At 69.6% G+C, this 113,756-nt stretch carries 100 protein-coding genes (1 of these 100 only partly in view); 51 read left to right on the top strand and 49 right to left on the bottom strand.

All coding sequences use genetic code 11. The features are described from left to right. The first annotated feature begins 363 nt into the window (after window positions 1-363). Window positions 364-2,637 carry an MMPL family transporter gene (locus ACFWDI_RS05035; RefSeq protein ID WP_385301392.1) on the top strand — a complete coding sequence of 758 codons (2,274 nt, stop codon included), beginning with the start codon at window positions 364-366 and terminating at the stop codon, window positions 2,635-2,637. 803 nt (window positions 2,638-3,440) lie between these two features. On the opposite strand, the gene ACFWDI_RS05030 is transcribed toward ACFWDI_RS05035, so the two are convergent. The 3 genes from ACFWDI_RS05030 to ACFWDI_RS05020 are packed head-to-tail and all read right to left on the bottom strand — an operon-like array spanning window position 3,441 to window position 6,501. Next, window positions 3,441-4,727, bottom strand: coding sequence for an extracellular solute-binding protein (locus ACFWDI_RS05030; protein WP_385301391.1), 1,287 nt, complete (start codon window positions 4,725-4,727; stop codon window positions 3,441-3,443). Then, window positions 4,727-5,569 (bottom strand): carbohydrate ABC transporter permease, encoded by an 843-nt coding sequence (locus ACFWDI_RS05025; protein ID WP_385301390.1) that lies wholly within the window; start codon window positions 5,567-5,569, stop codon window positions 4,727-4,729. The genes ACFWDI_RS05030 and ACFWDI_RS05025 overlap by 1 nt, the downstream gene beginning before the upstream one ends. Continuing rightward, window positions 5,566-6,501, bottom strand: a complete 936-nt coding sequence (locus ACFWDI_RS05020) for a carbohydrate ABC transporter permease (protein ID WP_385301389.1) — start codon at window positions 6,499-6,501, stop codon at window positions 5,566-5,568. Before ACFWDI_RS05020 ends, ACFWDI_RS05025 begins: the two co-directional genes overlap by 4 nt. A gap of 151 nt (window positions 6,502-6,652) precedes the next feature. On the opposite strand from ACFWDI_RS05020, the gene ACFWDI_RS05015 reads away from it, so the two are divergent. Next, window positions 6,653-7,504 carry a phosphotransferase enzyme family protein gene (locus ACFWDI_RS05015; RefSeq protein WP_385301387.1) on the top strand — a complete coding sequence of 284 codons (852 nt, stop codon included), beginning with the start codon at window positions 6,653-6,655 and terminating at the stop codon, window positions 7,502-7,504. A 162-nt stretch (window positions 7,505-7,666) separates the two neighbouring features. On the opposite strand, the gene ACFWDI_RS05010 is transcribed toward ACFWDI_RS05015, so the two are convergent. Beyond that, window positions 7,667-8,389: a 3'-5' exonuclease gene (locus ACFWDI_RS05010; RefSeq protein WP_385301386.1), complete on the bottom strand. Its 723-nt coding sequence runs from the start codon at window positions 8,387-8,389 to the stop codon at window positions 7,667-7,669. 72 nt (window positions 8,390-8,461) lie between these two features. Beyond that, complete coding sequence (locus ACFWDI_RS05005) at window positions 8,462-9,694, bottom strand: SAV2148 family HEPN domain-containing protein (protein ID WP_385301385.1); 1,233 nt, start codon at window positions 9,692-9,694, stop codon at window positions 8,462-8,464. A gap of 300 nt (window positions 9,695-9,994) precedes the next feature. Between ACFWDI_RS05005 and glgX the strand changes: the two genes are divergently transcribed. Next, window positions 9,995-12,115 (top strand): glycogen debranching protein GlgX, encoded by a 2,121-nt coding sequence (gene glgX, locus ACFWDI_RS05000; protein ID WP_385301384.1) that lies wholly within the window; start codon window positions 9,995-9,997, stop codon window positions 12,113-12,115. Window positions 12,116-12,251: 136 nt separating this feature from the next. Beyond that, window positions 12,252-14,615, top strand: coding sequence for a malto-oligosyltrehalose synthase (gene treY, locus ACFWDI_RS04995; RefSeq protein ID WP_385301383.1), 2,364 nt, complete (start codon window positions 12,252-12,254; stop codon window positions 14,613-14,615). Window positions 14,616-14,652: 37 nt separating this feature from the next. Here treY and ACFWDI_RS04990 read toward each other — a convergent pair whose 3' ends face one another. Then, entirely contained in the window at window positions 14,653-15,201 is a 549-nt protein-coding gene (locus ACFWDI_RS04990) for a DUF1707 and FHA domain-containing protein (protein WP_362690877.1), read from the bottom strand. Window positions 15,202-15,501: 300 nt separating this feature from the next. On the opposite strand from ACFWDI_RS04990, the gene ACFWDI_RS04985 reads away from it, so the two are divergent. Together ACFWDI_RS04985 and ACFWDI_RS04980 are read left to right on the top strand one after the other, a co-directional pair. Then, the gene (locus ACFWDI_RS04985) at window positions 15,502-16,398 is read left to right on the top strand and encodes a GNAT family N-acetyltransferase (RefSeq protein ID WP_385301382.1); all 897 of its coding nucleotides are present in this window, start codon (window positions 15,502-15,504) and stop codon (window positions 16,396-16,398) included. 57 nt (window positions 16,399-16,455) lie between these two features. Then, window positions 16,456-17,694 carry an MFS transporter gene (locus tag ACFWDI_RS04980; RefSeq protein ID WP_385301380.1) on the top strand — a complete coding sequence of 413 codons (1,239 nt, stop codon included), beginning with the start codon at window positions 16,456-16,458 and terminating at the stop codon, window positions 17,692-17,694. On the opposite strand, the gene ACFWDI_RS04975 is transcribed toward ACFWDI_RS04980, so the two are convergent. Then, the gene (locus ACFWDI_RS04975) at window positions 17,683-19,080 is read right to left on the bottom strand and encodes a GH1 family beta-glucosidase (RefSeq protein WP_385301379.1); all 1,398 of its coding nucleotides are present in this window, start codon (window positions 19,078-19,080) and stop codon (window positions 17,683-17,685) included. The two genes, ACFWDI_RS04980 and ACFWDI_RS04975, sit on opposite strands and share 12 nt — an antisense overlap. A 56-nt stretch (window positions 19,081-19,136) precedes the next feature. Between ACFWDI_RS04975 and treZ the strand changes: the two genes are divergently transcribed. After that, window positions 19,137-20,915: a malto-oligosyltrehalose trehalohydrolase gene (gene treZ / locus ACFWDI_RS04970; RefSeq protein WP_385301378.1), complete on the top strand. Its 1,779-nt coding sequence runs from the start codon at window positions 19,137-19,139 to the stop codon at window positions 20,913-20,915. 42 nt (window positions 20,916-20,957) lie between these two features. Then, on the top strand, window positions 20,958-21,962 hold the full coding sequence (locus ACFWDI_RS04965) for an aldo/keto reductase (RefSeq protein WP_385301377.1): 1,005 nt from the start codon (window positions 20,958-20,960) through the stop codon (window positions 21,960-21,962). Window positions 21,963-22,019: 57 nt separating this feature from the next. Here the strand turns inward: ACFWDI_RS04965 and ACFWDI_RS04960 are convergent, their stop codons facing one another. From ACFWDI_RS04960 to ACFWDI_RS04950, 3 genes are read right to left on the bottom strand one after another with little or no spacing between them, the layout of a single operon-like run. Then, window positions 22,020-23,141, bottom strand: a complete 1,122-nt coding sequence (locus tag ACFWDI_RS04960; protein WP_385301376.1) for an aminopeptidase P family protein — start codon at window positions 23,139-23,141, stop codon at window positions 22,020-22,022. Between the two features lie 37 nt (window positions 23,142-23,178). Then, window positions 23,179-24,132, bottom strand: a complete 954-nt coding sequence (locus tag ACFWDI_RS04955; RefSeq protein ID WP_385301375.1) for a hypothetical protein — start codon at window positions 24,130-24,132, stop codon at window positions 23,179-23,181. Between the two features lie 57 nt (window positions 24,133-24,189). Continuing rightward, window positions 24,190-24,840 carry a nucleoside/nucleotide kinase family protein gene (locus ACFWDI_RS04950; RefSeq protein WP_385301633.1) on the bottom strand — a complete coding sequence of 217 codons (651 nt, stop codon included), beginning with the start codon at window positions 24,838-24,840 and terminating at the stop codon, window positions 24,190-24,192. A 58-nt stretch (window positions 24,841-24,898) separates the two neighbouring features. Between ACFWDI_RS04950 and ACFWDI_RS04945 the strand changes: the two genes are divergently transcribed. After that, window positions 24,899-25,288 carry a VOC family protein gene (locus tag ACFWDI_RS04945; protein ID WP_385301374.1) on the top strand — a complete coding sequence of 130 codons (390 nt, stop codon included), beginning with the start codon at window positions 24,899-24,901 and terminating at the stop codon, window positions 25,286-25,288. Here the strand turns inward: ACFWDI_RS04945 and ACFWDI_RS04940 are convergent, their stop codons facing one another. Continuing rightward, complete coding sequence (locus ACFWDI_RS04940; protein ID WP_385301373.1) at window positions 25,289-25,732, bottom strand: ATP-binding protein; 444 nt, start codon at window positions 25,730-25,732, stop codon at window positions 25,289-25,291. A 158-nt stretch (window positions 25,733-25,890) separates the two neighbouring features. Between ACFWDI_RS04940 and ACFWDI_RS04935 the strand changes: the two genes are divergently transcribed. The 4 genes from ACFWDI_RS04935 to ACFWDI_RS04920 all read left to right on the top strand — a co-directional run bounded on the left by ACFWDI_RS04935 (window position 25,891) and on the right by ACFWDI_RS04920 (window position 28,175). Next, window positions 25,891-26,736, top strand: coding sequence for a helix-turn-helix transcriptional regulator (locus tag ACFWDI_RS04935; protein WP_327326695.1), 846 nt, complete (start codon window positions 25,891-25,893; stop codon window positions 26,734-26,736). Beyond that, window positions 26,733-26,984: a DUF397 domain-containing protein gene (locus tag ACFWDI_RS04930; protein WP_385301372.1), complete on the top strand. Its 252-nt coding sequence runs from the start codon at window positions 26,733-26,735 to the stop codon at window positions 26,982-26,984. Before ACFWDI_RS04935 ends, ACFWDI_RS04930 begins: the two co-directional genes overlap by 4 nt. A gap of 94 nt (window positions 26,985-27,078) precedes the next feature. Next, the gene (locus ACFWDI_RS04925) at window positions 27,079-27,444 is read left to right on the top strand and encodes an SUKH-4 family immunity protein (protein ID WP_385301371.1); all 366 of its coding nucleotides are present in this window, start codon (window positions 27,079-27,081) and stop codon (window positions 27,442-27,444) included. Then, complete coding sequence (locus ACFWDI_RS04920) at window positions 27,378-28,175, top strand: SUKH-4 family immunity protein (RefSeq protein WP_385301370.1); 798 nt, start codon at window positions 27,378-27,380, stop codon at window positions 28,173-28,175. Before ACFWDI_RS04925 ends, ACFWDI_RS04920 begins: the two co-directional genes overlap by 67 nt. Before the next feature lie 9 nt (window positions 28,176-28,184). Here ACFWDI_RS04920 and ACFWDI_RS04915 read toward each other — a convergent pair whose 3' ends face one another. The 6 genes from ACFWDI_RS04915 to ACFWDI_RS04890 form a co-directional block, all read right to left on the bottom strand. After that, window positions 28,185-29,990 carry a hypothetical protein gene (locus ACFWDI_RS04915; protein WP_385301369.1) on the bottom strand — a complete coding sequence of 602 codons (1,806 nt, stop codon included), beginning with the start codon at window positions 29,988-29,990 and terminating at the stop codon, window positions 28,185-28,187. 37 nt (window positions 29,991-30,027) lie between these two features. Beyond that, window positions 30,028-31,089 (bottom strand): ATP-binding protein, encoded by a 1,062-nt coding sequence (locus ACFWDI_RS04910; RefSeq protein ID WP_385301368.1) that lies wholly within the window; start codon window positions 31,087-31,089, stop codon window positions 30,028-30,030. 96 nt (window positions 31,090-31,185) lie between these two features. Further along, window positions 31,186-31,593, bottom strand: coding sequence for a peptide-methionine (R)-S-oxide reductase MsrB (msrB, locus tag ACFWDI_RS04905; protein WP_385301367.1), 408 nt, complete (start codon window positions 31,591-31,593; stop codon window positions 31,186-31,188). 21 nt (window positions 31,594-31,614) lie between these two features. Then, a complete protein-coding gene (gene murC, locus ACFWDI_RS04900; RefSeq protein ID WP_385301366.1) occupies window positions 31,615-33,012 on the bottom strand; it encodes a UDP-N-acetylmuramate--L-alanine ligase in 1,398 nt (465 codons plus the stop codon). A gap of 82 nt (window positions 33,013-33,094) precedes the next feature. Then, a complete protein-coding gene (locus ACFWDI_RS04895) occupies window positions 33,095-33,565 on the bottom strand; it encodes an indole-3-glycerol phosphate synthase (protein ID WP_385301365.1) in 471 nt (156 codons plus the stop codon). Window positions 33,566-33,671: 106 nt separating this feature from the next. After that, window positions 33,672-34,433 (bottom strand): pyrimidine reductase family protein, encoded by a 762-nt coding sequence (locus tag ACFWDI_RS04890; RefSeq protein ID WP_385301364.1) that lies wholly within the window; start codon window positions 34,431-34,433, stop codon window positions 33,672-33,674. On the opposite strand from ACFWDI_RS04890, the gene zapE reads away from it, so the two are divergent. The 3 genes from zapE (at window position 34,432) to ACFWDI_RS04875 (ending at window position 37,533) form a co-directional block, all read left to right on the top strand. Next, window positions 34,432-35,541: a cell division protein ZapE gene (zapE, locus tag ACFWDI_RS04885; protein WP_385301362.1), complete on the top strand. Its 1,110-nt coding sequence runs from the start codon at window positions 34,432-34,434 to the stop codon at window positions 35,539-35,541. The two genes, ACFWDI_RS04890 and zapE, sit on opposite strands and share 2 nt — an antisense overlap. A 53-nt stretch (window positions 35,542-35,594) precedes the next feature. Then, on the top strand, window positions 35,595-36,020 hold the full coding sequence (locus ACFWDI_RS04880) for an OsmC family peroxiredoxin (RefSeq protein WP_385301361.1): 426 nt from the start codon (window positions 35,595-35,597) through the stop codon (window positions 36,018-36,020). A gap of 130 nt (window positions 36,021-36,150) precedes the next feature. Next, the gene (locus ACFWDI_RS04875) at window positions 36,151-37,533 is read left to right on the top strand and encodes an alkaline phosphatase PhoX (protein WP_385301360.1); all 1,383 of its coding nucleotides are present in this window, start codon (window positions 36,151-36,153) and stop codon (window positions 37,531-37,533) included. A 67-nt stretch (window positions 37,534-37,600) separates the two neighbouring features. Here ACFWDI_RS04875 and ACFWDI_RS04870 read toward each other — a convergent pair whose 3' ends face one another. Next, window positions 37,601-37,732 carry a hypothetical protein gene (locus ACFWDI_RS04870; RefSeq protein WP_385301359.1) on the bottom strand — a complete coding sequence of 44 codons (132 nt, stop codon included), beginning with the start codon at window positions 37,730-37,732 and terminating at the stop codon, window positions 37,601-37,603. 9 nt (window positions 37,733-37,741) lie between these two features. Between ACFWDI_RS04870 and ACFWDI_RS04865 the strand changes: the two genes are divergently transcribed. Beyond that, window positions 37,742-38,017, top strand: coding sequence for a solute carrier family 23 protein (locus tag ACFWDI_RS04865; protein WP_385301632.1), 276 nt, complete (start codon window positions 37,742-37,744; stop codon window positions 38,015-38,017). Between the two features lie 241 nt (window positions 38,018-38,258). Then, the gene (locus ACFWDI_RS04860) at window positions 38,259-39,209 is read left to right on the top strand and encodes a PPK2 family polyphosphate kinase (RefSeq protein WP_385301358.1); all 951 of its coding nucleotides are present in this window, start codon (window positions 38,259-38,261) and stop codon (window positions 39,207-39,209) included. Window positions 39,210-39,215: 6 nt separating this feature from the next. On the opposite strand, the gene ACFWDI_RS04855 is transcribed toward ACFWDI_RS04860, so the two are convergent. Continuing rightward, window positions 39,216-39,629 (bottom strand): organic hydroperoxide resistance protein, encoded by a 414-nt coding sequence (locus tag ACFWDI_RS04855; RefSeq protein WP_327326685.1) that lies wholly within the window; start codon window positions 39,627-39,629, stop codon window positions 39,216-39,218. Window positions 39,630-39,727: 98 nt separating this feature from the next. Here ACFWDI_RS04855 and ACFWDI_RS04850 point away from each other — a divergent pair, with 98 nt between their 5' ends. After that, window positions 39,728-40,240 (top strand): MarR family winged helix-turn-helix transcriptional regulator, encoded by a 513-nt coding sequence (locus ACFWDI_RS04850; protein WP_385301357.1) that lies wholly within the window; start codon window positions 39,728-39,730, stop codon window positions 40,238-40,240. A 60-nt stretch (window positions 40,241-40,300) separates the two neighbouring features. Here the strand turns inward: ACFWDI_RS04850 and ACFWDI_RS04845 are convergent, their stop codons facing one another. Further along, window positions 40,301-41,719 (bottom strand): S1 family peptidase, encoded by a 1,419-nt coding sequence (locus ACFWDI_RS04845; RefSeq protein ID WP_385301356.1) that lies wholly within the window; start codon window positions 41,717-41,719, stop codon window positions 40,301-40,303. Window positions 41,720-41,872: 153 nt separating this feature from the next. Next, entirely contained in the window at window positions 41,873-42,358 is a 486-nt protein-coding gene (locus ACFWDI_RS04840; RefSeq protein ID WP_385301355.1) for a cupin domain-containing protein, read from the bottom strand. Window positions 42,359-42,709: 351 nt separating this feature from the next. Between ACFWDI_RS04840 and ACFWDI_RS04835 the strand changes: the two genes are divergently transcribed. Together ACFWDI_RS04835 and ACFWDI_RS04830 are read left to right on the top strand one after the other, a co-directional pair. Further along, window positions 42,710-43,222 carry a MarR family winged helix-turn-helix transcriptional regulator gene (locus ACFWDI_RS04835; protein ID WP_385301354.1) on the top strand — a complete coding sequence of 171 codons (513 nt, stop codon included), beginning with the start codon at window positions 42,710-42,712 and terminating at the stop codon, window positions 43,220-43,222. A 102-nt stretch (window positions 43,223-43,324) separates the two neighbouring features. Next, window positions 43,325-44,233: a polysaccharide deacetylase family protein gene (locus ACFWDI_RS04830; protein ID WP_385301631.1), complete on the top strand. Its 909-nt coding sequence runs from the start codon at window positions 43,325-43,327 to the stop codon at window positions 44,231-44,233. 104 nt (window positions 44,234-44,337) lie between these two features. On the opposite strand, the gene ACFWDI_RS04825 is transcribed toward ACFWDI_RS04830, so the two are convergent. From ACFWDI_RS04825 to ACFWDI_RS04810, 4 genes are read right to left on the bottom strand one after another with little or no spacing between them, the layout of a single operon-like run. Next, a complete protein-coding gene (locus ACFWDI_RS04825) occupies window positions 44,338-44,541 on the bottom strand; it encodes a hypothetical protein (protein WP_385301353.1) in 204 nt (67 codons plus the stop codon). Between the two features lie 10 nt (window positions 44,542-44,551). Continuing rightward, window positions 44,552-45,235 carry an ABC transporter gene (locus ACFWDI_RS04820; RefSeq protein WP_385301352.1) on the bottom strand — a complete coding sequence of 228 codons (684 nt, stop codon included), beginning with the start codon at window positions 45,233-45,235 and terminating at the stop codon, window positions 44,552-44,554. Further along, on the bottom strand, window positions 45,232-46,050 hold the full coding sequence (locus ACFWDI_RS04815; protein WP_385301351.1) for an ATP-binding cassette domain-containing protein: 819 nt from the start codon (window positions 46,048-46,050) through the stop codon (window positions 45,232-45,234). Before ACFWDI_RS04815 ends, ACFWDI_RS04820 begins: the two co-directional genes overlap by 4 nt. A 44-nt stretch (window positions 46,051-46,094) precedes the next feature. After that, window positions 46,095-46,772 (bottom strand): AIM24 family protein, encoded by a 678-nt coding sequence (locus ACFWDI_RS04810; protein WP_385301350.1) that lies wholly within the window; start codon window positions 46,770-46,772, stop codon window positions 46,095-46,097. Between the two features lie 63 nt (window positions 46,773-46,835). Here ACFWDI_RS04810 and ACFWDI_RS04805 point away from each other — a divergent pair, with 63 nt between their 5' ends. From ACFWDI_RS04805 to ACFWDI_RS04775, 7 genes are all read left to right on the top strand, one after another. Continuing rightward, window positions 46,836-47,561 carry a peptidyl-tRNA hydrolase gene (locus ACFWDI_RS04805; RefSeq protein WP_385301630.1) on the top strand — a complete coding sequence of 242 codons (726 nt, stop codon included), beginning with the start codon at window positions 46,836-46,838 and terminating at the stop codon, window positions 47,559-47,561. Between the two features lie 108 nt (window positions 47,562-47,669). Further along, window positions 47,670-48,431 carry a DUF4142 domain-containing protein gene (locus ACFWDI_RS04800; RefSeq protein WP_385301348.1) on the top strand — a complete coding sequence of 254 codons (762 nt, stop codon included), beginning with the start codon at window positions 47,670-47,672 and terminating at the stop codon, window positions 48,429-48,431. 128 nt (window positions 48,432-48,559) lie between these two features. Continuing rightward, the gene (locus ACFWDI_RS04795) at window positions 48,560-49,903 is read left to right on the top strand and encodes a DUF692 domain-containing protein (RefSeq protein ID WP_385301346.1); all 1,344 of its coding nucleotides are present in this window, start codon (window positions 48,560-48,562) and stop codon (window positions 49,901-49,903) included. A 5-nt stretch (window positions 49,904-49,908) separates the two neighbouring features. After that, on the top strand, window positions 49,909-50,928 hold the full coding sequence (locus ACFWDI_RS04790) for a TIGR04222 domain-containing membrane protein (RefSeq protein WP_385301345.1): 1,020 nt from the start codon (window positions 49,909-49,911) through the stop codon (window positions 50,926-50,928). A 133-nt stretch (window positions 50,929-51,061) separates the two neighbouring features. Next, the gene (locus ACFWDI_RS04785; protein ID WP_385301344.1) at window positions 51,062-51,817 is read left to right on the top strand and encodes a DUF4142 domain-containing protein; all 756 of its coding nucleotides are present in this window, start codon (window positions 51,062-51,064) and stop codon (window positions 51,815-51,817) included. A 63-nt stretch (window positions 51,818-51,880) separates the two neighbouring features. Next, window positions 51,881-52,654 carry a TIGR04222 domain-containing membrane protein gene (locus ACFWDI_RS04780; RefSeq protein WP_385301343.1) on the top strand — a complete coding sequence of 258 codons (774 nt, stop codon included), beginning with the start codon at window positions 51,881-51,883 and terminating at the stop codon, window positions 52,652-52,654. Between the two features lie 99 nt (window positions 52,655-52,753). Further along, the gene (locus tag ACFWDI_RS04775; RefSeq protein ID WP_385301342.1) at window positions 52,754-54,355 is read left to right on the top strand and encodes an alpha/beta hydrolase; all 1,602 of its coding nucleotides are present in this window, start codon (window positions 52,754-52,756) and stop codon (window positions 54,353-54,355) included. A gap of 56 nt (window positions 54,356-54,411) precedes the next feature. On the opposite strand, the gene hemQ is transcribed toward ACFWDI_RS04775, so the two are convergent. Next, window positions 54,412-55,125: a hydrogen peroxide-dependent heme synthase gene (gene hemQ / locus ACFWDI_RS04770; protein ID WP_385301341.1), complete on the bottom strand. Its 714-nt coding sequence runs from the start codon at window positions 55,123-55,125 to the stop codon at window positions 54,412-54,414. Between the two features lie 4 nt (window positions 55,126-55,129). Next, on the bottom strand, window positions 55,130-56,557 hold the full coding sequence (gene hemG / locus ACFWDI_RS04765; RefSeq protein WP_385301340.1) for a protoporphyrinogen oxidase: 1,428 nt from the start codon (window positions 56,555-56,557) through the stop codon (window positions 55,130-55,132). Between the two features lie 126 nt (window positions 56,558-56,683). Between hemG and ACFWDI_RS04760 the strand changes: the two genes are divergently transcribed. Beyond that, window positions 56,684-57,613: a DUF4349 domain-containing protein gene (locus ACFWDI_RS04760; protein ID WP_385301339.1), complete on the top strand. Its 930-nt coding sequence runs from the start codon at window positions 56,684-56,686 to the stop codon at window positions 57,611-57,613. A gap of 28 nt (window positions 57,614-57,641) precedes the next feature. After that, window positions 57,642-59,018, top strand: a complete 1,377-nt coding sequence (locus tag ACFWDI_RS04755) for an FAD-dependent oxidoreductase (RefSeq protein WP_385301338.1) — start codon at window positions 57,642-57,644, stop codon at window positions 59,016-59,018. Window positions 59,019-59,102: 84 nt separating this feature from the next. Here ACFWDI_RS04755 and ACFWDI_RS04750 read toward each other — a convergent pair whose 3' ends face one another. After that, complete coding sequence (locus tag ACFWDI_RS04750) at window positions 59,103-60,260, bottom strand: acyltransferase family protein (protein WP_385301337.1); 1,158 nt, start codon at window positions 60,258-60,260, stop codon at window positions 59,103-59,105. Between the two features lie 39 nt (window positions 60,261-60,299). Next, a complete protein-coding gene (gene hemE / locus ACFWDI_RS04745; protein ID WP_385301336.1) occupies window positions 60,300-61,364 on the bottom strand; it encodes a uroporphyrinogen decarboxylase in 1,065 nt (354 codons plus the stop codon). A gap of 92 nt (window positions 61,365-61,456) precedes the next feature. Here hemE and ACFWDI_RS04740 point away from each other — a divergent pair, with 92 nt between their 5' ends. From ACFWDI_RS04740 to ACFWDI_RS04715, 6 genes are all read left to right on the top strand, one after another. Then, complete coding sequence (locus ACFWDI_RS04740; protein WP_385301334.1) at window positions 61,457-62,128, top strand: DUF3000 domain-containing protein; 672 nt, start codon at window positions 61,457-61,459, stop codon at window positions 62,126-62,128. Between the two features lie 318 nt (window positions 62,129-62,446). Continuing rightward, a complete protein-coding gene (locus ACFWDI_RS04735) occupies window positions 62,447-63,109 on the top strand; it encodes a response regulator transcription factor (protein ID WP_005310513.1) in 663 nt (220 codons plus the stop codon). 77 nt (window positions 63,110-63,186) lie between these two features. Next, window positions 63,187-64,461, top strand: a complete 1,275-nt coding sequence (locus tag ACFWDI_RS04730) for an HRDC domain-containing protein (RefSeq protein WP_385301332.1) — start codon at window positions 63,187-63,189, stop codon at window positions 64,459-64,461. A gap of 368 nt (window positions 64,462-64,829) precedes the next feature. Beyond that, window positions 64,830-66,050, top strand: a complete 1,221-nt coding sequence (locus ACFWDI_RS04725) for an acetyl-CoA C-acyltransferase (protein ID WP_327326660.1) — start codon at window positions 64,830-64,832, stop codon at window positions 66,048-66,050. Beyond that, window positions 66,047-68,173 carry a 3-hydroxyacyl-CoA dehydrogenase NAD-binding domain-containing protein gene (locus ACFWDI_RS04720; protein WP_385301331.1) on the top strand — a complete coding sequence of 709 codons (2,127 nt, stop codon included), beginning with the start codon at window positions 66,047-66,049 and terminating at the stop codon, window positions 68,171-68,173. The genes ACFWDI_RS04725 and ACFWDI_RS04720 overlap by 4 nt, the downstream gene beginning before the upstream one ends. A gap of 86 nt (window positions 68,174-68,259) precedes the next feature. Beyond that, window positions 68,260-68,646 (top strand): NTP pyrophosphohydrolase, encoded by a 387-nt coding sequence (locus ACFWDI_RS04715; RefSeq protein ID WP_385301330.1) that lies wholly within the window; start codon window positions 68,260-68,262, stop codon window positions 68,644-68,646. 104 nt (window positions 68,647-68,750) lie between these two features. On the opposite strand, the gene ACFWDI_RS04710 is transcribed toward ACFWDI_RS04715, so the two are convergent. The 9 genes from ACFWDI_RS04710 to ngcE form a co-directional block, all read right to left on the bottom strand. Next, complete coding sequence (locus tag ACFWDI_RS04710) at window positions 68,751-70,268, bottom strand: amino acid permease (RefSeq protein ID WP_385301328.1); 1,518 nt, start codon at window positions 70,266-70,268, stop codon at window positions 68,751-68,753. Window positions 70,269-70,411: 143 nt separating this feature from the next. After that, a complete protein-coding gene (dxs, locus tag ACFWDI_RS04705) occupies window positions 70,412-72,325 on the bottom strand; it encodes a 1-deoxy-D-xylulose-5-phosphate synthase (protein WP_385301326.1) in 1,914 nt (637 codons plus the stop codon). A gap of 165 nt (window positions 72,326-72,490) precedes the next feature. Continuing rightward, a complete protein-coding gene (locus tag ACFWDI_RS04700) occupies window positions 72,491-73,780 on the bottom strand; it encodes a sugar ABC transporter permease (RefSeq protein WP_385301325.1) in 1,290 nt (429 codons plus the stop codon). Continuing rightward, a complete protein-coding gene (locus ACFWDI_RS04695; RefSeq protein ID WP_327326654.1) occupies window positions 73,777-74,565 on the bottom strand; it encodes an ATP-binding cassette domain-containing protein in 789 nt (262 codons plus the stop codon). Before ACFWDI_RS04695 ends, ACFWDI_RS04700 begins: the two co-directional genes overlap by 4 nt. 180 nt (window positions 74,566-74,745) lie before the next feature. Continuing rightward, window positions 74,746-75,858: a substrate-binding domain-containing protein gene (locus tag ACFWDI_RS04690; protein ID WP_385301323.1), complete on the bottom strand. Its 1,113-nt coding sequence runs from the start codon at window positions 75,856-75,858 to the stop codon at window positions 74,746-74,748. Between the two features lie 121 nt (window positions 75,859-75,979). Further along, a complete protein-coding gene (locus ACFWDI_RS04685) occupies window positions 75,980-77,179 on the bottom strand; it encodes an ROK family protein (RefSeq protein WP_385301322.1) in 1,200 nt (399 codons plus the stop codon). A 569-nt stretch (window positions 77,180-77,748) separates the two neighbouring features. After that, the gene (locus ACFWDI_RS04680; RefSeq protein WP_385301321.1) at window positions 77,749-78,666 is read right to left on the bottom strand and encodes a carbohydrate ABC transporter permease; all 918 of its coding nucleotides are present in this window, start codon (window positions 78,664-78,666) and stop codon (window positions 77,749-77,751) included. 91 nt (window positions 78,667-78,757) lie between these two features. Next, window positions 78,758-79,681 (bottom strand): carbohydrate ABC transporter permease, encoded by a 924-nt coding sequence (locus tag ACFWDI_RS04675; protein ID WP_385301320.1) that lies wholly within the window; start codon window positions 79,679-79,681, stop codon window positions 78,758-78,760. Window positions 79,682-79,730: 49 nt separating this feature from the next. Next, window positions 79,731-81,179 carry an N-acetylglucosamine/diacetylchitobiose ABC transporter substrate-binding protein gene (gene ngcE, locus ACFWDI_RS04670; RefSeq protein ID WP_385301319.1) on the bottom strand — a complete coding sequence of 483 codons (1,449 nt, stop codon included), beginning with the start codon at window positions 81,177-81,179 and terminating at the stop codon, window positions 79,731-79,733. Between the two features lie 420 nt (window positions 81,180-81,599). On the opposite strand from ngcE, the gene ACFWDI_RS04665 reads away from it, so the two are divergent. Together ACFWDI_RS04665 and ACFWDI_RS04660 are read left to right on the top strand one after the other, a co-directional pair. Then, window positions 81,600-85,433 carry a GH92 family glycosyl hydrolase gene (locus ACFWDI_RS04665; RefSeq protein ID WP_385301318.1) on the top strand — a complete coding sequence of 1,278 codons (3,834 nt, stop codon included), beginning with the start codon at window positions 81,600-81,602 and terminating at the stop codon, window positions 85,431-85,433. 204 nt (window positions 85,434-85,637) lie between these two features. Next, a complete protein-coding gene (locus tag ACFWDI_RS04660; RefSeq protein ID WP_385301317.1) occupies window positions 85,638-86,561 on the top strand; it encodes an FG-GAP repeat domain-containing protein in 924 nt (307 codons plus the stop codon). Window positions 86,562-86,663: 102 nt separating this feature from the next. On the opposite strand, the gene acnA is transcribed toward ACFWDI_RS04660, so the two are convergent. Together acnA and ACFWDI_RS04650 are read right to left on the bottom strand one after the other, a co-directional pair. Further along, window positions 86,664-89,378 carry an aconitate hydratase AcnA gene (acnA, locus tag ACFWDI_RS04655; RefSeq protein ID WP_385301316.1) on the bottom strand — a complete coding sequence of 905 codons (2,715 nt, stop codon included), beginning with the start codon at window positions 89,376-89,378 and terminating at the stop codon, window positions 86,664-86,666. Between the two features lie 478 nt (window positions 89,379-89,856). Continuing rightward, the gene (locus ACFWDI_RS04650; RefSeq protein WP_385301629.1) at window positions 89,857-90,855 is read right to left on the bottom strand and encodes an NADP-dependent oxidoreductase; all 999 of its coding nucleotides are present in this window, start codon (window positions 90,853-90,855) and stop codon (window positions 89,857-89,859) included. A 126-nt stretch (window positions 90,856-90,981) separates the two neighbouring features. Here ACFWDI_RS04650 and ACFWDI_RS04645 point away from each other — a divergent pair, with 126 nt between their 5' ends. The 4 genes from ACFWDI_RS04645 to ACFWDI_RS04630 all read left to right on the top strand — a co-directional run bounded on the left by ACFWDI_RS04645 (window position 90,982) and on the right by ACFWDI_RS04630 (window position 94,687). Then, window positions 90,982-91,575: a TetR/AcrR family transcriptional regulator gene (locus ACFWDI_RS04645; protein WP_385301315.1), complete on the top strand. Its 594-nt coding sequence runs from the start codon at window positions 90,982-90,984 to the stop codon at window positions 91,573-91,575. 609 nt (window positions 91,576-92,184) lie between these two features. Continuing rightward, window positions 92,185-92,670: a hypothetical protein gene (locus ACFWDI_RS04640; RefSeq protein ID WP_385301313.1), complete on the top strand. Its 486-nt coding sequence runs from the start codon at window positions 92,185-92,187 to the stop codon at window positions 92,668-92,670. A 243-nt stretch (window positions 92,671-92,913) separates the two neighbouring features. Beyond that, window positions 92,914-93,108, top strand: coding sequence for a hypothetical protein (locus ACFWDI_RS04635; protein WP_385301312.1), 195 nt, complete (start codon window positions 92,914-92,916; stop codon window positions 93,106-93,108). 49 nt (window positions 93,109-93,157) lie between these two features. After that, window positions 93,158-94,687, top strand: a complete 1,530-nt coding sequence (locus tag ACFWDI_RS04630) for a helix-turn-helix domain-containing protein (protein ID WP_385301310.1) — start codon at window positions 93,158-93,160, stop codon at window positions 94,685-94,687. Between the two features lie 282 nt (window positions 94,688-94,969). Here the strand turns inward: ACFWDI_RS04630 and ACFWDI_RS04625 are convergent, their stop codons facing one another. Next, entirely contained in the window at window positions 94,970-95,410 is a 441-nt protein-coding gene (locus ACFWDI_RS04625) for an alpha/beta hydrolase (RefSeq protein WP_385301309.1), read from the bottom strand. 222 nt (window positions 95,411-95,632) lie between these two features. Between ACFWDI_RS04625 and ACFWDI_RS04620 the strand changes: the two genes are divergently transcribed. From ACFWDI_RS04620 to ACFWDI_RS04595, 6 genes are all read left to right on the top strand, one after another. Further along, window positions 95,633-96,139: a SigE family RNA polymerase sigma factor gene (locus tag ACFWDI_RS04620; RefSeq protein ID WP_385301308.1), complete on the top strand. Its 507-nt coding sequence runs from the start codon at window positions 95,633-95,635 to the stop codon at window positions 96,137-96,139. Window positions 96,140-96,150: 11 nt separating this feature from the next. After that, on the top strand, window positions 96,151-96,639 hold the full coding sequence (locus ACFWDI_RS04615) for a hypothetical protein (RefSeq protein ID WP_385301306.1): 489 nt from the start codon (window positions 96,151-96,153) through the stop codon (window positions 96,637-96,639). 104 nt (window positions 96,640-96,743) lie between these two features. Further along, window positions 96,744-97,967, top strand: a complete 1,224-nt coding sequence (locus tag ACFWDI_RS04610; RefSeq protein ID WP_385301305.1) for a glycosyltransferase — start codon at window positions 96,744-96,746, stop codon at window positions 97,965-97,967. Beyond that, entirely contained in the window at window positions 97,964-99,244 is a 1,281-nt protein-coding gene (locus ACFWDI_RS04605) for a glycosyltransferase family 39 protein (protein ID WP_385301303.1), read from the top strand. Before ACFWDI_RS04610 ends, ACFWDI_RS04605 begins: the two co-directional genes overlap by 4 nt. A 26-nt stretch (window positions 99,245-99,270) precedes the next feature. Next, a complete protein-coding gene (locus ACFWDI_RS04600) occupies window positions 99,271-100,530 on the top strand; it encodes a mannosyltransferase family protein (protein ID WP_385301301.1) in 1,260 nt (419 codons plus the stop codon). A gap of 299 nt (window positions 100,531-100,829) precedes the next feature. Beyond that, window positions 100,830-101,645, top strand: coding sequence for a VOC family protein (locus tag ACFWDI_RS04595; protein WP_385301300.1), 816 nt, complete (start codon window positions 100,830-100,832; stop codon window positions 101,643-101,645). Window positions 101,646-101,648: 3 nt separating this feature from the next. Here ACFWDI_RS04595 and ACFWDI_RS04590 read toward each other — a convergent pair whose 3' ends face one another. The 4 genes from ACFWDI_RS04590 to ACFWDI_RS04575 form a co-directional block, all read right to left on the bottom strand. Continuing rightward, a complete protein-coding gene (locus tag ACFWDI_RS04590) occupies window positions 101,649-103,199 on the bottom strand; it encodes an MFS transporter (protein ID WP_385301299.1) in 1,551 nt (516 codons plus the stop codon). A gap of 87 nt (window positions 103,200-103,286) precedes the next feature. Beyond that, the gene (locus ACFWDI_RS04585) at window positions 103,287-104,132 is read right to left on the bottom strand and encodes an alpha/beta fold hydrolase (RefSeq protein ID WP_385301298.1); all 846 of its coding nucleotides are present in this window, start codon (window positions 104,130-104,132) and stop codon (window positions 103,287-103,289) included. 61 nt (window positions 104,133-104,193) lie between these two features. Further along, window positions 104,194-104,592 (bottom strand): RidA family protein, encoded by a 399-nt coding sequence (locus ACFWDI_RS04580; protein WP_385301297.1) that lies wholly within the window; start codon window positions 104,590-104,592, stop codon window positions 104,194-104,196. Next, on the bottom strand, window positions 104,589-105,755 hold the full coding sequence (locus tag ACFWDI_RS04575) for an acyl-CoA dehydrogenase family protein (protein ID WP_385301296.1): 1,167 nt from the start codon (window positions 105,753-105,755) through the stop codon (window positions 104,589-104,591). Before ACFWDI_RS04575 ends, ACFWDI_RS04580 begins: the two co-directional genes overlap by 4 nt. 129 nt (window positions 105,756-105,884) lie before the next feature. On the opposite strand from ACFWDI_RS04575, the gene ACFWDI_RS04570 reads away from it, so the two are divergent. Both ACFWDI_RS04570 and ACFWDI_RS04565 read left to right on the top strand, forming a co-directional pair. After that, window positions 105,885-107,501: an AMP-binding protein gene (locus tag ACFWDI_RS04570; RefSeq protein WP_385301295.1), complete on the top strand. Its 1,617-nt coding sequence runs from the start codon at window positions 105,885-105,887 to the stop codon at window positions 107,499-107,501. A gap of 4 nt (window positions 107,502-107,505) precedes the next feature. Next, window positions 107,506-108,312 (top strand): PaaX family transcriptional regulator C-terminal domain-containing protein, encoded by an 807-nt coding sequence (locus ACFWDI_RS04565; protein WP_385301293.1) that lies wholly within the window; start codon window positions 107,506-107,508, stop codon window positions 108,310-108,312. A gap of 28 nt (window positions 108,313-108,340) precedes the next feature. Here the strand turns inward: ACFWDI_RS04565 and ACFWDI_RS04560 are convergent, their stop codons facing one another. Both ACFWDI_RS04560 and ACFWDI_RS04555 read right to left on the bottom strand, forming a co-directional pair. Then, window positions 108,341-110,791, bottom strand: a complete 2,451-nt coding sequence (locus tag ACFWDI_RS04560) for a bifunctional salicylyl-CoA 5-hydroxylase/oxidoreductase (protein ID WP_385301292.1) — start codon at window positions 110,789-110,791, stop codon at window positions 108,341-108,343. 2 nt (window positions 110,792-110,793) lie between these two features. Continuing rightward, on the bottom strand, window positions 110,794-111,621 hold the full coding sequence (locus ACFWDI_RS04555) for an enoyl-CoA hydratase family protein (protein ID WP_385301291.1): 828 nt from the start codon (window positions 111,619-111,621) through the stop codon (window positions 110,794-110,796). A gap of 275 nt (window positions 111,622-111,896) precedes the next feature. Between ACFWDI_RS04555 and ACFWDI_RS04550 the strand changes: the two genes are divergently transcribed. Then, window positions 111,897-112,214, top strand: a complete 318-nt coding sequence (locus ACFWDI_RS04550) for a hypothetical protein (protein ID WP_385301290.1) — start codon at window positions 111,897-111,899, stop codon at window positions 112,212-112,214. A 126-nt stretch (window positions 112,215-112,340) separates the two neighbouring features. On the opposite strand, the gene argF is transcribed toward ACFWDI_RS04550, so the two are convergent. Both argF and ACFWDI_RS04540 read right to left on the bottom strand, forming a co-directional pair. Further along, a complete protein-coding gene (gene argF / locus ACFWDI_RS04545; protein WP_385301289.1) occupies window positions 112,341-113,348 on the bottom strand; it encodes an ornithine carbamoyltransferase in 1,008 nt (335 codons plus the stop codon). 66 nt (window positions 113,349-113,414) lie between these two features. After that, window positions 113,415-113,756 carry the final stretch of an arginine deiminase gene (locus ACFWDI_RS04540; protein WP_385301288.1) on the bottom strand. Its footprint extends 891 nt past the window's final position, so 342 of the gene's 1,233 nt are visible here — the last part of the coding sequence; its start codon lies off the right edge, out of view; its stop codon occupies window positions 113,415-113,417.

Genomic DNA, 113,756 nt, shown 5'->3' with positions numbered 1-113,756 from the left:
GGGGGCTCCTCGTCATCATTTGTGGGGGGATTGCCCTTCGGACGGAAAATCTCCGGGGGCTGATTCGAAACCCTGACCGATTGACGCGCCCAGATCAAGACCTTCATACAGCTGTGACTTACTCAACAAGGTTTCGTAATAATGAATCGGCCAGGGCCTCACAAGTCGGACTTCACCCCCAACCCCCTTTAGATGTAAGGGGCTTCGATCCTTCTTGTCGGGGATCCGACCGGTCCGAAAGGAGGAGAGAACCACCTCGCCGGGTCACCGGCGAGGTGGAGGAGACGGCCTGAATGTGCCCTTAACTTCGAAGCGGAGACAACGGCGAGGCGCCGACGTCATTTCGAGGGGGGCAGGACCGTCATGGGGAAAGCAGGAAGAGGTCCGCGCGGAATCGCCGCGCGGGCCGGCGGCTGGAGCGCGCGACACCGCTGGGCGGCAGTGGGAATCTGGGTGTTGTTCGTCATTCTCGCCATGGCGGCCGGCTCGGCAGCGGGCACCGTCAAGCTCAAGGACAGCGAACAGCTGAAGGGTGAGACCACCCAGGCCGCGAAGATCACAGCGGAGGCGGGCGTCGAGGAGCCGGCCGGCGAGACGGTGCTCGTCCAGGCGCGCAACGGCTCGGTGAAGGCTACCGACGCGGGATTCCGCAAGGCCGTCGACGAGGTGATGAAGGCGGTCGGCGACACGGGCGCGGTCACGGCGGTGACGTCTCCGTACGACACCAAGAGCATCTCGAAGGACGGACGCAGCGCGCTCGTCCAGTTCGATGTGCGCGGGGACCCTGAGACGGCCGGTGACCGGATCGAGCCGGTACTCAAGGCCGTTGCCACGGTCCAGGACGGGCACAAGGAGCTGCGGATCGAGGAGATCGGCGGCGCCAGCATGCGAAAGACCTTCGACGACGCGTTCGGCGACGACTTCCAGCAGGCGGAGCTCTCGGCGGTGCCGGTCGCGCTCGGCATTCTGCTGATCGCCTTCGGCGCGCTGGTGGCCGCACTGCTGCCGGTAGCTCTGGCCATCACCGCGATCATGGCGACGATGGGGCTGATGGGCGTCGTCAGCCACTTCCAGCCGATGAGCGACAGCGCAAGCTCCGTGATGCTGCTGGTGGGTCTGGCGGTCGGCGTCGACTACTGCCTGTTCTATCTGCGGCGCGAGCGCGAGGAGCGGGCCGCAGGACACGACGCGCACACGGCGATGCAGATCGCCGCGGCGACCAGTGGCCGGGCCGTCATCGTCTCCGGCGTGACGGTGTGCGTCGCGATGGCCGGCATGCTCTTCACCGGCATCGGCACGTTCGAGTCGATGGGCCTGGCCTCGCTGATCGTGGTGGCCGTGGCGATGGTCGGCTCGGTGACGGTGCTGCCGGCGCTGCTCTCGCTGCTCGGCGAGCGGGTGGAGAAGGGGCGGATCCCCTTCCTCGGCCGCATGAAGCGCGGCGTGAACGGCACGAACAGCGGCAGCCGGGTGTGGAACCGGGTCCTCGGCGGCGTACTGAAGCGTCCCGCGGTGTCGCTGGTGGTGGCCGCGGGAGCGCTGGTCGCCATCGCTCTGCCCGCGCTCGGCATGAAGACGCAGAACCTCACGCTGGACCAGGAGTTCGGCGACTCGGTACCGATCGTGGCGACATACGTGCGGATCAACGAGGCGTTCCCGGGCGGTGCGGACCCGGCGGAAGTCATCGTCAAGGCGGACGACATCAACGCTACGCCGGTGAAGCAGGCGATCGACGACTTCCGTAAGCAGGCGGTGAGTTCGGGCGCGTCCCGGGGGCCCATCGAGGTGGTCCGGCACGACGCGCAGAACCTGGCATTCGTATACGTTCCGCTGGTGGGTGGCTCCGACCAGGACAAGGCGGAGAAGAGCCTGGACATCCTGCGCAAGGAGGTCCGCCCGGCGACACTCGGCAAGATCGACGGCCTCCAGGCGCCGATCAGCGGTCAGGTCGCGGGCTCGAAGGACTTCAACGACCAGCTCGCCGGGGCCGTGACACCCGTCTTCGCCTTTGTGGTGGTGTTCGCCTTCATCCTGATGCTGCTGTCGTTCCGGTCGCTGACGATCGCGATCACCTCGATCGTGCTCAACCTGCTGTCGGTCGGCGCGGCGTACGGCATCCTCACCGCGGTCTTCCAGCACGGCTGGGGTGCGTCGCTGGTCGGCGCGGAGGGCGTGGGCGCCATCATCACGTGGCTGCCGCTGTTCCTCTTCGTGATCCTTTTCGGACTCTCGATGGACTACCACGTGTTCGTGGTGTCCCGGATCCGCGAGGCGAAAATGCAGGGGCGTGGTACGCGGGAGGCGATCACCCATGGCGTGGTGACGACTGCGGGCGTGGTGACGAGCGCGGCGGTCATCATGGTTGCGGTGTTCGCGATCTTCGGCACGCTGTCGATGCAGTCGATGAAGCAGATGGGCGTCGGCCTCGCGGCGGCGGTTCTGATCGACGCGACGGTCATCCGCGGGGTGCTGCTCCCGGCGATCATGGCGCTGCTGGGTGACCGGAACTGGTACTTCCCGAAGTGGCTGCGGTGGCTGCCGGATCTGACGCATGACGAGTCGGCGGTGGCGCCGGTTGGGGCGCCGGCGGGGACGCCGCGCCACGACGACGACCGACCGGAACCGGCCCGCGTCTGAGGCGGGTTGATGCCCCCCGCGGCCCGGGAGCGCGCGCTCCCGGGCCGCGGGTGTTTTGCGGGGTGCGGGGCCCTGGCGGGGTGCGGGGCCCTGGCGGGGTGCGGGTCCCTGGCGGGGTGCGGGGTTCCTGGCGGGGTGCGGGGTTCCTGGCGCGGTGCGGGGTTCCTGGCGCGGTGCGGACCCCTTGCGGGTGCGGGTCCCTTGCGCGGTGCTGCCCTTTGCGGGTGCGGTTCCCTTGTGGGTGCCGGGCCCTGGCGGGGTGCGGGGCCTGGGTGCTTGGGCGTGCCCGGTCTTGTGTCGGTGGCCGTCCGGGGTCCGCTCCGGGGCTCGTGTCCTGGACTGCTTTCCTCACCGCGCTTCGCGCGAGTTGCGACGCTTTACGTCCAGAACACGACCCCTGCGCGTCCCCCTGCCAGGGATGCGTCCCCGGCACTCTCGGGCGCCGCACTTGTCGGCGTTGGGGCTTCGTCCCCGCGTTCGCGGCACGAAGCCGCCGGTCGGGGCGACCCCCCGGAGTCTGTGGTCTGCGACGCGAAGCCGCCGCACCGGGGGTGTCGGGGCGTCAGCCCCCAACGTCCTCCCACTCGGAGTGGGACCCTCTGCCTGCGGCCGCGGCACGAAGCTGCCGCAAGCGGGTGTGGGGGATCCGGTCCCCAACGCCCCTCCCCCTGCCTGCGTTCTGCGGCGCGAAGCTGCCGCTCCGGGGTGTGGGGGCGTCAGCTCCCTCAACAGGGGGCCTGGGGGGACCCCCAGTTTCGGGAAGGGGCGGGGTGGGGGACAAAACGGGCCCGCACCCCCGGGCGTCAGCGTTGGTAGCGGGACAGCACCAGGTTGCCGTCGTGGACGAGGCGATTCTCCAGCTCGGCCGCGTCGATCGCGCCGCTGTAGTACTCCTGCAGCGCCGGCGTCGCGACCTTGTCCTTCCACTCCGGGTAGCCCCGCACCGACTGGGCCGGCGCTGAGCGCAGATCCCGCGCGAGCGCGGCGCCCGTGGACCAGCCCTCCTTCTCGGTGTGCAGGGCCGGGTCAGCCAGTGCCTTCGTACCCGTCGGCAGCATCCAGTCGCCCTTCGCCAGCCGCACCATGTTCCGCGGCTGGAGCATGAAGTCGATGAACTCGGCCGCCTCCTTCTTGTGCGGGCTGTCCTCGGCGACAGAGAGGGTCTGCGGGCTCACGCCCTGGGTGAGGCCACCGGCTCCCGCAGGGGCGGGCAGCACCTGCCACTCGAAGCCCTTCGGCGCCTGCTGGACGATCTGCTGGCGGTAGGAGAAGCCGAGCGGGACCATCGCGTACTTGCCGCCGAAGAAGCCGGGCAGGGTGTCGGAGCCGCCCGAGCCGAGAGTGGTGCGCGATGCGCTCCCGTCGGTGTTGACCTGTGCGTTGATGGTGCGGGGCACCACCTGGTCGGCCGCGTCGAAGCGGACCTCGACCTTGCCGTCCGCGCCACGGCGGAAGACCTGACCGCCGGTGGAGAGGGAGAGGTTGAGAGTGGCCGAGACCGGCTCCTTGAGCGGCCAGGCGACACCGTACTTCCCCTCCCCCATCTTCTCCGTGAGCGTCTTGGTGACCTGGCGGAACTCCTCCCAGCTCCACGGCTTCCCGGCCGTCGGAATGCGGACCCCTGAGGAGTCGAGGATCTCCTTGTTGGCGATGAGAACGCGCGGTTCCTGGAGAAAGGGCACGCCGTAGACCCCCTTGTCGAAGGTCGCCGTCTCCCAACTCTGCCGCGGGATGTCCGACGTGAGGCGCTCCGGCAGCAGCCCACTCAGATCGGCGAGGTAGCCGCCGTACGCGAAGTCGGCGAGGTCGTCGGAGGCGTCATGGATGATGTCCGGCGCCTCGCCGCCCTCGAAAGAGGTCAGCAGCTGGTCATGGACGCTGTCCCAGCTGCCCTGGACGTACTCCACCTGGACGTCGGGGTGGCTCGTGTTCCACTCCTTCACCAGGTCCTTGTTGGCGTCGACGGACTCCTCCTGCCAGGCCAGGGACTGGAATCGGAGCCTGATCCTTCCGCTGTCGGCTCCGCCGTCGGCGGAGCAGCCGGTCAGCAGTAGCGCGCACACGACGGCCGCGGCCGCGACTCTCCGCATCAGCTCTTCACCGCCCCCGTCAGCATCCCGCCCGTGATCCGCTTCTGGATGATCGCGAAGATGACGAGCGAGGGAATCGTCGCGAGGAACGCGGCAGCGGCAAGCGGCCCGAGATCCGCGACGCCCTCCGCGCCGAGGAAGTGCGTGAGGACGACCGGCAAGGTCTGCTTCTCCGGGGTCTTGAGCAGGACGAGCGCGAAGAAGAACTCGTTCCATGCGGTGATGAAGGCGAACAGCGCGGTGGCGACGATGCCGGGCGCGAGCAGCGGGGCGGTGACCGAGACGAGCGTGCGGAGCTTGCCCGCGCCGTCGACGGACGCCGCCTCCTCCAGTTCGCGCGGCACGGCCCGTACGTACCCGACCAGCATCCAGAGCGCGAACGGCAGCGACCAGACGACGTACACCATGATCAGACCGAACAGCGTGTTGATCAGATGCAGGTTCTTCAGGATCAGGAACAGCGGAATGATCACCAGGACGAACGGGAACGCCTGACTGACCACGACCCAGCCGGTGGCTGCGGCGGAGAGCCTGTTGCGGTTACGGGCCATGGCGTAGGCCATGGGCGTCGCGATCACGACGGCGATCAGCGCGGCGGACAGGGCCGCGATCAGGCTGTTGCCGGCGGCCCGGAGGAGCGGCTGCTCGTCGAAGGCCTGCCGGAAGTTGTCGAGGGTGGGGTCGTTCGGAATCCAGGTGGGGTGCAGCGAGCCCAGTTCGCGCGGCGGTTTGAAGGCGGTGGAGATCAGCCAGAGGAAAGGGAACCCGAGGAAGACGAGGTAGCCGAGGAGCGCCACGTACTGGCCGGCGCGGCCGGACCTGCTGGTGCGCAGCGTTGTCACTGCTCCGCCCCTTCCTTGAGCCGTCCTACGAGGTAGAGCGCGAGCATCACCGAGATCACCGCGACCATGACGCAGCCCATCGCGGCGGCGTAGCCGAACTGGCCGTAGCGGAAGGCCTCTTCGTAGGCGAAGAGCATGGGAAGGCGGGTGCGGCCGCCGGGTCCGCCGGTGGTGAGCACGTACACCAGGGCGAAGGAGTTGAAGTTCCAGATGAGGTTGAGCGCGGTGATGGCCAGCGCGACGGGTTTGAGAGCGGGCCAGGTGACGGTACGGAACCGGCGCCAGGCACCGGCGCCGTCGAGCGCGGCGGCCTCGTGGAGCTCGTGCGGGGTGTTCTGAAGTCCGGCGAGCAGCGCGACGGTGGTCTGCGGCATGCCTGCCCAGATCCCGACGACGATCACGGCGGGCAGCGCGGTGGCGAGTCCGGTCAGCCAGTCCCGTCCGTCTCCGAGCCCGAGGTCACGGATGGTCTCGTTCAGGATGCCCGCGTCGGGGTTGTATACGAGCCGCCACATGATGCCGACGACGACCTCGGGCATGGCCCAGGGGATGATCGCCAGGGCGCGCGCCAGCCAGCGGAAGCGGAGGTTCTGGTTGAGCAGGAGAGCGAGACCGAGCGCGAGCAGGAACTGTGGGACCGTCACGCCGATCGCCCAGAGCAGACCGATCCTGAACGAGTCCCAGAAGAGCGTGTCGTGAAGCAGGTCCTGGAAGTTCAGCGTCCCGATCCACTGGGTGGGCTCGGTGCGGCCCGCCTGGGAATCGGTGAAGGCGAGCGATATGCCGTAGAGCAGCGGCCCGACGCTGAGCACCAGAATCGGGATCAGGGCAGGCAGCACCAGGAACCAGGCCCCGTGGTCCGGCTGCTTCCTGGACCGCGCATTCTGGGACCGCGGCTTGCTGGACCGCGGCGTTGCCGTCGCCAATGTCACGGATTCGACTCCTTTGGGCGGCCCATCCTGGTCCGGCCGCCCAGGCGGCCTCCGTCATCGTGCTGACGGTCCGTCGGTTCGTCAACCGAACCTGCATGGATGCGAGACTTTGGCGGATTCGTGCGAGCGGCGGGAGCGGTGGGAGAGACCAATGGACGAGACACGAGCACGCGCGGTGCTGGCGGCTGCGGGACTTCCTGCCGATGCGGCGCTGCTCGCGCTCGGCGAGAACGCGGTGTTCGGGGCGGGCGAGGTGGTCGTCAAGGTTGGCCGGGACGCGGAGCTGATGGCGCGGGCGGAGCGTGAACTCTCCATCGCCGCCTGGCTGTCGGAGGCGGGTGTGCCGGCGGTGCGGGCGGCCGAGCCGAAGCCGCGGCTGGTGAAGGGCCATCCGGTGACGGTGTGGCACCGGCTGCCGGATGCGGTACGTCCGGCGGAGCCGGCGGATCTGGCGCGGCTGCTGCGCCGGATCCATGCGCTTGACTCCCCGTCCTTCTCCCTTCCGCGGCGGGAACTGCTCGGGGGCGTCGAGCGCTGGCTGCGTCTTGCGGGCGAGGCGATCGACCCGGCCGACGCGGACTATCTGCGCGAGCGCCGCGACGGCTTTGCCGAGGCGGCGTCCGCGCTCACCCCACATCTGCCGCCGGGCCCGATCCACGGCGACGCACTCCCCCGCAACGTCCATGTGGGCCCGGACGGCCCGGTCCTGGTGGACCTGGAGACCTTCTCGTCGGACCTCCGCGAGCACGACCTGGTGGTCATGGCGTTGTCCCGCGACCGCTACGGACTGGCGCCCGACGCGTATGAGTCGTTCACCGAGGCGTACGGCTGGGACGTCCGTGAGTGGCCCGGGTGCGCGGTCCTGCGCGGTGCCCGCGAAACGGCAAGCTGCGCATGGGTGGCGCAGCACGCCCCGACGAACCCGGCGGCGCGGGAGGAGTTCGCTCGGCGGGTCGCGTCACTGCGTGAGGGTGCGGAGAGGGTGCGCTGGCACGCGTTCTGACGGTACGAGGGCGGACGCCCGCGGCGGGGCTTGCTCCCCCGCCCCTTCCCGCAATCAAGGGGCTTCGCCCCCCTGGGACCCGAACGCGCTTCGCGTGTGTCCTCAATCGCCGGACGGGCTTGATTTCGGGCCTCGCCGGCGATTGAGGGAGAGGACCCGGGCTCAGCCCACCGACGGCACCAGCTCCCGCACCGGCCAGGACGCGTCCACCACCGCGTCCGCGCTGCCCTTCTTCCGCAGGAAGCGCTGGAAGTCCGTCGCCCACTCCGCGTACCACTCGACCTGGCGCTCATGCAGCTCCGCCGGAGTCAACGCCGCAACCGAGCCGTGCCGTTCGGCTATCGCGCGGGCCACCCGCACCGCCGCCAGCGCGTCCGCGGCCGCATCGTGGGCCGCGTCCAGGACCACGCCGTACTCGACGCAGACCGCCTCCAGTGTGCGCTTGCCCTTGCGGTAGCGGTCGACCGCCCGGTCGATGGTGTAGGGGTCGATCACCGGGCCGATCGGGCGGCCGGAAAGGCGGTCCGTCAGGGAGGGCAGGTCGTGGCGCTGCAACTCCGCCGTCAGCAGTGTCAGATCGAATGCCGCGTTGTACGCGACGACCGGCACCCCCTGCGCCCAGTACCCGCTCAGTGTCTCCGCGATCTCGTCCGCCACCTCGCGCGCCGGGCGGCCCTCCGCCGTAGCCCGCTCGCTGCTGATGCCGTGGATCGCCGACGCCTGCGCCGGGATGCGGATGCCCGGGTCCGCCAGCCAGCCCCGCCGCCGGACCGGCTCCCCCGACTTCACCCCGACGATCGCCGCCGTCACGATCCGCGCTTCCAGCGGCTCCGTACCCGTCGTCTCCAGATCGAAGCCGACCAGCGGTTCCCCGTGCCAAGCCATCGTGACCCTCCTTCGTGGTGCGGTGGTGCGTTCCCCCCGTGGACTTTCACCCTCCCACGTGCCACTGACAACTCAGGAGACGGGACGCGAGTCCGCCCATACGGACTCGAACTCTTCGCGGTATGTCTGGAAAAGACCGTTCTCGCCGTCATGGCCGGCGCGAACCACCGCACGCCCCCCGCCCCGCAGCACCAGCACCGGCGCCTCCATCCCCCGCGCCCGGCGCAGATAGGACTGGATGACGGCGAGGCCGTCCGGGCCGTCGCCGTCGACCAGGTAGGCGGTGAAGCGCGGTGTCTCGTCGAAGACCTGGATCTCGAAGGCGCCCGGGTCACGGAGGCGCGAGCGGACGCGGCGCATATGGAGAATGTTCATCTCCACCGTGCGGCTCAGCTCGCCCTTCTTCAGGCCCAGTTCGCGTTCGCGGCGCTTGACCGCACTGCTCGCCGGATTGAGGAAGAGGAGCCGGACCCGGCAGCCTGATTCGGCCAGGTGGACCAGCCGTCGGCCGGAGAAGTTCTGGACCAGGAGGTTCAGGCCTATGCCGATCGCGTCGAGGCGGCGCGCACCGCCGAAGAGGTCTTCGGCGGGGAGCTGGCGCTGCAGCCGGACCCGGTCGGGGTGGACGGAGACCACATCCGCGTAACGGTCGCCGACGAGATCCTCGACCGCGTCGACGGGGAGGCGGTCGGCCGAGGGCACGCCCGCGCCGCTGCCGAGTATCCCCAGGAGCCGGGCGGAGGCGCGCTCGGCCTGGGCGAGCACCGCCTCGTTCAGCGCGCGGTTGCGGGAGACGACATTGCGCGCGACTTCCAGCTCGTCCAGCGCCAGCTCGACATCGCGCCGGTCGTCGAAGTACGGCTCGAAGCACGGCCAGTGCTGGACCATCAGCTCCCGCAGCTGCGGGAGGGTCAGGAAGGACAGGACATTGTCGTCCGCCGGGTCAAGCAGATAGCCCTTGCGGCGCGAGACCTCCCGTACGGCGACCGCGCGCTGTACCCACTCCTGGCCCGCGGGCCCCGCCGCGGCCACCACCCAGTCCTCGCCGTGCACCGGTTCATAGATGGGGCGCAGCACCGCTGCCACCACGGCCCGCAGCCGCTGCTCCACCAGGTTCAGCCAAATGTAGGCCCGCCCGGCACGTTGGGCGCGCGTACGCACCTCGCTCCAGGCGTCCGCGCCCCAGTCCAGTTCCGCCCCGATCTCCATCGGCTGTGCGAGGGAGACCGCTCCGGGCGGCGCGTCGGCGGAGTCCCCCTCGTGACCAGCGTCACCTGGGGGTAGCTCCAGGCCTCCCGAGCTCACCCGCGCACCCCTCTTCCCTTCCCCCTTCAACGATCAAGGAAGAGTACTCCGCCTGCGGGACACGGTGCAGCCGGAACGGCAGTGTCCTTTCCCAACTCCCTTTCCATTTCCGGCCCTTCTGCCTGGCGAGATCTGCCGGAGTGAGCGGATTCATAGCGGTTACGTCCCCGGGGCGTCCGAGGAACCCGATGTTGACCGCGGCGTCCTCCCCTGAGGAGGCGTCTCACCGGCGATACTTTCGGGGAGGATCTGGGCCAAGTGCCCCCCAGCACCCGGATCAGAAGTGGAAGAGTCATATCTATGCAGGTCTGGCCGGGACAGGCGTATCCACTCGGTGCCACGTACGACGGCGCCGGCACCAACTTCGCGGTGTATTCAGAAGCCGCCCGACGAATCGAACTGTGCCTACTGCACGACGACGGCTCGGAGACCGACGTCGAGCTGCGCGAGACCGATGCCTTCGTACGGCACGCCTATCTGCCGGGCGTGATGCCGGGTCAGCGGTACGGATTCCGGGTCCACGGTCCGTACGCCCCGGAGCGCGGGCAGCGCTGCAACTCCGCGAAGCTGCTCCTCGATCCGTACGCCCGTGCGATCAGCGGCAGCATCGACTGGGGCGAGACGGTGTACGGCTACCACTTCGGCAGGCCGGACTCGCGCAACGATCTGGACTCGGCGCCGCACACGATGGCCTCCGTCGTGGTCAACCCGTACTTCGACTGGGGCGACGACCGGCCGCCGCGTACCGACTACCACCGCACGGTGATCTACGAGGCCCATGTGAAGGGCCTCACGATGCTGCATCCGGAGCTGCCGGAGGAGCTGCGCGGCACGTACGCGGGGCTCGCGCACCCCGCCGTCATCTCGCATCTGACCGAACTGGGCGTCACGACGCTCGAGTTGATGCCGGTGCATCAGTTCGTCAACGACCACCGGCTGGTGGACGCGGGGCTGAACAACTACTGGGGCTACAACACCATCGGGTTCTTCGCGCCGCACAATTCCTACGCGTCCTGGGGCGACCGGGGCGAGCAGGTGCTGGAGTTCAAGCAGGCCGTACGGGCCCTGCACAAGGCGGGCATCGAGGTCATCCTCGACGTGGTCTACAACCACACGGCGGAGGGCAACCATCTGGGGCCGACGCTCTCCTTCCGGGGCCTCGACAATGCCTCGTACTACCGGCTGTCCGACGATCCGCGCTACTACACGGACACGACCGGCACCGGGAACTCACTGCTGATGCGCAGCCCCCATGTACTGCAGCTGATCATGGACTCGCTGCGCTACTGGGTGACCGAGATGCATGTCGACGGCTTCCGCTTCGACCTGGCGGCCACGCTGGCCCGGCAGTTCCACGAGGTGGACCGGCTGTCCTCGTTCTTCGATCTGGTGCAGCAGGACCCGGTGGTCAGTCAGGTGAAGCTGATCGCCGAGCCGTGGGACGTGGGCGAGGGCGGCTATCAGGTGGGGAACTTCCCGCCGCTGTGGACCGAGTGGAACGGCAAGTACCGGGACACCGTGCGGGACCTGTGGCGGGGCGAACCACGGACGCTGGCGGAGTTCGCATCCCGGCTGACCGGCTCGTCCGACCTGTACCAGGACGACGGGCGGCGGCCGCTCGCCTCCATCAACTTCACCACCTGCCACGACGGATTCACGCTGCACGATCTGGTCTCGTACAACGACAAGCACAACGAGGCGAACGGCGAGGGCAACCGCGACGGCGAGAACCACAACCGGTCCTGGAACTGCGGCGCGGAGGGCGGGACGACCGACCCCGAGGTGCTCGATCTGCGGGACCGGCAGATGCGCAACTTCATCGCCACGCTGATGCTCTCGCAGGGTGTGCCGATGCTCAGCCACGGCGACGAGTTCGCGCGTACGCAGGGCGGCAACAACAACGCGTACTGCCAGGACAACGAGGTCTCCTGGGTGCGCTGGCCGGAGCCGGGCGCGGACGAGGACGGCACACTGCTGGCGTTCACCCGGGCGATGGTGTGGCTGCGGCGCGACCATCCGGTCTTCAGGCGGCGGCGTTTCTTCCACGGCCGGCCGGTGGAGGGGACGCACGACGAGCTCTCCGACATCGCCTGGTTCACTCCGGAAGGTGAGGAGATGGTCCAGCGGGACTGGCAGTCGGCGTCCGCCAAGGCGCTGTCGGTGTTCCTGAACGGCCATGCGATCTCGGAGCCGGGGCCGCGGGGCGAGCGGATCGCCGACGACTCGTTCCTGCTGATGTTCAACGCCAGCGCGGACGAGCTGGACTTCGCGGTGCCGGTGAACCACGGCCGACAGTGGCAGGTGGTCGTGGACACGGCACGCAAGGAGGGGGTCCCGCCGGGCGAGGGGCCGAAGGTGGCGGCCGGTGAACGGGTGCCGCTGCTGGGGCGGAGTCTGACGGTGCTGCGGCGGCCTGCGTAGCCGTCACCACCCTGCTCGGCCGTGCCGGTCCGCGGCGCGCCCGAGCAGGGGGTTCGCCCACCCAGTAGTCCGAACGGCCGGTACCCGTGCACGGGCCGATGACACAGAAGCCCTCAAGCTGGGTACGTACGTTCGCATGACGCCCACCGCCACATACCGGCTGCAGCTCCAGCCGGACTTCCCGTTCTCGGCCGCCGCGGCAGCGGTCCCGTACATCGCCGGGCTCGGCGTCTCGCATCTGCATCTGTCGCCGGTGCTGGAGGCCGTACCGGGGTCGACGCACGGCTATGACGTCGTCGACCCCGCCCGGGTACGGGACGAGCTGGGCGGCGAGGAGGGTCTGCGGCGGCTGGCCCGCACGGCGCGCGAGCACGGTCTCGGGCTCGTCCTGGACATCGTCCCGAACCATATGGCGGCCGTGCCGCGGCACAACGCGGCGCTGTGGGAGGTGCTGCGCGAAGGACAGCTGTCGCCGTACGCCCGCTGGTTCGACATCGACTGGGAGGCGGGCGGCGGGAAGGTGCTGCTGCCGGTGCTGGCGGGCCGGATCGGCGAGGAGCGGGGCGGGATGCGGGTCGAAGGCGACGTACTGCACTACGGGGAGCACCGCTTCCCGCTCCGTGAGTCCACGGCGAAGCTGCCGCTCCCCGAGCTGCTCGACGCGCAGTGGTACCGGCTCGCCTGGTGGCGGCTGGCCCGTACCGAGCTCAACTACCGCCGCTTCTTCACCATTTCGGAGCTGATCGGTGTACGGGTGGAGGACCCGGAGGTCTTCGACGCGACCCACGGGAAGATCCTCGAGCTGGTACGGGACGGAGTGGTCGAGGGCCTGCGGGTGGACCATCCCGACGGTCTCGCCGACCCCGAGGCGTATCTGCGGCGGCTCGACGCGGCGACCGGCGCGGCCTGCTGGACGGTCGTCGAGAAGATCCTCACCGGGGACGAACGGCTGCCGGCCGGCTGGCCGGTGGCCGGCACGACGGGCTACGACGCGCTGCGGCATATCGACGGCCTGTTCACCGATCCGGCGGGTGAGGCCGAACTGGCCGTGCAGTACCGGGAGTTCGCGGGGCCGGCGGGTGACCGCGGCGGCTACTGGGAGGCGACGGTGCGCCGCGCCGCGTACAAGGTGGTCACGCATGAACTGGCGGCCGAGACCGCGGCGCTCACCCGCCTGGCCGGGCGGGTCTGCGCCGCGGATCCGGCGCTGCGCGACCACGCGCCCTGGGCGCTGCGCGCGGCGGTCCGGGAGCTGCTGGTGCGGGTCCCCGTCTACCGTCCGTACCGCATCGGCGGCGAGGAGGCGCTGCCCCCGGCGGCGGTGCTCGGCGCGAAGGCGGCGTTCGCGGTCGTCGAGGAGGCCGAGGCCGTCGAGGTGGTGCGGGACCTGGCGCTCGGGCGGCTCGGCGAAGGCCCGGACCATGACGCGTTCCGTGCCCGCTTCGCCCAGACCTCGTCCGCGCTGCGCGCCAAGTCCGTGGAGGACACCGCCTTTTACCGGTATGTGCCGCTGATTTCGGCGAACGAGGTGGGCGGCGACCCGGGGAGTCCGGCGGTGGGCCCGGAACTGTTCCATGCCTACTGCGAACGCCTTGCCCGCGACTGGCCGGCCACCGGCACCGTACTGACCACGCACGACACCAAGCGCAGCGCGGATGTACGGGCCGGGATCGCCGTGCTGTCCGAATGCCCGGAGAAGTGGGCGGACTTCCTCGCACGCGTCACGGAGGAAGCGGCGCGGCTGGAGGGCGGACGCGCGCCCGATCCGCATCTGGCGTGGGTGGTCTGGCAGACGGCTGTGGGGTTCGGCATCCCGTCCGAGGGCAGACTGTCGACGGCGCTGCTGAAGAGCGCGCGGGAAGCGGCGCTGCTGACCAGCTGGACGGAGCCGGATCCGGCTTACGAGGAAGCGGTCACCGCGTTCGCCGGTGCGGGCCCGGCGGGCCCGCCGCTGTACTCGGTGGCGCTGTTCGCCCGTGAGCTGGAGCCGTATGTACGGGCCAATGTGCTGGGCGCGGCGCTGGTGCAGCTGACGATGCCGGGCGTGCCGGACCTCTACCAGGGCACGGAGCGGGAGTTCCTCGCCCTGGTGGACCCGGACAACCGGCGGCCGTTCGATGAGGGGCCGCCGAACGAGAAGACGACGGTCACGACGGCGGCGCTCCGGCTGCGCAGGGAACGCCCCGAGATCTTCGGCGAGTCGGGTACGTACGCACCGCTGCATGCGGATGGCCCCGCCGCCGAGCACTGCCTGGCCTTCTGCCGGACGGGTGAGGTGGTCACGGCGGTCACTCGGCTCTCGCTGCGGCTGGACCGGGCGGGCGGCTGGGCGGGCACGGAGCTGACACTTCCTGCGGGGAGGTGGGCCGATCTGCTCGCTCCGGAACGGGAGTTCACCGGCGGCCGACCGGTGCCGCTGGCCGAGCTGTTCGCGGAACGTCCGGTGGCGCTGCTCAGCCGGAGGGCGGTGAGCGGTGGGTCCGCGGCGAACAACCGCTGACCTGGGGCCACCCGGGGCAGGGGATCAGAGGGCCGGGTCAGCGCGCGGCGAGGCGGAAACTCATCCGTCCGAAGCCCACCATGTCCCCGTCGTGCACGACGACGGAGCCGGTCACCCGCCGGCCGTTGACGGTGGTGCCGTTGGTCGAGCCGAGGTCGCGCAGGATCCACAGACTGCCCTGGCGGCTCAGTTCGGCGTGCAGTCGCGAGACCGTGTCATGGCTCAGCCGCAGCCCGTTCGCCGGGTCGCGGCCGATCCGCAGGGGGTACGGGCCGGGTTCGGGCAGCAGCAGCGGCGGCAGCTTCTCGGCCTGCCAGGCCCTGCGCAGCCGTACCGAGAACGCCGATATCCGGCCCACCGCGCCGTACAGCCGCCGTGACCATCGGCCCTCGGTGTCGAGGTCGGCCGTGAGCGCCCGCAGTTCATCGGGGCGGCGGGCGGCGAGGGCCAGTTCCATACGGTGAATGAAGGTGTCGTGCGACAGCTTGCCCTGCGCCGCGCCCTCTCTGAGCACACCGAGGACACGGTCGCGCTCGGCATCCGAGAGCCGAGCGGGATACGTGTGGAACTCGAAGGAGGACGTCACATACGAGATTGTCGGGCCGAATGGCCACAGGTGTCCAGAAGAACCGGAGTTCCGGTCCACCCTGAGTCGCTGCTGACCTGCGCGGACCTGCCGAACTCGGGCTGTTCCCGGGCCCGGTTCCAGGGAAAGGGGTGGACGACTGCGCCGGGTGCCGTCTACGGTGATCACGACGCCCGTGAGTGACGGAAGGAGGCGAGAGCAATGCACACCACACGACTCTCGCGCTCCCGCCCCGTCCGCCCGGCGTTCGCAGTCTGACCGGGAGCGCATACCGCACATCTCTTCCCGGAGGACTTCCTCATGACCGAACTGGTCATCCGCGCGCTCACCCCGAGCGACGCTCATCTCTTCGCCTCTCTGCCCGACCCTCTCGGTGTGGGCCGCGCGCTGGCCCGTGCCACGCACCGCCCCGAATGGAAGCGGGTCGCGCTGCGCGACGGCGTGGTCGTCGCGCGGGCCGCCTGGTGGGGCGGCCCCGACGACGAAACTCCCGTCAACGTCAACTGGTTCGACTTCGCCGAGGGCGAGGAGGAGGCGGGCACCGAGCTGCTGCGCACCTCGCCGTTCCAGGTCGAGTACGAACTGATCCTGCCCGCCGGCTGGCGCGAGGATCCGGCGGCCCTGGCGGCCGGTGAGGCCAGGATCCGCGCCGTGACGGCGGCCGGCATGAAGGTCCTGGTGGAGCGGTACCAGTACCGCTGGACGCCGGAGTGCGGGCTGCCGGAGCGGCCCCGGCGGCTGGAGTTCAGGCCGGAGCCCGACGACGCAGTGATCTTCGATGTGCTGCGCCGGGTCCACTCCTCGACGCTCGACGCGCACGCGCTGCGCGCCATCGCAGAGGCGGACGTGGACAAGGCGGCGCAGGAGGAGCTGGACTTCTTCCACTGGTGCCCGTCGCCGCGCGAGTGGTGGCAGCTGGCCTACGCGCCTGACGGTGAACTGGTCGGTATCCACGTCCCGGCGCGCAATCCGTCGGGGCCGTGCGTCGGCTTCATCGGAGTCGTACCGGAGCAGCGCGGCCACGGCTATGCGTACGACCTGCTCGTGGAATGCACGCACTTCCTGGCTGAGCGGGACGCGGAGTTCATCGCGGGCGCGACCGATCAGGGCAACTTCCCGATGGCCAAGAACTTCGCGAAGGCCGGGCATCCGGTCGTCCAGGAGCGGATCCACTTCCTTCCCGGTTCGCAGCATTGAGCAAGCTCGGGGGTGTCCGTAAGCTCCGGACACCCCCGAGCTGATGGCGAGCCGCCCATGACGACGGAAGAGACGACGGAAGAGCTGCACTCCGAGCCACAGATCCGAGTCGGCGGCGGCTGGGTTTCCGCTCTCGTACTTGCCAACTTGGGCCTGTACATGGCCTTTTTCACGCCGATCCAGGTGCTGCTCGCCGAGCAGATCGCCGAGCTCGCCCCGTCCGGCAAGGAGGTCGCGCTGGGCTGGGCGACCGGAGTGGGGGCGCTGGTCGCGGTCGTCGCCAATCCGCTCGCGGGTGCGCTGTCGGACCGTACGAGCGGGCGCTTCGGCCGCCGTCGCCCGTGGATCCTGGGCGGGGCCGTGCTGGGCGCGGTGGGTCTCGCGGTCACCTCGGCGCAGACGACGGTGGTCGGGGTGGCGCTCGGCTGGTGTCTGGCGCAGCTCGGGCTGAACGCCATGCTGTCCGGGACCAATGCGGTCGTGCCCGACCAGGTGCCGGTGCGTCAGCGGGCCGCCGTCTCCGGCTTCATCGGGATTCCGCAGACGCTGGGGCTGGTCGTCGGGGCGCTGCTGGTGACCATGGTGGTGACGGGGATCGCGACCGGCTATCTGCTGCTGGCGGCGCTCGTGGTGCTCTGCGCGCTGCCTTTCGTACTCCTGACGCGTGACCCTCAAGTCCCCTTTCCCCCACGGGATTCGGTGCGTCTGAAGAGCTTCTGGGTCAGTCCGCGGGCGTATCCGGACTTCGGCTGGGCCTGGCTCACCCGATTCCTGGTGATGCTCGGGAACGCGATGGGCACGCTGTATCTGCTGTATTTCCTCAAAGACGCGGTGCATTACGCGGATCCGGAGGAGGGCGTACTGATTCTGACGCTGCTCTACACGGGGGGCGTGGTGGTGACGGCGGTGGCCGGCGGGGTCGTCTCGGACCGGCTGGGTCGGCGCAAGGCGCTGGTCGCGGTCAGTTCGGTGGTGATGGCGGTGGCCTCGCTGCTGCTGACGTTCTGGCACACCTGGCCGGTGGCGATGGGTGCGGCGGCGCTGCTCGGGCTCGGTTTCGGCGTGTACATCGCCGTCGACCAGGCGCTGATCACGCAGGTGCTGCCGGAGGCCGGCGACCGGGCGAAGGATCTGGGCGTCATCAATATCGCCAATTCGGCGCCGCAGGTCCTCGGCCCGGCTCTGGCCGCGCCGATCGTGGCGTACGCGGGCGGGTACGCCGGGCTGTATCTGACCGCGACGGTGGTCACGGCCCTCGGTGGTGTGCTGGTGTGGAAGATCCGTTCAGTGCCGTGAGTCCGACGTCCGGGCGGCGGTTCTCTGGGCGGAGGTTCTCTGGGCGGCGATGGCGTCCCGGTACCAGGCGTAGGAGGCCTTGGGTGTGCGCTCCAGCGTCTCGTAGTCGACATGGACGAGGCCGAAGTGCTGGGACGCGCCCTGGGCCCATTCGATGTTGTCGGTGAGCGACCAGGTGAAGTAGCCGCGTACGTCGACTCCCGCGTCGATCGCCTCGTGCAGTGAGCGGAGATGGGCGTCGAGGAAGTCGATACGGCGCTGGTCGTCGAGACCGTCGTACGAGCAGCCGTTCTCGGTGATGAAGAGCGGCGGCAGCCGGTCGCCGAACCGGTCCTTGAGGAGCACGAGCAGCTCGCGCAGCCCGTCGGGGACGACCGGCCAGCCGAAGTCGGTGCGCTGGTCGCTCTCGATGTCCCGTAGCCCGAAGGGGAGTTCGGCGGGCATGCCGACGCCGGCGAAGTCGCCGAGGGCGTCCTTGGCGGGCGCGCCGACGAGCATCGGGTGGTAGTAGTTCACGCCGTACCAGTCGAGCGGCTCGCAGATGACGGCGAGGTCTTCGGCGACCGGGCCCGGCATCAGGGCGGCGAAGTTCTCGTCGGGATAGTTGCCGGTGAGGATCGGGTCGGCGAACATCCAGTTGGTGATCGTGTCGTACAGCTCCGCGCCGAACCGGTCCTCCTCGCTGGTCCCTGCGGTCCGTACGGGCGAGTGGGAGACGGCGAGGCCGATGTTCGCGGCGCCCGCCGCGCGCAGCGCCCGGACGGCGAGGCCGTGGGCGAGCAGCTGGTGGTGGGCGGCGGGCAGCGCGTCGAAGAGGAGCTGCTTGCCGGGCGCGTGCTCGCCCAGTGCGTAGCCGAGCAGGGTGACCTCGGCCGGTTCGTTGATGGTGATCCACATCGGGACGCGGTCGGCGAGCCGCTCGGCGACGACGGAGGCGTACTCGGCGAAGCGGAACGCCGTGTCCCGGTTCAGCCAGCCGCCCGCCTCGTCCAGCGGGAGCGGGGTGTCCCAGTGGTAGAGGGTGGGCGCGGGCGTGATGCCGTGGGCACACAGTTCGTCGACCAGCCGGTCGTAGAAGTCGAGTCCTGCGGCGTTGACCGGTCCGCTGCCGCCCGGGACGACGCGCGGCCAGCTGACCGAGAAGCGGAAGGCGTCCGCGCCGAGGCCGGCGAGCAGGGCGACGTCCTCGCGATAGCGCGCGTGGAAGCCGGTGCCGCGCGAGGCGTCGGCGCCGTCCTTGATCCGGCCCTGGGCGGCGAAGGCGTCCCAACCCGAGGGCCCCTTGCCGTCGGCGTCGGCGGCCCCTTCGGTCTGGAAGGCGGAGGCGGACGCGCCCCAGAGGAAGCCGGGCGGGAACGCGGGCAGCGGCGGCATTGGCGTCGACATGGTTCGTGACCTTAATGGCCCCAAGGTCACCGCTTCCAGACCCCGTCCTTGCCAGGATGGAGGTCGCATCGACGACGAGGGGACCGCCAGTGCTGTTCGAGGTGTGGGCGCCGCAGGCCGAGGACCGGGTCGCACTGTGGCTGGAGGGCGAGGAGCGCCCGATGGAGCGCGCCGAAGGGCGTGCGGGCTGGTGGAGTGCCGAGGCCGAGGCGGGCGAAGGCGCCCGCTACGGCTTCGCGCTGGACGGCGGGCCCGTGCTGCCCGATCCGCGCTCGCGGCGCCAGCCGGACGGCCCGGACGGCATGAGTGCGGTGGTGGACCAGAGCGCCTACGCCTGGCGCAACGACTGGGCGGGGCGGGGGCTCGGCGGCGCGGTCCTGTACGAGCTGCACATCGGTACGTACACCCGCGAGGGCACGCTGGACGCCGCGGCCGAACGGCTCGGCGAACTGGCCGAGTTGGGGATCACCCATATCGAGCTGATGCCGCTGTGTCCCTTTCCCGGCGTGCACGGCTGGGGCTACGAGGGTGTGTCGCTGTGGGCGGTGCACGAGCCGTACGGCGGGCCCGAGGCGCTCAAGCGCTTTGTCGACACAGCACACGGCCGTGGTCTCGCAGTGGTGCTCGACGTGGTCCACAACCACCTCGGCCCGTCCGGAAACCACCTGCCGGCCTTCGGCCCGTACTTCACCGACACCCACCACACCCCCTGGGGCTCGGCGGTCAATCTCGACGCCCCGGGCTCCGACGAGGTCCGCGCGTATCTGCTGGGCAGCGCGCTGGCCTGGCTGCGCGACTTCCACTTCGACGGGCTGCGTCTCGACGCGGTGCACGCCCTCGCCGACACGCGTGCGCTGACCTTCCTCGAGGAGCTCTCCGGCGCCGTCGACGCCCTCTCGCATGAGCTCGGCCGTCCGCTCTTCCTGGTCGCCGAGTCGGATCTGTGCGACCCGCGGACGACGACGCCGCGCGAGGCGGGCGGCCTGGGTCTGCACGCCCAGTGGAACGACGACTTCCACCACGCCCTGCACACCGCGCTGACCGGTGAGTCCCAGGGCTACTACGCCGACTTCGCCGTCACTCCGCTGGCGGCAGTCGGCAAGACCCTCGCCCACGGCTTCTTCCACGACGGTACCTACTCGAGCTTCCGCGGCCGTACGCACGGCCGCCCCGTCGATATGACGAGAACCGCCGCACACCGCTTCCTCGGCTACGCCCAGACGCACGACCAGATCGGCAACCGGGCACTGGGCGACCGGCTCTCGGCCACCCTCTCCCCCGGGCTGCTGGCGTGCGCGGCCGTACTGGTGCTGACCGGGCCGTTCACGCCGATGCTGTTCATGGGTGAGGAGTGGGGCGCCCGTACGCCCTGGCAGTTCTTCACCGACCACACCGACCCGGAGCTGGCCGAGGCCGTACGCAACGGCAGACGGCGGGAGTTCGCCGCGCACGGCTGGGCGGAGGAGGACATCCCCGACCCGCAGGCGCCGTCGACCAGGGAGCGCTCCTGCCTGGACCGGTCCGAGCGGGAGCGGGAGCCGCACGCACGGCTGCTGGCCTGGCACCGCGAGCTGATCGCGCTGCGCCGTACGCAGTCGGATCTGACGGATCCGGACCTGGCGGCGGTGAAGGTGGCGTACGACGAGGAGGCTCGCTGGCTGGCGTACCGGCGCGGCGATCTGCGGATCGCGGTCAACCTCGGCAAGGATCCTGCCGCGATTCCGCTGGGCGGCGGCGGCCGGGTGCTGGCGGCCTGGGATCCGGTCCAACCTCCCGGCCCGGACGGTCTGTTGCACCTTCCGCCCGAGTCCGGTGTCGTGCTGGCCGATGCGTGACCTCTTGCCATCGAGCCCGCTCCAGCTCCTAGTCTCGCCGCCATGAAGCAACTCAATCTAGGCAGGACGGGTCTGCGCGTCAGCGAGCTGTGTCTGGGCACGATGAGCTTCGCGGACGACGCGAGCGGCCATCGGATCCTCGACACCTTCACCGAGGCCGGCGGCACCTTCATCGACACCGCCGATCTGTACGACCACGGCGGTTCGGAGGAGATCCTCGGCCGCTGGCTCAAGGGGCGCAGGCGCGACGACCTCGTCGTCGCGACCAAGGTGTGGGGGCGGATGGGCGAAGCACCCAACGACGGCGGGCTGAGCCGCAAGCACATCGTCGCGGCCGTGGAGGCGAGCCTGCGCCGGCTGGGCACGGACTACATCGACCTCTACCAGACCCATATCTGGGACGCCACCACGCCGCTGGAGGAGACCCTCGCGACCCTCGACACTCTGGTGAAGGCAGGAAAGGTCCGCTATGTGGGCACGAGCAATGTGACGCCGTCGCAGTTGCAGCGCTCACTCGACCTGGCGCACCACCGCGGCTGGGAGCCGTACGTCAGCCTCCAGCCGCTCTACAACCTGCTCAGCCGAGAGCTGGAGTGGGAGCTGGCACCGCTGTGCCTGGAGCAGGGGGTGGCGGTCATTCCGTGGAGCCCGCTGGCGGGCGGCTGGCTGACCGGCAAGTACCGGCGCGGCATGGACTCGGTGCCGGCCGCATCGCGCGAGGCCCGGTTCCAGGAGCGGTCGGGCAAGGAGGGCTGGCGGGAGCGGGACACCGAGGAGACCTGGCGGGTGGTCGACGCGGTGCGCGAAGTGGCGGAGGAGACGGGCCGTACTGCGTCGCAGGTGGCGCTGCGGTGGCTGCTGGAGCGTCCGGCGGTGACGGCGCCGATCATCGGCCCGCGTACGGCCGAGCAGCTGGCGGACAATCTGGGGGTGCTGGGCTGGGAGTTGACGGCGGAACAGTCGACGAAGCTGGACACGGCGAGCGCGCGGCCGCTGCCGTATCCGTACGAGATGCTGGCGCGGCTGAGCCACCACGATCCGCGGTAGCGGAAATCAAGCTCCGCCGGCGATCGAGGCGCGGGGGCCGGGGCGGAGCAGCCCCGGCTATTCCACGATGGCCATCTCGCGCGGGGTGTTGTTGAAGCGTCGGCCGCCGTCCTCGGTGACCGTGACGATGTCCTCGATACGGACGCCGAAGCGGCCGGGAAGATAGATCCCCGGCTCGACGGAGAAGCACATGCCGGGGACCAGCGGCTGCTCCTCGCCCTCGATCATGTACGGCGGCTCGTGCGTGGTGACGCCGATCCCGTGGCCGGTGCGGTGGATGAACAGGTCGCCGTACCCGGCCTCCTCGATGATTTCGCGGGCGGCCCGGTCGATCTCCTGACAGGCGACCCCCGGCCGCACCTCCTCGAAACCGGCCTGCTGGGCCTCCCGTACGACGTCGTGTACATGCTGCTCGGCGGGGGTCGGCTCGCCCACATGGACGGTACGGCTGGTGTCGGAGCCGTAGCCGTGCTTGAGGCCGCCGAAGTCGAGGACGACCATGTCGCCGTGGAGGATGGTGCGATCGCCCGCCTCGTGATGCGGATTGGCGCCGTTCGGTCCTGAGCCGACGACGGTGAAGTCGACCTGCGAGTGCCCGAACTGCTTGAGCAGCGCGGCGAGATCGGCCGCGACCTCGGTCTCCCCGCGCCCGGCGAAGCGCACCTTGAGGATTTCCTGGTACGTCTCGTCGGCGGCGGCTCCTGCCGCCTCGAGCCGGGCCAGTTCGTGCGCGTCCTTCACGGCACGCAGCATGGGCAGCGCCTTGGTCAGCGATACGTACGAGGTGCCGGGCAGTTGCTTCTGCAGTCCGAGGAGATGCATCGCCCAGGTGTTGTCGCTGACGCCGAAGCGGCCGCCGACGTCCAGCAACGGGGCGGTGGCGCCGTACGGGTCCTGGCCGTCGGTCCAGTCGCGCACGGTGAGCGCGGCCGCGCCCGGGGCCTGCTCGGCGTCCGGCGCCTCCAGCGTCGGAACGACGAGGACCGGTTCCTGGCCGGCGGCGAGGACGAGCACGGTGAGCCGCTCGGTGATTCCGGGCCGGTAGCCGGTCAGATGGACGAGATCGGGGCCGGGCGCGACGAGAACCCCCGCGAGCCCCGCGTCGGCGGCGGCGTCGGCGGCGCGGGCCATCCGGGCCCGGTAGTCGTCTGCGGTGAAGGGTGCGGGCGTGGTGGGCATGGGGCCATACTGCCCGCGGGTCGTGAGGCGCGCGAGCTCATTCCTGGTCCATGGCCACCAGCCGCTCCAGCAGCTCCTGGAATTCGTCACCGACCACGATGCGCAGGCTCTCACCGTCCTCGGCACGGTCGCTGAGCTGGGTGAGGGTGCCGTCGCGCCACCAGTAGACGTACGGGCTGATGGCGCCCGGCGTGTCGGCGTAGCCGGCGGCCGCGAACGAGGCCATGGCGTTGAGGGCCGAAATCATGCCGGTGTCGCGGATGGCATGGAAGGCGAGCTGATGCCGGAAGGGGATCGCCACCAGGGCCCCGTCGGCGGTGAGCTGCTCGCCGGTGACCTGTCGTACGACGTTGTCCAGCGCCAGGACGCGGCTCGCGGTGTAGAAGGAGTCGCCGAGAACCACCTCGAAGCGCATGCCCTCGGAGTCCTTGACGGTCTCATGGCCCTCGACGGGCAGTCCCCTGAGGTTGTAGAGCGCCTGCTCGCGCAGGTACTGCAGGTCGCCGAGCGGCTCCAGAGCCTCGTCGGTGAGCATCATGACGCTCTCCGGGAGGTCGAGCGCGAGGATCTCGAACAGGCCGGGCGCGACGGTACGCGCGTAGCCGAAGTTCTGCGCATTGAGCCCGTCGGCGCCGACGACGCGCGGGTAGAGCTGGGCACGGATCTGCTCGGTCGGCAGGGTGTCCAGCGCGGAGGGCGCGTCCATGGTGCGCAGCACCATCCCGACGTGCTGCCGGACCAGTTCGGGCCAGGATCGCGGCCCGCGGTCGTCGTTGTGGCAGACGGCAGCGAGATTGCCCAGCCCGAACTGGCGGCCGCCGCTGTCGGACACCACGTCCGCGTACACGGTCACTTCCAGGCCCTGTTCGGCGAAGGCTTCCCGGACCTGGGCGCGGAAGCGTGCGCCCTCGTTTTCCGAGAAGTAGGAGAACTCGGGGTCCCGGGGTGCATCATTTCCGTCGCGCTTCGGCCCTCGCCGGAACAACCCCACGTCGACCGCCTTCCACATCGCGTACCAGGACTCGAGCGTACCGAGCGTCCGAGCGGGCTACAGGGCTTGTGTGACCACGAAGTCGGCACGGTTGCGGCCGCGCGCGACCAGCCGGGCATTGCGCTCGTCGGAGTCGTGGACCCAGCGCTCGGCGTACGCCCGCTGCTTGCCGAATCGCACATGCCGGTCGACGAGGCGTCGTACGCGTACGGCGTCGTCGATCTCCAGGTACCAGACCTCGTCGAGGAGGGGCCTGACCTGCGCCCAGGGACCTTCGTCGTGCAGGAGGTAGTTGCCCTCGGTGACGACGAGGGGGATGCCGGGGTCGACCGGAATGCTGCCGGCGACGGATTCCTCCAGGGCGCGGTCGAAGGCGGGCGCGTAGACCGTGTCGCCCGGGGCGGGGACGCGCAGCCGGGCGAGCAGGGCGGCGTACCCGGCGGCGTCGAAGGTGTCGGGTGCGCCTTTGCGGCCGGCGCGGCCCAGGCGGACCAGCTCGGCCTGGGCGAGGTGGAAACCGTCCATGGGGACGAGGACGGCGAGCCCGTCGAGTGCTTCGACGAGATGGGCGGCGAGGGTCGACTTCCCGGCGCCGGGGGCTCCTGCGATGCCCAGGATGAGCCGGCGGCCGGGGACGGCGAGCTCGCGGGCGCGGTACAGGAGGTGCGGTGGGTACTGCGGGCGTGGCGGGGGCGGCGGCGCATGCATGGTGCGCATTGTTCCATCGCATTGATGCAGGGACAGTCATACGTATAACGTGGTCCACATGTCGTACATCGCCCTGGTCACCCTTGTCGTCCGTGACTACGACGAGGCCATCGCCTTCTACACCGACGCCCTCGGCTTCGAACTGGTCGAGGACACCGACCGCGGGGACGGCAGCCGCTGGGTGGTGGTCCGCCCGCGCGGTACGGGCCATGGCTCGGCACTGCTGCTGGCCCGCGCCAAGGACGACGTCCAGCGCGCGAGCGTCGGCGCGCAGACGGGTGGGCGGGTCGGCTTCTTCCTGCACACCGAGGACTTCGCGGCCGACCAGGCCCGGATGACTGCGGCGGGCGTCCGCTTCCTGGAGGAGCCGCGACACGAGCCGTACGGCTCGGTCGCGGTCTTCGAGGACCTGTACGGCAACCGCTGGGACCTGCTGCAGCCCAAGTAGTCAGCCGGGGAGATCGAGCTCCGCGCGAACGGTCTTCCCGAGCCCTCCGCGCCCCAGGACCTCCCACCGGCAGGCGAGGGCCTCGACGAGGACGAGGCCGCGGCCGGATTCGGCCAGGGCCGGTGGCTGCGGCAATTCCCCGGGGCGGGGCGGTCGCTGCTCGGTACGGGTGTCGGAGACCTCGATCCGGAGCGTGTCCGCGCTCAGGGTGAGCGTCAGCTCGAAGTCCCGGCCGGGTACGCGACCGTGGGTCACCGCGTTCGCGGCGAGTTCCGCGACGAGCACGGCAGCGCTGTCGGACGGCTCGGAGTCGTACGGGATGCCCCAGGCGTGCAGCTGGTGGAGGGCGAGGTGCCTGGCGAGCCGGGCGCCTCGACGGGTGGCACTGAAGCGCTGGGTGAACACACGTACGGCAAGGGGCTGTTGGGGGCTGGGTGCGTGCATGCGCCCACGGTGGCCGCCGGGAGCCGCGTTCCCCCAGATCAGGAACCCGTACGCCGAGTCAGCGTACGGGCACCCACAGTGGACAGTACGGGTAACTGACCGTGACCATGGGTGGGTTGCGGGGTTGCTCAGCGCAGGCACGTGGGAGGTGGCCGTATATGACGGAGACGGCGGGCGCACCGGGCGGTTCGGGCGGGGAGCCGGAGGTCTCGGACAGCCTGAAGGCGTTCGGGGAGGTGGTCAAGGCCTTCCGGAGGCGGGCGAGGCTGACACAGGAGGAGTTCGCACCGAGGGTGCGGTACTCGCTGCCGACGGTGGCGTCGATCGAGCAGGGGCGCCGCTTCCCGCCGGCGGATTTCGTCGACCGGGCGGAGGAGGTGCTGGACGCGTTCGGCACGCTGAAAGGCGCGGCACGGCATCTGTCGCGGCGGCCGGGGCTGGCGAGCTGGTTCCGGCAGTGGGCGAGTCTGGAAGCGGAGGCGGTCAGTCTCTACACATACGAATGCCGGTTGATTCCGGGCCTGTTGCAGACGGAGGCGTACGCACGGACGCTGTTCACGAACCAGCTGCCGCCGCTGGGCGACGAGCAGATCGAGGCACAGTTGGCCGCACGGCTGGAGCGGCAGCGGTTACTTCGGGAGCGGCCGAACACGGCGTACAGCTTCATCCTCGAAGAGCACCTGTTCCTGCGGCGGACGGGCGGGCGGCAGGTCACGCTGGATCTGATCGACCACGTCCTCGGTCTCGCCGAACTCCGCAACATCGAGATCCAGATCATGCCGGTGGTACGGCAGAGCCACGCCGGGCTGGACGGTCCCATGCGGCTGCTGGAGACCCCGGACAACCGGTGGCTCGGCTACTGCGAGGGGCAGAAGAGCGGCCAGTTCATCTCCGACCCGAAAGTGGTCAGTGAGCTCCAGATGCGGTATGCCAGGATGCGGTCACAGGCTCTTACTCTGGAAGACTCCGTGAGCCTGTTGCGGCAGATGCGAGGAGCGGCATGAGCACCACTGAACTGGCCTGGTTCAAGAGCAGCTACAGCGGCGGCGATGGCGACTCCTGCGTCGAAGTCGCCCTGTCCTGGCACAAGTCCAGCTACAGCGGCGGCGATGGCGACGACTGCGTCGAGGTCGCCACCTGCCCCAGCACCGTCCACGTCCGCGACTCCAAGGACACCGGCGGCCCCCAACTCGCCCTCGCCCCCACCGCCTGGACGAGCTTCGTCACCTACGCCGCCGAAGCACAGGGCTGACGCGGAGCCTCGCACACGGCCGAGCGGCGATTGTCAGAGGTCGCTCCTATCGTTGTTGTCGTCGGTAGATCACCGCAGAGAACCACGGGGAATCATGACTGCGACGACCATCACCGTGCCCACGCACGCGCTCCATCCGTCGATCACGCACGAGGCGACGCGGCACCGTCTGACCGGGGCCGGGCTGCCCGCCACGCACAGCCTGATGCGGTTCGCGCCGCTGGCCGAGTCACGGGTGGTGACTGTGCGGCAGTATCTGGTCGACAAGGAGGCAGACCCTGCGAACCTCGACGCGGACATCGCGGATCTGCTCGTCGTCGGACACCTCATTGTCGAGAACGGCGACGCGGAGGAGGTCGTACTCGACGGGGGTACGGGGCGCTTGTTCAGCATGTGGCTGTACGAGAAGTGGCCGCGCGGACCGGCGCCAACGTCGTGGCGGAGGCATCGGCCCTGCTGATGTCGGTCTTCACCGACGAGGACTGGGGCCACGACGGGTGGGGCAGCGCGGGCACCCCGGCCGAGTGGGATCACGCGATCCCCGCGTTCTGGCGCATAGCCGCGCTGATACGGCCGATGGCACTGGTCGCCGGCCCGGGGCAGGGCCTGCGTCTGGACCTGCCCGACGGGCTGCTGGACGAGGAGTTCGGGGCCGACGGAGTCGTCCGCATCGATCCGTCGGAGCTGCCTGCGGCCCTGGAGCACGAGCCGACGCGGCGGTTCCTGACGGACATCGGGCTCCCGAAGGAGGAGCTCATGTTCGGCCTGTGGCGCGACGAATACCTGCTGCTGACTCTCGCGGAGGCCGATGCGCGTGAGGACGGCGACGCTTCCCGTGAGACACCGGCGGACGGGGACAGGCTGATCAGTCTCGGCAGTCTGGTCCACGACTTCGAGGTCGTGATCGACGGCCGTACGGGCCTCCTCTCGTACCACGAGTACGGCGCAGGCACGACGACGCCGGTCAACGCGGACATCTCCACGCTGGCGTTCACGGTGTGGATGTACAACCGTCAGCAGAACATGGAGAAGGAGCACGACTTCACGCAGGACTTCTACCACCAGCTCGCCGACACCATGGTCGCCGTGCTCGCCTCGGTCGACCCCGTCGCCTGCCTCCCCGCGAAGGACGCCGACGACTACCGCTACTGGCCGGAGGTGTTCCACGACGAGGCGGGCGGCGTGCTCTGACGTCCGTGTTCAGGTCAGCCGGAAGACCGGGCCGCGGGGCGTGAACGGAAGGGAGCCGCCCTGCGGGATCAGGAAGGCGTGCTCGCGCCGGATCCGCAGGGGGTCGCACCAGCCGTCGGTGATCACGAGCACCGGGGCGGTGGGCGGGAAGTCACCGGCCCGCTGCAACAGGTCGATCCCGGGCTGCAGTACGGTCCCGCCGCGCCCGCGGACCCGCACCCGTCCGGCGATCTCGGCCGGTGGCAGATACCCGGCGTCGTACGCCGCGGCGTCGCAGAACACGACGCGTGCCGCCGGTACGTCGCGGGCATCGGCGTACGAGGCGATGGCGCCGAGCGCCTTGCCGAGCAGCGCGCTGTTCATCGAGCCGGAGGTGTCGAGGACGACTCCGAAGGTGCAGCGCGGTGTCTCCTCGGAGGGGAAGTACCGACCCGCGCGGGGAATGTCCGGGGTGGACGCCTGCCGCCTGGCCGGGCGGGCATAGGACCGCACGGGCTCGGGCCGGGGCACGTACTCGTCGAACCAGCGGGCCAGTCGCGCGTCCCACGGCACGGGCGGATGGGCCAGGGCCCTGATCTCCTGGATCAGCCCCGCGGGCAGCAGACCGCGTGCCCCGTACCGGTGAAGGTCGAAACCCTGGACCAGGCCGCGGCGGTAGAAGTCGTCCAGGTCGGCGTACGGGCGGGCGGCCGCGTGCGGCAGCGGCTCGCCGAGGATGTCACCGGCGCCCTTGCCGCGCAGGGTCGCGAGCCGGCGACGGCGACGCAGGTCGGTGGCGATGCGGTCGTAGACCTCCTCCACCGACAGGTCCTTGAGGTCCGGGTCGTACAGCAGCCCTTCGGGCATCTCGCCGACACGCATCTCGACGAGCCAGCCGTTCACGACGAAGTCGGCGGCGACGTTGAACAACAACGCGTCGCGGGCGCCGCAGCGTTCACCGTGGCGCAGGGCGGCGTGCAGCATCTCGTGCGCGAGGATGAACCGCCATTCCTCGTCGGTGAAGGTGCGCAGCGGGTTGACGTAGATCTCCCCGGCGGCAGAGCTCACGGCGGCGACGGAGATGTCCTGGGCGCGGGCGAGTTCGGCGTCGGCGACGACGGTGAGACCCGCTGCGAGTCCGCCGAGCAGCGGGTACGAGGAGACGAACCAGTTCAGGGCACGGTCCCAGGGCCGCTGCGCGACGCGCTCTCCGGTGGTCCGGTCGCGACGGCCGCCCGCGACGTCCATGGCGGCGGACACACTGCGGGTGAGCGCGTGCGCGAAGGCCGTCTCCCAGTCGGGCACGGTGGTGTTCCACGCCCGCCAGGGCTGCAGCACCTGGTCGGGGTGTTCGCCCGCCGTGCCGCAGTGCTCGTAGGCGGCGGGGATGCCGTCGCGGCGCCAGCGGGCTGCGAGCTCGGCCTCGTCCCCTCCGGGATACGTCTCGGGGAGGTGGTCGGGTGCCCGGCCGGCCGGGAAGGTGAGCAGGAAGCGGTTGACCACGGTGCAGCGGGCCGCGCGGTCGAATCGGTCGGGCTGCTCGCGCGGGTCGTCCTTGGCGGCCGGTACGTGTCCGAAGCCGAAGTGCAGCAGGCAGTGGGCGATCGTCCAGGCCCACTCGGCCGGGTCCGCACGCTTGGTGGGGTGGACGTGGACGCTTCCGTTGGAGTCGACGGCGGCCAGTCCTCCGGCGGGCGTTCCGGCGCACTTGGCCTGGCGGCAGAAGCCCGCGTCGACGGCCGCGAAGGCCGGGTTCCGTTTGACCAGCGCGAGCCCGGCGGCGAACGCCTCGGTGGCGGGGTCGGGCCTGTTCTGCTTCCTGGATGCGGCACTCACCGGGGTGCGTCCGGGGCAGTGGCGTACGACATGGTGTTCATCGCCGGGCCTCGACCAGCCGGGGCATGTCGCGTGCGGCCTCGACGAGGAACCAGGCGGGCAGCACCGGCAGACCGTCGCCGTCATCCGCGATGACGGTCTGCGCGACCTCGACGGAGATCTCGGCCAGCTGGACGAGCAGCGCCTTGGCCCGGTAGGCGGTCTGCCGCATGGACGGCGAGACATGCTCCTTCCGGCGCGGGAGCTCCTTCACCAGCCGCCCGCGGAACGCCTCCGCGAGGTAGTAGAGCAGGTCGCGGTCCTCGAGCCGGGTGGGCCAGGAGGCATCGCCCTTGAGGATCGCCTCGATGCCGAAGGTGTGGCGCACGATCTTCGCGTAGCCGCAGAAGGACACGGCGTGCGCGGGCGTGAGGGTGCCGTGCACGATCACCCGCAGGGTGGTCTCGTCGATGGCAGGACCGAAGGAGTGCAGGGCGTCGGACAGCATGTGCCAGGACCGGGGTGTGGAGAACGGCTCCTCGGTCTTGGGCGGCTGGGACCACAGGTGGTCCGGCCGGTCGGTGAGATAGTCCGTCACCCAGGGGTGGATGCCGTGCTCGCCCGCCCAGACCAGCCAGTCCGCCGCCGATGCCTGCAGATGGACGTGCGTGAGCCTGTTGACGAGCGCCGACGCGATCGGCCGCGCCAGGGCGTTGTCCGTGGCACGGTTCCCGGCACCGATGACGATCGAACCGGCGGGCAGCTCGTAGGAGCCGATCCGACGGTCCAGGATCAGCGAGTAGAACGCCTTCTGGACGTCCGGAGCGGCGGCGTTCAGCTCGTCGAGGAAAAGGCAGTACGGCTCGTCCCGCGCGATGGCCTCGGGCGGGCAGAACACGGACCGTCCGTCCCGGATCTGCGGTACCCCGATCAGATCCTCGGGCGCGAGCTGCGTCCCGAGCAGACTGACGCACTCCAGGCCCAGCGATTCGGCGAACCTCCGCACGAGCGAGGACTTCCCGATCCCGGGCGCCCCCCACAGGAACACGGGCCGCACGGTGGCGAGCCCCAGCAGCAGTTCGGGTATCTGGGCGGGAGTGACGGTGACGGCAGCCTGCACGCGGTGGTGTTCCTTCGGCGAACTCGGAGAAGAAGATCGGGCCCGCCCAGTGTGGGCGGGCCCGATGGTCCCTCGCAGCCGATTTTCCTGACGGGATCAGCCCTCGTCCGGGCTCAGCCGCAGCGAAATGCTGTTGATGCAGTACCGCTGGTCCGTCGGCGTCGGATAGCCCTCGCCCTCGAAGACATGGCCCAGATGCGACCCGCACCGCGCGCACCGCACCTCCGTGCGGGCCATCCCGTGCGAGCGGTCCTCGATCAGCTCGACCGCGTCCGTGTCCTTCGGGTCGTAGAAGGACGGCCAGCCGCAGTGCGACTCGAATTTCGTGTCGGAGCGGAACAGCTCGGCGCCGCACGCCCGGCAGGAGTAGACACCCGCCGTCTTGGTCTCGGTGTACTCACCGACGAAGGCGGGCTCGGTACCGGCCTTGCGCAGGACCTGGTACTCCGCGGGGGACAGCTCGGCACGCCACTGCTCGTCCGGCTTGTCGACGTCGTACGACATGAAAATCGGCTCCCTCGGGTTCTACCTACCGGCCAGGCGGGCCAGGATGTCCGGACCGAGGTCCGTCACGTCACCCGCGCCCATAGTGAGAACCAGATCGCCCGGCTTCGCCATTCCCGCGATGACGTCGGGGACGGTCGCCTTGTCGTGGACGGCCGTGACATCGGCGCCTGCCGCGCGGGCCGCGTCGATGATCAGGGTGCTGGTGATGCCCGGGATCGGGTCCTCGCGGGCCGGGTAGATGTCGAGGACCACCGAGGCGTCCGCCAGCGCGAGCGCCTGGCCCATCTCCGTGCCCAGTTCCTGCGTACGGGAGAAGAGGTGCGGCTGGAAGACGACCAGCAGCCGGGCGTCCGACGCCGCGCCGCGCATCGCCTCGAGGTCGGCGGTCATCTCGGTCGGGTGGTGCGCGTACGAGTCGATGACCTGGACGCCGGCGGCCTCGCCCTTGAGCTGGAGGCGGCGCTTGACGCCGGTGTACTTGCCGATCGCCGAGGCGAGATTGTGCGCCGGGATGCCGAGCGCGACGCCCGCGGCAAGGGCGGCCACGGCATTGTGCGCGTAGTGGCTGCCGGGGACCGAGACGGTGAAGGTGAGGAACCGGCCACCGAGCAGAACCGTGACCTCGCTGGTGAGGCCGCGCGGGGTGACCTTGTGGACGCGGACGTCGGCGGACTCGGACTCGCCGTAGGTGACGACCTTCAGCGTGGACAGGTCGCGGACGCGCGCGGTGAGCTCGACCGCGCCGGGCTGGTCCGCCGAGATCACCAGCGTGCCGCCCGGGACGACCTTGCCGACGAACGTCTCGAAGGAGTCGTAGATCTCGTCCATCGAGGCGTAGTTGGCGTGGTGGTCGAGCTCCACATTGAGGACGATCGCGACCTCGGGGACGTACTTCTGGAAGCTGCGGTCGCTCTCGTCGGCCTCGGCGACGAAGATGTCGCCCGCACCGTGGCGGGCGTTCGTCCCCGGCCCTTCGAGGTCGCCGCCGATCGCGTACGAGGGGTCGAGCCCCAGCTCGGTGAGGGCCACGGCCAGCATGGACGTCGTGGTGGTCTTGCCGTGGGTGCCGGCGACGGCGATCGAGCGCAGCCCGGTCATCAGCGAGGCCAGCGCGTCGGAGCGGTGGACGACCGGCACGGAGAGCTCGGTCGCGCGCGCCAGCTCCGGGTTGTCGGCGCGGATCGCGCTGGAGACGACGACGCAGCTGGCGTCGGTCGCCAGGTACTCGGCCGCGTGCCCGATGTGGACGGTGGCGCCGAGCGCGCGCAGGGCCTCCGCCGTGGCCGACTCCTTCGCGTCGCTGCCCGCCACCTTCGCGCCGCGCTGGGCGAGGATCTTCGCGATGCCCGACATTCCGGCGCCGCCGATGCCGATGAAGTGCGGGCGTTCCATGGCGCTAGGGATGGCGGGTGCCATGCGTGTGTCTCCCCAAGATGTACGAGTAGAGATGTACACGTAACGCTGTGCGAGTGCGTGCGAGTACGTGCGGGGCTCCAGCCTATTCGCTGTGCGCGAAGAGCTTGAGCACGGGGACGCCGACCTTGTGGCGGGCCCGGGAGGCCCAGTCCCGGTGGAAGAACTCCTCCACATAGTGCGGCGCGGTCAGCACGATCACCTCGTCGGCGCCCGACTCGTCCACCACGGACTTCAGCTTGTCCAGCGGATGGTCCTCGACGACCTGGCCGACCGCCTCGCAGCCCGCCGCCCGGAGCACCCCGAGCGAGTGCTCCAGGGCGAGCTCGGCGGGGCCCTTGGCATCCTTTCCCTCGGGCTCGTCGCCCTCGTGGGCGGCCTCCTTCAGTTCGCCGAGTGCCACGTCGTCGATGGCACGCAGCAGGAGATCGGCCTGATCGCCTCGGGGCTGCATCAGCACGATGAAGGAAATGTTCTCCTCCCCGTGCAGAGTGGTGACGAACTCAACGTCCTCGGAGGTCAGGGGCTTCTCGATCATCAATACGCTTGTGAACACGTCAGGAGCCCTTCTGCGGAAACCATCCTTCCCCGTGCCCGCACGGGGTCTGCGAGAGTAAGTGTGCCTCGCGGAAACCAACCGGAACGGCAAATTCCGCCGATTGTCAGGTGCGACGGTAGCGGGTGAAAAGGAACCCTGCCTCCTCCAGTACCGATGCCAGGGCGAACCTCTCCGGAACAGCCGGCGCCGGTCCGCCCGCGATCCGCTGCGCGTTCCCTGCCGTCAGTGTCGGCGACAGGCTCAGACACAGCTCGTCCAGCGCCCCGGCCGCCACGAACTGGCCCAGCAGCCGTGGCCCGCCCTCGGTGAGCAGCCGGACCAGTCCCCGCTCGGCGAGCGCCCGTACCGCCCTGAGCGGCTCCACCCCGGGGCCGTCCCCGGCGATCACCACCTCCGCGCCCGCCTTCTCCGCCGCCCGGATACGGTCCGGGGGCGCCGCGGCCCCCGTCAGCAGCAGCGTCGGAACGAGCGGCTCGGCGTACAGCGGAAGCGAGAAGTCCAGGTCGAGCGAGGCGCTGACCACGGCGATGGCGGGGGCGGGGCCCTGGCCGGCCGCGGCCCGCCGCTCGGCGAAGGCCTCGCGAGCACGGGCGGGGCGGTAGCCCTCGAGGCGTACCGTTTCCGCGCCGACCACGACCGCGTCGGCGAGACCCCGCAGGGTTCCGAAGATCCGCATGTCCGTGGCGGAGGAGATCGGCTGGGAGCGCCCCTCGTGCTGTCCCGCCCCGTCCAGCGTGGAGACCATGTTCGCCCGCAGCCAGGGCCCGCCCCCGTCCGGATACCCATAGGCGTCGGCCAGCTCGTCCAGGGACCACTCGCGGTCCACGGCGGCTGTCTGATCGGTCACAGGGAACAGGCGTCGCATGCTGTGCAGTCTGGCACGGCCCTTACAGTTGGGAACTGTGTCGACAAGCCCCATAACCGAAGCGGCCCCACTGTCCCTGTGCGCCCGCGAGCCGCGCGTACCCGCCGACCGTCTGGTCGCCGAGATGGTGCCGCCGCCGCGCTTCGACTCGGTGCGCTTCGACACCTACGTCCCCGACCCGAACCAGCCCAGCCAGACCGAGGCGGTCACGGTCCTGAGCTCCTTCGCGGCGGGCCTCGGCGGGGCACACGCGAGCGGCGCCGCCAAGCGCAAGTGGTTCAGCAAGAAGCCCGCGGCCCCCATCGGGCCGCGCGGCGTCTATCTCGACGGCGGCTACGGCGTGGGCAAGACCCATCTGCTGGCCTCCCTCTGGCACGCCACCCCGGCGGACGCGTCACTCAAGGCCTTCGGCACCTTTGTGGAGCTGACGAACCTGGTGGGCGCGCTCGGCTTCCAGCAGACCGTGCAGACACTGAGCGGGCACCGGCTGCTCTGCATCGACGAATTCGAACTGGACGACCCGGGTGACACCGTCCTCGTATCGACGCTGCTCGGAAAGCTCGTCGACGCGGGCGTCGCGCTGGCGGCCACCTCCAACACGCTGCCCGGCAAGCTCGGCGAGGGCCGGTTCGCCGCCGCCGACTTCCTCCGCGAGATCCAGGGGCTCTCCGCGCACTTCCGGCCACTGCGGATCGACGGCGAGGACTACCGTCACCGCGGGATGCCCGAGGCCCCTCCCCCGTACTCCGACGAGCAGGTCGCCAAGACCGCGTACGCCACCGAAGGCGCGTCCCTGGACGACTTCCCGCATCTCCTCGAGCACCTCGCGAAGGTCCACCCGAGCCGGTACGGGGCCCTCACCGACGGTCTGCGCGCGGTCTGCCTCACCGATGTCCGGCCCATCCCCGACCAGTCGACGGCACTGCGACTGGTCGTACTCGCCGACCGGCTGTACGACCGGGAGGTGCCGGTGCTCGCCTCGGGAATGCCCTTCGACCGGCTCTTCAGCGAAGAGATGCTGAACGGCGGCTATCGGAAGAAGTACTTCCGGGCAATCTCGCGGCTCACCGCGCTGGCCCGGGACGCGAAGGGGCTTGTGGGGCAGTAGGTTTGGGGCTTTGGGGGCCGAAAGCCCTCTTAGCCATCAGAAGGGGAACCATCATGGCCACCACGCGTACGGCGCACACCGTCTGGGAAGGCGAGCTGCTCAAGGGCTCGGGCACCGTCACCCTCGACTCGTCGGGCATCGGCAGCTACCCGGTCAACTGGCCGTCCCGCGCCGAGCAGGCCAACGGCAAGACCAGTCCCGAGGAGCTCATCGCGGCCGCCCACTCGAGCTGCTTCTCCATGGCCCTCTCGCACGGTCTGACCGGCGCCGGTACCCCGCCCACCCGGCTGGAGACCAAGGCCGATGTGACCTTCCAGCCCGGTGAGGGCATCACCGGCATACACCTCACGGTGCAGGGCGAGGTCCCCGGTCTCGACGCGGATGCCTTCGCCGCGGCCGCCGAGGACGCCAAGAAGAACTGCCCGGTGAGCCAGGCTCTGACAGGTACGACGATCACGCTCAGCGCTTCCCTCGCCTGACCCGGCCGGGGCGCGGCGACAAGCACAGCCACACACAAAGGCATAGTGGCCCGCACGGTTCTCGTGTCACCGAACCGCGTGATACACACGTGCGGGTCACATCTCCTGTCCGCCAGCAGGGAGTTGCCCCATGTCCACAACACGACGACAAGTCCTGGCTCGTACCGGTGCGTTGAGCGCCGGGATCGCCTTCACCGGTGCTTTCTCCGAACTCTTCGCGGGCACCGCAGCCGCCCGCGGGCACAGCGGGTACGGCCCGCTCGTCCCCGACCCGGCCGGGCTGCTCGATCTGCCAAAAGGTTTCCGCTACCAGGTTCTCTCCCGCGAGGGAGATCCACTGCGCTCGGGCGAGGGCAAGGTTCCCAGCAACCACGACGGCATGTCGGCCTTCGCCGGCCGGCGCGGCCGCGTCCACCTGGTGCGCAACCACGAGAACCGCGTCACCGCCAAGATCGCTGTCCCGGCCGTCGAGGGCCTCACCTACGACCCGATGGGCAAGGGCGGCTGTACGGCCCTTGAGCTGGACAGCCGCAACAATGTGCTGTCCGAGCGCGTCGCCATCGCCGGGACGGCCGTCAACTGCGCGGGCGGGCCCACCCCGTGGGGCACCTGGCTCACCTGCGAGGAGACCGAGGACCGAGCCGGCACCAATGGCTACACCAAGGACCACGGCTTCATTTTCGAGGTCGACGGCGCCGATCCGCGCCGTACCGGCGCCGTACCGCTCACCGCGATGGGCCGGTTCCAGCACGAGGCGATCGCCGTCGATCCGAAGAGCGGGATCGTGTACGAGACGGAGGACGCCTTCGACCGGCCGTTCGGGCTCTTCTACCGCTTCCTGCCGAACAAACCGCTCGGCGGTACGGGCTCGCTGCGCGCGGGCGGGACGCTGGAGGCGATGCGGGTGCCCGGGGTGCCCGATCTGTCCGCGATCCAGGAGACCGGCGCGAGCTTCGACCGGATCGAGTGGGTGCCCGTACCGGACAGCCAGGCGAAGGAGACCCCGGTCCGCCTGCAGGACTTCGGCCCGAAGGGCATCACACACGCCCAGAAGCTGGAGGGCTGCTACTGGGGCGGAAGCTCCGTCTACTTCGTCTCCAGCTTCGCCGTCAGCAAGGCGGGCTCGGCCGCAGACCATTTCGGGCAGGTGTGGAAGTACGAGCCGCACCGGCGCCGGCTCACTCTGGTGATCGTCTTCGGTCCGAGCACGGACATCCAGCTGCCCGGCGAATCTCCCGACAACATCTGTCTCGCGCCCAGCGGTGGGCTGATGGTGTGCGAGGACGGCGGGGGCAAGCAGCATGTGTACGGGCTGACGAAGCGCGGCGAGGTCTACCCGATGGCGCGCAACGCTCAGGCAATTACTTCGGCCGCTGCCGCGGCGGGTGGCACGTCCGAGGAGCCGGAATGGGGCGAGTTCGCGGGCGTCACCTTCTCGCCGGACGGGGAGACCATGTACGTCAACTGCTATACGCCCGGCACGACGTTCGCGGTCACCGGGCCGTGGTGCTGATCCTCTGAGCCACCCGGACGGGGGCGGGTGCGGCGCAACACGTGCGCAACGCATCCGCCCCACGGTCTCAAAGATCGCCTGCATCAATGCTGGTCAGTCTCCCGAAAGGCCTGCCATTGATGCTCCGGATGCCGACTTCCGCCACCCCGTCGACCGACGGCCGCCGCTCGCCGGGCCGGCCTCGCTCGGCATCCAGCATGTGCTGATCATGTACACCGGCTGCATCACCGTGCCGCTGGTCTTCGGCGCCGCGGCGGGACTCGACTCCTCGGCGATCGCCCTGCTCATCAACGCGGATCTGCTCGTCGCGGGTCTGGTGACGCTGATCCAGAGCCCGGGCATCGGCAGGATCCTCGGCATCCGCCTCCCCATCGTCACCGGCGCCACCTTCGCCGGTGTGACGCCGATGATCCTGATCGAGCAGGAGTACGGCATGCAGGCCGTGTACGGCTCGATGCTCGCCGCCGACGCCGGGTCGACCTGAGGCAGAGCCACAACCTGACCATCGCTTCGGTGTCGCTGGGTGCGGGTCTGCTGCCGGAGATGGCCGACGGGATCTACGACGGATTCCCGTCCTGGCGCGCAGATCATCACCGGCAGCGGTATCACGAGCGCGGCTGTCACGGCATTCGTGCTGAACCTGCCCTTCCACCACACCACGCTCGCGGGAGCCGGGGTTCCGTCGCACGATCGAGGGAAGGGACCGGAGCCGGAAGGGGCACGCGGTGGCCAAGAAGGACGGCAAGAAGGACGAGAAGAAGACCGCGAAGAAGCAGGCAGGGAAGGACGCGAAGGAGCGCACGGCGAAGGACAGGGGGAAGAGGCAGAAGCGGCCGGCTCAACTCCGTGAGCTGCTGCGCATCCCTGGGGGCGAACCCGTCGACCTCTCCTCGTACGACCCCGGAGCCACCCCGGCCGGCCCTACGGACAAGGCCGCCGGACTGGCGGCGACCGCCCGGATGGGTGAACAGCTCGCCGCCCTCCAGGAACGTCTCTACGCGGCGAGCACGGCGGGCGACCGCCGCCGGCTCCTCCTCGTGCTCCAGGGCATGGACACCAGCGGCAAGGGCGGCACGCTCAAGCATGTGGTCGGCCTCTTCAACCCGGCCGGCTGCCGGATCAAGGCGTTCAAGACCCCGACGCCCGAGGAGCGGAACCACCCATTTCTCTGGCGCATCGTCAGGGCCCTGCCGGTGCCCGGCGAGATCGGGATCTTCGACCGCTCGCACTACGAGGACGTACTGATCGCCCGCGTCCACGAACTGGTCCCGCGCCGCCATCTCGGCAGCCGCTACCGCCAGATCAACGACTTCGAGGAGGAACTCGTCGAGAAGGGGACCACGGTCGTGAAGGTGTTCCTGCACATCAGCTACGAGGAGCAGCGCCGCCGCCTTCTGGCACGCCTCGACAATCCGGAGAAGCACTGGAAGTTCAGCCCCAGCGACATCGAGGACCGCGCGCTGTGGCCGCAATACCAGAAGGCGTACGGGATCGCCCTGAAGCGCTGCTCGACGGAGGCGGCGCCTTGGTACCTCGTACCGTCCGACCGCAAGTGGTACCGCAACTGGGCGATCAGCAAGCTGCTGCTCGAGCACCTCGAGGCACTGGATCCGCAGTACCCCGAAGCCGGCTTCGATGTGGAGGAGTGCCGCAAGCGGCTGCTCGAGGCGGCCTGACCGGCGTTACTCGATGACGAGCTCGATCGGCAGGTTGCCGCGGGTGGCCTTGGAGTACGGGCAGTAGGCGTGGGTCTTCTCGAGCAGATCGCGGCCCGCCTCGCCCTGCAGGTGGTCGGGCAGCTCGACCCGCATGATCACGGAGAGGGCGAAGCCGCCGTCGGTGTCCTTGCCGATGCTGACCTCGGCGGTCACCGAGGCATCCTTGACGTCGATCTTCTCCTGACGGCCGATGGCACCCATGGCACTGGCGAAGCAGGCGGCGTACCCGGCGGCGAAGAGCTGCTCGGGGTTGGTGCCCTGGCCGTTGCCACCCAGCGCCTGGGGGAAGGCGAGCGGCAGGTCGATGTGGCCGTCGGAGCTGACAGCGCGGCCTTCGCGGCCGTTGGCGGTGGCGACAGCGGTGTAGAGCGCGTCCATGAGTTGCATCCCTCTTCGTCCGTGGAGAACCGTCGACACGATAGTGACACACAATTCAGTTGTGCACAACTAAATGATGTGAGGTATACCCTGGCTCCATGGAGAAGACGACGCTGACAACCGTGCCGGACGAGGACTTCCTCCGCCTCGACCACCAGATCTGCTTCTCGCTGCACGCCGCGTCCCGGGCCTTCAACGGCGTCTACCGGATCGCGCTCAAGGACCTCGGCCTCACTTACCCGCAGTATCTGGTGATGCTGGTGCTCTGGGAGCACGGCGAGCTGCCGGTGAAGCGGATCGGCGAGCATCTGCGCCTGGACTCGGGCACCCTGTCACCCCTGCTCAAGCGGCTGGAGTCGGCGGGTTACGTGGAGCGCAGGCGCAGCATCGAGGACGAGCGCTCCGTCACCGCCCGCCCCACCGCCGCGGGCGCCGCGCTGCGCGAGAAGGCACTGGACGTGCCGCGCAGGATCGCGGCGGCGACGGGTATGTCCCTGGACAAGATCCGCGAGCTGCGCGCGGGCCTCGACGCGCTGACCGCCACGCTGGACACGGCCGAACTCGACGGCACGGCCGCCGACTGCGCGGCTGCCGACGAAGAGGCCGAATGACGCCCGGCCCCGGGCATCGGTCGATGCCCGGGGCCGCGTGCTGTCCTGCGGGTGTTGGTGTCAGCCGGCGTTGTGCGCCCCGCCGTCGACCGCGGCGCCGCCGTCGCCTGCCGCGCCGGCGTCGGCGCCGCCCGCGTTGCCCGCGTCACCGTTGCCCGCCGCGTCACCGTTACCGGCGCCCGCATTTCCGGCGTCACCGTTACCGGCGCCCGCGTTGCCCGCGTCACCGTTGCCCGCGTCACCGTTACCAGCGCCCGCATTGCCCGCGCCCGCGTTACCGGCGCCCGCGTCACCGTTACCAGCGCCCGCGTCGCCCGCGCCCGCATTACCGGCGCCCGCATTGCCCGCGCCACCATTACCGCCCGCGCCGATCTCGGCGCCCACCGCGGCCAGCGCCGTGGTCACAGGCTGGAAGAACGTCTCGCCGCCCGAGGTGCAGTCTCCGCTGCCGCCCGAGGTGAGGCCGATCGCGTTTCCGTCCTGGGTGAAGAGCGATCCTCCGCTGTCGCCCGGTTCCGCACAGACATTGGTCTGGATGAGACCGGTGACGGTGCCCTCCGGGTAGTTCACCGTGGCGTTCAGACCGGTGACCTGGCCGTCCTTCAGCCCGGTGGTGCTGCCCATACGGAGCACCTGCTGGCCGACAGCCGCGTCGGCGGCCTGCTTGATCTGCACGGTCTGCCCGCCACCGACGTTGACCTCGCTCGGGGCTTGGGTCGCCGGGTCGTCGTACGTGACGAGGGAGAAGTCGCCGTCGCCCGGGAACGTGGCCGCCTGGACGGTGCCGATGGGCGCGCCGTTCTGTTCCGCGGACCACTGCTTGGCGGCGACACCGCAGTGCCCCGCGGTGAGGAAGCCGGGCTGACCGTCCTGGGTGGTCACATTGAAGCCGAGCGAACAGCGCGCGCCGCCGCCGAAGATGGCGTCGCCGCCCGAGACGAAGGGCTTGAACTCTCCTGCCGACTTCTGGATCCGGGCCATGCCGCCGCCCAGAGACTTCACGGTCGACTCGAGTCTGTTCCACTTCTCACCGGCGACCGTGCGGTCCGCCGTGACAAGGATCTGGTTGGTCTTCGGGTCTACGGACCAAGCCGTTCCCGGGATGGTGGCCTTCTCGGCCAGTGTGCTCGCGGCGGACTTCAGTTCGCCCGCGCTGTTCTCGACACTCCTCGCCACCGCGCCGGCCTTGTTGACCTGGTTGACGACCTTGCTGTCGTCGCCGACGACATTGATGATGATCTGTTGCTTGGCGGCGTCGTAGTAGGCCCCGCCGAAGGCCTCGCCAAGCTTCGGGGCCAGCCTTGAGACGAGATCTGCCGCCGATGCGGCGCTCATCGTCTTCGGGTTCGACTGTGCCGCAGAACCGGAACCGGACTGCGAGGCGTTGGCGTGGGGCAGCAGGATGGCCGCTGCGGCGATGCCCGCCGCTCCGGCTCCCGCAAGAACGGCTTTGCGCTTGGGTATTCGCCTGTGACTCAACTCGTCGCCTCCTGTAGGGGGGTGCGGAGTCCGGTTGCCGACGGAAACCGGGGGACGCGTCCGACCCTTGATACGGATGGGGCGGGAGTTGTACTCATCGCCGTTGCAAAAGAAGTTTCCTGACGAACCGTCAATCAGGTCTCCCCGGGGCCTTCATGACGGCAGTCGGCTGCCGCACCGGCTGCAGTAACGTGCGCCGATCTCCTCGGCCGGAAGATCGCAGCCGGGACAGATCCGGTTGAGCAGACATGCCGCTTCGCCGCCTTGCGCCACGGCGGCGCTGCGGATGGCGAGTCCCGGACGGCGGCAGTGCACCGTCACATAGACCAGTCCGTCCTCGTCGGCGAAAAGCGCACGACGGACGCCACGCGGCAGCCAGGCGACGCACCCGGCCGCCAGCTCCTGCCGCCCACCGGTGTCCGTCTCCAGTCGGCCGCTGCCGCTCAGCACACACAGCAACACGTCGAGATCCGGTTCGACATGGCCGGCGACCCGGGCGGCGGGCAGCATGCGGATGATGTTGGCGTCCAGCTGCCGCCCTTCATCGGAGAGGCGCCACAGAGCACCGCCCCGGTCGGCGGGCAGGTCATGAAGCAGGTCGGCGATGCCGGCGAGCACGCCGGCGGGGGGCACAGCCATGTCGTTCCTCCTGAGCACAAGGTCCTCGGAGAGCGGCACCCACGCCTTCGCCACGGAGGACCCGGCCGACAGGCAGGCGTGCGGTGTTGAGCTGCGTCACGGTGCCAGTGCCGCCCCCGAGCAGAGGCCCGGCATCCAACGGGCCCTCCGCTCGGGCATCATTGCACAGTGCAAAAGAAACAGCGCGCCTGGTGAATCTCCTGTCGTGGCTGCCGGCTCGACGCCGAGGATCCTGGCGTTCGGGAGCCGGTTGTGGCGGTCGGCACGGCACGCAGGGGGATGTACGCAGGGCGCGACCGCGATGTTCAACAGCGCTCCCACCAGCGGGGCGGAGCAGGATGGAAAGAGGCCATGGCCGAACAGACAGCTGCCTCCGGCGGGATGGACGATGTGGAGGCGGTGACCCGAGCCGTGCTGACCGCGTCCCGGCTGCTGGTCGCCGTGTCCGCGCGATCCCTGGCCTCGGTCGAGGACCGGGTGACGCTCCCGCAGTTCCGGCTGCTGGTCGTGCTGTCCACCCATGGCGCCGCGAAGCTCGTACTGCTCGCGGAGCGGCTCGCGGTCAGCCCGTCGACCGCGATGCGCATGGCGGACCGGCTCATCGCCATCGGCCTGGTGGACCGGCAGACCAATCAGGACAACCGGCGCGAGACGGTGCTTCAGCTGACGCCGGAGGGCGTGCGCATCGTCGAGGTCGTGATGGCCAGGCGCCGCCGGGAGATCGCGTCGATCGTCGAGCGCCTGGCCCCCGAGCAGCGCGCGGCGCTGATCGCGGCACTCACCGCATTCAGTGAGGCGGGCGGGGAACCTGATGCCCCTTCGCGGCCGGTCGAACTCCACCCGCTGGGCTGGACGGGAGGCTGAGCCCGCCTTCTGACGGAACGTAACCCTGACGCGCGTGCGCCGTGCACTCATACAGTCCGACTGATCAGATAGTTTCCGTCGGTGATCACTTTTGTACGAAGAATGCTGACCGCTGCCGTGATGGGCGCCGTGCTCGTCGGCTGCTCCAGCGGCAACGGTGGCGGTTCCGCCCAGCCCTCACCCCGCAGAACGGACGCGGTCGCTTCCGCAAAGGCCGCAGAGCCCGCAGAGCCCGGGGAGCCCGGGAAGCCCGGGAAGCCCGGGAAGCCCGGGGAGCCGCTCACGGACAAGGTGCGGAAGGCTCCGACCCTCGCGCCCGGGCCCGGCGGCCTGACGCCCGTTTTCGAGCGCGCACCCAAGTCGGCCGCGAAGGCCGGGAAAACCGTCGCACTCACCTTCGACGCCGACATGACCGCCGACCAGGGGCCCCGGGCCGCGCGTGGCGAGCGTTTCGACAACCCCGCCCTGATCGCCTCGCTCCGGAGGCTCAACGTCCCTTCGACGGTCTTCATGACCGGCCGCTGGGCCGAGGAATACCCGTATCAGGCGAAGGAGATCGGCAACGACCCGCTGTTCGAAATCGCCAACCACTCCTACAGCCACTACGCCTTCAAGTCGCCCTGCTACGGCCTGCCGCTGGTCGCGAAGAACGCCATGCCGGCCGAGGTGGACCGGGCCTTCGCCGCGTTCAAGAAGGCCGGGGCCCGGAATGTGGTGCCGTACTTCCGCTTCCCCGGCGGCTGCTACAACGACGCGTCCCTGCGAGCCCTGGCTCCGGCGAAGGTGACCGCAGTCCAGTGGGACGTCGTGAGCGGCGACGCCTTCGCGACGGACGGGGACGCCGTCGCCGAGCAGGTACTCAAGGGCGTGCAGCCGGGGTCGCTGGTGGTGATGCACTGCACGCGCAGCGCCGCGCCGGTCACGGAGCAGGCGGTCCGCAAGATCGTCCCGGAGCTGCGCAAGCGCGGCTACCGCTTTGTGAAGGTCTCCGACCTGATGCGGGGTGCGTGAACGCGCATGGTTGAGCGGGGCCGTCCGGCAGCCGGTCCGTCCTCGATCGCCGCACGGGCTGATCGTCACCGCACGGGCCTGATCATCGCCACAGGGGCCTGATCTCAGCCCGAGCAGGCCGTCCGCTGGGCCTCCTGCCACTCGCAGACGGGGCAGAGCGTCGCGCCCTTCACCGACTCCGGGTATTCGGTCGGCTTCCGACACAGCACGCATTCGGCGAAAGGCGGCCCGCCGGCCGCCAGGGGCGCGGCGGCAGGTGTCTCGCAGTACGGCTCCTGCGGCTCGTCCTGCTGGTGCGGCTCGTCCATGCCTACGAGGTTAACTCTCGCCGTCCGCCCCGCGGAGCGAGCTCAGCGCACAGGCCGGCGCGCCCGCCACGACCGCGACCAGCAGCGCGGAGATCAGCGGCAGTACGGACAGCTGCACCGTCCCCGTCCGCGAGCCGGTCACCAGCCCGGTCAGGGCGTACTTGGCGGGCGAGCCGCTGGTCACCAGCGCCAGCAGCGCGACGAGCGCGGTGGCCGTGAGCGACCAGCCCCGCGCGTGCAGCAGCGGCCGCGTGCACAGCGCGCCGACCGCCGCCCCCGTCAGCACACAGACCGCCGCGGCGAGCAGCCCCGCGGCCGTGGCGGGAAGCAGTGGGATCGCCACCCGGTTGTCGGCGCTCGTCGCCTTGCTGATCAAGGCGATCACGGTCGTTCCCACAGCGCCCAGTGCCCCCGCGCACGCCACCGCGGCGAGCAGGGACGCCAGATGCACGCGCGGCGGGCTCGTCGCGGCGGCCGCGATGCTGCGCGCGGCCGGGGGCTCCTGGGTTGCGCAGACCCGGACCAGCCAGGCGGTGACCGGCAGCAGCGCGCCGGCGGCGTAGCCGAACGAGTCCAGCACGGGCTGCCCCGACTGCACGCCGACGGCAAGAAAGATCCCGTACAGCAGGACGGGCGGCAGCCAGCGCTGTGAACGCAGCAGCAGGGCGGTCTGATAGCCGAACAGTGCCGTCATGACGCCACCTGCCCCGTCGTCGTAGCGGCGGCTCCGGTCCGGCTCAACTGTCGGATGTGCCACGGCGGCCGTGCCGTGAGCAGCGCCCTGAGCAGCGCGTCGGAGTGCACCACCGCCACCGTCAGCACCGTGCTGCCGTCCGGGCCCGGTTCGTGCGTCGGCGCCCCGGGCAGCCCCTCGGGCACCGGCACACCGGGCGGTCCCGCCACCTCGATCCGTACCAGCGGCCCCTGTTCGGCCGCGCCGGTCCCGCTCGTGCGACGTATCAGAGCGCCCCCGCTCAATACGTGGACAGCGTCCACGGCCCCCGCGAGTCGGCGCGGGTCGTGATCGACGAAGACGACTGCGGCCCCGGCCGCGACCCGTTCCACGACCGCCCGGTCGAATTCCTCGCGCGCCACCGTGTCCAGGCCCGTCCACGCCTCGTCGAGCACCAGCAACTCCGGCTCCGCGAGCAGCGCCTGGGCCACCGCCACCTTCTGGCTGGTGCCCTTGGAGAGCTCGGCGAGCGGGGTACGGGCGTGGCCCGCGGCCCCGAAGCGCTCCAGCCACTCGCCGGCCCGCGCCTCGGCGGCCCGGCGCCCGAGACCGTGGATCCGCCCGAGGCGCGTCAGATAGCCGGTCGCGGTGAACGGCAGCGCGGCCGGGAAGCGTTCGGGGACGTACGCCGTACGTGGCCGGCCGCTGATCCGCCCCTCGGTCTGGGCGTCGATCCCGGCCAGCAGCCGCAGCAGGGTGGACTTTCCGCTGCCGTTGGTCCCCTCGACGCGGACCAGGGCGCGCGCGGGCAGCTCGAGCTCGACTCCGCGCAGCACCCATGGTCCGCCGAGGCCGTAACGGCGGCCGACTCCTTGGAGTTTCAGTTCGCTGCCGCCTTCTGCGGCGTGAGCTCGCTGGGCCGTACGATCACGAATCCCTCGCCCTGGAGCATCAGCTGGACGGCCTCGCCGGAACCGCCACGGATCATCGAGCCGACCGACTGCGAGCGGTGCAGTGAGGTGTGCAGCTGAGCACTCCAGCCGACGACCGCGTCCGTGTCGACGTACACCGGCTGCTGCGCCGTGACGGGTATCACGATGGGGTTGCCCTCGCAGACGACGGCGAGCTTTCCGTAACCGGTGAAGACACTGTTGAAGATGCCGCCGCCGGTCATGCCGGCGCCCTTCACGGTCTTGATCTCGTACGAGAGGGAGGCGTCGAAGCAGAGGACGTTGCGACCGTTGACGGTGAGCGCATCGCCCTGCTCGATATCGACGATGAAGCAGTTCTGGGCCTCGTGCGCGAACCAGGCCTCTCCCTCCCCACGCACCGCCATCAGCGGCAGGCCCTCGCCCGTCATGGCGCGCTTGAGCATGCCGCCGAGGCCCTGGCCCTTGCGCTCGAACCGGAGGTTTCCGCGGAAGGCGACCATTGATCCCTGCCGCGCGTGCATCTCGCCGTTGACGGCGTACTTGACCGATTTGGCGTTCTGCAGACTCATTCCGGGCACCGAAGCCTGCTGCGCCATGTTCTCCGAGGCAAAGAGATCGCTCTTCATGGCGTGCATCGTCGCCCGGAGGCCTCCGTTCCGCCAATAATCCCGACCGGAACGGCTGGCAGACTGGACGGTGTGAGCAGCGACGAAACCCTCCCCGACAGTCCCTTTAGGCACGAAATCACCTCCCGTGACGCGGCCCCGCAGTTCGTCCTTCCGCTGGTGGTACACATCGAGAAGGCCGAACCCCCGGCCCGTACCGACGCGCTGGAGTCCGCTGCCCGCGCCGTCCTCGACATCCTGAGCGACGGGCGTTCGCTGGACGACGGCGAGTGGGCGCAGGCGATGCGGGACTGGCAGGACGCCCGGATCCGCAAGGTGGTGCGGCGGGCGCGCGGCGCCGAGTGGCGCAAGGCCGCGGGGCTGCCGGGCATCACCGTGACGAGCGGGACCGCAGAGGTACGGGTCTTCCCGCCCGTCCCGCTGGACGGCTGGCCGAAGGAGCTGGCCAAGCTCCAGGTGTCGGGCACGGATCTCGACGACCCCGAGCCGCCCGCCGCTCCCGATCCCACCGCCCCGGTGCTGTGGTTGAGCCCGGATCTGGACATGTCGGCGGGCAAGGCGATGGCGCAGGCCGGCCACGGTGCCCAACTCGCCTGGTGGGAGCTGTCGGAGGCGGACCGCAAGGCGTGGCGCGAGGCCGGCTTGCCGCTCTCGGTGCGCACCGCGGAGCCCGCGCGCTGGCGAAAACTCACGGTCAGCGGCCTGCCGGTGGTGCGCGACGCGGGCTTCACCGAGATCGCTCCGGGCTCCTGCACGGTGGTCGCGGATCATCCGTCGCTGCGCGGCTGAACACTGGGGCCCCGCGTTACGTACCTCTGAGTACCGCCAAGTAGGTTGAACGCTGTTTCAGCCGGCGGTTGATCTGCCGTGGAACGTATCGGCTCTGGAGGCACTTTGTTGCGGCGCATCAACGGGACAGCACTCATCATCGCGGCCCTGGTCGCCACGGTAGGCGCGCTGGCGTTTCCCGTGTGGTCGTACGCGGACCGTTCCGGCACCGGCCAGGACAATCTCAACGCCGCGGCCGTGTCGACCCAGTGGGGACCGCTCACGGCCACGGACCGGGACTTCCTGGTGAAGGTCCGGCTGGCCGGACTCTGGGAGCTGCCCGCAGGACAGCAGGCGATCGAACGCGCCCCGACCAAGGCGATCAAGGACGCGGGCGACCACCTCATCGTCGGCCACACCGACCTCGACAAGCGGGCGCGCGATGTCGCGGCGAAGCTCGGCGTCGAACTGCCGAACCAGCCGAACGAGCAGCAGCAGGGCTGGCTGCAGGAGCTGTCGGCGGCGAGCGGCGATGAGTACGAGCGGAAGTTCGCGAACCTGCTGCGCAACGCGCACGGCAAGGTCTTCGCACTGATCGCCCAGGTCCGGCACACCACCCGGAACACGCTGATCCGGCAGCTGGCCACCGACGCGAACCAGACGGTCCTGGACCACATCACCATGCTGGAGGGGACCGGATTCGTCGACTTCGACGCCATCGCCAACGAGGCGGCCGGCAAGGCGTCGGCCAGCCCGACAGGTCCGCCGCCGCCGAACGGCAACCTGCCGCCGCAGCCGGCACCCGTGTCCCCGAGTGGGGACCAGTCCTTCACCTCGCGTCCGTCCACCCAGCCGGGAGCACCGACAGCGATCAACACCAACCGTCCGTGACCCGTCGGTAACTCCGGTCCGCCGGAACCTCAAATCAACCTCTGAACGTCCCCTCCTCTGGATTCACCGCCGTCCGGCGGGGCCATAGGCCCTGCACGCACCGTCACACGGCACGGGGGAGGGGACTCATGGAACTCGGTATAGGCATCGGCTGGCGCCCGGAGATCGCGGACGCGGTGGAGGAACTGCCAGGCGTCGACTGGGTCGAGGTTGTCGCGGAGAACATCTGCCCGGGCCATCTGCCCGCCGCCCTGACCCGCCTGCGCTCGCGCGGCGTCAAGGTCATCCCGCACGGCGTCTCGCTGGGCCTCGGGGGCGCGGACCGCCCGTCCGAGCAGCGGCTCGCCGACCTGGCGGAGCGGGCGACGGCGCTCGGCGCGCCCCTGGTCACGGAGCACATCGCCTTCGTACGGGCCGGTGGCGTGCTCACTGCCTCGCCGCAGCTGGAAGCGGGCCATCTGCTGCCGGTGCCGCGCACCTGGGACGCGCTGAAGGTGCTCTGCGAGAACGTCCGTATCGCGCAGGACGCGCTGCCGGTGCCGCTGGCTCTGGAGAACATCGCGGCACTGATCTCCTGGCCGGACGAGGAGCTCACCGAGGGCCAGTTCCTCGCGGAACTGGTCGAGCGCACGGGCGTACGCCTGCTGATCGACGTGGCCAACCTCCACACGAACCACGTCAACCGCGGCGAGGATCCGTCGGTGGCGCTGGACGAACTCCCGGTCGAGGCGATCGCGTACGTCCATGTCGCGGGCGGCATCGAACGCGACGGCGTCTGGCACGACACCCACGCCCATCCGGTGACCCAGCCGGTCCTGGACGTCCTGACGGAGCTCCGCTCCCGGGTGTCCCCGCCGGGCGTACTGCTGGAGCGGGACGACGACTTCCCGCCCGCGGCCGAGCTCTCGGCGGAACTGACGACGATCCGCGCAACGTTGGCGGCAGCCGCGCCCGCGGGCTCGCACGGGGGGCGCTCGACGGCTTCCGGCCCGCGTGGGGAAGCCCGCGCCCACGAGGGGCCGAAGGCCTGCGGCCAGGTCGAGACGGGTCGGGGGAGCTCTCCTGCCCCACGAGAGCGCGTCGCCCTCGACCAGACCGCCCTTCTCTCCGCACTCGTCGCCGGCACCCCCGCCCCCGAAGGCTTCGACTCCCGGCGCCTGCGCGTGCAGAGCCGTGCCCTCGCCGCCAAGCGGGCCGATGTCGTCGCCAAGGTCGCGCCCGAGCTGCCGGAGATAGTCGGCGCGGGCTATCGCGCCGAGTACCTCGCGTACGCCAAGTCCCGCCCCATGCGCGCCGGGTACCGCCGCGACGCGCTCGACTTCGCCGAGCAGCTCCTCGTCGCCGGGCGGCCCGCGGACGACAACGCCCGGCGCCTGCTGACCCGCTGGTGGGAGGAGCGCGTCGCGCCCCATCCGCCGCGCCGCTCGACCCGTCTCGTACGCGCGGCCCGTGCCGCTCTTGTCAGGAGGTGAGCGGAATGACCCTGCTCGCTGTGTTGGTCTATCTCGCCGTCGGCGCCTCCTCCGTCGCGCTGATCATCCGGGTGTCCGCCGCCCAGCGCCGCCACCCGGCCGGCGGCGGTATCCACGACGTCTACGAGGCCGCCTTCCTCAGCGGCGGCCCCGCCCGGGTGGTGGACGCCGCGCTCGCCGCCCTGCACGCGGACGGCCGGCTCGCCATCGGCGGCCCGGGCATCGTCGCCGTACGAAATCCGGTCGCCCACGACCCGGTCGAGCGCGCGCTACTCGATGAACTCGCCGTCGCCCCGACCGGCGCGCTGCACACACTCCGGATCGCCGCGATGCGCAGCCCCGGCGTGCAGGCGATCGGCGACGGCCTCGCCGCACGCGGGCTGATGGTGCCGCCCGGGCAGAACCGGGGCCCGGCCGTGTGGGGTCTCACCCAGGGCATCCTGTGCGTGCTGGCCCTGCCGCTCGCCTTCGCCCTCACCGTTGTCAGCTTCCTCGCGGACGAATCGGTCGACTCCGGGCCACCATTCATCGCGTTGGTCCTGCCGGCCCTGATCGCGGGCATCGTGATCGGCTTCGTCATGGCGGGCCGCGCCCGGCGCCGGATCAGTACGGCCGGGCGGGACGCGCTCCGCTCGTACCGTGTTCAGTACGCCCAGGCGTACTCACCGGCTCATCTGGTCGCGCTCCACGGCCTGCGTGCCGTGCCGGATCCCGCGCTCCAGGCCCAGTTGACCGCGGCGGCGCGGGTCCCCGCGGGCGTCCGAGGCGCCCACTCGGCGTCGGGCCACTCGTACACCTCGTACCCGGACTCGGTGGCCGTGTGGTGCGCCGGATCGAGCCCGGGTTCCGGCTGTGGCAGCTCCAGTTGCGGAGGCTCCTCCGGTGGCGGTTCGAGCTGCGGTGGCGGATCCAGCTCCAGCTGCGGCGGTTCGTCCGGGGGTTCCAGCTGCGGCGGTTCCTCGGGCGGTTCCAGCTGTGGCGGTTCGTCCGGGGGCTCGAGCTGCGGTGGCAGCAGCAGTTCCTGACCCGCACCGGCCCCTGGCTCGTACTTCACCTCTCGTACTTCATGTCTCCTACTTCATGTCTCCCACTTCACCCAACAGCCCACGGGATCACGCCCGAGCCGACTAGCGTGCTGGAGCGCACGCAGGAGGCAGCATGCGTTCCCTCACCGGCACCGGCCTGATCGTCGTCGCCCTGACGGCGACCATCGCCGCGCTTCTCTTCCCGGTCTGGTCGTACGACGACCGCTCCGGAACCGGCCTCGCCAATCTCCGGGCGGGTTCCGTACCCACCCGCTGGGGCCCGCTCTCCGCCGCCGACCGGGACTTCATCGTCCGCGTCAGACTTGCCGGCCTGTGGGAACTCCCCGCAGGCCAGCAGGCCGTCGGCCGCGCCCCGACCGTTGCGGTCAGAGTGGCCGGCGAGCATCTCGTTGCGGGCCACACCTATCTCGACGCCCGCGTCCGCGAGGTCGCGGCGCGGCTCACCATGGAGCTGCCCAGCCAGCCGACGGCCCAGCAGCGGGGCTGGCTGCAGGAGTTCAGCGAAGCGCGTGGCCAGGAGTACGAGACCACGTTCGCGAACATCCTGCGCCGGGCCCACGGCAAGGTCTTCTCCCTCGTCGCCGACATCCGCGACAGCACCCGCAACACACTCGTGCGCGAACTGGCCGACGACGCCAACACCACCGTCCTCGACCACATCAACGTCCTTGAGGCGACCGGCCTCGTCGACTACGACGCCATCGCCGCCGACGCCGCCGCCACGACGACCGCGAGCCCCACCGGGCCGCCACCGCCCGCCCGCGGCGCGACACCGCCGCCGGCCGGCCCCGCCACGCCGACACCGACCCCGTTCTTCCCGCTGCCGCCCCCCGTCTCCCGCCCACGCACCGGCGTCACGAACGAATAACACCCGGTCCACATGGTGAACAGCCCATGGCGGACCGGAGGACAACTCGCGTAGAACTCGGCCATGTTCTCGGTCCTCTTCGTGCTGGTCGCATGGGCCGCGGCGGGCATCAGCTGCGCCCGGCTCTGTCTCGCTGCCGTAGAAGCCGCTCGCCCCGCCGCCGAGAGCCCCGGCCGGAAGCTGGCGCTGACTCTGTACGAGGCCGCGTTCCTGGCCGGCGGCCCGCACCGGGTCACCGATCTCACCCTCGTCTCCATGCACCGCCGCCGCAGGCTGCTGCTCGCGCACACCGGCTGGGCCACGGTCGTCGACCCGGAGTGCGAGGACGATCTGGAGCGCTCGGTCATCGGCGCGATAGGGCCGGCGGGGCAGGCCCGGACAGCGGCGGTACGAGCCGCTGCGTCCGCCGCGGACGCGGTACGGGCGCTGGCCGACCGGCTCGTCAGCGCCGGCCTCGCGGTTCCCGACAACGTCAGGTCGCACGTCGCCTCCGCCGTGCGGGGTGTGCAGGGCGCCACCGTCCTCACCGTGGCGCTGGCGGCCGCCACACTGCTGCTTCCTCAGGAACAGCGCGCCGACGCCCCGGTCCTCGCCTGGTTCGCGCTGCCCCTGCTGCTCACTCTCGGCTGTCTCGCCATTGCGCGGGTCGAGGTGCATCCGTACACCCGCTGGGCCTCGCCCGCCGGTCAGCGACTGCTCGGCTCGCTCTCCCCCAGGAGTGGCGGTGACGAGCGCGCGTTCCTGACCGCGGTCGCCGTCCGCGGTGTCGGCGCCGTCGACGATCCGGTCCTGCGTGCGGCGCTCACCGGCGGCCGTACGGCGCATCGGAGTCATTGACCCCGACACCGGACATCGGTGCTTTACATCGTTAATCGTCCCGCCAAGGATCCCTTTCGTCCCGTGGCCGCCGGCCGCCGTGCGCACGAAAGGAACGCGATGAGAGCAGTTGCGAAGTACGGGGCCGTGACAAGCCTCGGTTCCTTGGTTCTGTCCGCTCTCGTCGTCGCTCCGGCCGGCGGTGCCACCACCGCCTCCGCCGCGTCGCACGGCACGGCCGTCGCGGCCGCGCGCGCCGCCGCGGCGGGCATCGCCTTCGGACGCTGCCCCGAAGCCGAGATGCTGCCCGATTCGATCCAGTGCGGCACGGTGAAGGTACCGCTCGACTACGCCCAGCCCGCCGGCCGGCAGATCGAGCTGACGGTCAGCCGCGGAAAGGCGACCGGCAAGCCCGCCGAGTACCAGGGCGCGTTCATCTACAACCCCGGCGGTCCCGGCGCCTCCAGCATGTACTTTCCGATGGCCGCCGCGCTCCCCGAGTGGAAGGGCATCGCCCGCGCCTACGACATCGTCGGCTACTCCCCGCGCGGTGTCGGCCGCTCCGCGCCGCTCTCCTGCATCGCCCCGGCCGACTTCCTCAAGGCGCCGACCCCGGCACCGGTCCAGCCCTCCCCCTCGTACAAGCAGGAGCGGATCGCGCAGGCGAAGGCGTACGCGCAGGGCTGCGCGCGCAACGCGGGACAGGCGCTGCGCCACTACACCTCGCTCAACAACGCCCGTGACCTGGAGGTGCTGCGGGCGGCGCTCGGGGAGCAGAAGCTGACCTTCATGGGCGCCTCGTACGGCACCTACTTCGGCGCGCTGTACGCGACCCTCTTCCCGTCCCATGTGCGCCGCATGGTCTTCGACTCGGCGGTCAACCCGGCCACGGAGCAGATCTGGTACCGCAACAACCTCGACCAGTCGTTCGCTTTCGAGAGCCGCTGGGCGGACTTCCGCGCCTGGGTCGCCAAGCACGACAAGACGTACCACCTGGGTGCCACACCCGAGGCGGTGGCGCGCAGTTACGAGCGGGTGCGCGCCCGGCTGGCCGAAAAGCCGGCGGGCGGCAAGGTCGGCCCCGGCGAACTGCACGCGGCGTTCCTGGCGGTCGGCTACTACGACGGCTACTGGACGCGGCGCGCCGGCGCGCTGTCCGAGTATCTGAAGGGCAATGCGAAGCCGCTGATCGACCAGGCGGCGCCGGAAGCGGCCGAAGCGCGGGAGGCGGAGAACGGCCAAGCCGTCTACACCGCCGTCGAGTGCAACGACGCTCCATGGCCGACGGACTGGAAGGTGTGGGACCGCGACAACAGCGCGCTGGCGCGCAAGGCACCCTTCGAGACCTGGGACAACGCCTGGATGAATCTGCCGTGCGCCTTCTGGCCGGCTCCGCGGCAACAGCCGCTGGAGGTGCACACGCAGCGCGGTGCGCTGCCTCCGGTGCTGATCCTGGCGGCGCAGCGGGACGCGGCGACGCCGTACAAGGGGGCGCTTGAGCTGGCGCGGCGGCTGAAGGGTTCGGTGCTGATCACGGAGGAGAAGGCCGGTACCCACGGCATCGGCGGCGGCGACAACAAGTGCGTCAACGGCTATCTGGAGGACTACCTGCTGCACGGGAAGACGCCGGTGCGGCGCGCTTCGTGCGCGCCGCACCCGGAGCCGGACCCGGTGTCGCTGGACCGCAGGGCGGCGAGCCCCAGGCTGCCGCACGCCGTCTGATCTTCCGGGTCGGGGATGGCCGGGCCCGCTCCGTGCGGGCCCGGCCACCATGTCTTTCAGGCCAGTCCGGCCACCAGCTCGGCGACGGACTTGCGGCGGCCGGTGTAGAACGGCACCTCTTCGCGGACGTGCATCCGGGCCTCGGAGGCGCGCAGATGACGCATCAGGTCGACGATGCGGTACAGCTCGTCGGCCTCGAAGGCCAGGATCCACTCGTAGTCACCGAGCGAGAACGACGCGACCGTGTTGGCGCGCACGTCGGGGTAGCCGCGGGCCATCTTGCCGTGGTCTGCGAGCATCCTGCGACGGTCCTCGTCCGGCAGCAGGTACCAGTCGTAGGAGCGCACGAAGGGGTAGACGCTGACGTAGTCGCGCGGCGTCTCGTCCGCCAGGAAGGCCGGGATGTGCGACTTGTTGAACTCGGCGGGGCGGTGCAGCGCCATGTTCGACCAGACCGGCTCGAGCGCGCGGCCCAGCTTGGTGCGCCGGAAGAGGTTGTACGCCTCCTGGAGCTCGTCCGCGGTCTCCGCGTGCCACCAGATCATGACGTCCGCGTCGGCACGCAGACCGGACACGTCGTACGTGCCACGCACGGTGATGTCCTTCGCGGCGAGCTGGTCGAACAGCTCCTGGACCTCGTCGGCGTAGCCGGCGCGATTCTCGGGGAGGAGATCGCGCAGCTTGAAGACGGACCACAGGGTGTAGCGGACGACCTCGTTGAGGTCCTTCGCCTTCTTCCCCGCGTTGGGAATCTTTTCCGGTGCAGTCATGAGGCTATTCTCCCGCGTCGTCCCCAGTGCCCCGCACCAGGGTGGACGTGGCGATGATCTCGTCGGCCGCGCGCTGTGCGCCGGCGATGCAGGCGGGGATGCCGACGCCGTCGTAGGCCGCGCCGCAGACCCTGAGGCCCGGCAGCTTGGCGACCTCGTCGCGGATCCGGGCGACGCGCGCGAGATGCCCGACCGGGTACTGCGGCAGTCCGTCGATCCACCGGGTCACCTCGGTGGCCACGGGCCGGGCCGCGAGTCCGGTCGCCTCACCGAGGTCGCGCAGCGATACGTCGACGAGCTCGGCGTCCTCGCGGTGCAGATGCTCCTCCTCGCCGTACCGGCCGATGGAGGTGCGCAGCACGAACAGGTCGGCGGAACCCTCGTCGACCCAGCCCCACTTGCGGGTGGAGAAGGTGGACGCCTTGATGGTGCGGCCGTCGACGGGCGGCACCAGGAAACCGCTGCCCTGCGGCATCCCGGCCAGGTCCGCGCGGCGGAAGGCCATGGTGACCAGTGCCATGGAGGCGTACTCGATCCGGCCGAGCTCCGCGGCGGCCGCCGGTGACTCGGCGGCCAGCAGCGCGGCCGAGGACCAGGCGGGGGCCGCGAGCACCACGCCGTCGGCGGCGATGACGCGCTGGTCGGTGCGGATCTGCCAGCCTTCGGCACTGCGGGTCATACCGAGGACGGGCGTCTCCATGAGGATCTCGCCGCCCTGCGCGCGTACGGCGTCGGCGACGGCGGCCGGCAGCTGCCCCACGCCGCCTTCGATGCCCATGAACACCGGGCCGGCGGACTGCTGGCGCGCGGCCTTCGCCTGGATGTCCTGGACGGCGGCGAGCAGCGAGTCGTGGGTCTTCGCCGCTTCGAAGAGCTGGGGGACGGCGGCGCGCATCGAGATGCGGTACGCGTCTCCCGCGTACACCCCGCCGAGCAGCGGTTCCACCAGCCGGTCGACGACCTCCCGGCCGAGGCGTTCGGCGACGTACGTGCCGACGGCGACATCGTCACCGAGCTCGACGGGTGCGAGATCGCGTTCGTGCTCGATTCGGGCGATGCCCTCGGCGGAGAGCAGTCCCGCGAGTGCCGCCGGGTCGCTCGGCACGCCCATCACATGGCCCTTGGGCATCGGGCGCAGCGCGTCCCGTGTCCACACGAAGGCGGAGGCGGTGGCCGGCGGCCGGAGCCGGTCGGCGAGACCGACGGCGCGGGCCAGTTCGACCGCTTCGGGGCGGCGGGCGAGCATCGACTCGGCACCGAGGTCGACCGGGGCGCCCTCGATCTCGCCGGCCTGCAGCTTGCCGCCCAGCCGGTCGGTGGCCTCGAGGAGGGTGACGCGCACACCGGAGGCGATCAGCCGGTGCGCGGCCGCGAGACCGGCGATGCCGCCTCCGATGACGACGACATGACCCGTACGTGTGTCCGCGTTCATGGATCAACTCTCTCAGACCCGTAACGAGTCCTGACCGTGACCGCTTCGGGACCGGAAAGGGGCAACCTCCGGCACGGCCTCGAACGTCGAACCGGCAACACTCAGCATCTGTCCCGGGGGGCTTGTATGCGTGCACGTCGTACGGTCGCGGCACTGTTTCTCACCGCTTCACTCGCCCTCGCGGGGTGCAGTGGGGCCGATGCCGGATCCACCCAGGACAACAAGGCCGCGAAGCCCGCGGCCCAGGGCGCGAAGGGCGGCGGCTACCAGGCCGACGAGTCGGCTTCCGGCGCCCGGCGGACGCCACCGAAGCAGCCGGTCTCCCTGGCTCCGTCCCACATCATCCGCACGGCCGAGCTCGACGTGGAGGTCAAGGACGCCCCGAAGGCGCTCGCCGCCGCCCGCAGGACGGCCCTGAGCGCCGGCGGCCATATCGCCAACGAGAGCACCGAACGGATCGACGACACCCATGTGACCTCGCGCGTCGTCCTGCGCGTCCCGCAGGAGAAGTACGACGCGGTCCTCGCCGAGCTGGCCGGTGCCGGAAAGCTGCTCTCCCGCAAGGCCGACGCCAAGGACGTGACCGACCAGGTCGTGGACGTGGAGAGCCGTACAGCGACGCAGCGGGCCAGCGTGAACCGCGTACGGGCGCTGATGGACCGGGCCACCAAGCTCAGCGACGTGGTGACGCTGGAGGGGCAACTGAGCAGCCGCCAGGCGGAGTTGGAGTCGCTGCTCGCCCAGCAGGCCGCGCTCAAGGACCGTACGACACTGGCCACCATCACCCTGTCGCTCTCCGAGAACGAGGACAAGGGGCAGCAGGCGGAGGACGACGGCCCCGGTTTCCTTGACGCGCTCGGCGGCGGCTGGCACGCGCTGGTGACGGCAGCGCTGTGGATCGGGATCGCGATCGCGGCGGTCGCTCCGTGGGCCGCGGCGTTCGCGCTGCTGTACGCCCTGTGGCGTTGGGCGATACGGCCCCGTCTGCCGAAGCGCCCCGCGCCGGAGACCGCACAGCCGGCTCCCCTGCCCGTGCACGGGCCCGGCCAGGGCTGAACCGCCGCTTCCCCGTAGCGTGTTCTCCATGGCAACGGAGCGGCTGGTGGTCATCGGGGGCGATGCGGCAGGCATGTCCGCCGCATCGCAGGCACGCAGGCTCAAGGGCCCGGAGGAGCTGGAGATCGTCGCGTTCGAGCGCGGGCACTTCAGCTCGTACTCGGCGTGCGGGATCCCGTACTGGGTCGGCGGTGATGTGCCGGAGCGCGACGATCTGATCGCCCGTACGCCCGCCGAGCACCGCGAGCGCGGGATCGATCTGCGGATGCGTACGGAGGTGACGGAGATCGACGTCGCCGGGCAGCGCGTGCACACCCGCGACCTCGAAGCGGGCACCGATTCCTGGACGGGCTTCGACAAGCTGGTCATCGCGACCGGCGCGCGTCCCACCCGCCCCGCGCTGCCGGGCATCGACGCACCGGGCGTCCACGGGGTGCAGACCCTCGACGACGGCCAGGCTCTGCTGGCCACCCTCGACGCTACGAGCGGCCGGCGCGCGGTCGTCGTGGGTGCCGGCTACATCGGCGTCGAGATGGCGGAGGCGCTGCTGAAACGCGGTTACGAGGTGACCGTCCTCAACCGCGGCGAGCAGCCGATGGCCACGCTCGACCCGGACATGGGCCGCCTGGTCCACAAGGCGATGGACGGTCTGGGCATCACGACGGTGACGGACGCGGCGGTCACCAAGGTCCTCACGGGCCAGGACGGCCGGGTGTCGGCGGTCGCCACGGAGTCCGCCTCGTACCCGGCGGATGTCGTGGTTCTCGGCATCGGAGTCGAGCCGGAGACGACGCTCGCCCGCGCCGCCGGCCTGCCGCTCGGTGTGTACGGCGGTCTGCTCACCGATCCGGCGATGCGGGTGCGCGGCCACCAGAACATCTGGGCGGGCGGCGACTGTGTGGAGGTCCTCGACCTGGTCTCGGGCCGCGAACGCCATATCGCACTGGGCACGCACGCGAACAAGCACGGCCAGATCATCGGCTCCAACGTGGGCGGGGATTACGGAATGTTCCCCGGTGTCGTCGGCACCGCCGTCAGCAAGGTCTGCCACCTGGAGATCGCGCGCACCGGCCTGCGCGAGAAGGACGCCCGCGCCGTGGGCCTGCAGTACGTCACCACCACGATCGAGTCGACGAACAGCGCCGGCTACTACCCCGGCGCCACCGTGATGACGGTGAAGATGCTCGCGGAACGCCGTACGGGCCGACTGCTCGGCGTCCAGATCGTCGGCGGCGAGGGCGCGGCAAAGCGCGTGGACATCGCGGCGGTGGCGCTGACCGCCGGAATGACGGTGGAACAGATGATGTCCCTGGACCTCGGCTACGCCCCGCCGTTCTCTCCGGTCTGGGACCCGGTCCTGGTGGCGGCGCGCAAGGCGGTGTCCGCGGTCCGCAAGGCGGGGTGACCGGGCTCGACAATCAGGCCCGTCGAACGTACGGGTCCTGGCGAGCGGTCCGCCCGTGCGGACAGGAGTCGGGCGGGGCAAGGCTCAGCGGGAGGCCGGCGGGCGGCTTTCGCCGAGGTCCCTCGCGTCGGCGAGCGCCCTGTCGAGCCGGCGCCGCAGCGGCCGGGCCAGCGGTCGCTCTACGAGCCGGTGCACCAGCCAGGCTGCCAGCAGCATTCCGCCGACCAGCAGGCCGACGAGCGCATACGCCGGTACGCGAGGCTCGAGCACCCTGATGAGTTCCCAGCCGATGTTCTGGTGCAGCAGATAGAGCGGGTATGTGGCAGCGCCCGCGTAGGGCAGCCATCGCCACGTCATCCACGACAGCTTTCCGGCCGCGACCAGGCCCATTACCCCGAAGCACGTTGCCATGACCGCCATGACCGGCCAGAAGGGAATGGGGTGGTCGAAGTAGCCGAGCGTGCGGCTCCAGGTGGTGCGCGCGGCGGGCACAGCCGCCCCGAAGCACACCAGGACGATGGCTGTGAGCAGCAGCGTCGGCCGGAACCGGTACATGAGGTAGAACGCCATTCCGGCGATGAAGTACCAGCAGTGGTTCGGCATGACCATCAACCGGAAGGCGTCGTCGCCGAACTTGCTGAAGGCCATCCCCGCCACCGCCCACACGCAGCAGAAGACGAGGACTCGCCGGTAGGTCAGACCCCACCAGGCCACGACCGCGAACAGCAGATAGAAGCGGAGTTCGGCGAAGAGGGTCCAGTACACGCCGTCGACCATGCGGACCCCGAGTGGCTCCTGAAGCATGGTCAGGTTCGTCAGGACGTCCGGCCACGGCAGCGGCTTCTGGCCGCCAGGTATGAGCAGCAGCACCGCCGTGGTGGCGAGAACGGCGAACCAATAGGCCGGGTAGAGGCGGGTCACGCGGGAGACGAAGAAGTCTCCCACCGACCGGCCCCAGCAGCTCATACAGATGACGAAGCCGCTGATGAGGAAGAAGAGCTCCACGCCCAGCCAGCCGTACGCGGCGAAGGGGAAGGCGGTGGGGAACTTGGCTTGCCCGGATGCCGACCAGCCCTCGCCGCGCGCCAGGTAGTGGTAGGCCACCACCATCAGCGCGGCGAGCAGTCGCAGGCCGTCCAGTGCGGCTATTCGCCCGCGCCTGGGCGCGGGCATGGATATGTGCGTCGGCGCCGGTTCCTGCCCCGGGCGGGGCAGGGCAAGCGTCGGGGCGTCCTGTGTCACGTGGTCTGATCCCCCGGGTCTGGCGCGTGGTCTGCGGGTCTAGCGAGCGGTCCGCTCGTGGACGTACTCCACGAGGCGCGTCAGCGCGTCCGGGTCCGTCGTCGGCAGCACACCGTGGCCCAGGTTGAAGACATGCCCCTCCAGGCCCGCCGCCGCGTCCAGGACCTCGCGGGTCTTCGTCTCCACCGCCTCCCGCGTGGAGAAGAGGACCGCCGGGTCGAGGTTGCCCTGGAGCGCCTTGCCCGGGCCGACCCGGCGGGCCGCCTCGTCCAGCGGGACCCGCCAGTCGACGCCGACGACATCCGCGCCCGCCTCGCCCATCAGGCCGAGGAGTTCGCCGGTGCCGACGCCGAAGTGGATGCGGGGGACGCCGTACGAGGCCACCGCGTCGAAGACCTTGGCCGAGGCAGGCATCACCGAGCGCCGGTAGTCGGCGGGGGCCAGCGCGCCCACCCACGAGTCGAAGAGCTGCACGGCGCTCGCGCCCGCCTCGATCTGCACCTTGAGGAAGGCGGAGGTGATCTCGGCGAGGCGGTCCAGCAGATCGGCCCACAGCTGCGGGTCGCCGTACATCAGCGCCTTGGTGTGCTCGTGGTTGCGCGAGGGACCGCCCTCGACGAGGTAGCTGGCGAGGGTGAAGGGCGCACCGGCGAAACCGATGAGCGGAGTCGGGCCGAGCTCGCCGGTGAGCATCCCGATCGCCTCGGTGACGTACCAGACGTCCTCCGGCGTGAGGTCGCGCAGCCGCGCCAGGTCCGCGCGGGTGCGGATCGGTTCGGCGACGACCGGGCCGACGCCCGGCTTGATGTCGAGGTCGATGCCGATGGCCTTGAGCGGTACGACGATGTCGCTGAAGTAGATCGCGGCGTCAACCTTGTGCCTGCGCACCGGCTGGAGCGTGATCTCGGTGACCAGCTCGGGCTGCATGCACGACTCGAGCATCTGAGTGCCCTCGCGCACCTTGAGGTACTCGGGCAGTGAGCGCCCCGCCTGCCGCATGAACCAGACCGGTGTGTGCGGCACCGGCTCACGCCGGCACGCCTTCAGGAAAGCGGAGTCGTACGTCTTGGTCGGCATGCCCGAGGGGCTGTCATTGGCACTCACGCCCAGAATCTTCGCACGTACACCTGAAGTGGCCGCCCCGGGCCGGGTGTCCCTCCCTGCGCGAAGCCCCCGTTCCGCCTACTCTTCCCCGCATGGCTGCGGCTCAGGGACATTTTTCCGATCATTCCAACGGCGCTGACGATGCGGACAGCGCGGAGGGGAATGCCGTCCCGCGCGCGTTCCGGCAGGCGGTCGACGCACTGCGGGCCGCGCGACTGCGACCCGAGATCGAGGTGGACCCGACGCGCCCGCCGCAGCGCCTCGCCCCGCATGCGTACGCCCTGGAGGCCGCGGTCGTCGACGGCGACGACGATCTGGCGGACGGCCGGCTCGTCCTGCTGCACGATCCGGCCGGCCATGACGCCTGGCAGGGCACCTTCCGGCTGGTGACACTCGTACGCGCGGAACTGGAGCCGGAGATGGCGGCCGATCCGCTGCTGCCCGAGGTCTGCTGGTCGTGGCTGACGGGCGCTCTGGAGGCACGCGGTCTGTCGTACGGGGAGCCGAGCGGGACCGTCACCCGCGCGGGGTCTCACTATTTCGGTGGACTCTCCGAGCGACAGCCGGTGACGCAGATCGAGATCCGGGCCTCGTGGACGCCGCGGGAGGGTGTCGGCGGAGTCCCGGACTCGGCTGCACACTTCGCGGCCTGGTGCGATCTGCTCTGTCAGGTCGCCGGGCTGCCGCCGTCGTCGGCCGGTACGGCGGACTCGGCGACGGGCGTGGTGTCGTTGCCACAGCGGCGCGGTCCGCAACAGCCGTAGTCCGTACCCGGGTCGCGGCCAGGGAGACTGAGCCCGGGCAACTGAGCCCGGTGGTCACAGCTCGGCAGTCACAGTTCGGCAGTCGCAACTCGATGCTCGGGATGCTCGTGATGCGTGCGTGCTTCGTGATCCGGGACGGGCTCGCTCGTAGGATGATCGATCACGCGTCCGAATTGCCCCAATTGTTACTCACCAAATCGTGATCATTCTCTAAAGGCGGGCGGGTTTGGTGCCGAAGAGGTTCGTGACCCTTCAAGCACGGTTCGCCCCGGCTTCCTCCCCGAGCCGGCTCTGTCCCGCACCTTCCCAGGAGGCCTGGTGTCCGTTCTTCTCGAGCAGCCCGCAAGCCTGGTCGCCTACCGCCCGAACAAACCGACGGCCATGGTCGTCGTGGCCGACCCGCGCGTCCGCTCCACCGTCACCCGCCACCTGTGGGCCCTCGGAGTGCGTGACGTGATCGAGGCGTCGTCCATCGCGGAGGCCCGCCCCCGCGTCGGCAACCCGCGCGACATCTGCGTGGCCGACGTCCACCTGCCCGACGGTTCCGGGCTGACCCTGCTGTCCGAGACCCGAGCCGCGGGCTGGCCCAACGGCCTGGCCCTCTCCGCCGCCGACGACATCGGCGCCGTGCGAAACGCCCTCGCGGGCGGCGTCAAGGGCTATGTCGTCACCGGTACGCGTACGAACATCGGGCACCCGACCCGCCCCGGGGCCGCCCCCATCGGCGCCGCGGCCAACCGGATGCACCGCCGCCCCCCGGGTGCCCCGAGCCACCCGGGCGGCTACCGCGAGCTCTCCGGCCGCGAGGTCGAGGTGCTCCGCCTGGTCGCCGAGGGCCAGTCCAACAAGGCGATCGGCGTCTCGATGGGCCTGTCCGCACTGACCGTCAAAAGCCACTTGGCCCGCATCGCACGCAAGCTCGGCACCGGCGACCGAGCCGGAATGGTGGCCGTCGCTCTGCGCACCGGGATCATCCACTGACCGCTCTACATTTCTTCACGCCCGTCGACGGAACGTTCCGTCGACGGGCGCCGTCCGTTGACGGATACCCTTGACACGTGACCGACGCCCAAGAGACCGCAGCAGAGACAGCACTGCGAACCACCGGGGGCGCTCCCCCGGACGACGTCGAACCGGCGCCGATTCCCTTGCTGGAGCCCCGTGAAGGCATTCCACCGGTGGTGGCCACCGACGATGCCCTCGCCGAAGTGATCGACGCCTTCGCCAGGGGTACCGGCCCCGTCGCCGTCGACGCCGAGCGCGCGTCCGGCTACCGGTACGGCCAGCGGGCCTATCTCGTACAGCTGCGGCGCGCGGGCGCGGGCACCGCGCTGATCGACCCCGTGGGCTGCCCCGACCTCTCGGGGCTCGGCGAAGTGCTCGCCGGTGCGGAGTGGATCCTGCACGCGGCAACCCAGGACCTCCCGTGCCTGCGCGAAATAGGCATGATCCCGACCCGGCTCTTCGACACCGAGCTGGCCGGGCGGCTTGCGGGCTTCCCGCGGGTCGGGCTCGGCGCGATGGTCGAGTCCGTACTCGGCTACGCCCTGGAGAAGGGCCACTCGGCCGTCGACTGGTCAACCCGCCCATTGCCCGAGCCCTGGCTGCGCTACGCCGCGCTCGATGTGGAGCTGCTGGTGGATCTGCGCGACGCGCTGGAGAAGGAGCTGGACCGGCAGGGCAAGCTGGAGTGGGCCCGCCAGGAGTTCGACGCGATCGCCGCGGCACCGCCGGCCCCGCCGCGCAAGGACCCCTGGCGTCGTACGTCCGGGATGCACAAGGTGCGGCGCCGCCGTCAGATGGCGGTCGTACGGGAGCTGTGGACGGCCCGCGACAAGGTCGCCCAGCGACGCGATGTGTCGCCGGGCAAGGTGCTCAGCGACTCCGCGATCGTCGAGGCGGCGCTCGCGGTGCCGGCGAACCTCCAGGCGCTGACCGCACTGCCCGGCTTCGGCCACCGGATGGGACGGCGTCAGCTGGAGCAGTGGCAGGCGGCCGTGGACCGGGCCAAGGCGCTGCCCGACGCGGAGCTGCCGCAGCCCGGCCAGCCGCTGAACGGTCCGCCGCCGCCCCGTTCCTGGGCGGACAAGGACCCGGCGGCCGCGGCCCGGCTCTCCGCGGCACGCGCTGCGGTCTCCGCACTCGCGGAGGAGCTCAATCTGCCGCAGGAGAACCTGATCACGCCGGACACGGTGCGGCGGGTCTGCTGGGAGCCGCCCGCGGAAATCGGCGAGGACGCCGTGGCAGAGGCCCTGGCCTCGTACGGCGCGCGCCGCTGGCAGATCGAGCAGGTGGCGCCGCTCCTCACGCGCGCGCTGACGGCCTCGGCCTGACGCCTGCGGCGGGCTTGTTCTTCCCCACCCCGCCCCTTCCCGAACTGGGGGCAAACCCCGGACCCCGTATGCGACCTTCGGTCGCATGTCCTCAAGCGCCGGACGGGCTGAACATGCGACCCAGCCGCAAAATCAGCCCCGCCGGCGATTGAGGCGCGGGGGCTGGGGCGGAGCCCCGGCTCGGGAAGGGGCGGGGTGGGGAACAGCCCTCCGCAGGCGCACCGCGCCCCCGAACCCCGTGTGACGTTCGCCGCTCCCGGCGCAGGGGGTGGGCAGGGTGGTTACCCGCAAGTAGCATGAGCGGAGGAAGCGCGCGCTTAGGCGCGTGCCCGCAGCAGTGCCACCCCGCACCCTGGAGGAGAGCCATCGTGCCTCGTACCGTCAGGGACGTCGTCTTCGTCGACGGCGTCCGCACCCCGTTCGGCAAGGCGGGCCCGAAGGGCATTTACCACGAGACCCGGGCCGATGATCTCGTCGTGAAGGCGATCCGGGAGCTGCTGCGCCGCAACCCGGACCTCGACCCCGCCAAGATCGACGAAGTCGCGATCGCCGCGACCACGCAGATCGGTGACCAGGGCCTCACCCTCGGCCGCACCGCCGGCATCCTCGCGGGTCTGCCGCAGTCCGTCCCCGGCTACTCCATCGACCGCATGTGCGCGGGCGCGATGACCGCCGTGACGACGACCGCCGGCTCCATCGCCTTCGGCGCGTACGACGTCGTGATCGCCGGCGGTGTCGAGCACATGGGCCGTCACCCCATGGGCGAGGGCGTCGACCCGAACCCGCGGTTCGTGAGCGAGAAGCTCGTCGACGAGTCCGCCCTCTTCATGGGTATGACCGCCGAGAACCTGCACGACCGCTACCCGACCATCACCAAGCAGCGCACCGACGAGTACGCCGTGCGCTCGCAGGAGAAGGCCGCGAAGGCGTACGCCAACGGCAAGATCCAGCAGGACCTGGTGCCGGTCTCCGTACGTCGCACCAACGCGGAAGCGGGCGAGACCGGTTGGGGCCTGGCCACGGCCGACGAGCCGATGCGTCCGGGCACGACCCTGGAGTCGCTCGCGGGCCTGAAGACCCCCTTCCGCGCCCACGGCCGGGTCACCGCCGGTAACGCCGCCGGTCTCAACGACGGCGCCACCGCCTCCCTCCTCGCCTCCGAGGACGTCGCGCGCGAGCTGGGCCTGCCGGTCAAGATGCGGCTCGTGTCGTTCGCGTACGCCGGTGTCGAGCCCGAGGTCATGGGCTACGGTCCGATCCCGTCGACCGAGAAGGCCCTCGCCAAGGCGGGTCTGTCGATCGACGACATCGGCCTGTTCGAGATCAACGAGGCCTTCGCCGTCCAGGTGCTGGCCTTCCTCGAGCACTACGGCATCGCGGACGACGACGCGCGCGTCAACCAGTACGGCGGTGCCATCGCGTACGGCCACCCGCTGGCCTCCTCCGGTGTCCGCCTGATGACGCAGCTGGCCCGCCAGTTCGAGGAGCAGCCGCACGTCCGCTACGGCCTGACCACCATGTGCGTCGGCTTCGGCATGGGCGCGACGGTCATCTGGGAGAACCCGCACTTCGACGGAGGCACCAAGTGAGCACCACCGAACTCCTGAAGGGCGCCGCCGAGCTCTTCCCCGACGAGGTCGTCACGCAGGCGCACGTACGCCACCTCGACCTCCCGGCCGGCGCGGGCACGTTCGCCCTCATCACGCTGGACAACGGCCTGGACCACACCAAGCCGACCACCTTCGGCCCCCAGTCGCTGGCGAACCTGAACGCCGCCGTCGACCAGGTCGAGAAGGAGGCGGCCGAGGGCGCGATCGTCGGCGTCGGTATCACCGGCAAGCCGTTCATCTTCGCGGTCGGCGCCGACCTCAAGGGCGTCGAGCTGCTCAAGCAGCACTCCGACGCCCTTGCCATCGGCAAGGGCGGCCACGACGTCTTCAAGCGCCTCTCGGCGCTGGCCGTCCCCACCTTCGCGTACTACAACGGCGCGGCGATGGGCGGCGGTGTCGAGGTCGGTCTGCACTGCTCGTACCGCACCGTCTCCCAGGCGATCCCCGCCTTCTCGCTGCCCGAGGTCTTCCTCGGTCTCGTCCCGGGCTGGGGCGGCTGCGCACTGCTGCCGAACCTGATCGGCGCGGACAAGGCCGTCTCGGTCATCATCGAGAACTCGCTCAACCAGAACAAGCAGCTCAAGGGCAAGCAGGTCTTCGAGCTCGGGATCGCCGACGCGATCTTCGAGGGCGCCGACTTCCTCGAGCAGTCGCTGATCTGGACGGCGTCCGTGCTCAAGGGCGAGATCGTTGTCGCGCGGCCCGAGGTCGACCGCGGTCAGGCCTGGGACGACGCCGTGGCGCGCGGCCGCTTCGTCGCCGACTCCAAGGTGCACGGCGCCGCCCCGGCCGCGTACCGCGCGCTGGACATCATCGCCGCCGCCAAGGACGGTGACCTGCAGGCCGGCTTCGACGCCGAGGACACCGCGCTCGCGGACCTGATCATGGGTGGCGAGCTGCGCTCCGGCATCTACGCCTTCAACCTGGTGCAGAAGCGCGGCAAGCGCCCTGCCGGCGCCCCGGACAAGTCCCTGGCCCGCCCGGTCACCAAGGTCGGCGTCGTGGGCGCCGGTCTGATGGCCTCGCAGCTGGCCCTGCTCTTCCTGCGCCGCCTCGAGGTGCCGGTCGTGCTGACCGACATCGACCAGGAGCGCGTCGACAAGGGTGTGGGCTACGTCCACGCCGAGATCGAGAAGCTGCTCGGCAAGGGCCGTATCAACCAGGACAAGGCCAACCGCCTCAAGGGCCTGGTCAGCGGTGTGCTGGACAAGGCCGAGGGCTTCTCCGACGCCGACTTCATCATCGAGGCCGTCTTCGAGGAGATCGGCGTCAAGCAGCAGGTGTTCGCGGAGGTCGAGGCGGTCGCCCCGGCGCACGCGGTCCTCGCCACCAACACCTCCTCGCTGTCGGTCACCGAGATGGCGTCCAAGCTCCAGCACCCGGAGCGCGTGGTCGGCTTCCACTTCTTCAACCCGGTCGCGATCCTCCCGCTGCTGGAGATCGTCCGCGGCGAGAAGACGGACGACGCGGCCCTCGCCACCGCCTTCGGTGTCGCTAAGAAGCTGAAGAAGACCGCGGTTCTCACCAAGGACGCCCCGGCGTTCGTCGTGAACCGCATCCTGACCCGCTTCATGGGCGAGATCCAGAACGTCATCGACGAGGGCACTCCGGTCGAGGTGGCCGAGAAGGCCATCGAGCCGCTGGGTCTGCCGATGTCGCCGCTGGTCCTGCTCGAGCTGGTGGGCCCCGCGATCGGTCTGCATGTCTCCGAGACCCTCAACCGCGCCTTCCCGGAGCGCTTCACGGTCTCCGAGAACCTGGCCGCGGTCGTGAAGGCGGGCAAGCGCGGCTTCTACGTCTACGACTCCGGCAAGCCGGAGCTGGACCCGGAGGTCGCGGCACTCCTCAAGCAGGGCGATGTCGTCCTCACCGAGGAGCAGACCCGCGAGCGCGTACTGAACGCGGTGGCGCAGGAGATCGGTCTGATGCTGGAGGAGGGTGTCGTGGCCGAGGCCCAGGACATCGACCTCTGCCTGATCACGGGCGCCGGCTGGCCCTTCCACCTGGGCGGCATCACGCCGTACCTGGACCGCGAGGGTGTTTCCGAGCGCGTGAACGGCAAGACGTTCCTGGCGCAGGGCGTGGCGAGCGTCCCGGCGTAACGCCTGATCCCGAGCAAGCAGCAGCCCCGGCACCGTCGTTCGGTGCCGGGGCTGCTGTCTGTCCGGGGGCCTGGCATCCTGCTGATATGCGGACTCTGGTGATCGTCGACGGGGCGAATGTGGTCGGCTCGGTGCCCGACGGCTGGTGGCGGGACCGGCGCGGGGCGGCCGAGCGGCTCAGGGACCGGCTCGCCGGTCTTGCCGCTGACGGGATTCCCGGGTGGCCCGGTCCCGTCGAGATGGTGCTCGTCGTGGAGGGCGCCGCCAAGGGTGTGGAGTCAGTGCCCGGTGTGCGGGTGGAGTCGGCGCCCGGCAGCGGCGACGACCGGATCGTGGAGCTTGTGGCGGAGCGGGAGGCGGACCGGGCCTGTGTCGTCGTCACGGCCGACCGGGAGCTGTGTCGGCGGGTTGAGGCGTACGGCGCGGAGTGCGTGGGCCCACGGACCGTGCTGCCGCCGGGCAGGCGCAGATAGCGCAACGCTCCGTCAAACCCGGGAAGGCACAATGTCCGGCCCCGCAGCCACTGCCGGAGCAGGACGTACGGGGCCGGGGAGAACCGAGCCGGGCAAGAAGGCGCTCAGTACTCGGATTCGGGACCGAGGCTGCCGAGACGGCTGTGGCTGCGGCCGTACAGGAAGTACACCAGGAAGCCCAGCACCATCCAGACGGCGAACCGCAGCCAGGTCTCGGCCGGCAGATTGAGCATCAGCCAGACCGAGGCGGCCACCGAGACGATCGGAAGGAAAGGCACCCAGGGGGTGCGGAAGGCGCGGTGCAGTTCGGGCCGGGTTCGGCGCAGAACGATCACGCCGAGGGCCACGACGACGAACGCGAAGAGCGTGCCGATGTTCACCAGCGTCGCGAGCTCGTTGATGCTGGTGAAGCCCGCGATGATCGCGATGATCACGCCGAGCAGGATGGTCGGCCGGTAGGGCGTGCGGAAGCGCGGGTGCGTGACGGAGAAGAACCGCGGCAGCAGTCCGTCGCGACTCATCGCGAAGAACACCCGGGTCTGACCGAGCAGCAGAATCATGCACACCGTGATGAGGCCGACCGCGGCGCCGAAGCTGATGATTCCGGCGTAGACAGGGTGCCCGACGGCCTTGAAGGCGTCGGCGAGCGGAGCGCTCACCGACATTTCCGTGTAGTGCTGCATGCCGGTGACCACCAGCGACACGGCGACATAGAGCACGGTGCAGATCAGGAGCGAACCGAGGATGCCGCGCGGCATGTCCCGTTGCGGGAGCTTGGTCTCCTCGGCGGCGGTGGCCACCACGTCGAAGCCGATGAAGGCGAAGAAGACGACGGATGCGGCGGTGAAGATGCCCATGACGCCGAAGTTGGTGGGCTGGTAACCGAAGATCAGCTGGACCAGCGGGGCGTCCCAGCCCGCTCCGGCGGCCTGTGGCTGGGCCGGGGGGATGAAGGGCGAGTAGTTGTCGGCCTTGATGAAGAAGGCGCCCGCGATGATCACGATCATGACCACGGTCAGTTTGATGGCGACCACGACCGCCGTGACCCGCGCGGACAGCTTCATGCCGAGCACCAGGATGACCGTGAGAAGCAGCACCAGCAGGAAGGCCAGGAGATCGAAGCCGAACCCTTCCGCCACATCGGGCCCGGAGAGCGCGGCGGGCATGTGCCAGCCGACGTTGTCCATCAGCGAGCGGACATAGCCCGACCAGCCGACCGCGACCACGGCGGTACCGAGGGCGAATTCCAGGACCAGGTCCCAGCCGATGGTCCAGGCGACCAGTTCGCCGAGCGAGGCGTACGAGAAGGTGTAGGCCGATCCTGCCACCGGGACGGTGGATGCGAACTCGGCGTAGCAGAGCGCGGCGAGGGCGCAGACGATGCCCGCGGCCACGAAGGCGAGGGCCGTCGCGGGTCCCGCCGTCTCCTTGGCCACCTTGCCCGTGAGCACGAAGATGCCGGTGCCGATGATGACCCCGACCCCGAAGACCGTCAGGTCCAGCGCGGAGAGGGATTTCTTGAGCGCGTGCTCCGGCTCCTCGGTATCACGGATCGACTGTTCGACCGTCTTGGTCCGGAACAGGCCGTCTCCGCTTGGTCCCGTGTCCTGCTGCGTACTCACCGGCGTACCTCCACGCACTCGTCGTGATCGCCATGATTGGGACAACAGCGGTCCGAGAGGGCTCCGTACGGGTGGATTTCACGCGAATGGGCCGGTCGGACCACCCATACAGGGTGAACCAACCGGCCCTTCGACGCTACGGGTCAGTCGCGGGCGGGCTCGACCGCCTCGGTGTCGAACCGGCCGTCCAGCCTGGAGACGAGACCGGTGACCTGCCGGGCGATGTCCGGTGCGGTCAGGCCGATCTCCGCCATGACCTCCTTGCGGGAGGCGTGGTCGAGGAAGCGCGGCGGGATGCCGAAGTCGCGCAGCGGTACGTCGACTCCCGCGTCGCGCAGCGCCTGGGCGATCGCTGAACCGACGCCGCCGGCCCGGCTGTTGTCCTCGACGGTGACGACGACGCGGTGCTGTTCGGCGAGCGGCGCGAGCGCCTCGTCGACCGGCTTGACCCAGCGCGGGTCGACAACGGTCGTCGAGATGCCCTGCGCGTCCAGCAGGCCGGCGATCTCCAGGCACATCGGCGCGAGCGCGCCGACGGAGACAAGGAGGACATCGGGCCGGTCCGCGTCGGCGTGGCGCAGCACGTCCATGCCGCCGACCTTGCCGACGGCCTTCACGGCCGGGCCGACCGCGCCCTTGGAGAAACGCACCACGGTCGGCGCGTCGTCGACCTCGACGGCCTCGCGCAGCTGGGCGCGGACCTGGTCGGCGTCGCGCGGAGCCGCGATCCGCAGGCTGGGCACGCACTGCAGGATCGACATGTCCCACATGCCGTTGTGCGAGGCGCCGTCGGTGCCGGTGACACCCGCACGGTCGAGTACGAACGTCACGCCGCACTTGTGCAGGGCCACGTCCATCAGCACCTGGTCGAAGGCGCGGTTGAGGAAGGTGGCGTACACGGCGAAGACGGGATGCAGTCCGCCGGTCGCGAGGCCGGCCGCGGAGACCGCGCCGTGCTGCTCGGCGATGCCGACGTCGTAGACCCGGTCGGGGAAGGCCTTGGCGAACTTGTCGAGACCGACCGGCTGCAGCATCGCCGCCGTGATCGCGACGATGTCCGCGCGCTCCTTGCCGAGCTTGACCATTTCCTCGCCGAAGACCGAGGTCCAGTCGACGCCGGAGGAGGCGATCGGCAGTCCGGTGTCGGGGTGGATCTTGCCGACGGCGTGGAAGCGGTCCGCCTCGTCCTGGAGGGCCGGCTGGTAGCCGCGGCCCTTCTCGGTGAGGCAGTGGACGATGACGGGGCCGCCGAAGCGCTTGGCGCGGGCGAGCGCGGACTCCAGGGCCTCGATGTCGTGGCCGTCGATGGGGCCGACGTACTTGAGGCCGAGGTCCTCGAACATGCCCTGCGGGGCGATGAAGTCCTTGAGGCCCTTCTTGGCGCCGTGCAGGGTCTCGTAGAGCGGCTTCCCGACGACGGGGGTGCGCTCCAGGATGTCCTTGCCGCGGGCCAGGAAACGCTCGTAGCCGTCGGTCGTACGGAGCGTGGCGAGATGGTTGGCGAGGCCGCCGATGGTGGGGGCGTACGAGCGCTCGTTGTCGTTGACGACGATCACCAGCGGGCGGTCCTTGGCGGCCGCGATGTTGTTCAGCGCCTCCCAGGCCATACCGCCGGTGAGCGCTCCGTCGCCGATGACGGCGACCACGTGGTCGTCCTTCTTCAGTACCTCGTTGGCCTTGGCGAGGCCGTCGGCCCAGCCGAGCACGGTCGAGGCGTGGGAGTTCTCGATGATGTCGTGCTCGGACTCGGCACGCGCCGGGTAGCCGGAAAGGCCGCCCTTCATCTTGAGCTTGGAGAAGTCCTGACGGCCTGTGAGCAGTTTGTGCACATAGCTCTGGTGGCCGGTGTCGAAGAGAACCTTGTCCTTCGGAGAGTCGAAGACACGGTGCAGAGCGATGGTCAGCTCCACGACCCCGAGGTTGGGACCGAGGTGCCCACCGGTCTTGGAGACGGCGTCCACGAGGAAGGTCCGGATCTCGGCAGCCAGCTGGTCCAGCTGCTCCGGGCTGAGCCGATCCAGATCGCGCGGTCCCGTGATGCGGGTCAGCAGCGCCACCCGTGCCTCCTTGCAGTTGTGCGGTCTAGCTTGCCGGTCCGTCGAGTCTAGTGTTCCGTCCGCGACGCCGGTCGCCGGGCGGTGCGATGTACATCACGCAGTCGGGTGAACACACAGAGGTGCCCGGCACCGCGAACGGTGCCGGGCACTTCTGCGGAGCCGCGGTCAGGCGCGGCCCGCGGACTTCTGCGTCTTCCGGGTGACGGAGTCGATCACCACGGTGGCCAGCAGAACTCCACCCGTGATCATGTACTGAATCGGGGTGGCGATGCCCTGCAGCGACAGTCCGTACTGGATCGAGACGATCACCATGACACCGAGCAGCGCGTTCCAGGTCCTGCCGCGTCCACCGAACAGGCTGGTACCGCCGATGACGGCCGCCGCGATGACGTTCATCAGGAGATCACCGGCGCCGGCGCTCTGGTTGGCGGCGGCGATCTTGGAGGCCCAGAACAGTCCGCCGATGGCGGCGAACGTGCCCGCGATCGCGAAGACCGAGATACGCACCGCCGTGACGTTGATACCGGCACGCCGGGAGGCCTCGACGCTGCCGCCGAGCGCGAAGATCTTGCGGCCGTACGTGGTGCGGCGGAGCACGAAGTCCGTCAGCACCAGGACCACCAGGAAGAGGACCAGCGCCAGCGGCAGGCCGCGGTACTGGTTGAACATCACCGCGGCGGCGAAGGCGATCACCGCGAGCAACACCGTGCGGAGCACGATGTCGCCGAGCGGCCGGGACGGGACGCCTGCGGCCTCACGGCGGCGGTTGTCGACGAATGCCGACAGGAAGAACCCGGCCACTGCGATCGCGGCAAGACCGTAGGCGGCGGCCACGTCCGAGAAGTAGTACGTGGTCAGCTTTCCGACCACGCCGTCGCCGTCCAGGTTGATGGTGCCCTGGTCGCCGAGCAGCTGGAGCATGAAGCCCAGCCAGAAGAGCAGACCGGCCAGTGTCACGGCGAACGCGGGTGCGCCGATCCGGGCGAAGAAGAAGCCGTGGAGCGCGCCGATGGCCGCGCCGCTGGCGATCGCGACGATCACTGCCAGCCACTCGTTCATCCCGTGGGTGACGCTCAGTACGGCGACGATGGCTCCGGACACACCGCTGACCGAGCCGACCGACAGGTCGATCTCACCGAGCAGCAGTACGAAGATGATGCCGACGGCCATCATGCCGGTGGCGACCATCGCGACGGAGATGTCGCTGAGGTTCTTCGCGGAGAGGAAGTTCGAGTTCAGGCTCTGGAAGACCGCGCAGATGACGATCAGGCCGATGACGACGGGGATGGACCCGAGGTCGCCGGCGTGAAGCTTGCGCTTGAACTCCGAGATGTAGCCGGCGAAGCCCTGCTCCCGGACCAGCAGCCGGGGGTCGACCGCGGTGACCGCGTCGTGGGCGGCCTCCGGGTTCACGACCGGCGCGTCGGTGGGGGCGGAGGTCTTTTCGGTGTTCACTTCTGAACCTCCGTGGTGCGCGCCGCACGACGGGTCACGGCGTTGTCCGTGGCGCCGGTGATGGCGGAGATGATCTCTTCCTGGGAGGTGGTCTTGACCTCGAAGACGCCGTTGTTACGGCCGAGGCGCAGCACTGCCACCTTGTCGGCGACGGCCTTCACATCGGCCATGTTGTGGCTGATGAGGATCACCGCGTGACCGCGCTCGCGGAGCCGCTCGACGAGGTCGAGGACCTGCGCGGTCTGCTCGACGCCGAGGGCGGCGGTCGGCTCGTCGAGGATGACGAGCTTCGGCTCACCGAGCATCGAGCGGGCGATGGCCACGGTCTGCCGCTGGCCTCCGGAGAGCGAGGCGATCGGGATACGCACGCTGGGGATGCGGATCGACAGCGTGTTGAGGAGCTCGCGGGCGCGGCGCTCCATCTCGACCTCGTTGAGGATGCCCCGCTTGCGGAGCTCGCGGCCGAGGTAGAGGTTGCCGACGACGTCGATGTTGTCGCAGAGCGCGAGGTCCTGGTAGACGGTCGCGATACCGAGGTTCTGGGCGTCGTGCGGCTTGTTGATCTGAACGGTGCTGCCGTCCCACTCGATGACGCCCTCATCGATGGGATGCACGCCGGCGATCGTCTTGACCAGCGTGGACTTTCCGGCGCCGTTGTCGCCCACCAGGGCGACCACTTCACCGGCGTGGACCTCAAGCTCTACGTCGGTGAGCGCCTGAACGGCACCGAATCGCTTGGAGACCCCGCGCAACGCCAACACGGGCGTAGCGGACACGTGAACCATCTCCTTCGCCGCCTGACCGGCGGGGATGCCGCGCCGGGGGAACAGGCGCGGAGGTTGAGCAGAAGCGAACAGAGGGAAGAAGCGTTTCTGCCCGGTGCCCCGCCCCGATAGCGGGGGCTGGAGTGGGGCGGGACACCGGGCAGGCTTCGTGGGTGCGTAAGTCCCGTAACGCTTGGGGACTTACTTCAGACCGAGTGCGTCGCAGGCGGCCTTGTACTTCGGGGTGCAGATCTCGGCGACGGTGTAGACGCCGTCCTTCACGACGGTGTCCTTGATGTTGTCCTTGGTCAGCGAGACGACCGGGACGAGCACCGCCGGGATGCCCTTGGTGGTCGGGCTGTCCGTCTTGGACTTGGCGATGGAGTCGAGCTTCTCGCCCTTGGCGAGCGCGACGGCCATCTCGGCGGCGGCGGCAGCCTCGGGCGCGTACGGCTTGTAGACGCTCATGAACTGCTCACCCGCGACGATGCGCTGCACGCCCGCGAGCTCGGCGTCCTGGCCGGTGACCGGGGGGAGCTTGGAGAGGCCGGCGGCCTTCAGAGCGGTGATGATGCCGCCCGCCATGCCGTCGTTGGCCGAGTAGACACCGATGATCTTGTCCTTGCCGAGAGCCGTGATCGCCGCCTCCATGTTGGCGTTGGCGTTCTCCGGCTTCCATTCCTTGGTGTCGTACTCGCGGCCGACGTTCACCTTGCCGTTGAGCTCGGCCTTGGCGCCCTTCTTGAACAGGGCGGCGTTCGGGTCGGTGATCGCGCCGTTCATCATCACGATCTGGCCGTCCTTGGCCTTGGCGCCAAGAGCCCCGAGGAGCGCCTTGCCCTGGACGTGGCCGACCTGCTCGTTGTCGAACGAGGTGTATCCGTCGATCGGGCCCTCGGCGAGACGGTCGAAGGCGACGACCGGGATGCCTTCGGCCTTGGCCTTCTTGACCGAGCCGGCTATGGCCTTGGAGTCCACCGAGTCGACGATCAGCGCGTCGACCTTGTTGGTGATCATCGTGTCGACCTGCTGGTTCTGCAGCGTCGCGTCCTGCTTGGCGTTCGCGTAGACGACCTTGGCCTTGCCGTTGGTCAGCTCGCTGATCTTCTTCTCGATGAGCGGCTTGTCGAACTTCTCGTAGCGCGCGGTCTGGTTCTCCGGCAGGAGCAGACCGATCGTGATCGCGTCGCCCTTGGCGGCGCCGCTCTCCTTGGTCTTGTCGCCCGACTCCTTGGCGCTGCCACAAGCGGCGAGGGACACGGCCATCGTGGTCGCGGCTACGGCTACGGCGGCACGACGCATACGCATGTTCATCTTCGGAACCTCCCTGACGAGGCCGCGTCGCTGCGGCCGAGGTGGCTGGAAGTCAACTCGGCCGTTAGGCCGACGTCAAGGAGTAAATCCTTAACGAGATGACAACGGTGCCATTCATTATCTAAGTGAAGGCAGGTGCCCCGACGGGGAGCGAGCTGTCCAGAAGGGTCGAATCGCCCATTTCGCTGAGCACGAGGGCCAGTGCGCCCAGTACTTCCGCCCGGCCTCCGAGCGCCCCCGGAAGGACGGACAACTGGCGTGCCGCGCTGGGAATCGCGTATCGGGAGACCGACTCTCGAATCGGTCCGAGCACCAATTCTCCCGCTTCGGCAAGATTTCCGCCCAGCACAACGCGGCTGGGGTTGAGCAGGTTGCAGAGGTTCGCCACACCGCTGCCGATGTGGCGGCCGACGTCCGCGATGACCCGGCGGCAGCCGGGGTCGCCCTCGCGGGCCAGCTGGACCACGCGCTCCATGGTCAGATCGGCCCCGTGGCTGGACTGGAGCAGCGGCAGGACGTACCGGGCGGCGGCGAAGGTCTCCAGGCAGCCGCGGTTGCCGCAGCGGCAGACCGGGCCGGACTCGTCCAGCGTGATGTGGCCGATCTCGCCGGCCGTGCCGCCCGGGCCGCGGTAGATCTGGCCGTCTATCACCAGACCGGCGCCGACACCGCTGGCGACCTTGATGTACGCGAGATCCCGGACCCCGCGGCCGCTGCCCCAGACCAGCTCGCCGAGCGCTCCGAGGTTCGCGTCGTTGTCGACGTAGACGGGCACGCCGAGCCGCCCCGAGAGCTCCTCGCTCGGGTTGATGCCGGTCCAGCCCGGCAGGATCGAGGTGGAGCCGAGGGTGCCGGACTCCACATCGATCGGCCCGGGTACGCCGAGCCCGACGCCGATCACCTTGTCCTGGCCGATCCCGGTCGCCGCGATCAGCCGGTTGACCAGCTGTTCCGCCCGGCCGAAGCCCTCTGCGGACGAGGCGTCCACGTCGAGCGGCTCGGACTCCTCGGCGAGCACCTGGTGGGCGAGGTTGCCGACGGCGACCCGCAGATGGGTGTGCCCGAAGTCGACGCCGATGACGATGCCCGCGTCGCCGCTGAGCGAGACGCTGCGGGCCCGGCGGCCGCCCGCGGAGGTGGGTGTGACCTCGACGGTCCCGCCGTCTTTCAGTTCGCGAACGATATTGGAGACCGTCGCCGCGGAGAGGCCTGTGCCTCTCGCGATCTCCGCCTGCGTGAGCGAGCCCGCCATGCGTACGGCACGCACGACCCGCTCGAGGTTGGCCCGGTGCAGAGATGTCTGCGACCCCGGAGTCTCCATCGACTCATCCACTCCTGCCCCCGGTGGGCGGCACGACGACCGCCCCCGGCCGGGACCACCGTGCGGCGAGCCCGACGTTTCTCCAACTTGTGAACCCTAAGCACAACTCCCGAGCCTTATCGCGTCAAGACCTTGAGTGGTGCCAACCACGGATGAGCACGCAGGAGCGAATCCGGAGGGAAAGGGGGTGCGGGGGCGGATTCAGCAGGTGTAGACCTCCGGCAGCCGCAAGGAGCGGGCGACCACAGCCACGGCCACCGAACGCGACCGCGATCGCGGCGACGATCACTACGGCGACGGCGCCGACCAGCAGACGGCCGCAGATGGGCGACTTTCAGCCACGTCGAGATCGCCGCATGACGTCAGCGGCGGAGCTCCGTGGCCCGAGCCCCGGAACATCCGTCCCGAGAGCCCGGGCCGGATGTTTCTCGTACAGAAGGTGGAGTCAAGGAAACCGGCGAGCGCCAGAAGCCGGGCCGGGAGGACGCATCCCTGCCCGGGACCGGGCCGCGGCATACGGGCTCCGCCGTCGCGGACCGCGGATGCCATTCGCTGCCATTGCTTGACCGTTACTTGACCGCGCCCGCCGTCAGGCCCGCCACCACCTGCCGCTGGAAGATGATGTACGCCGCGAGCACCGGCAGCATCGCCATCACCAGACCGGCGAAGAGGCCGGACCAGTCGCCCTTGTAGCCCTGGCTGACGGCCAGCTCCACCAGACCCTGCGAGAGCACCTTCTTGTCCGGGTCGGTGTTCAGCACCGTCGGAAGCATGTACTGATTCCACTGCCCGAGGAAGTTGAAGATGCCGACGCTGATCAGTCCGGGCCTGGCCATCGGCAGCATGACCTGGAAGAAGGTCCGGGTGTGCGAGGCCCCGTCGATCATGGCCGCCTCGGCCACTGAGGTCGGCAGCGTACGGAAGAACGCGGTCAGGAAGAACACCGTGAACGGCAGTGAATACGCGATGTAGACCAGGATCAGGCCGTGCAGCGTGTTCAGCAGTGCGATGTTGTTCAGTACAAAGAAGAGCGGCACCAGCGCCAGCATGATCGGGAAGCTCATTCCTCCGATGAAGAGGAAGTAGATGAAGCGGTTTCCCGGGAAGTCGAAGCGCGCGAGGACATACGCGGCCATCGAGCCGAACAGCAAGGTGCCGACCAGCGAACCGCCCACCACCAGAACGGTGTTGAGGAAGTAGTCGCTCATGTGCGCCTGGCTCCAGGCCCGCGACCAGTTGTCGAAGTGCAGCGAGTCGGGCAGTGACCACGGCGAGGTGAAGATCGCCTTGTCGCTCTTGAAGGAGGTCATCACCGACCAGAGCAGCGGCATGATGACCATGATCGCCCAGATGACGAGCACGCCGTGCGAGAAGAGATTGAGGACACCGCCCTCACTGCTCTTCACCTTGGCGGGCGCAGCGTTCGTCTTCGCCACCGCCGGGCGCTCCTGGGAGGCGCCGGCGGGCGGGGCGTCAGTGGTTTTCACCGGGATTCACCTCGTGCTGTCATGCCGGCCACCGCGACCGAGCTGCTTTTCTGCCGGGGGTCCGGGGGGTGTCCCCCGGGAAGACACAGCATCAGAACTCCAGCCGCTCACGCCTGCCCAGCTTCATCACGAGGGCTGCGAAAGCCAGCGTGACGACGAGCAGGGCGACACCGATCGTGGTCGCATATGCCGCCTGGCCGTCCCGGAACGCGGTCTGGTAGACGTACAGCGTGAGAACCGTGGTCGAGTAGTCGGGTCCGCCGGGCCCCACGGTCATGATCTGGACGACCGCGAAGGACTCCGCGCCCAGAGCCAGGATTCCCATGTAGACCCAGCCCGACTGCACGGTGTCCCACAGGAGCGGCAGGGTGATACGGAAGAAGGTGGTGAACCGGTTCGCGCCGTCCAGCAGCGCCGCCTCGTAGAAGTCCTTGGGGATGGACGCCATCCCCGCCGAGAACAGGACGACGAAGAAGCCGACCGTGCTCCACACCAGGACCGCCATGACACACCAGAGCGCCAGGTCGGGGTCGCCCAGCCACTGCGGCTGTACGTCGTCGAGGCCGACGGCCTGCAACGCCCCGTTGATCGCACCGTCGTTGGGGTTGTACGCGAATTGGAACAGCAGGGCGACGATCGCGATCGACAGCACCTGCGGGAAGAAGTACGCGATCTTGTAGAAGGACGAACCGCGCACACCGGCGATGGCGGCGCCCTTTCGGCGCCGCCCGCCGACATTGAGCATAAAGGCGAAGAACAGCGCAAGGCCGATCGTCACCAGCGGCAGCAGCAGCGCGAACCACAGGCTGTGCTGCAGCGACTTCCAGAAGACGTCGTCGTCCAGCATTCGACTGTAATTGTCGAAGCCAACCATTTTGAAGTCCGGGCTCAGGCCTGTCCAGTCCGTGAACGAGTAGTAGATGGACTGGATGAACGGCCAGATGACGAAGATTGCGTACAACGCCAGGGGGGCCGCCAAGAACCCCACAATGAACCGGTACTTGCCGTGTTGCATGGTTACCGACCCCGATCTTCCGGCGAGTGCCGCCGCTGGTGACGCCTGCTCACTGGTGCTTGTAGTGCTTGATCGACTGGTCCTTGGCCGCCGCGTCGGCGAAGCCCTGGATCTTCTTGATGGTTTCCGCGGGGGTCGCGCGGCCGGCCATCATCTCGCCGAGACCGGCGACGCCGATCTGCTCCTTCTGGAGCTTCACGTACCAGTCCTGAAGACGCGGGTTGACGACATTGTCACCCGCCTTCTTCAGCGCGTCGACGCCGGACTGCATCGCCGTCGACAGGGTGAGGCCGTCGGTGCCGCCGTTGAACGCGGTCAGCGACTTCACCTGCTGGGTGAAGCTCTTCGACGAGGCCTCGCTGAGCATGATGCGCAGCTGCTCCATGCCACCCTCGGCGTTCTTCGCCTTCGCCGGGACGACGAAGGGCTCACCGCCCGAGGCCCAGATGGTGCCGAACGGCAGCTTGTCGGACTTGTCGAGGCTGGAGGGCGCGGCCACCATCATCTTGAAGTCCTTGGGCGTGGTCTTCGCCGCCTCGTTCTCCACCCAGGAGCCGTTGGGGATGAAGAGCGCCTTGCCCTGGGTCCAGGCCGTCTGGGACTGGATGTGGTCGATGCCGGGCGTGCCCTTGAGGATGTAGCCCTTCTTGTAGAGCTCGTAGTACGCCTCGAACGCGGCCTTGACGGCAGGGTGCTCCCAGGCCTTCGGCTCCAGGTTGTCGATCGCGTCGAGGACCTCGCGGCCACCGATCTTGGCGATGAAGGGGTACAGCGAGAACGGCAGGTAGTACGGGTACTTGCCCGCGTAGGTCCAGCCGGCGATGCCCTTCTTCTTCGCCTTCTCGCACAGGGCGAGCATGTCGTCCCAGGTCTCCGGGTACGTGGCGTCGAGCTTCTCCAGCGCGGTCTGGGAGTACCACACGCCGTACACGGTGTAGGCGTAGTAGAGGATCCAGACCGGGTCGCCGTCGAACTGGCCCATCTCGACGATGCCCGGGCGCAGGGTGTCGCGCACCTTCTTGTTCGGGTCGTCGATGGACGGAGCGTCCAGCAGCGGCGTGAGGTCGGCGAGCTGCTTCTTGCCCACCAGGACGCCCATGTCCATCTGCTGGGCGCCGGAGTTGTCGATCAGGTCCGGCGGGGTTCCACCGTTGAAGCGCGGCTGCAGCTCGGACTGGATCTTCTGCGTCGCGCGGTGCTTGACCTTGGGGGCCTTGGGGAAGGCCTCCTGGTACTTCTTCTCGGCGTCCAGGGCGTACTGCTGGCCGAAACCACCGTCGAAGATGACGACCTCGAGCTGAGCCGTCTCATTGACGCTGAGCGGATTCTTGGCAGTCTTCTTGCCCTTGTCGACCTTCTTGCCGCCGCCGCTGTCGCTGCTCGCACAGGCGGACAGGAAGCTCATCGTCGGAACGGCGATCAGGCCGAGTGCGGCAGACCGCTTGATCAGATCGCGACGGCCAAGGCCCTCATTGTTGTGGGCGGAGGTGGATCCCATGCTCAAGTCCTCGCCTTCTCCAGGACTCAGGCGGTGTACCGGTCACCCGTTCGTATTCGCCTAGGCGAAGGGCCCCGCCACCGCGGTCAGTTGCGCTTGGGTCGTGCAGGGTTGGGCATGAGGGACGGGCGGAATACCGGCAGGTGTAGTACTGAGGCATCCGCCATCCCCCGTCCCCCGTGTCCGCCGCCGAGCGACTGTGCCAAGGCTATGCAGACGCCGACAGGTATAGTCCACTTCCCGCCAGCTGGGCAAGATCGAATGCAGGTTTGAGCGGCAGTCTTTCCCGAGTTGAGACCTCGCGGATATCCCGGATATTCAACACCCTTGACACCACCGCGCACTTGCCTCCCTACTGGATCCTGCGGATCGCGCCTGACAACGTTGTCCAACACTTTTCCACGGGAGGAAAAGATCAGGATGCAGCCCAGAACCGGACCTCGGCACAGACACGCCCATACGGCCGCGGTGGTGGTGGCCGCATCACTTCTCGTGGTGACGGCCCAGTCGGCCGCCATCGCCCGGCCCGCCCAACCCGACGGACGCGACGGGGAGTTCCACTCCTCCTTCGAAGCGGACGAACCCCAGCCGGACTGGCGTAATACCGTTGATATCGGAGCGGACGGACAGAAACGGGCAGAAGGAGTCGATGGCGGATTCTCCAGTGGGATTCCGGGCAACGTCACCGACAAGGTAATAGAACTGCGCGCCAGCGACGAAAACTCCGGCGCAGGCGAGACCAAGGAGAATCTGGTCGATCTCCAGCCGGGCACCAAATGGCTGGGATTCGAGCCCACCGCCTGGATCGAGTTCGACGCGGATGCGCCGGTCAAGGTCGTCACCTATGCGCTGACATCCGCGAACGACCACGCCGAGCGCGACCCCAGGGACTGGACCCTGAAGGGGTCCGCCGACGGCAAGGAGTGGAAGGTCCTGGACACCCGCGAGGGCCAGGCCTTTGAAAAGCGCTTCGAGACCAAGACGTACGACATCGCCGATGCGGCGAACGTGACGGCGTACGCGCACTATCGCCTGGAGATCACCAAGAACAACGGTGCCTCCGATGCCACCCAGCTCGCCGATGTCCAGTTCTCCAACGGCGACACCAGCACGCCCGTGCCGGTCGATATGCGCACCCAGGTCGACCGCGGCCCCGGCGGCTCCCCCACCGCCAAGGCGAATGCCGGATTCACCGGCAAGCGGGCTCTGAAGTACGCCGGTACCCACAAGCCGGGCGGCCGGGCCTACTCGTACAACAAGGTCTTCGACGTCAACACGGCCGTACGCCGTGACACCGAACTCTCGTACCGGATCTTCCCGTCCCTGCCGGAGACGGATCTCAACTACCCGGCCACGAATGTGTCGGTGGATCTTGCCTTCACCGACGGCAGCTATCTGAGTGATCTGAAGGCCACCGACTCCCACGGCGGGCTGCTGACCCCGCAGGGCCAGGGCGCCGCCAAGAGGCTCTACGTCAACCAGTGGAACCAGGTCGCGTCCAGGATCGGCACGGTCGCGGCCGGCAAGACGGTCGACCGGATCCTGGTGGCGTACGACTCCCCCAAGGGCCCGGCGAAGTTCCAGGGCTGGATCGACGACATCGCCCTGGCGTCCAAGGCTCCGGAGAAGCGGCTTGCCCACCTTTCGGACTACGCCTCGACCCTCCGCGGCACCAACTCCAGCGGCTCCTTCTCGCGCGGCAACACCTTCCCCGCCACCGCCGTCCCGCATGGCTTCAACTTCTGGACTCCGGCGACGAACTCCGCGTCCAAGGGCTGGCTGTACGAGTACGCGCGCGGCAACAACGCGGACAATCTGCCGACCGTGCAGGCCTTCAGCGCCAGCCATGAGCCGAGCCCGTGGATGGGTGACCGGCAGACCTTCCAGCTGATGCCGTCCGCGGCCGCCAGCACCCCGGACACCGACCGGGTCAAGCGCGCCCTCCCCTTCCGCCACGAGAAGGAGACCGCGCGTCCGCACTACTACGGCGTCACGTTCGAGAACGGCCTCAAGGCGGAGCTGGCCCCGACCGATCACGCGGCGATGATGCGGTTCACCTATCCCGGTGACGATGCGAGCGTCGTCTTCGACAACGTCACCAAGGAAGGCGGCCTGACCCTCGATCCGGGCACCAGCTCCTTCACCGGTTTCTCGGATGTCAAGAGCGGGCTGTCCACGGGCGCCACCCGGCTCTTCGTGTACGGCGTCTTCGACGCGCCGGTCACCGCGTCGGGCGCCGACGGCGTCACCGGCCATCTCCGCTTCGCGGCGGGCACGGACCGCACGGTCAATCTGCGCCTGGCCACGTCACTGATCAGTGTCGACCAGGCGAAGAAGAACCTCGCCGCCGAGATTCCGGCCGGCACCCGCTTCGATCGGGTGAAGGAGCGCGCGCAGGACGCCTGGGACGATCTGCTCGGCAGGGTCGAGGTCGAGGGCGCCAACCGGGACCAGCTCACCACGCTCTACTCCAGCCTGTACCGGCTCTACCTCTATCCCAACTCCGGGTTCGAGAACACCGGCACCACGTCCCGTCCCAAGCAGCAGTACGCGAGCCCGTTCTCGCCGATGACGGGCCCCGACACGCCGACCCGTACCGGCGCGAAGATCGTCGACGGCAGGGTCTACGTCAACAACGGCTTCTGGGACACCTACCGGACGACCTGGCCCGCATACTCCTTCCTCACTCCGAAGAAGGCGGGCGAGCTGGTGGACGGCTTCGTCCAGCAGTACAAGGACGGCGGCTGGATCTCCCGCTGGTCCTCGCCGGGCTATGCCGACCTGATGACCGGCACCAGCTCGGACGTGGCCTTCGCCGACGCGTACGTCAAGGGCGTGGACTTCGACGCCGAGGCTGCGTACGAGGCGGCGCTGAAGAACGCGACCGTGGTACCGCCCAGCTCGGGCGTCGGCCGCAAGGGCATGGAGACCTCATCGTTCCTCGGCTACGCCTCCACCGACACGCATGAGGGCCTGTCCTGGTCGCTGGAGGGCTACCTCAACGACTACGGCCTGTCGAAGATGGGCCAGGCCCTCTACAAGAAGACCAAGAACGCCCGATACAAGGAGGAGTCCGAGTACTTCCTCAACCGGGCCCGTAACTACGTCACGCTCTTCGACTCCAAGGCCGGCTTCTTCCAGGGCCGTGATCCCAAGGGCGACTGGCGGGTTCCGTCCGACCAGTACGACCCGCGGGTGTGGGGCTATGACTACACCGAGACAAACGGTTACGGATACGCGTTCACCGCACCTCAGGACTCGCGCGGTCTGGCCAATCTCTACGGCGGCCGCTCCGGTCTCGGCAAGAAGCTCGACACCTACTTCTCCACCCCGGAGACGGCCTCGCCCGAGTTCGTCGGTTCCTACGGCAGCGTCATCCATGAGATGACGGAGGCCCGTGACGTACGGATGGGTATGTACGGCCACTCCAACCAGGTCGCGCACCACGTCACGTACATGTACAACGCCGCCTCGCAGCCCTGGAAGACCCAGGAGAAGGTGCGCGAGGTGCTCTCCCGCCTCTACACCGGCAGCGAGATCGGACAGGGCTACCACGGCGACGAGGACAACGGCGAGCAGTCCGCCTGGTATCTCTTCTCCGCGCTCGGCTTCTATCCGCTGGTGATGGGCAGTGGCGAGTACGCGATCGGGGCGCCGCTCTTCACCAAGGCGACCGTCCATCTGGAGAACGGCCGCGACCTGGTGGTCAAGGCCCCGAAGAACAGCGCGCAGAACATCTATGTCCAGGCTCTGAAGGTGAACGGCAGGACCTGGAACTCCACGGCTCTGCCGCACGATCTGATCGCGCGGGGCGGCACGCTGGAGTTCGCGATGGGCCCGAAGCCGTCCTCCTGGGGTACGGGCAAGAACGCCGCCCCGGTCTCCATCACCCAGGACGACAAGGTGCCGTCGCCGCGCCACGATGTGATCGCGGCGGACGGTCCGCTCTTCGACAACTCCTCCGCGACTCAGTCGTCGTTCCAGTCGGCGGAGCTGCCGGTGGCGTCGAGGACCCGCGCGGTGCAGTACACCCTCACCTCGGCCACGAAGGACAAGGCCCCGACGGGCTGGGTGCTGCAGGGCTCGAATGACGGGACGGCCTGGCAGGACCTGGACAGGCGGACCGGTCAGACCTTCGCCTGGGACAGGCAGACCCGCGTCTTCACCGTCGGGAACCCTGGCGCGTACGCGAAGTACCGCCTTGTGGCTGCAGATACGGCGGCGACGCTCGCGGAGGTCGAGCTGCTCTCCTGACGTATCGAGTGCGTCACACATCACCACAGGCCCGCACCCGGCCCCACCGGGTGCGGGCCCTTTTGTCCCCTACCGGGCCCGCTACGGACCCACTCATTCCCCTTCAAATCGATTGACTCGTAAGGATGTTGTGCAACGATCATGAAGATCCTGCGATGACCACCTGAGGTATATCGCGCCTCATCACACACATGGAGCACATACGTGGCCAATCTTCCCGGCCGTAAGCGCGGACGCGTGCTGTCGCGTCTCGCCGTCGCAGCCATAGCCGCTGCCCTGGTCGGCACCTCAACCGGGGCCGCTGTGGCCGACACCCCGGCTCCTCAGCCACTGAAGGGCGTCGACGTCAGCCGCCTGCTTGCGGCGCCGTCGAACGCGCCCGCCGCGGCACAGGCCGCCGCCCCGGTCTACCTGCTCTGGGCGGTGGACAAGAAGTCCGACGCCTACCTCTACGGCCCCAACGGGAAGGGCAGCTTCGCCGCCCGCAGCTACGTCTCGAGCGGCTGGGGCCCGGTCAAGAACGTGGCCTCGATGGACCTCAATGCGGACGGCAAGTACGACGGCGCCTGGAGCTGGGACACCGCCGGCAACGTCTTCTTTGCCGACGACACGAGCAGCCGCCAGGTGGGCAAGGGTTGGAACATCTACAACCTGGTCCTGTCGCCGGGCAACCTCGGCGGCACCGTGCAGGACGACATCCTCGCCCGGGACAACGCCGGTGTGCTCTGGCTCTACAAGGGCAACAGCAACGGCACGGTCACCGCGCGGGTGAAGGTCGGTCCCGGCTGGAACGCCTACTCGCACATCACCGGCAAGGCCGACCTGTCCGGCGACGGCCGCGCGGACATCCTCGCCAAGGACAAGACCGGCGCGCTGTGGCTCTACAAGGGCACGGGCAACGCCGCCGCGCCCTTCTCGGCCCGCACCAAGGTCGGCGCCGGCTGGAACATCTACAACAAGGTCATCGCCAACGGTGACCTGAACCTGGACGGCCTGGCGGACGTCGTCGTGCGCGACGCCGCGGGCGCGCTGTGGATGTACAAGGGCAGCGGCAAGGCCACCGCCCCGTTCAACACCCCTCGCGTCAAGGTCGGCGCGGGCTTCAACATCTACCCCAAGCTGTTCTGATCCGGCAGCTGTCGGCACCGTAGTCCACACGGAAGGGCCGCATCCCCGTCACCGGGGATGCGGCCCTTTTGCTGCCTACGCCGTGCTGCCGTGCTGCCGTGCTTACTTGCGGATCAGGTTCCGCAGCACGTACTGCATGATGCCGCCGTTGCGGTAGTAGTCCGCCTCACCGGGGGTGTCGATACGGACGACCGCGTCGAACTCCACACCCGTGTCGGTGGTGACCTTGACCGTGCGCGGCGTGGTGCCGTTGTTCAGCTCGGTCACACCGGTGAAGGAGAAGGTCTCCTCGCCGGTCAGACCGAGGGTCTGCGCGGAAGCGCCCTCCGGGAACTGCAGCGGCAGGACGCCCATGCCGATGAGGTTCGAGCGGTGGATGCGCTCGTACGACTCGGCGATGACGGCCTTGACGCCGAGCAGCGCGGTGCCCTTGGCGGCCCAGTCGCGGGACGAGCCGGAGCCGTACTCCTTGCCCGCCAGGATCGCCAGCGGGGTGCCGGCGGCCTGGTAGTTCTGCGAGGCGTCGTAGATGAACGACACCGGGGCGCCGTCCTGGGTGAAGTCGCGGGTGTAGCCGCCTTCGGTGCCCGGCGCGATCTGGTTGCGCAGCCGGATGTTGGCGAACGTGCCGCGGATCATGACCTCGTGGTTGCCTCGGCGCGAGCCGTAGGAGTTGAAGTCGCGGCGCTCGACGCCGTGCTCCGTGAGGTACTTGCCGGCCGGGGTGTCGGCCTTGATGGCACCGGCCGGGGAGATGTGGTCGGTGGTGACCGAGTCGCCGAGCTTGGCGAGCACCCGGGCGCCGGTGATGTCCTCGACCGGGGTGGTCTCCATCGTCATGCCCTCGAAGTACGGGGGCTTGCGCACGTAGGTGGACTGCGGGTCCCACTCGAAGGTGTTGCCGGTCGGGATCGGCAGAGCCTGCCACTGGGCGTCGCCCGCGAAGACGTCCTGGTAGGACTTGTTGAACATGTCCTCGCCGATGGAGTTGGCGACGACGTCGTTGACCTCGGCCTCGGTCGGCCAGATGTCCTCGAGGAAGACCGGCTTGCCGTCCTGGTCGATGCCGAGCGCGTCCTTGGTGATGTCCACCTTCATGGAGCCGGCGAGGGCGTACGCGACGACCAGCGGCGGGGAGGCCAGGTAGTTCATCTTGACGTCGGGGTTGATCCGGCCCTCGAAGTTGCGGTTGCCGGAGAGCACCGACGTCACGGCCAGGTCGTGGTCGTTGACGGCCTTGGAGACCTCGTCCGGCAGCGGGCCGGAGTTGCCGATGCAGGTGGTGCAGCCGTAGCCGACGAGGTTGAAGCCGACCTTGTCGAGGTACGGGGTCAGGCCCGCCTTGTCGAAGTAGTCGGTGACGACCTTGGAGCCCGGGGCGAGGGTGGTCTTGACCCACGGCTTGCGGGTCAGGCCCTTCTCCACGGCCTTCTTCGCCACGAGCGCGGCGGCGACCATGACGTACGGGTTCGAGGTGTTGGTGCAGGAGGTGATCGCGGCGACGGTGACGGCGCCGTGGTCGATCTCGTACGTCGTGCCGTCGGGGGCGGTGACCGTGGTCGGGCGGGTCGGGACGCCGTTGTGCTCGGCCGGCGCGTCGGAGGCCGGGAAGGACTCCTTGCCCGCCTCGTCGTCGTCCTCGACGTAGTTGCGGACGTCCTGGGCGAACTGCTGGGCGGCGTTGGCGAGGACGATACGGTCCTGCGGGCGCTTCGGGCCGGCGATGGAGGGGACGACCGTCGCGAGGTCGAGCTCCAGCTTCTCGGAGAAGTCGGGCTCGGCGGACGGGTCCAGCCAGAGGCCCTGCTCCTTGGCGTACGCCTCGACCAGCGCGACCTGCTGCTCGCTGCGGCCGGTCAGCTTGAGGTATTTCAGCGTCTCGTCGTCGATCGGGAAGATCGCGGCGGTGGAGCCGAACTCCGGCGACATGTTGCCGATGGTGGCGCGGTTGGCGAGCGAGGTGGCGGCGACACCCTCACCGTAGAACTCGACGAACTTGCCGACGACGCCGTGCTTGCGCAGCATCTCGGTGATCGTGAGCACCAGGTCGGTGGCGGTGGTGCCGGGCTTCAGCTCACCGGTCAGCTTGAAGCCGACGACGCGCGGAATGAGCATCGAGACCGGCTGGCCGAGCATCGCGGCCTCGGCCTCGATGCCGCCGACGCCCCAGCCCAGCACACCGAGGCCGTTGACCATGGTGGTGTGCGAGTCGGTGCCGACAAGAGTGTCGGGGTACGCCTGGCCGCCCCGGACCATGACCGTACGCGCGAGGTGCTCGATGTTGACCTGGTGGACGATGCCGGTGCCGGGCGGGACGACCTTGAACTCGTCGAAGGCGGTCTGGCCCCAGCGCAGGAACTGGTAACGCTCCTTGTTGCGGCCGTACTCCAGCTCCACGTTCTGCGCGAAGGAGTCCTTCGTACCGAACTTGTCGGCGATCACGGAGTGGTCGATGACCAGCTCGGCGGGCGCGAGCGGGTTGATCTTCGCCGGGTCGCCGCCGAGCTCCTTCACGGCCTCACGCATGGTGGCGAGGTCCACGACACACGGCACACCGGTGAAGTCCTGCATGATCACGCGGGCCGGCGTGAACTGGATCTCCTGGCTGGGCTGCGCCTGGGAGTCCCAGCCGCCGAGCGCCCGGATGTGGTCGGCGGTGATGTTCGCGCCGTCCTCAGTGCGGAGAAGGTTCTCCAGCAGCACCTTCAGGCTGTAGGGGAGGCGCGCGGAGCCCTCGACCTTGTCCAGCTTGAAGATCTCGTACGACTCGTCGCCCACGCGCAGCGTGCTGCGGGCGTCGAAGCTGTTCGCCGACACGACAGTCTCCTTCATCAATGTGCGCGTACCTACCACAATGCTGCCGCCACGGCTCCTCGCCGATCCGCTAAGGTAAGGCTTAGTTAGGTAACCCTTATCGATTGGCGGCCGCGGTACGCCTTCGGCAGATATCTCGATGTCGAGATAACTCTAGTACATGACCGCTGCCGGGTCATGCCCGGACCTCGCTTGACCGCTCTCATCCAATCGAGGCGTTTACTCAGCGAACCCAGCGTTTCGCCTTCTGCCTCAGTGAACCCGGTCGTGCGGGTAATCGCGATGGGGGTGCTGGGTGGCTGTACGCGCCCAGTCGCTGACGGTCTGGCCTCGAAACCTGATCGAATACGGGTGTGAGTAGTTGAGGTACAGGAAGTACGGCGTGCCAGAGCCGTTCGATGGGTACCTCGCCGGCGACGGTGATAGTGGCGGAGTGCAGCAGTTCTCCGACACCGGGGCCGGCGAAGGTGACCCCGGGTTGCTAAGCGACCGTGAGCACGATCTTGCCCTGGATGTGCCCCCGGGCGGCGCGCTCGTGCGCCGCCCGGGCATCCGCGAGCGGGAACGTGCTGTCGATCGCGACGCGAATCTTCCCCGCGTCAAGCAAGCTCGCCAGTTCGGCGAGCTGCGCGCCGCTCGAGCGGACCGTCACGGCCGTGACCGTGACACCCAGCTCCGCGTTCTCCTCGTCGTCGAACTGGCCGAAGTACACCGGGTAGAGGGACCCGCCGCGCTTGAGGGTGCGCAGGAAGCGCCTGCTGTCGGGACCCCCGACGGCGTCCAGGACCAGGTCGACGTCACGGACGACCTCTTCGGGCCGCTCCTTGGTGTAGTCGATGAACTCGTCGGCGCCGAGCTCGCGCAGGAACGTCTCGTGGGCGCCGGAGGCCACGGCGATGACGCGGACCCCCTTCCACTTGGCCAGCTGGAGAGCGAGGTGCCCCACGCCACCGGCAGCGCCGTTGATGAGCACCGTGCTCTCGCTGTCGAGTGCCATCGGGCGGTGCTGGGCCTCTTGGAACGGCGAGGGATGATCGTGCCCGAGCTCGATCAAGAACTGCCACGCCGTCAACCCCGACATGGCCAGGGCGGCGGCGTGCACGTGGTCGATGCCGGCCAGCTTGCGGGCGAGGTCGGACGCCGGCGCGGTGACGTACTCGGCGTACGCGCCGCCCTGGAGAACGGTGGGGAAGCGCAGAAGGCCGAACACCTCGTCTCCGACCGCGAAGCCGTTGACGTCGGCGGAGACGGCTTCCACGACGCCTGAGACGTCGGTCCCCGGAATCAGGGGGAGATGGAACGGGGGCTTGAGCTCGGGGGGTATGTCGGGCATTCCCTCGCGTGCGTACCAGTCGGGAGGGTTGATGCCGACCGCGTGCACGCGCACGAGCACCTCACCCGGCCCCGGCTCGGGAACCGGCACCTCCTCATGACGCAGCACCTCAGGGCCGCCGAACTCGTGCAGCCGGATCGCTTTCATGGTCTGTTTCGGCACAGCTCTCTCTCCTGCGTCTCTCGCGGGGTAAACTAAGTGAACCAATGGTCCGTTTTTCCGGACCACTGATCCGAATATATGGACCACTGATCCGGAAGTCAAGAGGGACAGATGCGGGCCGACGCCAGGAAGAACCGCGACCACCTGCTCGCAGTAGCGGGAACCGCCATCACCGAGCAAGGCGTCGACGTGTCACTGCGCGACATCGCACGCCGGGCCGATGTCGGGCTCGCGACGCTGCTGCGTCACTTCCCGACGCGCGAGGCGCTGCTCGATGCCCTGCTCCGCACGAGCTTCGACGAACTGACGGCAAAGGCAGGCGAGCTCGAGACATCGAGCTCGCCCGAAGACGCTCTCGTTTCGTGGCTACGCGACTGCGTGGCGTGGACAACCGAGTATCGGGGCGTGACCGTGCTGATGGCAGCCGCCATCGATGACACCGAATCCGCACTCCACGCTTCGTGCGTCACCCTGCGCGCAGCCGGTGCGCGGCTCCTCACCCGTGCCCAGGCCGCGGGCATGGCGCGGAGCGATATCGATGGCGCCGATTTGTTTGCGCTGGTAGCCATGCTCGCTTGGCTCGGCGATCAACCCTCGCTCGCGCCACGCGCCGATCACCTCTTCGAGGTTGTCGCGAGCGCGATTCTGACAACTGCAAGGAGCAGCTGCGCCGAGGAGGAACGTCACCCTCGGGCCTGCGGATGAAACCGTCTCGCTTGCGGACCGACGAAACTCGGCCGCGCGCTCGGCAGGAGCGGTTCGACGCCGAGTTCGCCAAGGCGGTCAAGGGCACCGGCATCGAGCCGCGCGCTCCCCGGGAGCGGACCGCGACCGCCGCGAAGCGGCTGACGAAGGCGACGCGCACGAACAGTTCGAGGCCCAGGGCATCTTGTTCGTTCCCTACTTACCGCCGGCCTCGGGTCGGCTCAGCAGCTACCACGAGCTGACGGGCCGGCAAAGCGCCTCGGCGCCACGTCGGCCCAGGTCACGTCGGCCTGGCTGCTGCGCCGCTCTCTCTCCATAGTCGTCATCCCCGGCACGTCCCGACCACTTGCGCTCCAATGTCGCTGCGTCCGGGGTCGCCGAAAATCTGACCGCCGCCGAGGTTGCCCGAACGCCCGACGCTCCCTTCCCGGGCCCGGCTGACCGGCAGCCCCGAACCGGGGGCCCTGCGGACGCTCCTATCGCTGGTCCCGCCGTCGTCCACTCACACGTCCCGTGATGCGGAGCGTCCACGGAAAGGGGACTCTTGAAACTCAGCCTCGGGGTACGGGTCACCGACTCGAGATTGATTGCTCAGCAGGAGGACCGCCCATGATCAGAGTTATGCGGCCGCTTCTTCACGGCGCTGTTGCGGGACTCGCCGGTACGACCGCGCTCAATATCGCAGGTTATGCCGACGTTGCGCTTCGAGGCCGGCCCATCAGCGATACACCTGAGATCACAGTGCGGAGCCTTGCTGCGAAGCTCCGCATTCGAATCCCCGGGGACGATCAGATCCTGGAGAACCGGATCGCCGGCCTTGGCCCCTTGACCGGATACACCGTGGGGCTGGGCATGGGGGCGGCGCTGTCATTGGCACAGGCTGCTGGTTGGCCTCCGACGAAGGCTTCCCGCTATGCCGTTGCGTCTCTCTTTGCCCTAACTGTCACAAATGCGCCGATTGTTCTTTTGGGAATCACGGATCCACGGACCTGGGCAACCTCGGACTGGGTCTCAGACATCATCCCGCATGTTCTCTATGCGGTAGTCACAGTCCGCGTCCTTGACAAGCTGGAAGCAGCAGGCCCCCAGCGTTGATGGCCGGATCCCGTAGTGACGCCCTCAGACAGGTGCGGGTTTCTCCTTTCTTGTTCTGCCGGCGGGTTGAGGAAGTTCAGGTGGGTGCGGCGGGCGGGCAGGTGCCACAGCCTGTAGCGCAGGGTGTCGGGTTCGGCGTCTGCGAGGTCGTCCCTGTCGTGCAGGCAATCGAAGACACGGGCGGGGTGCCCGTACGGCGGCGGTGCGCTTGCCGCGCCCTTGCGCCCGGCTCAGTATCGGAGCATGTTCGGCGGCGCGCATGTGCTCCTCCACAGCCGGGACGCGGACGCGGACGGCGCCTTCATGAAGGATGCGCCCGGATTTGCTCATGTCGACGCCGGGCGCGACCGCCTCGTCTTCCAAACGCCACCGGCGCAGATGGCCGAACTCCCGCCGCACGAACCGCGACGCCCGGCTGCCCACCGGCTGTCACCCTGACGGCCTACCCATGCGCGATCACATCTCATATGTGAGATAGCGTGCAGCCATGGCAGACGACTACCTCGTACGCATCGGCAAGCTCATCCGTGACGCCCGTCAGCATCGGGGCTGGACACAGACGCAGTTGGCCGAGGCACTCGGCACCAGCCAGAGCGCGGTGAATCGCATCGAACGCGGCAACCAGAACATCAGTCTTGAGATGATCGCGCGCATCGGTGAAGCGCTCGACAGCGAGATCGTCTCGCTCGGCTACGCCGGGCCCATGCACCTTCGGGTGGTCGGCCGACGCCGGCTCTCCGGCGCCATCGATGTCAAGACGAGCAAGAACGCGTGTGTGGCGCTGCTCTGCGGCTCGCTGCTCAACAAGGGCCGTACGGTGCTGCGCCGAGTCGCCCGTATCGAGGAAGTCTTCCGGCTGCTCGAGGTGCTCAACTCCATCGGGGTGCGCACCCGTTGGATCAACGAGGGCGTGGATCTGGAGATCGTGCCGCCCGCGCAGCTCGACATGGACGCCATCGACGCGGAGGCCGCCCGCCGGACCCGGTCGATCATCATGTTCCTCGGTCCGCTGCTGCACCGGATGGACACGTTCAGGCTGCCGTACGCCGGCGGCTGCGACCTCGGTACGCGGACCATCGAGCCGCACATGATCGCGCTGCGCCGCTTCGGTCTCGACATCACCGCGACCGAGGGGCTGTACCACGCGAAGGTGGAGGGCACGACCGCGCCCGACCGCCCGATCGTCCTGACCGAACGCGGCGACACCGTGACCGAGAACGCGCTGCTGGCCGCGGCCCGGCACGACGGTGTGACCGTCATCCGCAACGCCTCCTCCAATTACATGGTCCAGGATCTGTGCTTCTTCCTGGAGGCGCTGGGCGTCAGGGTCGAGGGGATCGGGACGACCACGCTCACGGTGCACGGCGTGCCGACCATCGACGTGGACGTCGACTACTGCCCCTCCGAGGACCCGGTCGAGGCGATGAGCCTGCTCGCCGCCGCGGTCGTCACCGAGTCCGAACTCACCATCCGCCGTGTCCCGATCGAGTTCATGGAGATCGAGCTCGCGGTGCTGGAGGAGATGGGCCTCGACCACGACCGCTCGCCGGAGTACGCGGCGGACAACGGCCGCACCCGGCTGGTGGATCTGACGGTCCGGCCCTCCAAACTGGAGGCGCCGATCGACAAGATCCACCCGATGCCCTTCCCCGGTCTGAACATCGACAATGTCCCGTTCTTCGCGGCGATCGCGGCGGTCGCCGAGGGCAAGACGCTGATCCACGACTGGGTCTACGACAACCGCGCGATCTATCTGACGGACCTCAACCGCCTGGGCGGCCGCCTCCAGCTGCTCGACCCGCACCGCGTCCTGGTCGAGGGCCCGACCCGCTGGCGCGCGGCCGAGATGATGTGCCCGCCCGCACTGCGGCCTGCCGTGGTGGTGCTGCTGGCGATGATGGCGGCCGAGGGCACGTCCGTACTGCGCAATGTGTACGTCATCAACCGGGGTTACGAGGATCTGGCGGAGCGCCTCAACTCGGTGGGCGCGCAGATCGAGATCTTCCGGGACATCTGAGGCATTTCCCGGTCAGGAGGTCTTTTCTCCGTCTTGGGCCGTCATTGGGCCGTCATTGGGCCGTCATTGGGCCGTCGTTGGGCCGTCGTTGGGCCGTCGACCGTGTCAGCCACTTACGGAAGACATGTGTGCCGTTCCGCACCTGGGTTGCGATGGCTTTGTGGCTCAATCGCCGCCCCGCTCGCTGCCCTCTGAGCGGTGAGGTCACCACTCAGAGGGCTCCGAAGACCTGGATGACGTCGGGCGCGCGGCCGACGGTCACCTTCGGCAAGACGCTGCTTCTCAGTCGGTGCAGGTGGTGCCGGGTGCGGGCAGCGCGCGGGTGGTCAGGTAGCGGTTGGTGGCCTTCTGGACGCACTCGGAGACCAGGAACATGCTGTAGTCGTCGCCTTCGCGGCCGAGTACGACGCTGCCGGGCAGTTGGGCGGCCATGGCCGCGCCCGCGCGGTGGGGGGCGAGGGCCTGGTGGGTGGACTGGAGGATCAGTGCGGGCGGTGCGCCGTGGACCGGGGCGCCCGCCTTCACGGGCTTGGCCGGGGTGGGCCAGCCGAGGCAGCCGGCGATGGCCTTGTAGGAGCGGACCGCCGGTGCGACCGCGCGGGTCGTCTTCGAGGCGCCCGGCGGTCGGAAACCGACCCCCGCGGCCAACAAGTCCGAGATCGGCGCTCTGATAGTGGGGTTGAAGAAGGCGCCGTAAGTGGCGAGTGTCTCCGAGCCGTTCACCAAGTGGCCTGGTGAGCAAGGACGGAACGATCGCCCACGCCCAGGTCACACCGGCGCCCGTGGGGGGACGGGGCCGTCCGGCGGGGGTGGACGGAGGAGCATCTCGCGCGCTCGTCGTCGACATGCCCTGTGATTCAGATCACGGGCCGCAGCTGCATCGTGGGCCGCGTGCCAGTGCCTTCTAAAGGGTGTAGGCGACCGGCGAGAACAGGGACAGTGCGAATGGAGCAGAGTCGAGCCCGTGCGTTCGACGAGTTCGTGGCTGCCCGCTGGTCGGTGCTGGTCCACCTGGCCCGCCTGCTCGTCGGAGGCGATCGGCATCGGGCCGAGGACTTGTTGCAGGAGTCCTTGGTCAAGCTCTGGTTCGTCTGGCCCAAAGTGGCGGACGACGCACCGGAGCCGTACGTCCGCAAGGTGATGGTGCGCGCGGCGGCACGCTCGGGACAGCGGCGTTGGTGGGGTGAACGCCCCGTCGAACAGCTGCCCGAGGCGGCGATGGTCCGCGATGTGTCCGCGGACGTGGTGGAGCGTTCTCGACTGGAGGCCGCGCTGGCCCAGTTGTCGCCGAAGCAGAGGGTGGCGGTGGTGCTGCGCTACTACCAGGACCTGCCCGAGGGGCAGGTGGCGGAGGCGCTCGGGTGCCCGGTGGGCACGGCTCGGTCCCATGCCGCACGCGGAGTGGCGCGGCTGAGGCTGCTCCTGGGCGATGTGAACGAGCCGGTGCGGTGAAGGAGAACCCCATGGATCACTTCGAGCGGCAGCTGGCACAGATGCTGCGCGACACCGAGGCGCCCGCACCGTTCGAGCCGAGGCACCAGGAACGTCTCCGGGCAGGGGTGCATGTCCGCTCTCGCAGACGGGCCGCGCAGAGGGCCGCCGGCGCCGCCCTGGCCGTTGTCGGCCTCAGTGTCGGGCTGTTCCTGCTGCCCGGCCACGCGACCCGGGTCGAGCCCAGCCACCCCCGCCCACAGCCCGCGACGAGCCCGTCACCCTCCGCCCCGCCCGCGACACCCGACGTGTCCACGAGCGAACCCTCCTCATCGGAAACTTCCACTGGCCCCGCATCCCCGGACGGGACCGCCGCCATCACGCCGCCGGCCACGGACGGGAGTACGGCCACGGCCGACAGTTCGGCCACGGCCACTGAGACCCCGCCGGGGAGCACGGAGGGCGCGTCGCCGCCCCCGACCTCGGCCCCGCCTTCGGGTACGGCGACCGCGCGGAACTAGTCGTCGACCGCCTCGCCCTCGCTCGTCACCCCGTAACGCCCTGGCCCACCCTCGCCCCGAGTGTCTTCGGCCTGCCCCACGCCAGGTCACAAAAAGGACAAAACATGAGAAATCAAGGGTCACTTGCGCTGAAGGACCTGAGCCGACTGCCGCACCGCGCACCGGTGGCGACGCACCACCCGGAGCCCGTCCTGGACGTGGTCGTCCCCGTGTTCAATGAGGAGAGGGATCTGGAGCCGAGCGTGCGGCGGCTCCACACACACCTGTGCGAGACCTTCCCCTATCCGTTCCGTATCACCATCGCCGACAACGCCAGCACGGACAGCACCCCGCGGATCGCCGCCCGGCTGGCAGACGAACTGCCCGAAGCACAGTGGCTTCAGCTGGCCGAGAAGGGGCGCGGCCGGGCGCTGCGTACCGCCTGGTCGCTCTCGTCGGCCCCCGTACTCGCGTACATGGACGTGGACCTGTCCACGGAACTGACGGCGTTGCTGCCGCTCGTGGCCCCGCTGCTCTCCGGCCACTCCGATATCGCCATCGGCACCCGCCTGGCCCCCGGTTCCCGGGTGGTGCGCGGCCCCAAGCGAGAGATCACCTCTCGTTGCTACAACGCCCTCCTGCGCTCCGTCCTCGCCGTGGGCTTCTCCGACGCGCAGTGCGGATTCAAGGCGGTGCGGCGTGATGTGGCCGAGCGACTACTGCCCCTCGTTCAGGACTCGGAGTGGTTCTTCGACACCGAACTGCTGGTGCTCGCCGAGCGTGCCGGGCTGCGCATCCATGAGGTGCCGGTCGACTGGGTGGACGATCCCGACACCCGGGTCGACATCCTCGCCACGGCACTGGCCGACCTGCGCGGCATCGCCAGGATCGGCGGGGCACTGGCGCGGGGCACGCTGCCGCCGGGCGGGTCGCTCCGCGACGGGGGCGCCGACGCACCGGGCAGGCTCGCCACCCAACTCGTGTGCTTCGCCGCCGTAGGCGCCGTCAGCACCCTCGCATACCTGCTCCTCTACGCGGCGCTGCGCCCGGTGGCCGGATCCCAGACCGCCAACGCACTCGCGCTGCTGGTCTGCGCCGTCGCCAACACGACCGTGAACAGGCGGCTCACCTTCGGCCTCCGTGGCCGCGGCGGTGTGCTGCGCCACCAGGGCAGGGGCCTGGTCGTCCTCCTGATCGGCCTGGCGCTCACCGCCGGATCGCTCGCCGCCCTGCACCACGCGGTGCCCTCGGCCGGGCACGCCACCGAACTCGCCGTACTTCTCGCCGCCAACCTGGCCGCGACGCTGCTGCGGTTCCTGTCCTTCCGAGCGTGGGTGTTCCGCGCATGATCAGGACCACCGCCCGTACGACCGCGACCGGCACCCTCAGCTGGAACGCGAGGCTGTCGCAGCAGCCCGCCACCACGGGCCCCGACCGCCGGCGCCGGCTGCGCCGCACAGCCGAGCACTACGGCCCCGTACTGGCCGTCTACGGCACGCTCAAGTTCATCGGCTTCGCCGCCTTCATGTGGCTGCTGCACTCCGCCGGCGACTACCGCACGAAGAACCCGCGCTTCGGCGGCGGCGCCCACCCGTGGGACGTCCTGGCCAGCTGGGACGGCTGGTGGTACCAGCAGATCGCCGCGCACGGGTACGACCCTCAGCTGGTCCCGATCCCCGGCGCCACCGGCCCGATCACACTCGAAGGGAACTCGGCGGCGTTCTTCCCGCTCTACCCGGCGCTGATGCGGCTGGTCTCCGAGCTCACCGGCCTCGGCCTGTACGGCGCCGGCCTGCTGGTCTCCGTCGTCGCCTCCTTGGCCGCCGCCCTGGGCATCTACGCCATCACCGAACGCCTCGGCGGCAGACGGGCCGGGCTGGCCGCGGCCGGACTCTGGGCCGTCTGGCCCGGTTCCGGCGTGGAGTGGGCGGTCTACTCCGACTCCCTCTACGTGGCCCTGGCCGTCTGGGCCTGCCATGCCGTCCTGAGCCGCCGCTGGCTCACCGCCGGTCTCCTCACCTGCGTGGCAGGGCTCAACCGGCCCACCGCCGTGGCGCTGATCGCCGCCGTCGCCGTCGCGGCCCTGCTCGCGCTCCACCGTCGCCGGGACGGCATCCTGCGTCCGGTGGCCGCGATGGCCGTCGCCCCGCTCGGCCTCCTCGCCCATCTCGGCTGGGTGGGTCACCAAATGGGCGACTACGGCGGCTACTTCAGGCTTCAGTCCGGTGCCTGGGCCCACGAGTGGGACTACGGCCGGCACACCCTCGACGTCCTCACATCCGTCCCGGTGGGCCACTTCGACTATCTCTCCGCCTGGCCCTTCGCGGACCTGATCGGCGTCGGTGTCGTCCTGCTAGCGCTCGCACTGCTCCCGCTGCTGATCCGGCTGCGTCCCCCGACCGTCCTGATGGTCTACACCGTCCTCACCCTCGTCCTCGTCCTGGGCAGCCAGCAGATATTCGGCAACGTCTCCCGCTATCTGCTCCCCCTCTTCCCGCTCTTTCTCCCGCTCGCCCTCGCCCTGCGCCGCCTCAGCCCGACCCACCAGCTCATGCTCCTCGGCATCGCGGCCCTGGCTTCCGGCTCGTACGCGGGCTACGGCCTTTTCGAACTCGGCGTCCCGTAACCGACGGACCCAGGAATGGATGCCCGATGACCACGACCCTGCCCACCGCCGAGCAGTCGGCCTCGAGTCCGGCACACCGTGCTCCTGCAGGCAATCCAGGTCCCGTACGGAACCCCACCGGCGCCCCCGAGCAGCGGCGACTGCTCGACCGACTGACCCCGACGGACCTCCGGGTGCTCCGGCTCTACCTGTTCACGCGCCTCGGGCTGTGGCTCGTCGCCTACTGCACCGCCTGGCTGTCCCCTGCCGGATCCGACGCCAGGACACCCGCCCCATGGCTGTCCCGCTGGGAGCAATGGGACTGGGTGCACTATCAACGCATAGCCCAGTACGGCTACTTCGACCCCTTCCCGGGAATCGACCCCGCGTCCGACAACCGGGTGGCCTTCTTCCCCGGTTTCCCCCTCCTGCTGCGCACCGTGCACACCCTCATCACCGACTGGGCCGTGGCCGGCCTGCTGATCTCCCTGGTGAGCGGTGCGGTGGCCGTCGTAGCCCTGGCCAGGATCGCCGGGCTGGGCCGACCGGACAGCGCTCGGGCCGGCCGACGGGCCACGGGCTTTCTGTTGCTGTCGCCCGCCGCGGTGTTCCTGGCAGCCGGATACACGGAATCCCTCTTCCTCGCGTTCGCGCTGCCGGCCTGGCTCGCGGCGAAGAACCGCAACTGGCCGGTCGCGGGCGTTCTCGCCGCCTTGGCCACCACCACCCGGATCAGCGGCCTGTTCCTGGCCGCCGCGATCACGGTCGAATGCGTCCTGGCCCGAGCCGACCGCCGAGGGCGCCGCCGTTGGCGCTCCCTGCCCTGGTGCGCTTTGCCCGCCGTACCCGCCACGGCCTACACCGTCTACCTGCACGCGAACACCGGCGACTGGACAGCCTGGAAGCACGCGCAGGAACGCGGCTGGCACCGCGACTTCCACACTCCCGCCGAAGCGTTCCGGAACACCTGGCGGAACGCCTTCGACCACCTCCAGACCACCGGCTACGCCTGGGAGTTCCAGCTCGAACTGGCCGCCATGGCGGTCGGTGTCCTGCTGCTCTTCGTCCTTCTGCTCCGCCGCCGCTGGCCGGAAGCCGTGTACATCGGGCTCAGCCTGTGGGCCCTGGGGACGTCGTACTGGTACCTGTCCATCCCCCGCGCAACCCTGCTCTGGTGGCCGCTGTGGACCGGCCTGGCCCACTGGAGCCTGCGGCGCACGTGGGTGAAGGAGGCGTACGTCGGTGTAGTGGCTCCGCTGACGGTGGTGCTCGCGGTGACGTTCACCTCGGGCCACTGGACCGGCTGACACGAACCGACCCGGCGCTCTCGGCCTGGTCAGCCGATGCCGGCAGAGCTGACCGCAGTCCTTCCATCGACGAGTTCGTGCAGGGCCCCGCTCCGGCCCGAGGCGCAGGTGGGAGGGGCCACCCGAGATGATCGCCCCTGCCGGAAACCCCGCGCGTCAGTTCCGGGACATCTGACCGGCTCGTCACCGTCCCCGTCCGTCACTGAGAGTACGCGCGCGGTTCGCGAGCCTGCCCTGTTCAGGGGAGGATAAGGGGGCTGGGGGTGCATAACGCCCCAATCCGACCGGGACGCCGAGTGATGGACAAGCCAACGAGAGCAGCCGGATCCGCAGGAGTGACATCGAGCGCCGCAGTGTTCGGCGCGCCGTGCTGGGTCAGTCTGATGACACGTGACCTGCAGGGCGCGCAGGATTTCTACGGCGCGGTCATGGGGTGGGAATTCCGGAAGGGCGTACTGGGCGACGAGTTCAGTACCGCTTTCCTCGAGGGTGCGCCGGTCGCCGGAATCGGGGCGCTGGCGTCCACGTTGCAGGTCGCCGTCGCCTGGACCCCGTACTTCGCCGTCATCGATACGGATGAGACCGCCGCGCGGATCCGGGAGCGCAGCGGCACCGTCGCGGTCGGCCCGCTCACCTTCTCCATGGGGCGGGGGGCGCTGGCTGCCGACCGCGACGGCGCCGTCTTCGGCATCTGGGAGGGACTGCTCGTCTCCGACTGGCTGACCGGGCGCAAGAAGGCGCCCGTCTGGCTGCGTCTGCGGACCCGCAACGCCTTCGAGGCGGCGATCTTCTACGGCGAAGTCCTCGAGTGGGCATCCGATCGCCCCGGCTCCTGCCAGGTCGACTACGAGGAGGACGAAGTCGTGCTGCGCAGCAAAGGGCATGTGCTCGCGCGCCTCAGCTCCGGCGCGACGGGGGCGGCACCGGACCCCACGCTCCGGCCCCACTGGCACTGCCACTTCCCGGTCGGCGACGTCGAGGCCACCGTGGAGGCAGCCCGCCGCAATGGAGGCCTCGTCCTGGGACAGAGCTCGATGCCACAGGGCGAGGAGGCCACGCTGCGCGATCCGGACGGAGCCCTGTTCACCGTCACCAGCAGCGCAGTCCCCGAATGAGTCTCAGGGCTGCCCGGGAGTGCCCCCTCCCTGGAGGCGTGCCAGGTCCGAGGGGCGGACCTGGATGGCCAAGAGGGCGATCACCGCGGCGATCACCGTGAAGATGGCGGCCACGATGAACGCGACGGAGATTCCGGAGGTCAGCACCTCGTCGCCCCATGGCGGTGGGAGCTGTCCGGTGCGCCGGAAACTCAGCCGTTCCACCGGGGTGGCCTGGGTCATGAAGAGCGGTATCTGCTCCTTGGCCTCGTTGCGGCTGGCCGTACCGAAGACCGTCACCAGAATGGACAGGCCGAGCGAACCGCCCACCTGCTGGGTCGCGTTGAGCATGCCGGAGGCCGCGCCCGTCTCATGTCTGGGCACACCGGAGACGGCCATCAGGGTCAGCGAGACGAAGTTCATGCCCATGCCGAGGCCGAAGATGAGCATCGGTCCCAGGATGCTGCCCAGATAGGTCGAATGGATATCGGTGAGGGTCAGCCAGGACAGTCCCACCGCGGCCAGGATCGCACCGGTCACCATGAACGGTTTCGGGCCGTACTTCGGCAGAAGTTGGGAGGCGATGCCCGCGCCCACCGCGATGACCGCGCTCACCGGCAGAAAGGCGAGGCCGGCCTGGAGCGGGCTGAAGTCCAGCACGTCCTGCACGAAGAGCGTGAGGAAGAAGAACATGCCGAAGATCGCGGCGGCGAGGCTCAGCATGATTCCGTAGGTGCCTGCCCTATTGCGGTCGGCGAACATGTGCAGTGGCGTGATCGGCTGCTTCGAGCGGCGCTCGATGAGGATGAAGGTCGTGAGGAGCACCACCGCCGCGGCGAACGACGCGAGCGTGAGCCGGTCGCGCCAGCCTTCCTGCGCGGCCCGGATGAAGCCGTAGACCAGCGCCACCATGCCGAGCGTCGAGGTCAGCGCACCGGTCAGGTCGAAGTGGCCCGGATGGCGCTCGGACTCCTTGATGTGGCGGGGCGTCGCCAGAACGATGAGCAGGGCGATCGGCACATTGACGAAGAACACCCAGCGCCAGTCGAGCCATTCGACGAGGATGCCGCCTGCCAGCAGACCGATCGCGCCGCCGCCCGCGGAGACCGCCGCGAAAGCTCCGAACGCCCGGTTGCGGGCCGGGCCTTCGGTGAAGGTGGTGGTGATCAGTGCGAGCGCGGTCGGCGATGCGATGGCGCCGCCGACGCCCTGCAGGGCGCGAGAGGCAAGGAGCTGGCCTGAGCTCTGGGAGAGGCCGCCGAGCAGAGAGGCGAGCGCGAAGACCATGACGCCGAACATGAAAACCCGGCGGCGGCCGAGTATGTCACCGGTGCGGCCGCCGAGGAGGAGCAGGCCGCCGAAGGTGAGCGTATAGGCGCTGACGACCCAGGAAAGGCTCGTGGTCGAGAAGTTCAGCGCGCTCTGAATGTGCGGGAGCGCGATGTTCACGATGGTGACATCGAGTACCACCATCAACTGGCACGAGGCGATGACGAGGAGCGCGATCCCGTTGCCGCCGAGTTTCTTGTCCGACGCGGCGGTCTGCGAGGTGGGTATCGGCTGCGGGGTCGTCATGGCGGATCGTGTCCCTCTTACGAGGGTCAGTAGACGAATCCGTCTACCCATCGACGGTAAACCCGGGGCGGGCGCACCACCAATCGATCAAGACCGTTCCGCGACAGTCTCCGCGATGAAGGCACGCAGCGCCTCCGTCAGGCGCTCCGGCTGGTCCTCGGCGATCAGCGTGCAGCTGTCCTCGATCTCCAGCAGCCGTCCCTGCGGCAGCAGTTCGGCCAGCCGTCGGCCGTGTTCCCTCGGCATCATCCGGTCCTCCGTTGCCCACACCACCAGCGCGGGCCGGTCGAACTTCCGTAGTCCTTCGGCCGCTTCGAGGAGTTCGGTCTTGCGTACACCCGCGTTGTAGCGGCGGAAGTCGTTCCTGATGGCCTTGTCGGTGAGCAGCGGCCGCAGCCAGCCGTCGGCGATCTCGTGCGGTACGGGACGCCTGGTGAGCGCGCCGAGGCCGATGGGCAGTCGGCGCAGCGGCTTCAGCGCCAGGATCCGGGCCATCAGCGCGACGCCGCCGGGCACTTTGCAGACGAGCGAGATCATCTTGCCGGGTGCGCCCGGCGGGTAGTTGTCGAAGGCCTCGCAGGAGATGAGCACGAGCCGGGCGAGCCGCTCGGGATGGCGTCCCGCGACGGTCTGGGCGCGTCCGCAGTCGCTCTCGACGAGGGTCACCTCGCGCAGGTCCAGGCGGTCCAGGAACTCCGCGATCAGCTCATTGACGGAGTCGGGGCCGAGCGGGACGTCCGGGCGCATGGGGGTGCGGTGCGAGCCGTAGGGCAGGGTCGGGGCGATACAGCGGTGGTCCCGTGCCAGTCCGGCGACGACCTTGCGCCAGACCGTCGCGTCGTGGACCAGCCCGTGCAGCAGCACAACGACGGGGCCGGGGCCTCCCGTGTCCTCGTACGCGATCGTCCCTGCGCTGAGTTCGATCTCCGGCATGACGGCTCCCCTCGGGTCATAACGATGTTATGCACGGAGGCTCCGGGCCGCCAGACCCCGGTCAGGGGAGCACGGCCATACCGTCGAGCTCGACCAGGGCCTCGTCGTCCCAGAGCCGGACAATGCCGATCACCGCCATCGCGGGGTAGTCGCGGCCCGCCAACCGCCGCCAGATACGGCCCAGTTCAGCCGCATGAAGGCGGTAGTCGGCGACATCGGTGGCGTAGACCGTGACCCGGGCGAGGTCCTGCGGGGCGCCGCCGGAGGCCGCGAGGGCGGTGAGCAGATTCGCCAGTGCAGTCTCGAACTGCTCGGGCAGCGTCTCGCCGACGATCTTCCCGTCGGTGTCCAGCGCGGTCTGCCCGGCCAGGAACACAAGGCGTGAGCCGGTGGCGGTGACAGCGTGCGAGAAGCCGGTGGGCGGCGAGAGCTCGGCCGGATTGTGGCGGTGCAGGCTCATGCGTGCGGCTCCTCTGCGTGCGACTCCTTGTACGGCCCCTTCGCGCACTGCTCCTTGGAATACAGCTCCTTGGCGATGATCGTGCGCTGGACCTCGGTGGCGCCCTCGTAGATCCGGGGGGCGCGGACCTCTCGGTAAAGGTGTTCCAGGAGGTGGCCGCGCTGGAGCGCGCGGGCGCCGTGCAACTGGACGGCGGCGTCCACGACGTACTGCGCGGTCTCCGTCGCCAGCAGCTTCGCCATCGCGGACCGCTTCGGCACGTCGGCGGCCCCTTCGTCATATGCGGCGGCCGCGGCGTACACGAGAAGCTGCGCGGCCTCGGTCCGTGTCGCCATCTCGGCGACCTGGTGGGCGACGGACTGGAGCTCCTTGAGCGGACCGCCGAAGGCGGTGCGGCGGGCGGTGTGCTCGAGGGCCGCGTCCAGGGCGGCCTGGGCCATGCCGACCGCGAAAGCGCCGACGCTGGGCCGGAAGAGGTTCAGGGTGTTCATGGCGACACGGAAGCCGCGGTCGGTCTCGCCGAGGACGTCGTCGCCGGTCACCGGAACATCGTTGAAAGCAAGTGCGCCGATGGGGTGCGGCGAGAGCATCTCCAGCGCGGTCCCGGTCAGTCCCGGCCGGTCCGCCGGGACGAGGAACGCGGTGACCCCACGTGCGCCGGCGCCCTCCGTCGTACGGGCGAAGACAGTGTAGAAGTCGGCCTCGGGGGCGTTGGAGATCCAGCGCTTCTCGCCGCTCAGCCGCCAGCCTCCTTGATCCGGCACGGCTTTGAGGGCGAGTGCCGCCGCGTCCGAGCCGGCGTCCGGCTCGCTCAGCGCGAAAGCGGCAACGGCACGCCCCGCGATCACCTCGGGCAGCCAGCGCTCCTGCTGGGCGGCCGTACCCGCCTGGACCAGCGGGTAGCTGCCCAGACCCTGGAGGGCGAGGGCGGTCTCGGCCTCCGTACAGCCGTACGCCAGCGATTCGCGCAGCAGGCAAAGCTCGAGCGCACCGGCCCCGAACAGGCGTTGCAGCAAGCCGAGTTCGCCGAGAGCAGCGACCAAGGGGCGGTTGACGCGGCCCGGCTCCGCCTTCTCCACGAGCGGTCGCAGCCGCTCGTCGGCCAGGGTGCGCAGCTGCGCACACCAGGCGGTCTGTGCCGGATCGAGTGAAAATACGGGCATCCGTGCCCCCACTTCGTGCGGCCGGGGTCCGGGGGTGCCCCCTGGGAAAGCAGGGTATCGCGGACCGTTGACTGTCGTCACCTTCACGATACGCTCGATTCGCGACCCCACCACGAGAAGGGGCGAACCATGGAGCTGACACCCTCGGCCCACCTCGACACCTTTCCGCGCGACCACCTCCCGCCCACCGGGCAGTGGCCGGAAATCCTCCTCGACCTGCCCGAACTGAACTATCCGCAGCGGCTCAACTGCGGGGCCGAGCTGCTGGACCGTACGATCCAGCGATTCGGCGCCGAGCGGCCCGTCTTCCGTACCGGCGGCGGCGAAGTCTGGACCTACGGAGAGCTGCGCGACCAGGTCGACCGGATCGCGCATGTCCTCACCTCCGGTCTTGGAGTGGTCCCCGGAAATCGCGTCCTGCTGCGCGGGCCGACGAGCCCCTGGCTCGCCGCCTGCTGGCTGGCCGTGATGAAGGCGGGCGCGGTGGCGGTCACCGTTCTGGCCCAGCAGCGGGCCAGGGAACTGGCCACGGTCTGCGAGATCGCCGCCGTCAGCCACGCCCTGTGCGACATCCGGTCGGTCGACGATCTGGCGAAGGCGGAGGTGCCGGGGCTGCGCATCACGGCGTACGGCGGTGACTCCCCCGACGATCTGCTGGGGCTGGCCGCCGGCGCGGCGCCGGAGCCGTACCAAGCGGTGGCGACCGCGGCCGACGATGTCGCGCTGATCGCATTCACCTCGGGCACGACCGGCCGCCCCAAGGGATGCATGCACTTCCACCGGGATGTGCTGGCCGTAGCGGACACCTTCTCCGCGCGGGTACTGCGGCCCGAGCCCGACGATGTCTTCGCGGGCAGCCCGCCCCTGGGCTTCACTTTCGGGCTCGGCGGCTTGGTGATCTTCCCGATGCGGGCGGGGGCGTCGGCGCTGCTGCTCGAACAGGCGGGCCCCAGGCAGCTGTTGTCCGCGATCGCCGCGCACCGGGTGTCGGTCCTGTTCACCGCGCCGACCGCGTACCGCGTGATGCTGGACGAGCTCGAGGCGCACGACACCGGTTCGCTGCGGCGCTGTGTGTCCGCCGGTGAGAATCTGCCCGCCGCCACCTGGCGTGCCTGGCAGGAGCGGACCGGGCTGCGCATCATCAACGGCATCGGCGCGACCGAGCTGCTGCACATCTTCATCTCGGCGGCGGACGAGTCGATCAGACCGGGGACCACCGGGATCCCGGTTCCGGGGTGGCACGCGCGCGTGGTGGACACCGCCGGCCTGCCGGTCCCGGACGGCGAGCCGGGGCTGCTGGCCGTGCGCGGCCCGGTGGGCTGCCGCTATCTGGCCGACCCTCGCCAGGGGGAGTACGTACATGACGGCTGGAACGTCACAGGCGACACGTATGTACGTGAGCCGGACGGCTATTTCCGCTATGTCGCACGCGCCGACGACATGATCATTTCGGCCGGCTACAACATCGCGGGACCGGAGGTGGAGGACGCGCTGCTGCACCACCCGGATGTGGCGGAGGCCGCGGTAATCGGCCGTACCCACCCGCTGCGGGGCCAGATCGTGGTGGCGTACGTCGTGCTGCGCGACGGGGTCCCGGCCGGCGACGACACCGCCGCCGCGCTGACCGACTCCGTGAAACGGCGGCTGACACCGTACAAATGTCCGCGCGAGATCGTCTTCCTCGACGCACTTCCGCGCACCCCGACCGGCAAGCTGCAGCGCTACCGGCTGCGGGCCATAGAGTGATCACGTGGCCGAGCAGCACACCCCCCGCTCCCTGATCGTCACCCTGTACGGCGCGTACGGACGCGAACGGTCGGGGCCTGTCCCCGTGGCCGAACTCATCCGTCTGCTGGCAGTCCTCGACGTCGACGCCCCGTCGGTGCGTTCCTCGGTGTCCCGGCTCAAACGCCGCGGCCTGCTGATCCCCGAGCGCACCGCGGACGGGGCCGCCGGTTACACGCTCTCGGCGGATGCGCGCCAGCTGCTCGACGACGGGGACCGGCGTATCTACACCCGGCACTCCCCTTCACTGTCCGACGGCTGGGTGCTCGCCGTCTTCTCGGTGCCGGAGGCCGAGCGCCACAAGCGCCATCTGCTGCGTTCCCGGCTGGCCCGGCTCGGCTTCGGGTCGGCGGCGCCCGGTGTCTGGATCGCGCCGGCGCGGCTGTACGAGGAGACCCGGCACACGCTGCGGCGGCTCCAGCTCGACCCGTATGTCGAGCTGTTCCGCGGCGAGCACCTCGGCTTCGCGCCCACGGCGGAGGCGGTGGCGCGCTGGTGGGATCTGGCGGCGATCGCCAAGCAGCACGAGGAGTTCCTGGATCTGCACGGGCCGGTGCTGCGGGCGTGGGAGGCGCGCGACGAGGTGCCTGCGCAGGACGCGTACCGGGACTATCTGTCGGCGCTGGACTCCTGGCGGCGGCTGCCGTACGTGGATCCGGGCCTGCCGGTCGAGCTGCTGCCGCAGGGCTGGCCGGGCGGACGGTCGGCGGAGGTCTTCGCCCGGCTGCACGCGCTGCTGCGGGACGCGGGCGCGGCGTTCGTGCAACCGTGACCCCGTGCGCTGTGCTGCCACGTCCGCCTCAGCCCAGGGTGAGCCTCGGTTTCGGTGCGTCCGTGCGGCCGGTCGGGGGTTTGCGGCTGCCCGCCCGGTACGGGAGCGGCCAGGGCGCGCCCTGGCCCGCGTAGTCCTGATCGGCCGCCGCGTGCAGCGTCCAGTGGGGGTCGTAGAGATGCGGCCTGGCCAGCGCGCAGAGGTCGGCGCGGCCCGCCAGCAGGAGCGAGTTGACGTCGTCCCAGGAGGAGATCGCGCCGACGGCGATGACCGGGATGCCGAGGCTGTTGCGGATCCGGTCGGCGTACGGAGTCTGGTACGAGCGGCCGTACTCGGGCTGCTCATCGGGGACGACCTGTCCCGTGGAGACGTCGATAGCGTCGGCGCCGTGGGCGGCGAAGGCGCGGGAGATCCCGACCGCTTCATCGGCGGTGGTGCCGCCCTGTGCCCAGTCGGTCGCGGAGATACGGACCGTCATGGGCCGGTCGTCGGGCCAGATGTCGCGCATCATGTCGAAGACTTCGAGGGGGAAGCGGAGGCGGCTGTCCAGGGAGCCGCCGTAGGAGTCGGTCCGCCGGTTGGTGAGCGGAGAGAGAAAACCGGACAGCAAGTAGCCGTGGGCGCAGTGGAGTTCGAGAAGGTCGAAGCCGCTGCGGACGGCGCGTCGGGTGGCGGCGGCGAACTGCTCGCGGATGTCGTTCAGTCCGGCCCGGTCCAGGGCGTGCGGGACCTGGTTGACCCCTGTCCGGTAGGGCAGCGCGGAGGGGGCGGAGAGCGGCCAGTTGCCCTGGTCGAGCGGCTGGTCGATGCCTTCCCACATGAGCTTGGTGGAGCCCTTGCGGCCGGAATGGCCGAGCTGGACGCCGATCGCAGTACCGGGCGAGTGGTGGTGCACGAAGTCGGTGACGCGGCGCCAGGCCGCGCCCTGTTCGTCGGTGTAGAGGCCGGTGCAGCCGGGGGTGATCCGGCCCTCGGCGCTGACACAGACCATCTCGGTCATGACGAGGCCCGCTCCACCGAGGGCGCGTGCGCCGAGGTGGACGAGATGGAAGTCGCCGGGGATGCCGTCGGCGGCGCTGTACATGTCCATGGGTGAGACGACCACGCGGTTGCGCAGGGTCAGTCCGCGCAGCCGGAGCGGCGTGAACATCGGGGGCGTGCCCGGCGGGCAGCCGAAGTCGCGCTCGACGGAGTCGGTGAAGGCCGGATCGCGCAGCCGCAGATTGTCGTAGGTGACTCGTCGGCTGCGGGTGAGCAGGTTGAAGGCGAACTGCCGGGGCGGCTGGTCGAGATAGGTGGCGAGCTCCTCGAACCAGCGGAGGCTGGCGGCGGCCGCCCGCTGGGTGGACTCGACGACCGGGCGGCGTTCGGTCTCGTACGCGGCGAGGGCCTGGCCGAGGGTCGGCTGCTCCTCGATGCAGGCGGCGAGCGCGAGCGCGTCCTCGACCGCGAGCTTGGTGCCGGAGCCGATGGAGAAGTGGGCGGTGTGGGCGGCGTCGCCGAGCAGCACCGTATTGCCGTGGGACCAGCGGTCGTTGACGACGGTACGGAAGGCGATCCAGGCGGAGTTGTTGCCGCGGAGGGGGCGGCCGCCGAGGGCGTCGGCGAAGATCTTCGCGCACTGGTCCGTGGACTGCGCCTCGTCGCAGGTGTCGAGACCGGCCGCCCGCCAGACCTCCTCGCGCATCTCGATGATGACGGTGCTGGTGCCGCATTGGTTCTGCGGCCCGGAGGGCCTCGTTGAGGGGCGGTCGCCGGGAGACGGGCGGGCGAAGGGGTAGCCGTGGAGCTGCATCACCCCGTGCTCGGTCTCGGCGATCTCGAAGCGGAAGGCGTCGAAGGCGAAGTCGGCGGCGAGCCAGATGTAGCGGCACTGGTGGGAGGTGATGCGCGGAGCGAAAGAGTCGGCGTGCGCCTCTCGGGTGAGGCTGTGCAGGCCGTCGGCGGCGATGACGAGGTCGTACGCCTCGGCGAGCTCGGCGGCCGGCGGGGCGGGGGTGCGGAAACGGAGCCGTACGCCGAGATCGGCGCAGCGCTGGTGCAGGATCTCCAGCAGCCTGCGCCGGCCGAGCGCGGCGAAGCCGTGCCCGCCGGAGGTGAGAGTCCGGCCGCGGTGGACGATGTCGATGTCGTCCCAGCGTACGAACTCGTCCTGGAGCGCGCGGTAGACGGCGGGGTCGGCGTGCTCGATCCCGCCGAGGGTCTCGTCGGAGAGGACGACACCGAATCCGAAGGTGTCCTCGGGGCCGTTCCGCTCCCAGACGGTGATCTCCCGCGCGGGATCGAGCCGCTTGAGCAACACGGCGGCGTACAGCCCGCCGGGCCCGCCACCGATCACGGCGACACGCAGGGCACGGCCGGATCGCGCCGGCGCCCGGACCCGGCCCTCCTGCTCGGCCGGTGAGACGGAGGCCCGGGTCGACTCGGGCGCCACGGCAGGGGGCGGGCTCGTCGCAGTGCCTTCGGTCGGCCGGGGCATCGTCAGCGCCCCTGCCACTTCGGCGCGCGCTTCTCCGTGAATGCCGCGTGGAACTCCGCGTAGTCCTCGCCGTTCATCAGCAGCGCCTGCGTCGCCGCGTCCAGCTCGACCGAGGCCGCGAGCGGCATGTCGAGCTCTGCGGTGAGCAGTGCCTTGGTCTGGGCGTATGCCAGCGCCGGGCCCTCCGCCAGTCGGCGGGCCAGCTCGGACGCCCGGGTGTCCGCATCGCCCTCGTCCGTCAACTCGCTGATCAGGCCGATCCGTTCGGCCTCCGGCGCGCGGACCGGTTCGCCGAGCATCAGCAGCCGGGTGGCGTGTCCCAGCCCGACGACCCGCGGCAGCAGATACGCCGCGCCCATGTCGCCGCCCGAGAGCCCCACCTTGGTGAAGAGGAACGCGAACCGGGCCGAGGGGTCCGCGATACGGAAGTCCGCGGCCAGCGCCAGCACCGCACCGGCTCCCGCCGCGACACCGTGCACCGCGGCGATCACCGGGAAGGGGCATTCCCGCAGCGCCCGTACGACCTGCCCGGTCATCCGGTTGAAGTCGAGGAGCTGGGCGGTGTCCATGGCGAGCGTGGCGCCGATGATGTCGTCGACGTCGCCGCCGGAACAGAAGCCGCGCCCCTCTCCGCCGAGGACCAGCGCCCGCACGGACCGCTCCCGGGACAGCTCGGCGAGCAGGTCGCGCAGGTCGGCGTAGGCACCGAAGGTGAGCGCGTTGAGCTTCTCGGGCCGGTCGAGCGTGACGGTGGCGACACCGTCCTGCCTGGTCAGCCTGATGTGGCGCCATTGCTCGGTGCGGGGCGCAGAGCTGGAAAAGGGGCTCATCAACGCGGCCTCCCTCAGCGGGCCAACTATTACCTGCCTTACGAAGCTATCACTTATACGTGACTTCCGTCATGAGAACGCGATAAGAAACGGGCGCTACCCGCTCCTGGAGAAGGTCCGCCGCTACGCGAACTCCCTGGAACGCACCATGTGCGGCCCTCAATGGCACCAACTCATCGAGCTCGCACGACACCAGTACCTCCGGGCCGGACGCGCCACGGTCCGACGCACCACCGAAGTACGCCGACAACAACCGGGTACGGCAGCCCGGCAAGATGAGTCCGCAGGACGGGAAGCGAGCCGGACAGAAGGCCACTGAGGTCGAACGAGCCCTCGACGACCTGCGCCGAGGGGGCAGGATCAGTCCTGCAGACGTACGGCCCGTACTCGCGCAGCTCGCAGCCCCCGCCCACCTCTCCGTGGGAGCGCTGCTGATCGGCACCGGGACAGACAAGGCCGAAGGCAGCACGTACGGCATCTGGATCGGCAAGACCGCCTGCGTCACTGGAGCCGTCAGCAAAGACCGCGTGTGGGCCGACGCCAACGGCCACTGTCCCGAGACCGGTTGCATGCCCCCGGCGTCCACTCACTGAGGCCTCGATGAGCGGCGGCGCAGGGAGATCACCGCCGACCGGCTCCGCAAGAGCCGGTTCCGAGCCCACCGGCCCGGAACCGGCCGGGATCCGGCCCGGAACCGGTCCGCGCCACCGCGCGTATGACTATCCGGCGTCGCCGAGGGTGGCGACCATGATCGCCTTGATCGTGTGCATACGGTTCTCCGCCTCGTCGAAGACGACCGAGTGCTCCGATTCGAAGACCGCGTCGGTGACTTCGAGCTCGGTCAGTCCATGGCTCTCATGGATCTCCCGGCCGACCTTCGTGCCCAGGTCGTGGAAGGCGGGCAGGCAGTGCAGGAACTTCACGTCCGCGTTGCCGGTGGCGCGCAGGACATCCATGGTCACGGCGTACGGACCGAGCGCCTCGATGCGCTCGTCCCAGATCTCCTTGGGCTCGCCCATCGAGACCCAGACGTCGGTGGCGACGAAGTCCGCGCCGGCAACACCCTCGGCGATGTCCTCGGTGAGGGTGATCCGCGCGCCACTGACCTCGGCGGCCTCGCGGGCCCTGGTGACAATGTCCTCGGCCGGCCAGTACGACTTCGGCGCGACGATCCGTACGTCCATGCCCAGCAGAGCGCCCGTGACCAGGTAGGAGTTGCCCATGTTGAAGCGGGCGTCGCCGAGGTAGGCGAAGGCGATCCGCTCGAGCGGCTTGTCACTGTGCTCGGTCATGGTGAGCACATCGGCGAGCATCTGGGTGGGGTGCCAGTCGTCGGTGAGTCCGTTGTAGACCGGGACCCCGGCGAACGCGGCGAGCTCCTCGACGGTGGCCTGCCCATCACCGCGGAATTCAATGGCGTCGAACATCCGGCCGAGCACCCGCGCGGTGTCCTTGGCGGACTCCTTGCTGCCGATGTGCGAGCCTGCCGGGTCGATGTACGTCGTCGACGCGCCCTGATCCGCGGCCGCGACCTCGAAGGAGCAGCGCGTACGGGTCGACGACTTCTCGAAGATCAGCGCGATGTTCTTGCCGCGCAGCCGCTGGACCTCGGTGCCCGCACGCTTGGCCGCCTTGAGCTCGGCGGCCAGACCGAGCAGGCCGCGGAACTCGTCGGCGGTGAAGTCCAGCTCCTTGAGGAAGTGGCGGCCTTCGAGATGTATCGCCATGGTGGCTGCTCCTGGGTCGCGAATGCGATGACGTGACCATGGAAGTATATACGACGCTCTGCATTGCTATACGGAATCGCGTTCGATCGGACAGCTCATACAGCGGGGTCCTCCTCTGCCCCGGCCCAGTTCACTGCCGGGGATCTCGATCACTTCGATGCCCTGCTTGCGCAGATGGGTGTTGGTGGTGACATTGCGCTCGTACGCGACGACGACGCCCGGCTCGACGGCGAGGACATTGCAGCCGTCGTCCCACTGCTCGCGCTCCGCCGAGTGGACGTCCTGGGTCGGCGTGAGGACCCGGATCTCCTTGAGCCCCAGCGCGGCGGCGATCGCGCTGTGCATCTGCTCGGGCGGATGATCGCTGACCCTGAGCCCTTGAGCGCCTTCGGCCGGTTCGATGGTGTA

Source organism: Streptomyces sp. NPDC060064 (assembly GCF_042736455.1).
GTDB lineage: Bacteria > Actinomycetota > Actinomycetes > Streptomycetales > Streptomycetaceae > Streptomyces.
This window is presented reverse-complemented; position numbering and strand designations above follow the sequence as displayed.

Excerpts from the sequence above, each read along its gene's own strand:
- ACFWDI_RS04870 (WP_385301359.1), bottom strand. The coding sequence starts at position 37,732 with ATGCTGGATGCCGAGCGAGGCCGGCCCGGCGAGCGGCGGCCGTCGGTC.
- ACFWDI_RS04875 (WP_385301360.1), top strand. The coding sequence starts at position 36,151 with ATGTCCACAACACGACGACAAGTCCTGGCTCGTACCGGTGCGTTGAGC.
- ACFWDI_RS04635 (WP_385301312.1), top strand. The coding sequence starts at position 92,914 with ATGTTCGGCGGCGCGCATGTGCTCCTCCACAGCCGGGACGCGGACGCG.
- ACFWDI_RS04620 (WP_385301308.1), top strand. The coding sequence starts at position 95,633 with ATGGAGCAGAGTCGAGCCCGTGCGTTCGACGAGTTCGTGGCTGCCCGC.
- ACFWDI_RS04825 (WP_385301353.1), bottom strand. The coding sequence starts at position 44,541 with ATGGACGAGCCGCACCAGCAGGACGAGCCGCAGGAGCCGTACTGCGAG.
- murC (WP_385301366.1), bottom strand. The coding sequence starts at position 33,012 with ATGGCACCCGCCATCCCTAGCGCCATGGAACGCCCGCACTTCATCGGC.
- ACFWDI_RS04740 (WP_385301334.1), top strand. The coding sequence starts at position 61,457 with ATGGCTGCGGCTCAGGGACATTTTTCCGATCATTCCAACGGCGCTGAC.
- ACFWDI_RS04775 (WP_385301342.1), top strand. The coding sequence starts at position 52,754 with ATGAGAGCAGTTGCGAAGTACGGGGCCGTGACAAGCCTCGGTTCCTTG.
- ACFWDI_RS04630 (WP_385301310.1), top strand. The coding sequence starts at position 93,158 with ATGGCAGACGACTACCTCGTACGCATCGGCAAGCTCATCCGTGACGCC.
- ACFWDI_RS04785 (WP_385301344.1), top strand. The coding sequence starts at position 51,062 with ATGCGTTCCCTCACCGGCACCGGCCTGATCGTCGTCGCCCTGACGGCG.
- ACFWDI_RS04795 (WP_385301346.1), top strand. The coding sequence starts at position 48,560 with ATGGAACTCGGTATAGGCATCGGCTGGCGCCCGGAGATCGCGGACGCG.
- ACFWDI_RS04590 (WP_385301299.1), bottom strand. The coding sequence starts at position 103,199 with ATGACGACCCCGCAGCCGATACCCACCTCGCAGACCGCCGCGTCGGAC.
- ACFWDI_RS05035 (WP_385301392.1), top strand. The coding sequence starts at position 364 with ATGGGGAAAGCAGGAAGAGGTCCGCGCGGAATCGCCGCGCGGGCCGGC.
- ACFWDI_RS04550 (WP_385301290.1), top strand. The coding sequence starts at position 111,897 with ATGAGTCCGCAGGACGGGAAGCGAGCCGGACAGAAGGCCACTGAGGTC.
- ACFWDI_RS04975 (WP_385301379.1), bottom strand. The coding sequence starts at position 19,080 with ATGTCGACGCCAATGCCGCCGCTGCCCGCGTTCCCGCCCGGCTTCCTC.
- ACFWDI_RS04855 (WP_327326685.1), bottom strand. The coding sequence starts at position 39,629 with ATGGACGCGCTCTACACCGCTGTCGCCACCGCCAACGGCCGCGAAGGC.
- ACFWDI_RS04615 (WP_385301306.1), top strand. The coding sequence starts at position 96,151 with ATGGATCACTTCGAGCGGCAGCTGGCACAGATGCTGCGCGACACCGAG.
- msrB (WP_385301367.1), bottom strand. The coding sequence starts at position 31,593 with ATGTCGTACGACGTCGACAAGCCGGACGAGCAGTGGCGTGCCGAGCTG.
- ACFWDI_RS04880 (WP_385301361.1), top strand. The coding sequence starts at position 35,595 with ATGGCCACCACGCGTACGGCGCACACCGTCTGGGAAGGCGAGCTGCTC.
- ACFWDI_RS04780 (WP_385301343.1), top strand. The coding sequence starts at position 51,881 with ATGTTCTCGGTCCTCTTCGTGCTGGTCGCATGGGCCGCGGCGGGCATC.
- ACFWDI_RS04585 (WP_385301298.1), bottom strand. The coding sequence starts at position 104,132 with ATGCCGGAGATCGAACTCAGCGCAGGGACGATCGCGTACGAGGACACG.
- ACFWDI_RS04960 (WP_385301376.1), bottom strand. The coding sequence starts at position 23,141 with ATGCCCACCACGCCCGCACCCTTCACCGCAGACGACTACCGGGCCCGG.
- ACFWDI_RS04840 (WP_385301355.1), bottom strand. The coding sequence starts at position 42,358 with ATGGCTGTGCCCCCCGCCGGCGTGCTCGCCGGCATCGCCGACCTGCTT.
- ACFWDI_RS04715 (WP_385301330.1), top strand. The coding sequence starts at position 68,260 with ATGCGGACTCTGGTGATCGTCGACGGGGCGAATGTGGTCGGCTCGGTG.
- ACFWDI_RS04650 (WP_385301629.1), bottom strand. The coding sequence starts at position 90,855 with ATGAAAGCGATCCGGCTGCACGAGTTCGGCGGCCCTGAGGTGCTGCGT.
- ACFWDI_RS04850 (WP_385301357.1), top strand. The coding sequence starts at position 39,728 with ATGGAGAAGACGACGCTGACAACCGTGCCGGACGAGGACTTCCTCCGC.
- ACFWDI_RS04890 (WP_385301364.1), bottom strand. The coding sequence starts at position 34,433 with ATGCGACGCCTGTTCCCTGTGACCGATCAGACAGCCGCCGTGGACCGC.
- treZ (WP_385301378.1), top strand. The coding sequence starts at position 19,137 with ATGGAGGTCGCATCGACGACGAGGGGACCGCCAGTGCTGTTCGAGGTG.
- ACFWDI_RS04830 (WP_385301631.1), top strand. The coding sequence starts at position 43,325 with ATGCTGACCGCTGCCGTGATGGGCGCCGTGCTCGTCGGCTGCTCCAGC.
- glgX (WP_385301384.1), top strand. The coding sequence starts at position 9,995 with ATGCAGGTCTGGCCGGGACAGGCGTATCCACTCGGTGCCACGTACGAC.
- ACFWDI_RS04755 (WP_385301338.1), top strand. The coding sequence starts at position 57,642 with ATGGCAACGGAGCGGCTGGTGGTCATCGGGGGCGATGCGGCAGGCATG.
- ACFWDI_RS04685 (WP_385301322.1), bottom strand. The coding sequence starts at position 77,179 with ATGGAGACTCCGGGGTCGCAGACATCTCTGCACCGGGCCAACCTCGAG.
- ACFWDI_RS04820 (WP_385301352.1), bottom strand. The coding sequence starts at position 45,235 with ATGACGGCACTGTTCGGCTATCAGACCGCCCTGCTGCTGCGTTCACAG.
- ACFWDI_RS04575 (WP_385301296.1), bottom strand. The coding sequence starts at position 105,755 with ATGCCCGTATTTTCACTCGATCCGGCACAGACCGCCTGGTGTGCGCAG.
- zapE (WP_385301362.1), top strand. The coding sequence starts at position 34,432 with ATGCTGTGCAGTCTGGCACGGCCCTTACAGTTGGGAACTGTGTCGACA.
- ACFWDI_RS04985 (WP_385301382.1), top strand. The coding sequence starts at position 15,502 with ATGACCGAACTGGTCATCCGCGCGCTCACCCCGAGCGACGCTCATCTC.
- ACFWDI_RS04595 (WP_385301300.1), top strand. The coding sequence starts at position 100,830 with ATGGACAAGCCAACGAGAGCAGCCGGATCCGCAGGAGTGACATCGAGC.
- ACFWDI_RS04690 (WP_385301323.1), bottom strand. The coding sequence starts at position 75,858 with ATGAACATGCGTATGCGTCGTGCCGCCGTAGCCGTAGCCGCGACCACG.
- ACFWDI_RS04580 (WP_385301297.1), bottom strand. The coding sequence starts at position 104,592 with ATGAGCCTGCACCGCCACAATCCGGCCGAGCTCTCGCCGCCCACCGGC.
- ACFWDI_RS04945 (WP_385301374.1), top strand. The coding sequence starts at position 24,899 with ATGTCGTACATCGCCCTGGTCACCCTTGTCGTCCGTGACTACGACGAG.
- ACFWDI_RS04665 (WP_385301318.1), top strand. The coding sequence starts at position 81,600 with ATGCAGCCCAGAACCGGACCTCGGCACAGACACGCCCATACGGCCGCG.
- ACFWDI_RS04810 (WP_385301350.1), bottom strand. The coding sequence starts at position 46,772 with ATGAAGAGCGATCTCTTTGCCTCGGAGAACATGGCGCAGCAGGCTTCG.
- ACFWDI_RS04760 (WP_385301339.1), top strand. The coding sequence starts at position 56,684 with ATGCGTGCACGTCGTACGGTCGCGGCACTGTTTCTCACCGCTTCACTC.
- ACFWDI_RS04675 (WP_385301320.1), bottom strand. The coding sequence starts at position 79,681 with ATGCAACACGGCAAGTACCGGTTCATTGTGGGGTTCTTGGCGGCCCCC.
- ngcE (WP_385301319.1), bottom strand. The coding sequence starts at position 81,179 with ATGGGATCCACCTCCGCCCACAACAATGAGGGCCTTGGCCGTCGCGAT.
- ACFWDI_RS04560 (WP_385301292.1), bottom strand. The coding sequence starts at position 110,791 with ATGCCCCGGCCGACCGAAGGCACTGCGACGAGCCCGCCCCCTGCCGTG.
- argF (WP_385301289.1), bottom strand. The coding sequence starts at position 113,348 with ATGGCGATACATCTCGAAGGCCGCCACTTCCTCAAGGAGCTGGACTTC.
- hemG (WP_385301340.1), bottom strand. The coding sequence starts at position 56,557 with ATGAACGCGGACACACGTACGGGTCATGTCGTCGTCATCGGAGGCGGC.
- ACFWDI_RS04790 (WP_385301345.1), top strand. The coding sequence starts at position 49,909 with ATGACCCTGCTCGCTGTGTTGGTCTATCTCGCCGTCGGCGCCTCCTCC.
- ACFWDI_RS04925 (WP_385301371.1), top strand. The coding sequence starts at position 27,079 with ATGACTGCGACGACCATCACCGTGCCCACGCACGCGCTCCATCCGTCG.
- ACFWDI_RS04605 (WP_385301303.1), top strand. The coding sequence starts at position 97,964 with ATGATCAGGACCACCGCCCGTACGACCGCGACCGGCACCCTCAGCTGG.
- ACFWDI_RS04645 (WP_385301315.1), top strand. The coding sequence starts at position 90,982 with ATGCGGGCCGACGCCAGGAAGAACCGCGACCACCTGCTCGCAGTAGCG.
- ACFWDI_RS05015 (WP_385301387.1), top strand. The coding sequence starts at position 6,653 with ATGGACGAGACACGAGCACGCGCGGTGCTGGCGGCTGCGGGACTTCCT.
- ACFWDI_RS04600 (WP_385301301.1), top strand. The coding sequence starts at position 99,271 with ATGACCACGACCCTGCCCACCGCCGAGCAGTCGGCCTCGAGTCCGGCA.
- ACFWDI_RS04610 (WP_385301305.1), top strand. The coding sequence starts at position 96,744 with ATGAGAAATCAAGGGTCACTTGCGCTGAAGGACCTGAGCCGACTGCCG.
- hemQ (WP_385301341.1), bottom strand. The coding sequence starts at position 55,125 with ATGACTGCACCGGAAAAGATTCCCAACGCGGGGAAGAAGGCGAAGGAC.
- ACFWDI_RS04930 (WP_385301372.1), top strand. The coding sequence starts at position 26,733 with ATGAGCACCACTGAACTGGCCTGGTTCAAGAGCAGCTACAGCGGCGGC.
- ACFWDI_RS04640 (WP_385301313.1), top strand. The coding sequence starts at position 92,185 with ATGATCAGAGTTATGCGGCCGCTTCTTCACGGCGCTGTTGCGGGACTC.
- ACFWDI_RS04980 (WP_385301380.1), top strand. The coding sequence starts at position 16,456 with ATGACGACGGAAGAGACGACGGAAGAGCTGCACTCCGAGCCACAGATC.
- ACFWDI_RS04865 (WP_385301632.1), top strand. The coding sequence starts at position 37,742 with ATGTACACCGGCTGCATCACCGTGCCGCTGGTCTTCGGCGCCGCGGCG.
- ACFWDI_RS04835 (WP_385301354.1), top strand. The coding sequence starts at position 42,710 with ATGGCCGAACAGACAGCTGCCTCCGGCGGGATGGACGATGTGGAGGCG.
- ACFWDI_RS05010 (WP_385301386.1), bottom strand. The coding sequence starts at position 8,389 with ATGGCTTGGCACGGGGAACCGCTGGTCGGCTTCGATCTGGAGACGACG.
- treY (WP_385301383.1), top strand. The coding sequence starts at position 12,252 with ATGACGCCCACCGCCACATACCGGCTGCAGCTCCAGCCGGACTTCCCG.
- ACFWDI_RS04940 (WP_385301373.1), bottom strand. The coding sequence starts at position 25,732 with ATGCACGCACCCAGCCCCCAACAGCCCCTTGCCGTACGTGTGTTCACC.
- ACFWDI_RS04950 (WP_385301633.1), bottom strand. The coding sequence starts at position 24,840 with ATGCATGCGCCGCCGCCCCCGCCACGCCCGCAGTACCCACCGCACCTC.
- ACFWDI_RS04935 (WP_327326695.1), top strand. The coding sequence starts at position 25,891 with ATGACGGAGACGGCGGGCGCACCGGGCGGTTCGGGCGGGGAGCCGGAG.
- ACFWDI_RS04570 (WP_385301295.1), top strand. The coding sequence starts at position 105,885 with ATGGAGCTGACACCCTCGGCCCACCTCGACACCTTTCCGCGCGACCAC.
- ACFWDI_RS04965 (WP_385301377.1), top strand. The coding sequence starts at position 20,958 with ATGAAGCAACTCAATCTAGGCAGGACGGGTCTGCGCGTCAGCGAGCTG.
- ACFWDI_RS04555 (WP_385301291.1), bottom strand. The coding sequence starts at position 111,621 with ATGAGCCCCTTTTCCAGCTCTGCGCCCCGCACCGAGCAATGGCGCCAC.
- ACFWDI_RS04695 (WP_327326654.1), bottom strand. The coding sequence starts at position 74,565 with ATGGTTCACGTGTCCGCTACGCCCGTGTTGGCGTTGCGCGGGGTCTCC.
- ACFWDI_RS05030 (WP_385301391.1), bottom strand. The coding sequence starts at position 4,727 with ATGCGGAGAGTCGCGGCCGCGGCCGTCGTGTGCGCGCTACTGCTGACC.